The sequence below is a fragment of the Streptomyces sp. NPDC017979 genome (assembly GCF_044328175.1).
Lineage (GTDB): Bacteria > Actinomycetota > Actinomycetes > Streptomycetales > Streptomycetaceae > Streptomyces.
This window is the reverse complement of record NZ_JBIRGU010000011.1, coordinates 113273-227595: the sequence shown is the minus strand read 5'-3', so window position 1 is coordinate 227595 and position 114323 is coordinate 113273. Positions and strand designations below refer to the sequence as shown.

93 protein-coding genes and 1 tRNA gene (1 of these 94 cut by a window edge) are annotated in these 114323 nt (G+C 71.5%); 47 read left to right on the top strand and 47 right to left on the bottom strand.

Annotated elements, in window-relative coordinates:
- Window positions 1-46 precede the first annotated feature (46 nt).
- The 4 genes from fxsBH (at window position 47) to fxsT (ending at window position 8458) form a co-directional block, all read left to right on the top strand.
- Window positions 47-2302 carry a radical SAM/SPASM protein FxsBH, inactivated beta-hydroxylase extension form gene (fxsBH, locus tag ACH4E8_RS26305; RefSeq protein ID WP_398452417.1) on the top strand — a complete coding sequence of 752 codons (2256 nt, stop codon included), beginning with the start codon at window positions 47-49 and terminating at the stop codon, window positions 2300-2302.
- A 70-nt stretch (window positions 2303-2372) separates the two neighbouring features.
- Complete coding sequence (locus ACH4E8_RS26300; RefSeq protein ID WP_398452574.1) at window positions 2373-3083, top strand: AAC(3) family N-acetyltransferase; 711 nt, start codon at window positions 2373-2375, stop codon at window positions 3081-3083.
- 160 nt (window positions 3084-3243) lie between these two features.
- Complete coding sequence (locus tag ACH4E8_RS26295) at window positions 3244-4533, top strand: TIR-like protein FxsC (protein ID WP_398452414.1); 1290 nt, start codon at window positions 3244-3246, stop codon at window positions 4531-4533.
- Window positions 4517-8458: an FxSxx-COOH system tetratricopeptide repeat protein gene (fxsT, locus tag ACH4E8_RS26290; RefSeq protein WP_398452411.1), complete on the top strand. Its 3942-nt coding sequence runs from the start codon at window positions 4517-4519 to the stop codon at window positions 8456-8458. The genes ACH4E8_RS26295 and fxsT overlap by 17 nt, the downstream gene beginning before the upstream one ends.
- 84 nt (window positions 8459-8542) lie before the next feature.
- Here the strand turns inward: fxsT and ACH4E8_RS26285 are convergent, their stop codons facing one another.
- A complete protein-coding gene (locus ACH4E8_RS26285; RefSeq protein ID WP_398452408.1) occupies window positions 8543-9412 on the bottom strand; it encodes an alpha/beta fold hydrolase in 870 nt (289 codons plus the stop codon).
- A 195-nt stretch (window positions 9413-9607) separates the two neighbouring features.
- Window positions 9608-10729: a DUF3533 domain-containing protein gene (locus ACH4E8_RS26280; RefSeq protein WP_398452405.1), complete on the bottom strand. Its 1122-nt coding sequence runs from the start codon at window positions 10727-10729 to the stop codon at window positions 9608-9610.
- 416 nt (window positions 10730-11145) lie between these two features.
- Between ACH4E8_RS26280 and ACH4E8_RS26275 the strand changes: the two genes are divergently transcribed.
- Complete coding sequence (locus tag ACH4E8_RS26275) at window positions 11146-12027, top strand: esterase/lipase family protein (protein ID WP_398452403.1); 882 nt, start codon at window positions 11146-11148, stop codon at window positions 12025-12027.
- A 73-nt stretch (window positions 12028-12100) separates the two neighbouring features.
- Here ACH4E8_RS26275 and ACH4E8_RS26270 read toward each other — a convergent pair whose 3' ends face one another.
- The gene (locus ACH4E8_RS26270) at window positions 12101-13075 is read right to left on the bottom strand and encodes a lytic polysaccharide monooxygenase (protein WP_398452400.1); all 975 of its coding nucleotides are present in this window, start codon (window positions 13073-13075) and stop codon (window positions 12101-12103) included.
- Between the two features lie 366 nt (window positions 13076-13441).
- Between ACH4E8_RS26270 and ACH4E8_RS26265 the strand changes: the two genes are divergently transcribed.
- Window positions 13442-13888, top strand: a complete 447-nt coding sequence (locus tag ACH4E8_RS26265) for a pyridoxamine 5'-phosphate oxidase family protein (protein WP_398452397.1) — start codon at window positions 13442-13444, stop codon at window positions 13886-13888.
- 42 nt (window positions 13889-13930) lie between these two features.
- Here ACH4E8_RS26265 and ACH4E8_RS26260 read toward each other — a convergent pair whose 3' ends face one another.
- Window positions 13931-14620, bottom strand: a complete 690-nt coding sequence (locus ACH4E8_RS26260) for a response regulator (protein WP_398452571.1) — start codon at window positions 14618-14620, stop codon at window positions 13931-13933.
- 126 nt (window positions 14621-14746) lie between these two features.
- Between ACH4E8_RS26260 and ACH4E8_RS26255 the strand changes: the two genes are divergently transcribed.
- The 4 genes from ACH4E8_RS26255 to ACH4E8_RS26240 are packed head-to-tail and all read left to right on the top strand — an operon-like array spanning window position 14747 to window position 18248.
- Window positions 14747-15730 carry a Bug family tripartite tricarboxylate transporter substrate binding protein gene (locus ACH4E8_RS26255; RefSeq protein ID WP_398452394.1) on the top strand — a complete coding sequence of 328 codons (984 nt, stop codon included), beginning with the start codon at window positions 14747-14749 and terminating at the stop codon, window positions 15728-15730.
- Window positions 15727-16287: a tripartite tricarboxylate transporter TctB family protein gene (locus ACH4E8_RS26250; RefSeq protein ID WP_398452392.1), complete on the top strand. Its 561-nt coding sequence runs from the start codon at window positions 15727-15729 to the stop codon at window positions 16285-16287. The genes ACH4E8_RS26255 and ACH4E8_RS26250 overlap by 4 nt, the downstream gene beginning before the upstream one ends.
- Window positions 16288-16291: 4 nt before the next feature.
- Window positions 16292-17791 (top strand): tripartite tricarboxylate transporter permease, encoded by a 1500-nt coding sequence (locus ACH4E8_RS26245; protein ID WP_398452389.1) that lies wholly within the window; start codon window positions 16292-16294, stop codon window positions 17789-17791.
- A 19-nt stretch (window positions 17792-17810) separates the two neighbouring features.
- Window positions 17811-18248, top strand: coding sequence for a GNAT family N-acetyltransferase (locus ACH4E8_RS26240; protein WP_398452570.1), 438 nt, complete (start codon window positions 17811-17813; stop codon window positions 18246-18248).
- A 15-nt stretch (window positions 18249-18263) separates the two neighbouring features.
- Here ACH4E8_RS26240 and ACH4E8_RS26235 read toward each other — a convergent pair whose 3' ends face one another.
- A complete protein-coding gene (locus ACH4E8_RS26235) occupies window positions 18264-18740 on the bottom strand; it encodes a DUF402 domain-containing protein (protein WP_398452386.1) in 477 nt (158 codons plus the stop codon).
- Window positions 18741-18808: 68 nt separating this feature from the next.
- Here ACH4E8_RS26235 and ACH4E8_RS26230 point away from each other — a divergent pair, with 68 nt between their 5' ends.
- Entirely contained in the window at window positions 18809-19189 is a 381-nt protein-coding gene (locus ACH4E8_RS26230) for a GntR family transcriptional regulator (protein ID WP_398452383.1), read from the top strand.
- Window positions 19190-19368: 179 nt separating this feature from the next.
- On the opposite strand, the gene ACH4E8_RS26225 is transcribed toward ACH4E8_RS26230, so the two are convergent.
- From ACH4E8_RS26225 to ACH4E8_RS26205, 5 genes are all read right to left on the bottom strand, one after another.
- The gene (locus ACH4E8_RS26225) at window positions 19369-20508 is read right to left on the bottom strand and encodes a DUF5925 domain-containing protein (protein ID WP_398452381.1); all 1140 of its coding nucleotides are present in this window, start codon (window positions 20506-20508) and stop codon (window positions 19369-19371) included.
- Window positions 20509-20591: 83 nt separating this feature from the next.
- Window positions 20592-21395 carry a polysaccharide deacetylase family protein gene (locus ACH4E8_RS26220; protein ID WP_398452378.1) on the bottom strand — a complete coding sequence of 268 codons (804 nt, stop codon included), beginning with the start codon at window positions 21393-21395 and terminating at the stop codon, window positions 20592-20594.
- Window positions 21392-22501 carry a glycosyltransferase family 2 protein gene (locus ACH4E8_RS26215; RefSeq protein ID WP_398452375.1) on the bottom strand — a complete coding sequence of 370 codons (1110 nt, stop codon included), beginning with the start codon at window positions 22499-22501 and terminating at the stop codon, window positions 21392-21394. Before ACH4E8_RS26215 ends, ACH4E8_RS26220 begins: the two co-directional genes overlap by 4 nt.
- Window positions 22498-23388, bottom strand: a complete 891-nt coding sequence (locus ACH4E8_RS26210; protein ID WP_398452373.1) for a glycosyltransferase family 2 protein — start codon at window positions 23386-23388, stop codon at window positions 22498-22500. Before ACH4E8_RS26210 ends, ACH4E8_RS26215 begins: the two co-directional genes overlap by 4 nt.
- Before the next feature lie 350 nt (window positions 23389-23738).
- Window positions 23739-24167 (bottom strand): hypothetical protein, encoded by a 429-nt coding sequence (locus ACH4E8_RS26205; RefSeq protein ID WP_398452371.1) that lies wholly within the window; start codon window positions 24165-24167, stop codon window positions 23739-23741.
- Between the two features lie 69 nt (window positions 24168-24236).
- On the opposite strand from ACH4E8_RS26205, the gene ACH4E8_RS26200 reads away from it, so the two are divergent.
- On the top strand, window positions 24237-25046 hold the full coding sequence (locus ACH4E8_RS26200) for an SGNH/GDSL hydrolase family protein (protein WP_398452368.1): 810 nt from the start codon (window positions 24237-24239) through the stop codon (window positions 25044-25046).
- On the opposite strand, the gene ACH4E8_RS26195 is transcribed toward ACH4E8_RS26200, so the two are convergent.
- On the bottom strand, window positions 25036-26628 hold the full coding sequence (locus ACH4E8_RS26195) for a serine/threonine-protein kinase (protein WP_398452365.1): 1593 nt from the start codon (window positions 26626-26628) through the stop codon (window positions 25036-25038). The two genes, ACH4E8_RS26200 and ACH4E8_RS26195, sit on opposite strands and share 11 nt — an antisense overlap.
- A 491-nt stretch (window positions 26629-27119) precedes the next feature.
- On the opposite strand from ACH4E8_RS26195, the gene ACH4E8_RS26190 reads away from it, so the two are divergent.
- The gene (locus ACH4E8_RS26190) at window positions 27120-27386 is read left to right on the top strand and encodes a hypothetical protein (protein ID WP_398452362.1); all 267 of its coding nucleotides are present in this window, start codon (window positions 27120-27122) and stop codon (window positions 27384-27386) included.
- A gap of 377 nt (window positions 27387-27763) precedes the next feature.
- On the opposite strand, the gene ACH4E8_RS26185 is transcribed toward ACH4E8_RS26190, so the two are convergent.
- The 3 genes from ACH4E8_RS26185 to hmgA all read right to left on the bottom strand — a co-directional run bounded on the left by ACH4E8_RS26185 (window position 27764) and on the right by hmgA (window position 31224).
- Complete coding sequence (locus tag ACH4E8_RS26185; RefSeq protein WP_398452360.1) at window positions 27764-28957, bottom strand: type ISP restriction/modification enzyme; 1194 nt, start codon at window positions 28955-28957, stop codon at window positions 27764-27766.
- A gap of 149 nt (window positions 28958-29106) precedes the next feature.
- The gene (locus tag ACH4E8_RS26180; protein ID WP_398452358.1) at window positions 29107-29859 is read right to left on the bottom strand and encodes a GntR family transcriptional regulator; all 753 of its coding nucleotides are present in this window, start codon (window positions 29857-29859) and stop codon (window positions 29107-29109) included.
- Between the two features lie 21 nt (window positions 29860-29880).
- On the bottom strand, window positions 29881-31224 hold the full coding sequence (gene hmgA, locus ACH4E8_RS26175; protein ID WP_398452355.1) for a homogentisate 1,2-dioxygenase: 1344 nt from the start codon (window positions 31222-31224) through the stop codon (window positions 29881-29883).
- Between the two features lie 132 nt (window positions 31225-31356).
- On the opposite strand from hmgA, the gene ACH4E8_RS26170 reads away from it, so the two are divergent.
- From ACH4E8_RS26170 to ACH4E8_RS26160, 3 genes are all read left to right on the top strand, one after another.
- Entirely contained in the window at window positions 31357-31977 is a 621-nt protein-coding gene (locus ACH4E8_RS26170; RefSeq protein WP_398452567.1) for a TetR family transcriptional regulator, read from the top strand.
- Window positions 31978-32196: 219 nt separating this feature from the next.
- Complete coding sequence (locus tag ACH4E8_RS26165; protein ID WP_398452352.1) at window positions 32197-33678, top strand: CitMHS family transporter; 1482 nt, start codon at window positions 32197-32199, stop codon at window positions 33676-33678.
- A 49-nt stretch (window positions 33679-33727) separates the two neighbouring features.
- Window positions 33728-35038, top strand: coding sequence for an MFS transporter (locus ACH4E8_RS26160; RefSeq protein WP_398452349.1), 1311 nt, complete (start codon window positions 33728-33730; stop codon window positions 35036-35038).
- Window positions 35039-35266: 228 nt separating this feature from the next.
- Here ACH4E8_RS26160 and ACH4E8_RS26155 read toward each other — a convergent pair whose 3' ends face one another.
- Both ACH4E8_RS26155 and ACH4E8_RS26150 read right to left on the bottom strand, forming a co-directional pair.
- Window positions 35267-36544, bottom strand: a complete 1278-nt coding sequence (locus ACH4E8_RS26155) for a HEAT repeat domain-containing protein (RefSeq protein WP_398452347.1) — start codon at window positions 36542-36544, stop codon at window positions 35267-35269.
- Entirely contained in the window at window positions 36541-37185 is a 645-nt protein-coding gene (locus tag ACH4E8_RS26150) for a TetR/AcrR family transcriptional regulator (protein ID WP_398452344.1), read from the bottom strand. The genes ACH4E8_RS26155 and ACH4E8_RS26150 overlap by 4 nt, the downstream gene beginning before the upstream one ends.
- 58 nt (window positions 37186-37243) lie before the next feature.
- On the opposite strand from ACH4E8_RS26150, the gene ACH4E8_RS26145 reads away from it, so the two are divergent.
- Together ACH4E8_RS26145 and ACH4E8_RS26140 are read left to right on the top strand one after the other, a co-directional pair.
- Window positions 37244-38395: an acyl-CoA dehydrogenase family protein gene (locus ACH4E8_RS26145; RefSeq protein WP_398452341.1), complete on the top strand. Its 1152-nt coding sequence runs from the start codon at window positions 37244-37246 to the stop codon at window positions 38393-38395.
- Between the two features lie 110 nt (window positions 38396-38505).
- The gene (locus ACH4E8_RS26140) at window positions 38506-39141 is read left to right on the top strand and encodes a TetR/AcrR family transcriptional regulator (protein WP_398452338.1); all 636 of its coding nucleotides are present in this window, start codon (window positions 38506-38508) and stop codon (window positions 39139-39141) included.
- A 28-nt stretch (window positions 39142-39169) separates the two neighbouring features.
- Here ACH4E8_RS26140 and ACH4E8_RS26135 read toward each other — a convergent pair whose 3' ends face one another.
- Window positions 39170-39631 (bottom strand): MaoC family dehydratase, encoded by a 462-nt coding sequence (locus ACH4E8_RS26135; protein ID WP_398452335.1) that lies wholly within the window; start codon window positions 39629-39631, stop codon window positions 39170-39172.
- An 87-nt stretch (window positions 39632-39718) separates the two neighbouring features.
- On the opposite strand from ACH4E8_RS26135, the gene soxR reads away from it, so the two are divergent.
- Window positions 39719-40312, top strand: coding sequence for a redox-sensitive transcriptional activator SoxR (soxR, locus tag ACH4E8_RS26130; protein ID WP_398452333.1), 594 nt, complete (start codon window positions 39719-39721; stop codon window positions 40310-40312).
- 293 nt (window positions 40313-40605) lie between these two features.
- On the opposite strand, the gene ACH4E8_RS26125 is transcribed toward soxR, so the two are convergent.
- From ACH4E8_RS26125 to ACH4E8_RS26110, 4 genes are all read right to left on the bottom strand, one after another.
- A complete protein-coding gene (locus ACH4E8_RS26125) occupies window positions 40606-41226 on the bottom strand; it encodes a hypothetical protein (protein ID WP_398452565.1) in 621 nt (206 codons plus the stop codon).
- Window positions 41227-41637: 411 nt separating this feature from the next.
- Window positions 41638-42978: a serine-threonine protein kinase gene (locus ACH4E8_RS26120; protein WP_398452563.1), complete on the bottom strand. Its 1341-nt coding sequence runs from the start codon at window positions 42976-42978 to the stop codon at window positions 41638-41640.
- A gap of 87 nt (window positions 42979-43065) precedes the next feature.
- Window positions 43066-44448, bottom strand: a complete 1383-nt coding sequence (locus ACH4E8_RS26115; RefSeq protein ID WP_398452330.1) for an erythromycin esterase family protein — start codon at window positions 44446-44448, stop codon at window positions 43066-43068.
- A gap of 88 nt (window positions 44449-44536) precedes the next feature.
- On the bottom strand, window positions 44537-45823 hold the full coding sequence (locus ACH4E8_RS26110) for an exo-beta-N-acetylmuramidase NamZ domain-containing protein (protein ID WP_398452327.1): 1287 nt from the start codon (window positions 45821-45823) through the stop codon (window positions 44537-44539).
- A 241-nt stretch (window positions 45824-46064) separates the two neighbouring features.
- Here ACH4E8_RS26110 and ACH4E8_RS26105 point away from each other — a divergent pair, with 241 nt between their 5' ends.
- Together ACH4E8_RS26105 and ACH4E8_RS26100 are read left to right on the top strand one after the other, a co-directional pair.
- Window positions 46065-46841, top strand: coding sequence for an SDR family oxidoreductase (locus ACH4E8_RS26105; RefSeq protein WP_398452325.1), 777 nt, complete (start codon window positions 46065-46067; stop codon window positions 46839-46841).
- Between the two features lie 186 nt (window positions 46842-47027).
- Window positions 47028-47621, top strand: a complete 594-nt coding sequence (locus ACH4E8_RS26100; RefSeq protein WP_398452322.1) for a TetR/AcrR family transcriptional regulator — start codon at window positions 47028-47030, stop codon at window positions 47619-47621.
- A gap of 13 nt (window positions 47622-47634) precedes the next feature.
- Here ACH4E8_RS26100 and ACH4E8_RS26095 read toward each other — a convergent pair whose 3' ends face one another.
- Complete coding sequence (locus ACH4E8_RS26095; RefSeq protein ID WP_398452320.1) at window positions 47635-48276, bottom strand: TetR/AcrR family transcriptional regulator; 642 nt, start codon at window positions 48274-48276, stop codon at window positions 47635-47637.
- 59 nt (window positions 48277-48335) lie between these two features.
- Between ACH4E8_RS26095 and ACH4E8_RS26090 the strand changes: the two genes are divergently transcribed.
- The gene (locus ACH4E8_RS26090; protein WP_398452317.1) at window positions 48336-48977 is read left to right on the top strand and encodes an NAD(P)-dependent oxidoreductase; all 642 of its coding nucleotides are present in this window, start codon (window positions 48336-48338) and stop codon (window positions 48975-48977) included.
- 323 nt (window positions 48978-49300) lie between these two features.
- Here ACH4E8_RS26090 and ACH4E8_RS26085 read toward each other — a convergent pair whose 3' ends face one another.
- From ACH4E8_RS26085 to ACH4E8_RS26065, 5 genes are all read right to left on the bottom strand, one after another.
- On the bottom strand, window positions 49301-50527 hold the full coding sequence (locus ACH4E8_RS26085; protein ID WP_398452314.1) for an acyl-CoA dehydrogenase family protein: 1227 nt from the start codon (window positions 50525-50527) through the stop codon (window positions 49301-49303).
- An 89-nt stretch (window positions 50528-50616) separates the two neighbouring features.
- A complete protein-coding gene (locus ACH4E8_RS26080; RefSeq protein WP_398452311.1) occupies window positions 50617-51639 on the bottom strand; it encodes a phosphotransferase family protein in 1023 nt (340 codons plus the stop codon).
- Between the two features lie 115 nt (window positions 51640-51754).
- Window positions 51755-52087: a DUF202 domain-containing protein gene (locus ACH4E8_RS26075; RefSeq protein ID WP_398452308.1), complete on the bottom strand. Its 333-nt coding sequence runs from the start codon at window positions 52085-52087 to the stop codon at window positions 51755-51757.
- The gene (locus tag ACH4E8_RS26070; RefSeq protein WP_398452305.1) at window positions 52084-52482 is read right to left on the bottom strand and encodes a YidH family protein; all 399 of its coding nucleotides are present in this window, start codon (window positions 52480-52482) and stop codon (window positions 52084-52086) included. Before ACH4E8_RS26070 ends, ACH4E8_RS26075 begins: the two co-directional genes overlap by 4 nt.
- A gap of 34 nt (window positions 52483-52516) precedes the next feature.
- Entirely contained in the window at window positions 52517-53068 is a 552-nt protein-coding gene (locus tag ACH4E8_RS26065) for an NUDIX domain-containing protein (RefSeq protein ID WP_398452302.1), read from the bottom strand.
- 96 nt (window positions 53069-53164) lie between these two features.
- Here ACH4E8_RS26065 and ACH4E8_RS26060 point away from each other — a divergent pair, with 96 nt between their 5' ends.
- Window positions 53165-54820: an FAD-binding dehydrogenase gene (locus ACH4E8_RS26060; RefSeq protein WP_398452300.1), complete on the top strand. Its 1656-nt coding sequence runs from the start codon at window positions 53165-53167 to the stop codon at window positions 54818-54820.
- A gap of 97 nt (window positions 54821-54917) precedes the next feature.
- On the opposite strand, the gene ACH4E8_RS26055 is transcribed toward ACH4E8_RS26060, so the two are convergent.
- Together ACH4E8_RS26055 and ACH4E8_RS26050 are read right to left on the bottom strand one after the other, a co-directional pair.
- Complete coding sequence (locus ACH4E8_RS26055) at window positions 54918-56315, bottom strand: gluconate:H+ symporter (protein WP_398452297.1); 1398 nt, start codon at window positions 56313-56315, stop codon at window positions 54918-54920.
- A 78-nt stretch (window positions 56316-56393) separates the two neighbouring features.
- A complete protein-coding gene (locus tag ACH4E8_RS26050; protein WP_398452294.1) occupies window positions 56394-56903 on the bottom strand; it encodes a gluconokinase in 510 nt (169 codons plus the stop codon).
- Window positions 56904-57058: 155 nt separating this feature from the next.
- On the opposite strand from ACH4E8_RS26050, the gene ACH4E8_RS26045 reads away from it, so the two are divergent.
- Together ACH4E8_RS26045 and ACH4E8_RS26040 are read left to right on the top strand one after the other, a co-directional pair.
- Window positions 57059-57784, top strand: coding sequence for a FadR/GntR family transcriptional regulator (locus tag ACH4E8_RS26045; protein ID WP_398452291.1), 726 nt, complete (start codon window positions 57059-57061; stop codon window positions 57782-57784).
- A 346-nt stretch (window positions 57785-58130) separates the two neighbouring features.
- Window positions 58131-59603 (top strand): amino acid permease, encoded by a 1473-nt coding sequence (locus tag ACH4E8_RS26040; protein ID WP_398452289.1) that lies wholly within the window; start codon window positions 58131-58133, stop codon window positions 59601-59603.
- A gap of 117 nt (window positions 59604-59720) precedes the next feature.
- Here the strand turns inward: ACH4E8_RS26040 and phsA are convergent, their stop codons facing one another.
- Window positions 59721-61631, bottom strand: a complete 1911-nt coding sequence (gene phsA, locus ACH4E8_RS26035) for an O-aminophenol oxidase PhsA (protein WP_398452287.1) — start codon at window positions 61629-61631, stop codon at window positions 59721-59723.
- Window positions 61632-61934: 303 nt separating this feature from the next.
- Here phsA and ACH4E8_RS26030 point away from each other — a divergent pair, with 303 nt between their 5' ends.
- Both ACH4E8_RS26030 and ACH4E8_RS26025 read left to right on the top strand, forming a co-directional pair.
- Complete coding sequence (locus tag ACH4E8_RS26030) at window positions 61935-63023, top strand: S-(hydroxymethyl)mycothiol dehydrogenase (RefSeq protein WP_398452560.1); 1089 nt, start codon at window positions 61935-61937, stop codon at window positions 63021-63023.
- A complete protein-coding gene (locus ACH4E8_RS26025) occupies window positions 63020-63649 on the top strand; it encodes an MBL fold metallo-hydrolase (RefSeq protein WP_398452285.1) in 630 nt (209 codons plus the stop codon). Before ACH4E8_RS26030 ends, ACH4E8_RS26025 begins: the two co-directional genes overlap by 4 nt.
- On the opposite strand, the gene ACH4E8_RS26020 is transcribed toward ACH4E8_RS26025, so the two are convergent.
- Window positions 63634-64551 carry a pseudouridine synthase gene (locus ACH4E8_RS26020; RefSeq protein ID WP_398452282.1) on the bottom strand — a complete coding sequence of 306 codons (918 nt, stop codon included), beginning with the start codon at window positions 64549-64551 and terminating at the stop codon, window positions 63634-63636. The genes ACH4E8_RS26025 and ACH4E8_RS26020 overlap by 16 nt on opposite strands.
- A 392-nt stretch (window positions 64552-64943) precedes the next feature.
- On the opposite strand from ACH4E8_RS26020, the gene ACH4E8_RS26015 reads away from it, so the two are divergent.
- Window positions 64944-67229 carry a tetratricopeptide repeat protein gene (locus tag ACH4E8_RS26015; protein ID WP_398452279.1) on the top strand — a complete coding sequence of 762 codons (2286 nt, stop codon included), beginning with the start codon at window positions 64944-64946 and terminating at the stop codon, window positions 67227-67229.
- The gene (locus ACH4E8_RS26010) at window positions 67226-68206 is read left to right on the top strand and encodes a hypothetical protein (protein ID WP_398452276.1); all 981 of its coding nucleotides are present in this window, start codon (window positions 67226-67228) and stop codon (window positions 68204-68206) included. The genes ACH4E8_RS26015 and ACH4E8_RS26010 overlap by 4 nt, the downstream gene beginning before the upstream one ends.
- A gap of 23 nt (window positions 68207-68229) precedes the next feature.
- Here ACH4E8_RS26010 and ACH4E8_RS26005 read toward each other — a convergent pair whose 3' ends face one another.
- On the bottom strand, window positions 68230-71349 hold the full coding sequence (locus ACH4E8_RS26005; RefSeq protein ID WP_398452273.1) for a DEAD/DEAH box helicase: 3120 nt from the start codon (window positions 71347-71349) through the stop codon (window positions 68230-68232).
- A 140-nt stretch (window positions 71350-71489) separates the two neighbouring features.
- Between ACH4E8_RS26005 and ACH4E8_RS26000 the strand changes: the two genes are divergently transcribed.
- From ACH4E8_RS26000 to ACH4E8_RS25985, 4 genes are read left to right on the top strand one after another with little or no spacing between them, the layout of a single operon-like run.
- A complete protein-coding gene (locus ACH4E8_RS26000; protein ID WP_398452271.1) occupies window positions 71490-73163 on the top strand; it encodes a PD-(D/E)XK nuclease family protein in 1674 nt (557 codons plus the stop codon).
- A complete protein-coding gene (locus ACH4E8_RS25995) occupies window positions 73160-74335 on the top strand; it encodes a hypothetical protein (protein WP_398452268.1) in 1176 nt (391 codons plus the stop codon). Before ACH4E8_RS26000 ends, ACH4E8_RS25995 begins: the two co-directional genes overlap by 4 nt.
- Window positions 74328-77576 (top strand): hypothetical protein, encoded by a 3249-nt coding sequence (locus tag ACH4E8_RS25990; RefSeq protein ID WP_398452265.1) that lies wholly within the window; start codon window positions 74328-74330, stop codon window positions 77574-77576. Before ACH4E8_RS25995 ends, ACH4E8_RS25990 begins: the two co-directional genes overlap by 8 nt.
- The gene (locus tag ACH4E8_RS25985; protein WP_398452263.1) at window positions 77570-80086 is read left to right on the top strand and encodes an RNaseH domain-containing protein; all 2517 of its coding nucleotides are present in this window, start codon (window positions 77570-77572) and stop codon (window positions 80084-80086) included. Before ACH4E8_RS25990 ends, ACH4E8_RS25985 begins: the two co-directional genes overlap by 7 nt.
- A gap of 9 nt (window positions 80087-80095) precedes the next feature.
- Here the strand turns inward: ACH4E8_RS25985 and ACH4E8_RS25980 are convergent, their stop codons facing one another.
- Window positions 80096-81379, bottom strand: a complete 1284-nt coding sequence (locus tag ACH4E8_RS25980; protein ID WP_398452260.1) for an SEFIR domain-containing protein — start codon at window positions 81377-81379, stop codon at window positions 80096-80098.
- Between the two features lie 209 nt (window positions 81380-81588).
- Window positions 81589-81673, bottom strand: a tRNA-Leu gene (locus ACH4E8_RS25975).
- A gap of 158 nt (window positions 81674-81831) precedes the next feature.
- On the opposite strand from ACH4E8_RS25975, the gene ACH4E8_RS25970 reads away from it, so the two are divergent.
- The 3 genes from ACH4E8_RS25970 (at window position 81832) to ACH4E8_RS25960 (ending at window position 84534) form a co-directional block, all read left to right on the top strand.
- Window positions 81832-83196: a M20/M25/M40 family metallo-hydrolase gene (locus ACH4E8_RS25970; protein ID WP_398452257.1), complete on the top strand. Its 1365-nt coding sequence runs from the start codon at window positions 81832-81834 to the stop codon at window positions 83194-83196.
- A 188-nt stretch (window positions 83197-83384) separates the two neighbouring features.
- Window positions 83385-83618 carry a chaplin gene (locus ACH4E8_RS25965; RefSeq protein ID WP_398452255.1) on the top strand — a complete coding sequence of 78 codons (234 nt, stop codon included), beginning with the start codon at window positions 83385-83387 and terminating at the stop codon, window positions 83616-83618.
- A 145-nt stretch (window positions 83619-83763) separates the two neighbouring features.
- A complete protein-coding gene (locus ACH4E8_RS25960; protein WP_398452252.1) occupies window positions 83764-84534 on the top strand; it encodes a chaplin in 771 nt (256 codons plus the stop codon).
- Between the two features lie 149 nt (window positions 84535-84683).
- Here the strand turns inward: ACH4E8_RS25960 and ACH4E8_RS25955 are convergent, their stop codons facing one another.
- The gene (locus tag ACH4E8_RS25955; protein WP_361535552.1) at window positions 84684-84872 is read right to left on the bottom strand and encodes a DUF5703 family protein; all 189 of its coding nucleotides are present in this window, start codon (window positions 84870-84872) and stop codon (window positions 84684-84686) included.
- A 47-nt stretch (window positions 84873-84919) separates the two neighbouring features.
- Between ACH4E8_RS25955 and ACH4E8_RS25950 the strand changes: the two genes are divergently transcribed.
- A complete protein-coding gene (locus ACH4E8_RS25950) occupies window positions 84920-85561 on the top strand; it encodes a hypothetical protein (RefSeq protein WP_398452249.1) in 642 nt (213 codons plus the stop codon).
- A 118-nt stretch (window positions 85562-85679) separates the two neighbouring features.
- Here the strand turns inward: ACH4E8_RS25950 and ACH4E8_RS25945 are convergent, their stop codons facing one another.
- The 3 genes from ACH4E8_RS25945 to ACH4E8_RS25935 all read right to left on the bottom strand — a co-directional run bounded on the left by ACH4E8_RS25945 (window position 85680) and on the right by ACH4E8_RS25935 (window position 90416).
- Window positions 85680-86606, bottom strand: coding sequence for an aminoglycoside phosphotransferase family protein (locus ACH4E8_RS25945; RefSeq protein WP_398452247.1), 927 nt, complete (start codon window positions 86604-86606; stop codon window positions 85680-85682).
- A gap of 604 nt (window positions 86607-87210) precedes the next feature.
- On the bottom strand, window positions 87211-89436 hold the full coding sequence (locus ACH4E8_RS25940; protein ID WP_398452244.1) for a helix-hairpin-helix domain-containing protein: 2226 nt from the start codon (window positions 89434-89436) through the stop codon (window positions 87211-87213).
- Window positions 89433-90416, bottom strand: coding sequence for an aldo/keto reductase (locus tag ACH4E8_RS25935; RefSeq protein WP_398452242.1), 984 nt, complete (start codon window positions 90414-90416; stop codon window positions 89433-89435). Before ACH4E8_RS25935 ends, ACH4E8_RS25940 begins: the two co-directional genes overlap by 4 nt.
- 197 nt (window positions 90417-90613) lie before the next feature.
- Between ACH4E8_RS25935 and ACH4E8_RS25930 the strand changes: the two genes are divergently transcribed.
- Together ACH4E8_RS25930 and ACH4E8_RS25925 are read left to right on the top strand one after the other, a co-directional pair.
- Complete coding sequence (locus ACH4E8_RS25930) at window positions 90614-91663, top strand: LLM class F420-dependent oxidoreductase (RefSeq protein ID WP_398452240.1); 1050 nt, start codon at window positions 90614-90616, stop codon at window positions 91661-91663.
- Between the two features lie 285 nt (window positions 91664-91948).
- Complete coding sequence (locus tag ACH4E8_RS25925; RefSeq protein WP_398452238.1) at window positions 91949-92734, top strand: ferritin-like domain-containing protein; 786 nt, start codon at window positions 91949-91951, stop codon at window positions 92732-92734.
- A gap of 42 nt (window positions 92735-92776) precedes the next feature.
- Here the strand turns inward: ACH4E8_RS25925 and ACH4E8_RS25920 are convergent, their stop codons facing one another.
- Window positions 92777-93766 carry a magnesium and cobalt transport protein CorA gene (locus ACH4E8_RS25920; protein WP_398452235.1) on the bottom strand — a complete coding sequence of 330 codons (990 nt, stop codon included), beginning with the start codon at window positions 93764-93766 and terminating at the stop codon, window positions 92777-92779.
- Between the two features lie 101 nt (window positions 93767-93867).
- Here ACH4E8_RS25920 and ACH4E8_RS25915 point away from each other — a divergent pair, with 101 nt between their 5' ends.
- The 5 genes from ACH4E8_RS25915 to ACH4E8_RS25895 all read left to right on the top strand — a co-directional run bounded on the left by ACH4E8_RS25915 (window position 93868) and on the right by ACH4E8_RS25895 (window position 98563).
- A complete protein-coding gene (locus ACH4E8_RS25915; RefSeq protein WP_398452233.1) occupies window positions 93868-94575 on the top strand; it encodes a histidine phosphatase family protein in 708 nt (235 codons plus the stop codon).
- A gap of 101 nt (window positions 94576-94676) precedes the next feature.
- The gene (locus ACH4E8_RS25910) at window positions 94677-95267 is read left to right on the top strand and encodes a DUF3090 domain-containing protein (RefSeq protein ID WP_398452230.1); all 591 of its coding nucleotides are present in this window, start codon (window positions 94677-94679) and stop codon (window positions 95265-95267) included.
- On the top strand, window positions 95231-96058 hold the full coding sequence (locus ACH4E8_RS25905; RefSeq protein ID WP_398452229.1) for an SCO1664 family protein: 828 nt from the start codon (window positions 95231-95233) through the stop codon (window positions 96056-96058). The genes ACH4E8_RS25910 and ACH4E8_RS25905 overlap by 37 nt, the downstream gene beginning before the upstream one ends.
- A gap of 117 nt (window positions 96059-96175) precedes the next feature.
- Complete coding sequence (gene mshC / locus ACH4E8_RS25900; protein WP_398452227.1) at window positions 96176-97405, top strand: cysteine--1-D-myo-inosityl 2-amino-2-deoxy-alpha-D-glucopyranoside ligase; 1230 nt, start codon at window positions 96176-96178, stop codon at window positions 97403-97405.
- Window positions 97406-97597: 192 nt separating this feature from the next.
- Complete coding sequence (locus tag ACH4E8_RS25895; protein WP_398452225.1) at window positions 97598-98563, top strand: SMP-30/gluconolactonase/LRE family protein; 966 nt, start codon at window positions 97598-97600, stop codon at window positions 98561-98563.
- A gap of 96 nt (window positions 98564-98659) precedes the next feature.
- Here ACH4E8_RS25895 and ACH4E8_RS25890 read toward each other — a convergent pair whose 3' ends face one another.
- The 6 genes from ACH4E8_RS25890 to ACH4E8_RS25865 form a co-directional block, all read right to left on the bottom strand.
- Window positions 98660-99796: a PAC2 family protein gene (locus tag ACH4E8_RS25890; protein WP_398452222.1), complete on the bottom strand. Its 1137-nt coding sequence runs from the start codon at window positions 99794-99796 to the stop codon at window positions 98660-98662.
- 537 nt (window positions 99797-100333) lie between these two features.
- Window positions 100334-101005, bottom strand: a complete 672-nt coding sequence (locus ACH4E8_RS25885) for a FadR/GntR family transcriptional regulator (RefSeq protein WP_398452220.1) — start codon at window positions 101003-101005, stop codon at window positions 100334-100336.
- A gap of 111 nt (window positions 101006-101116) precedes the next feature.
- Window positions 101117-102727 (bottom strand): FAD-dependent oxidoreductase, encoded by a 1611-nt coding sequence (locus ACH4E8_RS25880; RefSeq protein WP_398452217.1) that lies wholly within the window; start codon window positions 102725-102727, stop codon window positions 101117-101119.
- A 5-nt stretch (window positions 102728-102732) separates the two neighbouring features.
- Complete coding sequence (glpK, locus tag ACH4E8_RS25875; RefSeq protein ID WP_398452214.1) at window positions 102733-104259, bottom strand: glycerol kinase GlpK; 1527 nt, start codon at window positions 104257-104259, stop codon at window positions 102733-102735.
- Between the two features lie 52 nt (window positions 104260-104311).
- Entirely contained in the window at window positions 104312-105097 is a 786-nt protein-coding gene (locus tag ACH4E8_RS25870; RefSeq protein WP_398452211.1) for an MIP/aquaporin family protein, read from the bottom strand.
- Between the two features lie 473 nt (window positions 105098-105570).
- Window positions 105571-106347 carry an IclR family transcriptional regulator gene (locus tag ACH4E8_RS25865; RefSeq protein ID WP_398452208.1) on the bottom strand — a complete coding sequence of 259 codons (777 nt, stop codon included), beginning with the start codon at window positions 106345-106347 and terminating at the stop codon, window positions 105571-105573.
- Between the two features lie 413 nt (window positions 106348-106760).
- Here ACH4E8_RS25865 and metH point away from each other — a divergent pair, with 413 nt between their 5' ends.
- From metH to ACH4E8_RS25850, 3 genes are all read left to right on the top strand, one after another.
- Window positions 106761-110282 (top strand): methionine synthase, encoded by a 3522-nt coding sequence (gene metH, locus ACH4E8_RS25860; RefSeq protein WP_398452205.1) that lies wholly within the window; start codon window positions 106761-106763, stop codon window positions 110280-110282.
- A 161-nt stretch (window positions 110283-110443) separates the two neighbouring features.
- Window positions 110444-111142, top strand: coding sequence for an HAD family hydrolase (locus ACH4E8_RS25855; protein WP_398452202.1), 699 nt, complete (start codon window positions 110444-110446; stop codon window positions 111140-111142).
- Window positions 111143-111518: 376 nt separating this feature from the next.
- Window positions 111519-113111, top strand: coding sequence for an ABC transporter substrate-binding protein (locus ACH4E8_RS25850; RefSeq protein ID WP_398452199.1), 1593 nt, complete (start codon window positions 111519-111521; stop codon window positions 113109-113111).
- A 108-nt stretch (window positions 113112-113219) separates the two neighbouring features.
- Here the strand turns inward: ACH4E8_RS25850 and ACH4E8_RS25845 are convergent, their stop codons facing one another.
- Window positions 113220-113891: a response regulator transcription factor gene (locus tag ACH4E8_RS25845; protein WP_016639462.1), complete on the bottom strand. Its 672-nt coding sequence runs from the start codon at window positions 113889-113891 to the stop codon at window positions 113220-113222.
- Window positions 113892-113900: 9 nt separating this feature from the next.
- Window positions 113901-114323, bottom strand: the final stretch of a protein-coding gene (locus tag ACH4E8_RS25840; RefSeq protein ID WP_398452196.1) for a RecB family exonuclease. 474 nt of this gene lie beyond the right edge of the window; only the last 423 of its 897 coding nucleotides appear in the window; its start codon lies beyond the right edge, outside the window; it ends in the stop codon at window positions 113901-113903.

Sequence of the window (114323 nt, the reverse complement as noted above, 5' to 3'; positions counted from 1 at the left end):
CTCGGTTTGGGCCACTTTGCGTGGCAAAGGACCGTAGACTGGTGGAATGACAGGACCCCTGGTCCCATTCCGCGAGATCGTTCTGAAGGTCCACAGCAGGTGCGATCTCGCCTGCGACCACTGCTACATCTATGAACACGCTGATCAGAGCTGGCGAACCCGCCCGAAGGCAATCTCTGACGAAGCGATTTCCTGGACAGCTCTGCGACTGGCCGAGCATGCCAAAAATCATGCCCTGCCCTCCGTGTCAGTGATCCTGCACGGAGGGGAGCCACTTCTGGCGGGGCCCGCGCGACTGCGCCGCGTCTGCGAGGAACTGACCCGGGCGTTGGACGGCATCGCCGATCTCGACCTGCGCATCCACACCAACGGTCTACAGCTGAGCCCGCGCTACCTCGACCTCTTCTGCGAGTACGACCTCAAGGTCGGCATCTCCCTCGACGGCGACCGGGCCGCGAACGACCGCCACCGCCGCTTCGCCGACGGGCGCACCAGTCACCCCCTGGTCCTCAGGGCCGTCGACCTCCTGCGCGAGGAGCGCTACCGCCACCTCTACCTCGGTCTGCTGTGCACCGTGGACGTGGCCAACGACCCCGTCGCGGTCTACGACGCACTGGCCGAACTGGAGCCCCCGCGCGTCGACTTCCTGCTGCCGCACGCCACCTGGGACCAGCCCCCGGCCCGCCCGGACGGCTCCCCGACCGCGTACGCGGACTGGCTGCTGACGATCTTCGACCGCTGGGACGCCGCCGGGCGTCCCGTGCCCGTCCGGCTCTTCGAGTCCGTCTTCTCCACCCTCGCCGGCGGCCCGAGCCTCACCGAGTCGCTGGGCCTGGCGCCCACCGACCTCGTCGTGGTGGAGACCGACGGCGCCCTGGAGCAAGTCGACTCGCTCAAGAGCGCTTACGAGGGGGCCGCGGCCACCGGGTTCGACGTGATGCGGCACGCCTTCGACGAGGTCGCCGCCCACCCCGGGGTACGCGCCCGCCAGTTGGGGCTCGCCTCCGTCAGCGACACCTGCCGCGCCTGCCCCGTCGTACGGTCCTGCGGCGGCGGCCTCTACACCCACCGCTACCGCACCCGCAATGAGTTCGACAACACCTCCGTGTACTGCACCGACCTGGAGGCGCTGATCCGGGGCGTCGAGCGGCGCATCGCGCCGGAGTTGGTGCCGCTCGCGGTCACCGAGCCGGGCGCGCTGCTCGCCGACGACCAGGACGTCACGCGGATGCTCAGCGGCACGCTCACGGACGCGTTGGCCGGGCGGGCCGGGGAGCCCTGGGCGGACGCCTGGGACCTGCTCGTCGACCTGGACGAGAGCGGCGACGTCCTCGACGAGGTGTGGGGCCACCCCTACACCCGGCCCTGGTTGGAGCGGACCGTGGCGGCGGCGCGCGACGAGCGGCCGGAGGCCGTCGCGCTCGCGCTGGAGCTGCCGGCCCGGCTGGCCGCCGCCCAGGTGCGGCACGGCCACGGCCCGGACGTCCCGGTGCCGTACGAAGGCGGGGTGCTGCGGCTGCCCGCGCTCGGCGAGTTGACGCTCCCGGACGACCGCGGAGTGGTCACCGTACGCGCCGTCGATGGCGGCTTCACCGCCGCGCTGCCCGGTCGGGCGGCGACGCGCGTGCACCTCGCGGACCCGCGGGCGACGGCCGGGTGGCGGCCGGTGCGCACCGTCGGCGGCCGCGACGGAGCGCCGCTGCTGCGGCTGGACGACCTCGACCCGTACCGCGACTGCCACGGCGCGCCGGTGCGCGGCCGGCTCGACGAGGTGGAGTTCGCCGCCTGGGACCGACTGCTCGTCGACGCGTGGGCGCTGCTGCGCGCCACCGCGCCGCGTCAGGCGGCGGAGGCTGCGGCCTGCCTCACCACGCTCACTCCGCTGGAGTCACCGCACCCCGAACGGCCCGACGCGTACGAGCCCGACGCCCACGGGCACGGCTACGGCGCGCTGGGCATCGCCCTGCCCTCCTCGCCCGCCGAACTGGCCGAGGAGTTGCTGCGGGGGCTGCGCCGCAGCAAGCTGCACGCCCTGCTCCAGGTCTGCGATCCGTACGCACAGGACGGCCAGTGGCTGCACCCGGTGCCCTGGCGGGACGCGGCGGTGCCGGTGTCGCAGCTCCTCGCCGAGACCTTCGTACGGGTCGGGCTCGCCCCCTTCGACCCGGTCGGCGCCCGCTCGGCCAGGGCTGCCCTGGACACGTTGGAGCGGGCCCCGGAGCTGACCGTCAGCGGGCTGCGGCTCGTGGACGAGATGCGCAAGGAGCTGGCCGCGGCGGGGGAGGGGCGGGTGCGTGGCTGAGGTGTCCACCGCGTCCGGGGCAACCGCCCCGCTGGTGGACGCCCTGGTCGAGCTGGGCGTCAGGCCCGGGATGACGCTGCTGGTGCACGCCGCCCTCGGCGGGACGGGGCTGGACGCGGACCGGCTGCGGAACGCGCTGCTGCGGGCGCTCGGCCCGGACGGCACCCTGGTGGCGCCCGCCTTCACCCCGGAGAACTCCGACACCTCGCACGCCCACCACGCCCGGGTGCACGGGCTGACGCCCGAACGGGCGGCGGCCTTCCGGGCGGGCATGCCGGCCTTCGACCCGGCCACCACGCCCAGTCAGGGAATGGGGCGGTTGGCCGAGTCCGTACGCACCGCCGCCGGCGCCGTCCGCTCCGCCCATCCGCAGACCTCCTTCACCGCGATCGGCCGTCGCGCGGCCGAACTCCTCGCCCACCATCCACTCACGTCCCACCTGGGCTGGGATTCTCCGCTGGGCGCCCTTTACCGGGCGGATGCACACGTCCTCATGATCAATGTGGATTTCCGGGTCTGCACCGCGTTCCACCTCGCCGAGTACCACCCCAATGCGCCCCGCAGGACGTACTCCTGTGTGGTTCGACAGCCCGGAGGGGGTAAGAAGTGGACAACGTACGAAGACGTCGTCCTGGACGACAGCGAATTTGACACGATCGGTGCCGACTTTCCTTGTCGGTCGCAAAGCAGGGCGCGGTGGGCGCACAAGCCCGCCCGATTGTTCTCGATCAAGGAAGCAGTTGATCACGCGGATCGCTGGATGTCTGAAAAGCGGCGTTGATTGACTGAACGACGGGGGGATGGAGCTCTTCGGGCTCCGGAATGATGAATTCGCTCGCATCTCCCCTCGATGTCGGGCGCGAGGGCGGGCGTTCACACAGGACGGGGGTCGTGTGTCGGAAACAGCGCAACGTACGGCGGATCATCGACCGTACTTCTTCTTGAGTTACGCGCACACGCCGCGGTACGGGGCGGGGGGCCCCGATCCGGACATGTGGGTGGAGCGGCTCTTCCGTGACCTGTGCGGTCACGTGATGGCCATGACGGACCTGCCGGCCGGTGCGCCGGCCGGATTCATGGACCGGGAGATCCGCTCGGGCGAGGGCTGGTCCGAGCGGTTGGGCGAGGTGTTGGCGAACTGCCGCGTCTTCGTCCCGCTGTTCTCCCCCCGGTACTTCGCGAGCGAGATGTGCGGGAAGGAGTGGTACGCCTTCGCCCAACGGGCGATCTACCACCAGGCGAAGAGCAACCGTCCCGCCGAGGCGATCGTCCCGGCGCTCTGGGTCCCGATACCCCCGGAACAACTTCCCGGACCTGCCGAAAGACTCCAGTTCAACCACCGGGCCTTCGGCGACCGCTACGTCACCGACGGACTGTACGGTCTGATCAAACTCCGCATTTTCGCGGAGGAATACGAAGCGGCCGTCTACGAACTCGCCAAGCGGATCGTCGCCGTCGCCGACACCACGCGCGTCACACCGGGCTCCCCGGTCGACTACCGACACGCCCCCAGCGCCTTCGGAAAGGCGAGCAGCGGCCCGCGCCCCATGCACTTGATGGTCGCCGCACCCACGCACCACGACCTCCCCGACGGCCGCGCCCCGGACTACTACGGAAAGCAGTCCCAGGACTGGAACCCGTACCTCCCGGACTCCGCGCGGCCCTTGGCCTACGTCGCCCAGGACCTGGTGCGCTCCCTGGACTACCAGGCCACCCTGTCCTCGTTCGACCACGAGACCCTGCCCGACGCCGGACAGCCGCCCAACCGGCCCGAAATACTGATCATCGACCGCTGGGCCCTCGCCGACGACGCCCGCTGCGCGCGGCTCGCCGAGTTCGACGCCCAGCCCCGGCCCTGGATGACCGTCGTGGTGCCCTGGAACCGCGACGACCCCCAAAGCCGGCTCTCCGAAGCCGAGTTGGCCGAGCGTTTGGAGCGCACCATGCCGCACCACCTGAGTCACGGCCGCCCCGCCTGCAGAGCCGCCGCCCGCGGGGTGTTCAGCATGGAGGCGTTCGGGCAGATCCTTCCCCAGGTCGTCGAAGCCTCCGCCCAGGAGTACCTCAGGCACGCCGAGGTCTTCCCGCCCGCCACACCCCCCGGCGCCGCTCCCCGCGAACGGCCCCGGCTGCGCGGCCCGATGGCCGACCACGGCACCACCCAGTACGTCCCGGACAAGATGCGCGGTTTCGCCCCCGATGCGGAGGACACGGATGACAGCCAGTCGTGACGGACGCATCGTCACCTTCTACTCGTACAAGGGAGGCACGGGCCGCACCATGGCCCTGGCCAACACGGCCTGGATCCTCGCCGCCAACGGCAAGCGGGTGCTGGCGGTCGACTGGGACCTGGAGGCCCCCGGGCTGCACCGGTTCTTCCACCCCTTCCTCGACCCGTCCACCCTCGGCGCCACCACCGGGGTCATCGACCTGATCACCGAGTACGCCTGGGCGGCGATCACCCCCGACACCGCACGGCGCGACGACTGGCACGTGGACTACGCCCGCATCCAGCCGCACGCCGTCTCCCTCACCCCCGAGATCCTGGGGTGGGAGTTCCCGCAGGGCGGCACCCTGGACTTCGTCTCGGCCGGCAAGCAGAACCGGGAGTACTCCGCGACCGTCTCCACCTTCGACTGGGACAACTTCTACGACCGGCTCGGCGGCGGCCTCTTCTTCGACGCGCTGCGCGACGACATGAAGGCCAACTACGACTACGTCCTCATCGACAGCCGCACCGGCCTCAGCGACATCGCCGACATCTGCACCGTCCACCTCCCCGACATCCTCGTCGACTGCTTCACCCTCAGCGACCAGTCCATCGACGGCGCGGCCTCCGTCGCCCGCCAGATCGACGAGCGCTACGGCGGCCGGAACATCAAGATCTACCCGGTGCCGATGCGGATCGACGAGGGCGAGAAGGAGAAGGCGGACGCGGGCCGGGTGCTGGCCCGGGTCAAGTTCGACCGGCTGCCCAACGGACTCACCGGCGAGGAACTCACCGCCTACTGGGGTGCGGTGGAGATCCCCTACCGGCCGTACTACGCCTACGAGGAGACCCTCGCCACCTTCGGCGACGAGGCGGGGCTGACCAACTCCCTGCTCTCCGCCTTCGAACGGCTCACCGCCGTCGTCACCGAGCAGGACGTCACCTCCATGCCCACCGTGGGCGAGGAGACCAGGCTGCGCATCAAGGACGCCTTCACCCGGCGCCGGCCCGCGCTCCCCGCCGACCTGCTGCTCAGCTACGTGGCCGAGAACCGGATGTGGGCCGACTGGATCGAGTCGCTGCTCACCCGCGCCGGGTTCCGGGTGGTGCCCCGGGACGTCTCCGTCGAACGCGAGCAGGGCGAGGGCACCGTCATCAACGAGAGCGCGGCGCGCACCGTGGTGCTGCTCTCCGCCGCGTACCTCAAGTCCACCCGCGCGGTGGAGGTCTGGTCCCGGACCGTCGCCGAGGACCCCGGCGGCAGCCGACAGCACCTGCTGCCCGTCCGCGTCGGCGACGTACGGCTCACCACCCCGTACATCGACCGCAACCCCGTCGATCTCTTCCGGCTCGACGAGGTGCAGGCCGCCAGCGCCCTGCTGCGCGCCCTGGACCGGCCGGTGCAACTGCCCGACAGCTCCGCGCCGGGCCCGCGCTTCCCCGGCACCGTGCCGAAGATCTGGAACGCGCCGCCGCGCAACCCCGGCTTCACCGGCCGCGCCACCGCGCTGGAGCGGATGCGCGACCAACTCGGCGGCGGAATGTCCGTGGCCGCCGTGCTGCCGCAGCCGCAGACGATCTACGGCCTCGGCGGCGTCGGCAAGACGCAGGTCGCCATCGAGTACGTGCACCGCTTCATGGCCGACTACGACCTGGTGTGGTGGATGTCGGCCGAGCAGACCGACGACGTGGTGGCGAGCCTCGCCGAACTCGCCGTGCGCCTCGGCGCCCAGGGCGGCGACGACATGGCCGCCGCCTCCCGGGAGGCCATCGACCTGCTGCGGCGCGGGGTGCCCTCCACCCGCTGGCTGCTGATCTTCGACAACGCGGACGACCCCGAGCAGCTCAAGCGGTTCTTCCCGCCGCAGGGACCGGGCCACATCCTCGTCACCTCCAGGAACCAGACCTGGTCGCAGTACGGTGACGCCCTGCCGATCGACGTCTTCACCCGCGAGGAGTCGATCGAGCACCTCCAACGCCGGGCCCGCGGCCTGAGCGTCGACGACGCGGACCAGGTCGCCACCGCCGTCGGTGATCTGCCGCTCGCCGTCGAACAGGCCGCGGCCTGGATCGCGGAGACCGCCACCCCGGTCGCCGAGTACCTGGAACAGCTCAAGGAGCAGGCCACCAGCGTGCTCGCGCTCAACCAGCCAGTGGGCTACCCCGAGCCCGTGGCCGCGACGTGGAACGTCTCCATCGAGCGGCTGAAGGAGCGCTCGCCCGCCGCGGTGCGCCTGCTCCAGCTCTGCGCCTTCTTCGCACCCGAGCCGATCTCGGCCAACCTCCTCTACAGCAAGGAGATGATCGACGCCCTCAAACCGTACGACCCCTCCCTCCAGGAGAAGCTGGTGCTCGGGCGGGTCATCCGGGAGATCGGCCGGTTCGCCCTCGCCAAGGTCGACACGGTCTCCAACAGCATCCAGGTGCACCGACTCGTCCAGGCGGTGATCCGGGCGCAGTTGACCGACGAGGAGCAGCAGCAGGCGCGGCACGCCGTGCACCAGGTCCTCGCGGGCGCCCGCCCCGACGACGACGAGCCGATCGACAACCCGTCCACCTGGCCGCAGTTCGCCACCATCTGGCCGCACCTGACCACCTCGGAGGCGCGCAACTGCCGCGAGCCGGAGACCCGTCGGCTGCTGATCGACCGGGTGCGCTACCTGTGGAAGCGGGGCGACTGGGCCTCGGCCGCCACCCTCTGCGCGGAGGTGCGCGAGACCTGGCGGGAAATGCTGGGGAACAACGACTACCAGTACCTCTACCTGCGCTTCCACCTCTCCAACATCATGCGCTCGCAAGGGCGGTACGTGGAGGCGAAGGACCTGGACGAGGTCACCTTGGAGCGTCAGCGCAAGGTGCTGGGCCCCACCCATCCGCACACCTACATGACCACCAGCGGACTGGCGATGGACCTCGGCACCCTCGGCCAGTACGCCAGGGCGATGGAGCTGGCGACCGAGGCCCACGAGGGCTTCAGCCAGATCTTCCACGAGTCCCACCCGCGCACCCTCGCCGCCGCGAACAACCTGGCGCTGAACCTGCGGATGGTCGGCCAGTACGCCCGGGCCCGCGAGCTGGACCAGGACGTCTTCGACCGGCGCACGGAGGTGCTGGGCGCCGCGCACCCGTACACCCTCTCCTCCGCCACCTCGCTCGCCCGCGACCTGCGGGAGGTCGGCCGGTACGAGGACTCGGTGGCGCTGCTGGCGCGCACGTACGACCTGCTCAAGCAGCAGTTGGGGCGGACCTTCCCCGGGACGCTGGCGGCGGCCAAGAGCCTCGCGGTGTCGCTGCGTCGGGCCGGTCAACTGGAGGACGCGCGCCGGCTGACGACCGCCACCCGCAACCGCTACCGCACCCAGTACGCGTCGGCGAACCCGGACTCGCTCGCCTGTGACCTCAACCTGGCGGCGGACCTGTTCGCGGCCGGGGAGCCGGTCGCGGCCCGGGACCTGGCGCAGGAGGTCGTCGACCAGTACGTGCTGGTGCCGGGGGAGAAGCACCCGTACACCCTGGCCGCCATGAACAACCTGGCCATCTTCCACTGGGGCTGCGGCGATCCGGAGGCGTCGGAGCAGTTGTTGGTGAGCGTGGTCCGGCGGATGAGCGCGGTCCTCGGGGACAGCCATCCGCACGCCCTGTTCTCCACGATCAACCTCGCCAACGCCCTGGCCGACCTCGGCAACCTGGAGGAGACGCTGGAGATCGAGCAGCGCACGGTGACCCGGTTGCGCGAGGTGCTGGGCGCGCACCACCCCGAAGTGCTGGGCGTGGCCTCGAACCTGGCGGTCACGCTGTCGATGCTGGGCCGCAAGGACGAGTCGGCGCAGTTGCGCAACGAGACCGTGGAGGAGCTGTCGCGGCAACTCGGGGAGGACCACGCGCTCACCCGGATCGCCCGCGACGAGCGCCGCGTCCACCGCGACCTGGAGCCGTTGGCCGTGTGACCCGTGTGACCTGCGTGACTCGCTGAGGCGGGAGAAGTGAGGCGGCGGGGGCGACATCGCCCCCGCCGCCTCATGGCACCGGTGCTACAGGTCCTCGATCAGCCAGGTGAGGATGCGCGGCAGGGCGTGCAGCGCCTCGAAGTGCGCGGCGGCCGGTTCGAGGACGGCGGTGGCGCCGGGGATGCGCTGGGCGAGCCACCGGGAGTGGCCCACCGGCGAGAAGACGTCCTGCTCGCCGTGCCAGAGCATCACCCGGCCCGTGATGTCCGCCGGGTCGAAGCCCCACGGGCTGTTGAAGGCGAGGGCGTCGTCGATCCAGCCCCACGCCGACATCCGCAGCGCTTCCTGGTAGTTGCGGAGCAGCATCGAGCGCACCCCGGCGTCCGCGACGATCATGCGGTCCGAGTCGGGCAGCTCGCGCCGCAGGTCGTTGAGGAGCTTGATGGGATCCTTGCGGATCTCGTCCGAGCGGTGCGTGAACACCTCGGCGAGCCCGGTGGGGTCGTCGAGGGCGGAGGTGTACGCGTCGACGTTCGACGCGGTCATCCCCTCGAACCAGTCCAGTCCGTCCGCGTCCCTGGGCGCGAGCGTGACCAGCGCGGCGGTCCGGTCGACCCGGTCGGGCATCAAGGCGGCGCACGCCAGGGCGTGCGGTGCGCCTCCCGAACGGCCGACGACGGAGAACCGGTCGAGCCCCATCTCGTCCGCGATGGCGCGGACGTCCTCGGCCACGTCGGCGACGGAGCGCCCCGGCAGCCGGTCCGAGCCTCCGTAGCCCGGACGGTCGTAGACGATCATCCTCATGCGGCGCTGGTAGAGCACCATTCCCCGGGGAGCCGGCCCCAGCCGACTGCCCGGAGTGCCGTGGAGCAGGAAGACCGGCTTGCCCCGAGGGTCCCCCAACTGCTCCGTCATCAGATGGCGCCCGTCCTTCGCGCACACCCGACGTCGCACCCCCGCCCCCTTATGTCCTTTGCGCCCCCGGGCCGTGTACGACACGGCTTCGCGCGGGCTGACGGCCATGAAGTGTGTGCATTCCCCGACCCCTTGATGATTACCCATTCCGCGGGCGGAAGCTTGTGCTTTCGGTATCGCGGGGCGGCGGATGCGGCGGACTTCGCGTGGACGTTCCGCGACCGTGCGCCGGTACTACGCCCCCCGGTGCGTCCCGCCGTCACCGGCAGCCGCCGTCAGGGGCGCCCCGCCGTCGCGCTCGTCCGCCCGGCGGCGCAGGAACGCGCACACCATGGTCACCACGGCGCCGCCGGCCGCCCAGGCCGCGATGACCAGCAGCGGCCCGGTCGCGCCGCTGCCGCCGAAGTAGCTGATGGAGCGGGCCGCGTAGGTGCCGGCGCCCGGTGGCAGCGCGGGGCCGATCGCCTGCCAGAACGGTGGCAGCAGCGGATACGGGTAGGCGCCGCCGGCGCTGGGATTGCCGAGGACCACGACGACCAGGATGGCCAACCCGATGCCGACGATGCCGGCGAGCCCCTGGAGCGCGAGGGTGATGGCGCCGACGGCGAACACCAGCAGGGTGCCGAGGCCCCACAGGGCCGGCACGCCGCCCGGCAGGGCGTCCAGGACGGGGCCCGCGATGACCGCGCCGAGCAGTCCGGTGACCGCCGCGTACAGCAGCAGCACCGCCAGTCGGATGAGCCCGCGGGCGGGGTTGGCGGGCCGGGCGCCGGCGCTGATCGCGAGCGCCGCCGCGCACAGGTAGCCGCCCACGCACCAGCCGATGACGAGGTAGAAGGAGGTCAGCCCGCGGGCGTCGCCGCGGGCGTTCGGCACCAGGTCGACCACGTCGACGCTGCGGCCCTGCGCCCGCTCCGAGCGGGTGACCACCGCGGTCAGCGCTTCGGAGAGGGAAGCGCCGGAGGCGCTGGCCACCAGCAGGCGGTCGGCGGCGCCCGTGGTCAGGACCAGGGCGCCGTCCACGTCCCGGTCGCGCACCTGGGCGGCGGCGTTCGCCTCGTCGGCCACCGCCCTGGGCGCGAGCGGGTTGCCGGGCAGCGTCCCCAGCCGGCGCACGGCCTGCGCCGCCGCGGCCGGCGTGGGCGCGGCGACCGCGATCGGCACCTCCTTCGGCTTCGGGTCGTGGAAGGCGCCGATGTACGAGGTGATGAAGCCGAGCTGCAACGCCAGCACGCCGATGATCAGCAACGCGGCCCGCACGTGCACCGCGTCCCTGACCTCGTCGAAGAAGCCGGGGCGGGGCGGCGGTGCGGCGCTCGGTGCGGCGTGGCCCGGGTCGTCGGAAGTCGGCGTCATGGCCCCACGTTCGACGGCCCGGCGCCCGCGCGCAGTCGGGCGGAGCCGAATGGCTGACGCATCCGACGCGACGGAGCGCACCTTCCTGCGGGCCGCCCGCGCACTTCCCCCCCTGTGCCAGGCATGGGCACGGGGGGCATCCAGCGCCACCCGATTCGCTGCCACCGTCACCTGCCTGCGAGGAGGGGGCGGGTGTTTAGGGGGGCGAGGACCTGTGCGACCAGCCGCACGCGGGCCGCAGCCGCTGCAACACAGCTTGCCGCACGGCGAAGCCGTGCCTGTCGACGCAGCGGCAGCGCTGACGTGCGCTCAGTTTTTACCGACGCGTAACTTCCCTTCGCCGGTTACCCGTGCGTAGCTTGTCGTGAGCACGGCAAGAAGCTGCCGGGCCCGCTGAGCTGCGAGGAGGCCGCTCGATGCTGCCGTGGAAACGCTTCGTACGACCCGTCGCCGCACTCCTGCTGGCCGCGGCCGTGGGCTTCGCCCCGGCCGTCACCACCACCGCAACGGCCGCCCCGAGCGCCGCTGCGCAGACCCGCAGCAGCGGCTGGAACGACTGGTCGTGCCGGCCGTCCGCCGTCCATCCGCGGCCCGTCGTCCTGGTCCACGGCACCTTCGGGAACTCCGTCGACAACTGGCTGGGCCTCGCGCCGTACCTGGTCAACCGCGGGTACTGCGTCTACTCGCTCGACTACGGGCAACTGCCCGGCGTGCCCTTCTTCCACGGGCTCGGCCCGGTCGAGGAGTCCGCGCGGCAACTCGACCGCTTCGTCGACCGGGTGCGGGTCGCGTCCGGTGCGGCGAAGGTCGACATCGTCGGCCACTCGCAGGGCGGCATGATGCCCCGGCACTACCTCAAGTTCCTCGGCGGCGCCGCCGAGGTCAACGCACTCGTCGGGCTCGCCCCCAGCAACCGCGGCACCACCCTGCTGGGGCTGACCAAACTGTTGCCCTTCTTCCCCGGCGTCGAGGACCTGCTGACGGCCGCCACCCCCGCCCTCGCCGACCAGATCGTCGGCTCGCCCTTCCTGACCAGGCTCAACGCGGGCGGCGACACCGTCCCCGGGGTGCGCTACACCGTCATCGCCACCCGCTACGACCAGGTGGTGACCCCCTACCGGTCGCAGTTCCTGACCGGGCCGAACGTGAAGAACGTGGTGCTCCAGGACCTCTGTCCGCTGGACGTCTCCGAGCACGTGGCGATCGGGACCGTGGACCGGATCGCCTTCCACGCGGTCGCCGGCGCCCTGGACCCGGACCGCGCCACCACGACGAACTGCGCGTCCGTCATCGGCTGAGTGCTTCAGCGGACGACGGACGCGCGGTCCTCGTACGGGGGAGGGGGCTCACGTCCCCCTCAGGCGGCGGCGATCAGCGACCGCCGGCCGCCGTCTTGCGCCGGGTGGTGACGAACATGGCGCCCGCGCCCACCGCGAGCACGACCGCACCGCCGGCGGCGATGTACGGGGTGTTCCCGTCGCCGCCGGTTTCCGCGAGCGTCGCGGAGCCGCCCTGGGCCTTCGGGGCCTGGGTGGCGGCCACCTGGGTGGTGCCGTGCCCCTGGGCCTCGTGCCCGGCCGCGTACTCGCTGTTCTGCTTCACCTCGGCGGGCGTGTCGCCGCCGTGGCCGCCGTGGTCGACCGAGGACTTGGCGGAGCTCTGCTCGATCTGCTGGTCGGTGGGCGCCTTGGCCGCCGGGGCGCCGCCCGTGCCGCCGCCGAACGCCACGTCCGAGCAGGTGTAGAACGCCTCGGGGGAGTCCGAGCGCTGGAGGATCGAGAAGACCAGGTGGCGACCGGTCTTCTTCGGGACCTCGCCCTTGAACACGTACGAGCCGTCCACCAGCGGCGGGTTGTCGAGCGAGACGAAGGGCTGGGCCTCCAGGTCCGACCACTTCAGCGGCTTGGTCGGGTCGTACCCGTCCTTGGTGATGTACAGCGACAGGTTGCCCACGTGCGGCGCGGTCGCCCGCCACTTGAACGTCTTCTGGCCCGCGGCCATCGCGGTGGTCGGCCAGTCGGTCCGCGGCAGGTCCAGGCCCTTGTACTTGTCCCGGCCGGCGCTGCACAGCTTGCCGTCGGGGATCTGCTGCTTGTGCTGCCCGGCGACGGCCGGCAGGTTGACCTCGTTCCAGTCGTACAGCGGCTGGGTGCCGCCGGCGGCGACCAGGGCCTTGCAGGCGGCGGAGTCGGGGCTCTCCGGCCCCTCCGCGTGACATGCGGCGATCCTGCTGACCGGGTCCGCCATCGAACCGTGGGCGGCAGCCGGAGCGGCGGAGATCCCGGCCAGCGCGAGCGGCGCCAGACCGAGGAAGGCGGCCGCGGTGACCATACGGCGAGCGGTCATGGTGTCGTACTCCTCAGGAACACTGGGGGGAGGTGGAGCTCTGGGGGGAGCCGGAACCGGCCCGGACGTCCGCGCAGCCCGTGTTCACCTCATGCGCGTTGGTCCGGACCAAGTCCCGACGTCGAGAAAGCTAACCCCTCCGCTCCCCGAAATCCCGTGCCGGAACGGGAAGATGATGATCCTTATCCTTGCTTTAAGGAGGCGCTAAGCGCAGGCTCAGGAAGCGGATGCCGGCCCCGCAGCTCCGCCGCCTGCTGCCCATATCGCGTCTGATGGCCGGAAATCGACCGACATCACGTGATGTGCTGCCGCAACGTGCATCATCGAGTGACAACGAAGATCCACGTCGAGCGAAGGAGGCAGCCCATGGCGCACCTGGCCAAGGTCCTGACCCGCGAAGAGCGCGATGAGTTCCTCGTCCAACCCCACATCGGTGCCCTGTCGGTGGACTCCGGCGAGGAGGACCGGGCGCCGCTCACCGTCCCCGTCTGGTACCGCTACGAGCCCGGCGGCGACCTCTGGCTGATGACGGCGGCCGACTCGCGCAAGGCCCGACTCATCTCCGCGGCCGGCCGGTTCTCCTTGATGGTGGAGCGAACCGTGCCCACCGTGCGTTACGTGTCGGTGGAGGGTCCGGTCGTCGGCATCAGCGACGCCACCCCCGAAGAGCTCGAAGAAGTCACCCGCCACTACCTCGTCGACCCCGAGAAGGTCGCGGAGTACCTGGCCTTCGCCAGGCGGGAGCACGGACCCCAACTCGTCGTCCGCATGCGGCCGCAGCGTTGGCTCAGCGCCGAACTCGGCGAAGCGTAGGCGTCGCCAAAGCCGACGGTGCCGGCCGGTCCGGCGGGCGCTTCACCGCCCGCCGGCCAGCCGGTACCGGCGCTCCGGCCGACCCGTACCGCCGTAACGGAGCGTGACCTCGACCCGGCCGGTCTCCACGAAGTACTCCAGGTAGCGCCGGGCGCTCACCCGCGACAGCGAGCCGGCCTCCGCGCACTCCGACGCCGACAGATCGCCCCCGCGCTCCTGAAGGATCCGCTCCACCAGCTCCGCCGTGTGCGGCGCCAGTCCCTTCGGCAGCCCCCGGGCGCCCGGCGGGCGGGTCCCGAAGATCTGGTCCACGTCCTCCTGGCGCGCCTCGCCGAGCCGGGCGAAGCGGGACCGCAGCGACGCCACGTGGCGCAGCTGCTCCTGGAGCGCCGTCTGGTTGAAGGGCTTGATCAGGTAGTGCAGCGCACCGGCCCGCAGCGCGGCGCGCACCACCTCCGCGTCCCGCGCCGCCGTGATGAACAGCGCGTCCGCGCTCGCCCGCGCCGGATCTCGCTCCTCCGCGGCCCTCAGTTCGCGCAGCACCGTGAGCCCGTCCATGTCGGGCAGATAGACGTCGAGCAGGACGACGTCGGGCCGTAGCCGCTCCGCGGCGCGCAGCGCCTCGGCCCCGCTGTGCGCCACTCCGACGACCTGGAAGCCGGGCGTCACCGACACATAGCGGCTGTGCAGCTTGGCGACCATGAAGTCGTCGTCCACCACCAGCACTTTCATCACGGGCACACGCTAAGGCGCGACCACAATGACCACAACGTCCGTTGATTCCGGAAGAGAGACACTTTCTTAACGCGACGGCAACATGTGGGCCACTTCACACACCCCTACCGAGAGGCGGCTCACGTGCGATTGCGCACTCCCCTCGCCCTGCTCGGGGCAGCGTTGCTGGTGCTGGTGGGGCCGCCCCTGCTCAACACAGGCGACGGCTCCGACAGCGGTGGCAAGATCCCCGGGCTGCGGTTCATGGTCCCCAACACCCCGGGCGGGGGCTACGACATCACCGCGCGCACCGCGGCGAAGAACGCCGAGGACGCTGACCTCACCCATGACATCGAGGTCTTCAACCTGCCGGGCGCCGGTGGCACCGTGGGCCTCGCACGTCTGGTCAGCGAGCACGGCAACGGCAAGCTCGCGATGTCGATGGGCCTCGGCGTCGTCGGCGCCGTACACGCCAACAAGGCTCCGAAGACCCTCGCCGACACCACCCCGATCGCCCGGCTCACCGAAGAGCAGGACATCGTCGTCGTCTCGAAGGACTCGCCGTACGAGACCATCCAGGAGCTGGTGGAAGCCTGGAAGAAGAACCCCGGCAAGCTGTCGGTCGGCGGCGGGTCGTCGCCCGGCGGGCCCGACCACCTCGCGCCCATGCTGATGGCGAAGGCCGCCGGCATCTCCCCGAAGTCGGTCAACTACGTTCCGTACGACGGCGGCGGCGAGCTGCTCGCCTCCATCCTCGGCAACAAGGTCGGCTTCGGAGTCTCCGGCGTCAGCGAGTACCTCGACCAGATCAAGTCGGGCGAACTGCGACTGCTCGCCGTCACCGGCCCCAAGCGGGTCCCCGGGCTCGACGCCCCCACCCTGCGCGAAGCGGGGATCGACACGGAGTTCACCAACTGGCGCGGCATCGTCGCACCGCCGGGGCTCTCCGAGACCGAGCGGGAGAAGCTCGTCAGCCTGGTCGAGAAGCTGCACGCCTCCGACGAGTGGAAGAAGTCGCTGGAGAAGAACGGCTGGACCGACGCCTTCCTCTCCGGTGAGGACTTCGGCGAGTTCCTCGACGAGCAGAACGAGCGGGTGGAAACGGTGCTGAAGGAGTTGGGACTGTGAGCTCTCACGAAACCCCCACCACGCAGTCGACGGAGACCTCCCCCGGACCGGCCCGCGAGGGCTTCCGCTCCTGGCTGCGCGACCACTCCGAACTCGGCGTCAGCGTGCTGCTGTTCGCCATCGGCGTGCTCGTCCTCGGCGACGCCCTCACCATGGACGTCGAGATCGCCCAGCGCGGGCCGGTCGGCCCCAAGACCGTGCCGATCGTGGTCGGCGTCGGCCTGCTGCTGATCGCCGTGCTCCTCGCCGTCGACGTGATGCGCGGCGGTCGCGGCGAGGCCGAGGGCGGCGAGGACATCGACCTGAGCGAGCCCAGCGACTGGCAGACCGTCCTGCTGCTCGCCGGGGTCTTCCTCGCCTTCGCCGTGCTCATCACCCCGATCGGGTTCCCCATCGCCGGCGCCCTGCTGTTCTGGGGTGCGGCCTTCGCGCTCGGCAGCCGGCACTTCCACCGCGATCCGCTGATCGCCGCGGTGCTCTCCCTCCTCACGTACTACGTCTTCAACGACCTGCTCGGCGTTCCCCTGCCGGGCGGCCCGCTCATGGGGGTGCTGTAGCACGATGGATTCGATCAACTCACTCGTCGACGGCTTCGGCACAGCGCTGACGCCGATCAACCTCCTGTGGGCAGTGATCGGGGTGCTGCTGGGCACCGCGATCGGCGTGCTGCCCGGCATCGGCCCGGCCATGGCGGTGGCGCTGCTGCTGCCCGTGACGTACGGCCTCGAACCCACCGGCGCGTTCATCATGTTCGCCGGCATCTACTACGGCGCCATGTTCGGCGGCTCCACCACCTCCATCCTGCTGAACACACCGGGGGAGAGCGCGGCGGTGGTCGCCGCGATAGAAGGCAATCCCATGGCCAAGTCGGGGCGCGGCGCGCAAGCGCTCGCCGCCGCCGCGATAGGCCACTTCGCCGGCGGCATGATCGGCACGCTCCTGCTGGTCGCCCTCGCGCCCACGGTCGCCGACCTCGCGGTGGACATCGGCGCCCCCGACTACTTCGCGATCATGGTGCTGGCCTTCATCGCCGTCACCTCCGTCCTCGGCTCCTCCCGGATCCGCGGCCTCGCCTCCCTGCTCATCGGTCTCACCATCGGACTCGTGGGCCTGGACCAGATGACCGGCCAGCAGCGCCTGACCTTCGGCTCGCTGCACCTCGCCGACGGCGTCGACGTCGTCATCGTGGCCGTCGGGCTCTTCGCCATCGGCGAGGCCCTGTGGGTCGCGGCCCACCTGCGCCGCGGCGGCGCCCCGCCGATCCCGGTCGGCCGTCCGTGGCTCGGCAAGGAGGACGTCAAGCGCACCTGGAAGCCCTGGCTGCGCGGCCCCTTCATCGGCTTCCCGTTCGGTGCCATCCCGGCCGGCGGTGCGGAGATCCCCACCTTCCTGTCGTACGTCACCGAGAAGCGGCTCTCCAAGAACAAGAAGGAGTTCGGCAAGGGCGCCATCGAGGGCGTCGCGGGTCCGGAGTCGGCGGCGTCCGCCTCCGCGGCCGGCACCCTGGTCTCCATGCTGACCCTCGGCCTGCCCACGACGGCCGTCGCCGCCGTGATGCTCGCCGCGTTCCAGCAGTACGGCATCCAGCCCGGACCGCTGCTCTTCGAGCGGGAGCCCGACCTGGTGTGGGGCCTGATCGCCTCGCTCTTCGTCGGCATGGTCCTGCTGCTGGCGCTGAACCTGCCGCTGGCCCCGGTCTGGGCGAAGCTGCTGCGGATCCCGCGCCCCTACCTGTACGCGGGCATCCTCTTCTTCGCCGGGGTCGGTGCGTACGCGGTCGGCGGCGAGGCCCTCGACCTGGTCATCCTGCTGATCATCGGTCTGATCGGGTTCGGGATGCGGCGGTACGGGCTGCCGGTGCTGCCCGCCGTCATCGGTGTGATCCTCGGTCCGGGCGCGGAGCAGCAGTTGCGCCGTGCCCTCCAGATCAGCGACGGCAACGTGAGCGGCCTGTTCAACACGGCGTTCTCGGTCACGGTCTACGTGGTGATCCTGATCCTGCTGGCCTGGCCGCTGATCAAGAAGGTGCTGGTGCGCCGCCGCAATAACATGTCCGCATGACCATGGATTTGAGATGAACATGGACACCCGTCTCGCCGTCGTCGACGATGTGCCGCAGGTGAAGAAGATCACCGACGCGGCGTACCACCAGTACATCGAACGCATCGGAGTCGTGCCCGCGCCCATGAAGGCGGATCACGCCGCCGACGTGGCGGCGGGGCGGGTGTTCGTCACGGGGGAGCCCGTGCAGGGCGTGATCGTCCTCGTGCCGCGGGGCGACCACCTCTTCCTGGAGTCGGTCGCGGTCCACCCCGACGCCCGCGGGACCGGCCTCGGCCGCACCCTGCTGGGCCTGGCCGAAAGCCGGGCCCGGGAGCTGGGACTCGCCGAGATCCGGCTCTACACCAACGCTTTGATGTGGGAGAACCAGAACATGTACGCCCGCTACGGCTACGAGGTCGTGGAGCGGCGGGTCGGCGGGGCGTACGACTGCATCCACTACCGCAAGCCGTTGTAGTCGCGGGGGCGGACCTCAGCCCGCCAACTCCGCCGCCAGTGCGCCCCTGAGGGCCAGCGCCTCCACTTCGGCCAGTGCGGCGACCGCCGCTCGCGCCGCCGGCGGATCCTGCCGGTGCAGACCGCTCGCCGCGAACTCGTCCTCGTCCAGCCGCAGCACCGCGGTACCGTCCGCCGACACCCACAGGTCGAGGTCCAGGTCCTCCACGGTCAGCTCGCGGCCCGTCACCAGGGCCGGCCGGGTGACGTCGCAGTACCAGCCCTTGAGCGCGCCGTCCGCGGTCCGCACCTCCTTGACGGCGTACCACCTCGTGCGCCAGTAGTGCTCGGTGAACACGTCCCCCGGCTCGAACCGCACGAAGCCGAAGTCCCGGACGCCCGGCGCGGCCCACGGGGCGCGGACCACCAGGTGGTCCCCGTCGTCCCGGACCAACTCCGCCGGGTAGCTGATCTTGGACTTGCCCGCCTTCACCAGACGCACCTCGAAGTTCATGTGCCGTCCGCCTTCCTTTCCGGCTCCGCCGGCGCACCCGCGGGGCGCGCGTGATGGACAATCGGTCCGTGACCTTGAAGATCGAAATTGACGCCGCTTCCGGCGTCGCCCCCTTCGAGCAACTCCGCGGCCAGATCGCGGAGCTGGCCCGCTCCGGCGCACTGCCCGTCGGATACCGGCTGCCCACGGTGCGGGGGTTCGCCCAGGAACTGGGGCTCGCCGCCAACACCGTCGCCAAGGCGTACCGCGCGTTGGAGGCGGACGGGGTGGTGGAGACGCGGGGCCGCAACGGGACCTTCGTCGCCCCCGCGGGTGACGCGGCGGCGCGCGAGTTGGCGCACGCCGCCGCGGTCTTCGCCGAGCGCGCCGAGCGCCTCGGCGTCAGCGCGCCCGCCGCCCGCGCGGCGGTCGAGGACGCGCTGCGCGCCGCGTACGGCTCCTCGGGCTGACCCACGCCCCTCCCGGCCCGTTGTGCCGCGCTCGCCGGTGCCCTGTGCCATGCGCCTTGTGACGGAGCCGCCGTAGCGCTGCGGGAGCGTTGGTCGCTACCGGCCCGCTGTGGCTCGTCGCGCAGTTCCCGCGCCCCTCAATACCTCCGCCGTGCCCGCAGGGCTTCGGGGGAGCGGGCCTAGAGGTACAGACCGGGCGCGGCGCGGCGGGAGTTGGGGACGCCGGGCGGGGGCGTGCCGCGGCGCAGGGCGTACAGCTCGGCCAGCGAAGAGCCCTCGCTGCCCACGCCCTCGTCGGTGCCGAGCCAGGCGACGGACTCCGCACGCGTCAGCGGGCCGACCTCGATCCGGGCCAGCGCCCGTCCCGGCCGCACCACCGCGGGGTGCAGACGCTCCAGGTCCTCGTTGGTCGTCACCCCCACCAGCACGTTGCGGCCCTGGCCCAGCAGGCCGTCCGTGAGGTTCAGCAGCCGCGACAGCGCCTGGCCGGTGGCGTCCTTGGCCTCGCCGCGGATCAGCTCGTCGCAGTCCTCCAGCAGCAGCAGGCGCCACCGCTCCTTGTTCCGCTGCCCGTCCTCGCCCGCGTCGTCATCGTCGTCGGCCCCGTCCTCGTCGCCGATCGCCAGGTGCATCAGGTACCCGACGTCGTTGAAGAGCCGCTCCGGGTCCAGTACGCAGTCCACCTGGCACCAGTCGCGCCAGGCCCGCGCCAGCGTGCGCAGGGCGGACGTCTTGCCGGTGCCGGGCGGCCCGTGGAGCAGCAGCAGCCGGCCGGCGACGTCGTCCGGGGTGAGCTTCATCAGCCCGTCCATCGCGTCGACCACGGGCGCCGTGTAGTTGCCCCGCACGTCCTGCCAGGAGCCCGCCGCGATCTGGCGCGTGGTGCGGCGCGGGCCGCGCCCCGGCACGTGGTACCAGAACCCCATCTTGACCTGTTCCGGCACGTCCTCGGGCTCGTCGCTCGCGTCCTGGACGGCCAGCTTCAGCATCCGCTCCGCCAACTCCGCGGAGGTCGCCGTCACCGTGACGTCCGCGCCCGCGTTCCAGCGGGACACCAGCACGGTGAAGCCCTCGCCCTCGGCGAGCAGCGCGCTGCGGTCGTCGCCGCGCGCCGCCCGCACCACGGTGGCGCCCGGCGGCAGCAGGGTCACGTCCCGCTTGGCGCGGTCGATGGTGGTCGTGTGGGAGTAGGGCTGGTCACCGGTGGCGAAGCGACCGAGGAAGAGCGCGTCGATGACGTCCGACGGGGAGTCGTTGTCGTCGAGGCCCAGCCGGATCGGCAGGACGTCGTGGAGCCGTGGGGCAGACATGCCGCCCATGATGTGACACGAGCGCCGCCCCGTGCGCGTACTTTTTCGAACGGCGGGTCGACCCGGCGCGTCGCATCCCCGTGAGTCTTCGTTCAGCCCACCGTTTCGCGCAGCAGCGCCAGCCCGCGCCGGGTGCGGCGCACCGCCGCGTACCCCTTGGTCAGGGCACGGTCCTTGGCGAAGGTGCGGGCGATCGACCGGCCCTCGACGACCCGGACGAACTCGTCCAGACCGGTGCTGCGGCGGACCGTCAGCCGGCGCAGCGCGTACGGCCCCTGCTCCGGCCGGGCGAGCGAATTGCCCACGGCGAACGACTGTGCGAAGCCCGCCGCCCGCACCGCGGTGCGCACCCGACGGCTGGAGTAGCCGTAGGGGTACGCGAAGGAGCGCGGCGCCGCCCCCAACTCGTCCGCCACCAGGTCGCGGCAGCGGACCGTCTCGTACCAGAGCTGTTCGTCGTCGAGTTGGTCCAACTGGGGGTGGCTGTGGGTGTGGCCGCCGATCTCCGTGCCGGCCGCGGCCAACTCCCGCACCTGGTCCCAGTCCAGCATGGTGTCCAGGGCGCCGCCCTCGTCGTGCGCGCCGCGCAGCCAGCCCGTGGAGACGAAGAGGGTGGCGGCGAAGCCGTGCTCGGCGAGGACGGGCAGGGCGTACCGGTGGACGCCCTCGTAACCGTCGTCGAAGGTGACCAGGACGGGGCGGACGGGCAGTCGGCGGCTGCCGCCGGAGCGCCAGATCCCGCCGAGGTCCGCCGTGGTGAGGGGGGTGAAGCCGCGTTCGCGCAGCACCTGCATCTGCTCGGCGAAGGCGCCGGGGGAGACGGAGAGCGCATGCGTCTTCCGCGCCGGGTCGTGGGCGATCGCGTGGTACATCAGGACGGGTACGGGGTCGGTCATGTCGTGCCGTTCGCAAGAGGGGTTCGACCAGTGGACGCTGAGGACGCGGCGGGCCGGACGGGGGCGGCGGCGTCGGCGGGCGCGATGGGTTCGATGGGGCCCGAGGAGAACGTCACGCCGCCCCGGCGCGCCCGTACCGTGCCCACCGCGTAGCCGCCGGCCGCGGCCGCGACGCCCGCGACGATCGCTCCGGCCCGCCCCGCGCCGCCCCGGCGGCCCCGGGCCGCGTCCCGCAGCCCGCGCACCACGCCGGCCGGCAGCACCCGGGTGGTGTAGCGCCGTTCGGACTCCAACCCCTTGCCCGCGCCGACGCTCTTGGCCACCAGCGCCTTCGACAGGCCCTCGGCGTACGTCCGGGTGCGGAAGTAGGCGAACCGTTCGCGCACCGAGGGCACCTTGTGGTGGATCACCGCGCGGTCGTCGATCAGGAGCACCGCCGACGGCAGCGCCTTCGACAGCCGGATGCACAGCTCCGTCTCCTCGCACCCCAGCGGGCGCTTGTCGCCGTCGCGCCCGATGCCGGTGGCGAACCCGCCGGCGGCGTCGAACGCGGTGCGGCGGAAGGAGGCGTTGCCGCCGAGGACGTTGCGGACCCGGACCTTGCCCGGGGGCAGCCCGCGGTAGGTGCAGCCGACGACCCAGTCGAACTCCTCGGGGAACCAGGCCGGGCGGCGCCCCGAAGCCCAGGCGGCGTCGGTCCGGCCGCCGACGGCCACGACCGCGGGGTCGTCGTACCCCTGCGCGAAGTACCGCAGCCAGTCGCGCTCCGCCACGGCGTCGTCGTCGAGGAAGGCGACGAACTCGCCGCGGGCGGCGGCGATCCCGGTGTTGCGGCCGGCGGACAGGCCGCGGGGGCCGGCGTTGGCCAGCACCCGCACCTCGGCCGGGCCGCCGGTGGCGTCCTTGGCGTACTCGCGCTCCAACCGGCCGAGCAACCCTGGGTTGTGGTCGACGACGAGCAGGACCTCCAGCGCCGGCAGCGACTGGGCGCGCACCGAGCCGACGGCGGCGAGGATGTCGTCCCAGCGGTCCTCGGTGTAGGCGCAGACCACCACGGAGAAGCGGCGGTCAGCGGCGGGGGAGGGCTCGGGCGGGGCGCTGCTCAAGACGTCTCTCCCCGGGCGACCTTCACGCCGAGGGTGCCCGCGCCGCGTCGGCGGGCGGCGCGGGCCACCCCCTTCTCCTTGAGGATGACCTTGAGGACCCTGATCCCGTCACGCACGGCGCTGAGGTTGCTGACGCCGTGGATGCGGACGTACTCGTGGCTGGGCACTTCCTGGACCCGCAGCCCGGCCTTGACGACCCGGATGTTCATCAGGGTCTCTATCTCGAAGCCGGTGCAGTCGAGGGTGATCTCGTCCAGGCAGTGCTTCCAGAAGGCGTTGTAGCCGTAGCACAGGTCGGTGTAGCGGGCGCCGAACTTGGCGTTCACCACGGTGCACAGGGCCCAGTTGCCCAGCTTGCGGATGAAGGTCATGTCGTCGGTGCCGCCGCCGTTGGCGAAGCGGGACCCCTTGGCGAAGTCCGCCCCGGACACCAGCGCCGAGACGTAGGAGACGATCTCGCCGCCGTCGGCGGAGCCGTCCGCGTCCACCATCACGATGATGTCGCCGGTGCACGCCGCGAAGCCGCTGATCAGGGCGTCGCCCTTGCCCTTGCCGGCCTGCTGGACGACCTTGACGTCCGGCCGCAGTCGGCGGGCGACCTCCACCGTGTCGTCGGTGGAGTTCCCGTCGACGAGCACGACCTCGTGGATCCAGTCGGGCAGGGTCTTGAAGACGTGCGGAAGGTTCTGCGCCTCGTTCATCGCCGGGATCACCACGCTCACCGGTGGTGCGATCGCCAGGTGCGACGAGATCGGCCGGTAGCGTCCCGTGGCGGAGGACGTCGGTTGTTGCGGCGCCCGTCTCTCCGCGCCGTCCGCGCCGTCGCGTTCGACGTCAGCCGTGGCGGGATCGTGCTCCGGAGCGGCCGGGCGCAGGACTGAACTCATGGATCTTCTTTCCCTCTCCACCGGTGGAACGCCCGCCCCCGGGCGATCCGGATGAGTGTCCGGTTTGAAGGGGGTTTCTTCTCCCTCGGCCGTGCCGGAGCAACGCTCCGCGCAGGTGGGCGAGGTACAGAACCGGCCGTGCGACAGCTCGTCGACGCATGCGACGGCTCAGCACGACACCCCCCTACCGCATCACCCGCTCCGACCCATCGCGAGGCGTGTGCCCTCCCCTAGAGCCGCTTGGCGATGGTTCGATGCGGGTGGATGTATCACGGTATTGATGTTGGCGACTGTATGACAAGCCCACGAACATGACTCTGGTTTTTGCATTATTGATACCGATTTGGTGGTCATGAGTTCGGTTGTGCTGTAGGAGTGCGCCCGCTGCGACGCTCCCAAGTCGCCCAAAGGAACATCAGTGCGGTAACCGCCACGATAGCGGTCACTCCGATGCCTACCACCGGTACCTCCAGCCACGACAACCCCGCCGCCAACACGAGATTGACGACCAGTGAACCGCTGGCGGCGGCGCTCGCGCGCACCCAGGGCTCCAGTCGGTGCAGCGCTGCGAAGAGGCCGGCCGCCGGGCCGAGGAAGAGGAACAGGAGCGTGAAGGGGGCGCGCAGTGGTGAATTCGAGCCGGTCAGGGCCAGGGTGACGCCGGTGCCGGCCGCTGCGCACGCCACCCCGGCCAGCAGTGGGAGCAGGTCGTCGAAGCGCCGTGATGCCGGCGTGCGCCGGGGTGGCGCCGCGCCGGCGCGACCCATCTCGTTTGTCATGGACACTTCCTATCAGGGGCGTTGCCTGCTACGACAGTTGACGCAGCGATCCTGCTAAAGGGAGCTTCCATGAAAACGTCCCCCATCGTGGCGTTCGCGTCATCCCTCCTCCTCGGCGCCGTCCTCGCTCTCACCGGAGCGAGCCCGGCGCAGGCCGCCCAAGAGGCCGCAGCCACCGACTACGTGGCCCTGGGCGACTCGTACTCGTCCGGCGTCGGCGCCGGCGACTACGACCCGGCCAGCGGCGACTGCAAGCGCAGCAACCGCGCCTACCCCAAGCTCTGGGCGGCCGCGAACTCACCCTCGTCGTTCGCGTTCACCGCTTGCTCGGGCGCTCGTACGAGTGACGTCACGGCCGGCCAACTCGGCCCGCTCGGCGCCGGCACCGACCTCGTCTCGCTCACCGTCGGCGGCAACGACGCCGGCTTCGCCGACGTGATGACCACCTGCGTCCTCAACTCCGAAGCCACCTGCATCAACCGCGTCAACCAGGCCAGGGCGTACGTCGACGGCACCCTCCCCGGCCGGCTGGACAGCGTGTACTCGGCGATCCGCGCGAAGGCGCCGGCTGCCCGCGTCGTCGTCCTCGGCTACCCCCGCTTCTACAAGCTCGGCGGGAGCTGTCTCGCCGGGCTGAGCGAGAGCGAGCGCTCCGCCATCAACGCCGCGGCCGACCACCTCAACGGTGCACTCGCCAAGCGCGCCGCCGACCACGGCTACGCCTACGCCGACGTCGTCCCCGCCTTCACCGGCCACGAGATCTGCTCCGGCGCGTCCTGGCTGCACAGCGTGAACTGGCTGAACATCGGCGACTCGTACCACCCCACCGCAGCCGGACAGTCCGGCGGATACCTGCCGACCTTCGCCGCTAAGGCGTAACCGGCGCCGAGCTCACGGAACTCGGGCCTGACGAGCCGTCGGCCGACGGCGACGGGTCCGTGCACGTCACCGTGAAGGACACCCACGCTGAGCGCACCCCGACCGGCTCGCGGACCTCCACCCGGATCCGGTCGCGGTGCGCTTCCGCGCCGCCGTCCGCCCACGTCGACGCCGGCACCTCGTACTCCACCGTCCGCTGCGCGCTCGTGCCCTGGTCGAACGACAGCGTCTGCCAGCGCTCGTCCGAGCCCTCGCCGCCCTCGGTCACCCAGCGGTACTCGACCGCGTCCGGGGTGTGCCCGACCGTGATCGTCGCGCGGAAGACGGGGGTCAGCGACGCCGACGGCGGGCAGCCCCCCGAGTAGCTCCCGCGCACCGCCTCCACCCGCACGCTCACGGTCTGCGGCGCCACCGTCGGGTCTTCCGCGTCGCCGTCGTCTCCGTCGTCGGTGGCGCCGCCGTCGGGAACGGCACCCGCGGACGGCGCGGCGGACGCGGATGCCACGGGGGAAGCGCCGGCGCGGTCCGCGCCGTCGTCCCCGCGCTCCGCCAACAGGGCCCAGGTGAGCGCGCCGACCATCAGCAGCAACACCACCAGGCTGACCGCGAGGACGGCCGTCGCCCGCTGCGGCGCGTCCGACCGTACGACGTCGGTGGTGGCGGACGGCGCGCCGCCCGCGGGCGCCGCCGGCTCGTACGGCTCGGACGCCGCCAGCGGCACGGTGGGCGCCGTGGGCGTGGCGGACCCGGCCGGGGCGCGGCCCGTGCCGCCCGCGGCCACCACCCGTAGCAGCCGCTCCGCCTCCCGGGCCGACCACCGCTGCGCCGGGTCCTTGCGCAGCAGTCCGGCGATCACCGGCGCCAGGTCGCCCGCCCGCCGCGGCGGTGCCAACTCCTCGTCCACCACCGCCCGCAGCGTGTTCAGCGGGGTGTCCTGGCGGAACGGGGTCACGCCCTCGACCGCCGCGTACAGCAGCACCCCGAGGGACCACAGGTCGGACTCCGGCCCCGGCGTGCGGCCGGCCGCACGCTCGGGGGCGAGGAACTCCGGCGAGCCGATCAGCTCGCCCGTCATGGTCAGGCCCTGGCTGCCCTCGACGGTGGCGATCCCGAAGTCCGAGAGCACGACGCGACCGTCCAGCGCGAGCAGGACGTTGCCCGGCTTCACGTCGCGGTGCAGCACGCCCGCGGCATGGGCCGCGGTCAGCGCCGCCAACACCTCCGCCCCGACGTGCGCCGCGCGCGCGGGCGAGAAGGGGCCGTCCGCCGCCAGGGCTTCGGCGAGCGAGATCCCGCGCACCAACTCCATCACGATCCAGGGGCGGTCGTCGTCGGTGGCCACGTCGTACACCGTCACCACGTTGCGGTGCGAGATCCGGCCCGCGGCCCGGGCCTCGCGCTCCAGCCGGGCGTAGAGGCGGCGCACGTCGTCCCGGGTCAGGCCGACCGGGGCCCGCACCTCCTTGACGGCGACGTCCCGGCCCAGGACCTCGTCCCGGGCGCGCCACACCACGCCCATCCCGCCCTCGCCCAGCCGGGCGAGAAGTCGGTACCGTCCGGCGACCAGTTGGTTCTCGGGCACCTGAGCCCCCAATTCGCAACAGCACGGCAGCGCATGGAATCCGGAATCCCGGTGGAAACCACTCCACGCTAGCTCAACTCCGGCTTTCTGCCTCCCCTTTGGGCGTGGATCCGGCCCGGCGAGCGCACCGCGCACGACCGGAGCGAGTGTGAGTGCGCTCACATCCTTCCGGGTAGGAATCCCCTTCGGGGTGCACAAGCGCCCCCGTGGCCTCCGGCGGCTCCCCCGTCCCGGTCCGGTAGCGGGCAGACGGGGCTGCTCGCCGGGCGGTCGCTCTCGGTCCGAAGTGTCCAACTCGCCCTGGAATCTCATGCATTGATCGACCGGTGATCGCCCTCCGTCAACCCACGTACGGGTGCCGTAACGGGCCTGGCCGGGATTCACGGGTGTCACCGGGGGACGATAGGGTTAACCTGCCCGGGCCGGGTGCGTTGTTACGGGTGGGGCCAGAAGGCGGGGAGTGACGGTGGGGAACGAAGGTGGGGAGTAACGTGGAACAGATAACAGTACGGAGCAGGCCGCGCGTGCCTGCCATCACCTGCGGGTCCAAGGCGACCAGTTCGCGGCTGGACCGGCACCTCTCGGTGCTCGGCGGTCCCGCCGTCCCGCAGCGCGAGACGGTCGAGGCGACCTCGTTGATGCTGGAGCTGACCGCGCGCGACGTGGTGCACGACCGCCATCGGAGCAAGCGGGGACGCGTCTCCCTGTTCGCCCCGCTGCGTCGACTGCGCCGCACGCTCTTCGGCAGCCACCGCTGAGCCCAGGCCGCCGTCCGGTCGACCGCGCATCCGTCCCCGCTCACAGCTCGACACGTGTCACTGCCGCGGCGGCCCCGCGCCCCGGCGATCACACCGAACCGTTCTCCCCGGACACCGCCTGACGGCCACGGCCGTCAGGCGACCACCCATCCCGACGCAGCCCGGCCCGCTCGTCGTCGGACATCCCCAAGAGCCGCGCCCCGATCATGCGCCCGCGGCGCTCCTGTGCCAGGAGTTGCCGGCGCGGTCCGGGGCCGCCGCCGCGTTCATCACCGCCGCGTTTCTCGCCGTGGCCTTGCGGGTGCGTTGGTCACCGTCGGGCCGCGGATGCCGTCACTGCGCACTCACCGCGGCGCTGCCGCGCCTGCCGGGGTGCGTCACAGCAGGGCGAACTGGCCGTCGGGTCCTTCCTCGGGGTGGTCCAGGACCGACGCGGGGCGTCGGGCGGACGCTGGCGGGGGCAGCACCCCGGGCAGCTCCGCGATCTCCGTGAAGGCCGACGGCGACGCCAACGCGGCCCGACGCGGGGCGAGTTCGCCGACCAGGGCCAGCGCCGTGATCAGCTCCAGCAGGTCCGACGTCCACTCCTGGGGCCAGGACGCGGGGCGGAGCGCGGCCAGCGTGCCCGGCTCGGCCCCGGCCGTACGGAGGGCGAACCAGTGCTCCAGCACCCGTACCCCGCCGATGTGGAAGTCCCAGGCTGCTGCCGGGACCGGTGAGATCCGGCCGCCGTCCAGGTGCAGGCTCAGCTCCGCCCGGTCGTAGTCGAGGGCGGTGGGACGCGGCGGCACTGCGGACCTTACGTAAGGGCGACGGCCCCCGGGCAGGCGCGGTCGCTCACCGCCGCGTGCGCCTCCGAGTTGGACGTCCAGCAACTGCCGGCCGAGGGCGACGCCGTCGAAGAAGACCTCGGGTTCGGCCGGGAGCGGCACCGTGCAGCCCGCGGGGGAGTGCCGGGCCGCGGCGACGATCCAGGCGAGCGCGGCGCGGGCGTCCACCTCGCGGCCGTACCGCTCGCCGAGCGCCGGCAGCAGCCCGGGCGCGAGGTTGGGTTCGACGCCGCCCGGGCGGCGGAACAGCGGGCGGATCCGGCCCGGGCGCCCGGCCGGCGCATGACCGTCCGGCAGGTGCGGCGAGACGACCACCGGCGGTCCCGCCAGGTCGACGTCGGAGCCGCTGCCGACTGCCGGGCGTCCCTGTTCGACGACGAAGACCTGGTGGTCGTCCGCGACCCGCCACAGCTCCGGACGGGCCGCATCGATCAGCCGGTGGTCCGGGAGGAGCCACTGCCGGTCGAAGGGGCCGTGCGCCACGGGGACGGGTGCGGGGCACCGGCCGCGCTCCGCGGCGAACCGGGTCGTGGCGCCCCGCTGGCCGGGCAGTTGGCTCACGGCCGCGTCCGGGGTGCGGGCCCGGGTGGGGTGGAAGAGGGCGGTGCGCTCGGCGCCTTCGGCCCGTACCAGGGCGTCCCAGCGGACGGTCAGCGTTCCCGGATCCGGGGCCAGCACCCAGGAACGGCCCAACCGCATTGGGCGCACGCCCCAGGGCATCAGCTCGTCGAGCATCGGCATGCCCCCATCCTCCCCTGTGCCTCTGGACGTATCCGCCGTTTCCCTGCGGGTGCGTTGGCAACCGCGTGAGCAAGCCGCCCACCGGGCCGCAGACGCAACGGCACAGCTCGCCGCACGGCGAAACCGCGACAGCGCAGCCGCGCTGCCGGTCAGTCCGCGTCGATGGTGACGGAGAAGGAGAACCGGTCGCCCCGGTACTGGATGCGGGCCACGTCGATGACCCGGCCCGCCGCGTCGTAGGTGACCCCGGTGTAGTGCAGGATCGGGCTGAGCAGCGGCACCTGGAGCAACTCCGCGGTCTGCGGGTCCGCGAGCCGGGCCTCCACCGTGTCCGTGATCCGGCTGATCTTCACCCCGACCGCGTCCCGCAGCACCTTCGTCATCGGCCAGCGCTCCAGGTCGGCCACGTCCACCTGCGCGGCCACGTCGGGGCGGACCGCGTTCTGCGCCCAGTTGGTGGGCTCCCCGCTGTCGCCGTCCCGGCGCAGCCGACGGAACGTGACGACCTCGGTCAGGTCGGGGAAGTGCTCGGCGAGGTCACCGGGCACCGGCTCCGGGCCGTGGCCGAGGACCGTGGTGCGCTCGCCGGACTGCTGCGCCACCACGGCGTCGATCGAGCCCAGCAGCCGCCGGGGCGCGCCCCGCCGGGCCCCCGGCTCGATGAAGGTGCCGCGCCGCCGGTGCCGGCTGATCAGCCCCTCCGCCTCCAACTCCTTGAGCGCCTGCCGCATCGTCAGCACGCTCACGCCGTAGTGCGCGGCCAACTGCTCCTCGGTCGGCAGCCGCAGCGAGGCGTCCGGCGTACGGCCGAGTATGGAGGCGCGCAGCGACTGCGAGACCTGGTACCACAGCGGCAGCTTGCGGTTGAGCACCAGGGAGTCGGGGGCGAAGGAGGAGGTCACGGGGGCTCCGTATCTCCGGGGTCAGGACCTGAAGTGACGCTCAAGACCCTGCCACACCCCGTCGTACCCCTTCTGCAGGTGTCCGGCCCGTGCCGCGCCCGCGGTGGTGACGACCGGCCAGCGGGTCTCGAACATGAAGGCCAGTCCGTCGTCGATCTTCTGCGGCTTCAGCTCGGCCGCGCTGGCCCGCTCGAAGGTGTCCCGGTCGGGGCCGTGCGCGGACATCATGTTGTGCAGCGAGCCGCCGCCGGGGACGAAGCCGCCCTTGCCCGCCGTCTTGGCGTCGTACGCGCCCTCGATCAGGCCCATGTACTCGCTCATGACGTTGCGGTGGAAGTACGGCGGTCGGAAGGTGTCCTCGCCGACCAGCCAGCGCGGCGCGAAGACGACGAAGTCCACGCCGGCCAGCCCCGGGGTGTCGGTGGGGGAGGTGAGGACGGTGAAGATGGACGGGTCCGGGTGGTCGTACGAGATGCTGCCGATCACGTTGAAGCGGCGCAGGTCGTAGACGTACGGGACGTGGTTGCCGTGCCAGGCGACGACGTCCAGCGGGGAGTGGTCGTAGGTGGCGGCCCAGAGGTTGCCGCAGTACTTGGTCACCACCTCCACCGGGCCCGGCACGTCCTCGAAGCGGGCGGTGGGGGCGCGGAAGTCGCGGGCGTTCGCCAGGCCGTTGGCGCCGATGGGGCCGAGGTCGGGGAGGCGGAAGGGCGCGCCGTAGTTCTCGCAGACGTAGCCGCGGGCCCGCTCGTCCAGCAGCTCGACGCGGAACCGCACGCCCCGCGGGATCAGGGCGACCTCGCCGGGGCGGGCGGCGAGCGCGCCCAGCTCCGTGAGCAGCAACAGGCCGCCCAGCTCGGGGACGATCAGCAGCTCGCCGTCGGCGTTGCCGAAGACGCGGTCGGTCATGTCGGCGTCGGCGTGGTAGAGGTGCACGGCCATGCCGGTGCGGGCGGCGGCGTCGCCGTTGCCGCCGAGGGTCCACAGGCCGGCCAGCCAGTCCGTGCCCGGCGCGGGGTCGGGCAGCGGGTCCCAGCGCAGCCGGTTGGGGTCGGGGACGGTCTCGGCGAAGGGTGCGCCGCGCAGCGCGCCGCCGTCGACGCGGACCAGCGGCGGGTGCGCGGCGGACGGGCGGATCCGGTACAGCCAGGAGCGGCGGTTCGCCTCGCGCGGCTCGGTGAAGGCGGAGCCGCTGAGCTGCTCGGCGTAGAGGCCGAGGGGAGCGCGCTGGGGGGAGTTGCGCCCGGTGGGGAGGGCGCCGGGGACCGCTTCGGACGCGTGCTCGTTGCCGAAGCCGGTGGCGTACTCCAAGGCGTCGGCCGTCTTCCGCGCCCGCTCGCTCCGCGCCTGCCCCAACCCGCTCATCGTCAGCTCCCGGTGTCGAAGGAATGAATGCCGAAGGACCCACGTGAAGGAGTCCATGCCGAAGGCAACGGCAATCCTATGGACAACCGTAGGATTGCGTGCCGGTCCCGTCAACGGCATCGGCGCGGCATGATGGGCGGCGTGTCCCACGCGCACCTACGTCGTGAGCCCGTCCAGCAGCGCTCCGCGCGCCGGCTCGCGCGGATCCTGGACGCCTGTGCGGAGCTCCTGGACGAGACCGGGTACGAAGCGCTGTCGACCCGGGCCGTCGCCGCGCGGGCGGGCGTGCCCATCGGGTCCGTGTACCGCTTCTTCGGCAACAAGAGGGCGCTCGCCCACGCACTGGCCGCGCGCAACCTCGACCGCTACGCGGCCCGGGTCGACGAGCGGGCGGCTGCGCTGTCGCCGGGGGACTGGTCCGGGCTGCTGGACGCGGTCCTGGACGAGTACCTGGCGATGAAGCGCACCGTGCCGGGGTTCTCCCTGGTGGACTTCGGCCAGCAGATTCCCGTCGGGGCGCGCCCGTCGGGCGCCGACAGCGCCGTCGCGGACCGGCTCGCGGACCTCGTCGCCGCCCGCCTGGGGCGGGGCGCGGACGTCGAGTTGCGGCGTGCGGTGCTGGTCGCGGTGGAGGCGGCGGACGCGGTGCTGCAACTCGCCTTCCGGGTGGCGGATTCGGGGGACGAGGAGATCGTCGCGCAGGCCCGGGTGATGTTGCGGGCTTATCTCTCCGAAGTCCTGGGCAGCCCTTAGGGGACCCTAAGTTCGAAGGGGTCCTTAGGCGGCAAACCGGCCAGTATGTCCGGGGTGCGGGCGGCCGGCGGGTCGCATTTCCCGGATCCTCTTCGTTGACCTGGGGTTTTGCTCGTATTGCTCACACGTCAACATCTTGTTAACGCCAAATGACGCGACCTAACGTCATCCGGACCGCCGCTCCGGTGGGAGTTCAAGGATGAACGTTAGGTAGCCCCCATGCTGACAATCCTCGGCTTCGCGATGATCGCGACCTTCCTGGTCCTGATCATGACGAAGAAGATGTCGCCCATCGCGGCGCTGGTTCTCATCCCCGCACTCTTCTGCGTCTTCGTCGGGCAGGGCGCGAAGCTGGGGGACTACGTCATCGAAGGCGTCGGCAATCTCGCCCCCACGGCGGCGATGCTGATGTTCGCGATCGTCTACTTCGGCGTGATGATCGACGTGGGTCTCTTCGACCCGATCGTCCGAGGCATCCTGCGGTTCTGCAAGGCGGACCCGATGCGGGTCGTCGTCGGCACCGCGCTGCTGGCCGCGATCGTCTCCCTGGACGGCGACGGCTCCACCACCTTCATGATCACCGTCTCGGCGATGTACCCGCTGTACAAGCGGCTGAAGATGAGCCTGGTCGTGATGACCGGCATCGCGGCCACCGCGAACGGCGTGATGAACACCCTGCCCTGGGGCGGCCCCACCGCCCGCGCGGCGACCGCGCTGAAGCTCGACGCGGCCGACATCTTCGTGCCGATGATCCCGGCGCTGCTGGTCGGACTGCTCTTCGTCTTCATCCTCGCGTACTTCCTGGGCCTGCGGGAGCGCAAGCGCCTCGGTTACCTCTCCCTGGACGAGGTCCTCACCCCGCAGAGCGAGACCGTGCTGGTGAAGTCCGGCGCGAAGGGCGCCGGCAAGGGCGCCGGCAGGAACAAGGACAAGGCCACCGGCTCCGCGGGCGGTTCCGCCGACGAGCCCGTCAAGGACGCCGTCGGCGACGCCAAGGGCGACGCGAAGGACGCCAAGGATGCCAAGGACGCCGCGGAGGGTGACGACGACCTCGACGGCTTCCAGGGGCTCGACCCGAACCGCGAGACCCTGCGCCCCAAGCTGTACTGGTTCAACGCCGGCCTCACCATCGCCCTGCTCACCGCGATGATCATGGAGCTGCTGCCGATCCCGGTGCTCTTCCTGCTCGGCGCGGCCCTCGCCCTGACGGTCAACTACCCCAACATGGCCGACCAGAAGGCCCGCATCGGCGCCCACGCGGAGAACGTCCTCAACGTCTCCGGCATGGTCTTCGCAGCCGCCGTCTTCACCGGAGTGCTCACCGGCACCGGCATGGTCAAGCACATGGCGGACTGGCTCGTCGGCGCCATCCCCGAGGGCATGGGCCCGCACATGGCCATCGTCACGGGGCTGCTCAGCCTGCCGCTGACATACTTCATGTCGAACGACGGCTTCTACTTCGGCGTCCTGCCCGTCCTCGCCGAAGCCGGTGCCGCCCACGGCGTGTCCCCGCTGGAGATCGCCCGGGCCTCCCTGGTGGGCCAGGCCCTGCACATGTCCAGTCCGCTGGTGCCCGCCGTGTACGTCCTCGTCGGCATGGCGAAGGTCGAGTTCGGCGACCACACCCGCTTCACCGTGAAGTGGGCCGCGCTCACCTCGCTCGTCGTGCTGGTGGCCGGAGTCCTCTTCGGCATCATCTGACCGGCCGGCCGGCCGTCCACGCGGCCGGCCACGAGCGTCGAGGAGTCCCATGGACCGCAGATGGCTGCTGCGTCTCGTCATCGCCTTCGGCTTCACGCAGGCGGCGGTGTCGATGGCGCGGCCGGCCGTCTCCTACCGGGCCCTCGCACTCGGCGCCGACGAACGCGCCATCGGCGTGATCGCCGGCGCCTACGCACTGCTCCCGCTGTTCGCCGCGGTCCCGCTGGGCCGCCGCACCGACCACGGCCGGTGCACCCCCCTGCTCTACCTCGGAGTCGCCCTGATCGCGGCGGGCTGCGCGCTCAGCGGCTCGGCGGACAGCCTGACCACGATGGCGGCCTGGAGCGGGGTGATGGGCCTGGGCCACCTGGCGTTCGTCATCGGCGCCCAGTCCATCGTGGCCCGCCGCTCCCGGCCGGAGGAACAGGACCGGGACTTCGGCCACCTCACCGTCGGCGTCTCGCTCGGCCAACTCGTCGGCCCGCTGGCCGCCGGACTCACCGTCTCCGGACAGGACGGGGCCATGGGCCGCACCAGCGCCCTCGCCCTCGTCATCGCCGCGGGCGTCTCGGCGGTCGCCCTCACCTCGATGTGGCGCGTCGAAGCCCGTACGGCCCGGGGGAACGGCAACGGCCGCGGCCTTCGGCGCGGCCGGACCAGCGCCGAAGGGGCCGAGAAGCCGGCCGCCGTGCCCGTGCGTCACATCCTGCGCACCCGGGGCGTGCCCGCCGGCATCTTCATCAGCCTCGCCGTGCTCTCCGCGGTCGACGTGCTCACCGCCTACCTGCCCGTGATCGGCGAGGAGCGCGGCATCGCCCCCTTCGTCGTCGGGGTGCTGCTGAGCCTGCGCGCCGCCGCCACCATCGCCTGCCGGCTGGTGATGGCCCCGCTGATACGGCTGCTGGGCCGTACGGTCCTGCTCGCCGGCACCTGTCTGCTGGGGGCCCTGCTCTGTAGCGCCGTCGCCCTCCCGATGCCGCTGTGGACGTTGGCGCTGCTGCTGACCGCGCTCGGGTTCTGCCTGGGGGCCGGACAGCCGCTGTCGATGACGACCGTCGTGCAGGCCGCGCCCCCGCAGGCGCGCTCCACCGCCCTCGCCCTGCGGCTGACGGGCAATCGGCTCGGCCAGGTCGCGGCCCCCGCCGCCGCCGGGCTCCTGGCCGGGGCCACCGGACCGGCGGCGCCCTTCCTGATGCTCGGAGTGCTGTTGCTGGGGGCGGCGGGGCTCAGCGGTCGCAAGCCGAATCCCGCGCAGGGGAACGGAATTCAGCGAGTTTCCCACCACCGTCCGCGCGACTCGGCCGGCGCGGGGAACAAGCGCGACGAGCATCGGTCGGACGCAATCCCCGAAAGGGAATAGCGGGCCGGCTTTCCGGCGCCCCAGTCGCGCTCCCTCACATCACGGTGGTTTCACGAATCGCGGCACCTCGCTCGACCACGTCACCAAGTGCTCCGGACTCGATGGGCGCACCACGGTCGACCGATTCACCCTCGTTATCGAACCGGGTGAATTCACGGTGCCCGTCGCCGGATCGTCGGCCCCGTCATGCGCCCTCCATACGCCTTTCATGTGCCCTTCATGTGCCCTTCATGCGCGCGGGCCGTGCAAAACGGTCTCGTAGTGCCACACGGGGTCCAGGAAGTCGTCGTAACGACGGGTCCGGTACTCCTTCGGCAGTCTGTCGCGGGCGAGCAGGCACCGCGCGTCGCGACAGATCGCCAGCGAGCGGGCGACGGCCAGCAGCACCGTCGGATGCTCGTCCTCCAGGCGCTCGGCCAGCGCCGCCACCACGTCCTCGCGCCGGTCGGTGCGCGCCGCCGCCGCGACCTCGTAGCACGCGTGCTGCCGGACCAGCGGATCGGAGTCCCGGGTCAGCGACAGGACCACGTCGAGGTGCTCGGTGGGGCTGTCGTAACGGAGCAGCCCCCGGGCGACTTCGGCGCGCACCCTGCCGTCGGGGTGGTCGAGGTGCGGCAGCAGGGCGGCGACCACGCGCGGGTCCCCGTCCTCGGCGAGCGAGTAGAGGACCAGCGCCAGGACCTCCGGGTCGTCCTCGTCGTCGGACCAGGACAGCAGGACGTCCAGGAAGCGCCGCGCCCACGGGTTGGGGCCCTTCGCCCAGAGGAAGTCCCACCCCGTGGCGTACGTCATGCGCAGCACGTCCACGCCGAAGTGCCGCACCAAGGGGTCGGGGTGGTCGCGCAGGGCGGCAGCCGCGTCCCAGCCGGCGTCGTCCCGGGTGTCGGCGATGACGGACGCGGCGGCGCTCCAGGTCGCATGGGAGGTGTCCGCGCAGTCCAGGGCGCGCCGCAGCAGTTCTTCGAAGGGCGCCGGGACGTCGAACTCGGTCTCCAACTCGGTGAGGAGCGCCGTGTGCCCGTCCCGTACGGTCAGGCCGCCGAGGGACACCTCGTCGCAGTCGGTCCACCGGTCCTGCGCGCGGTGGCGCTCGACGGGGCCGGCCGCGCCGGTGCGGCGGCGCAGTTCGGTCTCGACGCCGACCTCGTGCCAGTGCCGGGCCGAGGCGAGCAATGCGGCCCGGTCCGCTTCCGAGAGCCGCTGCGGATCCCGTCTGACCACGGCGAGGAGCAGGTCGGGCGAGCCCGAGTCGACGGTGCGCAGCAGGGCGTTGCGGCCGTCCGCGCCCGGCAGGTGGAGGTCGGCGCCGTGGTCCACGAGGGCCTCGGCGGCCGCCTCCGCGAAGCGGTCGATTGCCAGGTGCAGCACCGGGCGCCCGCCGCCGTCCCGCGCGTCGGGGTCGGCGCCGTCCGCCAGCAGGGCGCGCACGGTGTCGTCGTCGCCGCGGGCCACGGCGGCCACCAGCGCGGCGGCGCTCTGCGCGGTGCGCCCCGGTGCCTCGTTCACGTCCGCACGGTGGCCGCGTACCGGCTGGCCAGCCCGTCGATGATCGCCCCCAGACCGGTGTCGAACGCGCCCTCGTCGACCTGCTGTCGATGCTCCGCCAGCAGGTGCGCCCGGCCCAGGTGCGGATAGTCGGCGGGGTCGTACGCCGACTCGTCGTCGACGAAGCCCCCGGCGAAGGAGGCGAGCGCCGAGCCGGTGATGAAGTAGCGCATCAGGGCGCCGATGTGGGTGGCCTGGGCGGGCGGCCAGCCGGCGCGGACCATCGCACCGAAGACGGCGTCGGCGATGCGCAGCCCCGCCGGGCGGCGGCCGGGACCGCGGGCGAAGACCGGGACGATGTTGGGGTGGGCCTTCAGCGCAGCCCGGTACGACACCGCCCAGTCGTGCAGCGCGGTCGGCCAGTCGCGTTCGTCGGCGGGGTCGAACATCGACAGGTCGACCTGGGTGCTCACCGCGTCCGCCACCGCCTCCAGGATGTCGTCCTTGGTCCGGAAGTGGTTGTAGAGGGAGGGCCCGCTCACGCCCAACTCGGCGGCGAGCCGGCGGGTGGAGACCGCGTCGAGGCCCTCCGCGTCCACCAGCGCGCTCGCCGCGGCGACGATCCGGTCACGGCTGAGCAGGGGCTTGCGGGGGCGGGCCATGGGCCACATAGTAGGGCTGCCCGCCAAAAACTAGCAGTGCTAATTAAAAGGGGAGCCCGTGGATCTGGAGCTGAGCGAGGAGCAGTCGGCCGTCCGACGGCTCGCCGAGGACTTCGTGCGCCGGGAGGTCACCCCGCACGCTGCCGCCTGGGACCGCGCCGAGAGCGTGGACCGCGACATCGTGCGCCGGCTCGGGCAGTTGGGCTTCCTGGGGCTGACCGTCCCCGAGGAGTACGGCGGATCGGGCGGGGACCACCTCGCGTACTGCCTGGTCACCGAGGAGCTCGGGCGCGGGGACTCGGCCGTGCGCGGCATCGTCTCCGTCTCCCTCGGGCTGGTCGCCAAGACCCTCGCGGTCTGGGGCGACGAGGCGCAGAAGCGGGCGTGGCTGCCCCGGCTCGCTTCCGGCGAGGCCCTCGGCTGCTTCGCGCTCACCGAGCCGGGCACCGGCTCCGACGCCGGGAGCCTGACCACCCGCGCCGTGCCGGACGGCGGGGACTTCCGGATCACCGGCACCAAGATGTTCATCACCAACGGCACCTGGGCCGACCTCGCCCTGGTCTTCGCCCGCACCAACGACACCCCGGGGCACCGCGGCCTGTCCGCCTTCCTGGTGCCCACGGACGCCCCCGGGCTCGACCGCCGCCCGGTGCACGGGAAGCTGGGGCTGCGCGGCCAGGCCACCGCCGAGCTGGTCTTCGACGACGTACGGGTGCCCGCCGCGGCGATGCTCGGGCCCGAGGGCAAGGGCTTCTCCGTCGCCATGTCGGCGCTCGCCAAGGGGCGGATGTCGGTCGCCGCCGGCTGCGTCGGCATCGCCCAGGCGGCCCTGGACGCGGCCGTCGGCTACGCGCGCGAGCGCGAACAGTTCGGCCGGCCCATCGCCGCCCACCAACTCGTCCAGGAGCTGATCAGCGACATCTCCGTGGACGTCGCGGCGGCCCGGCTGCTGACCTGGCGGGTGGCCGACCTCGTCGACCGCGGCCAGGAGTTCGCCACCGCCGCGTCCCAGGCGAAGCTGTACGCCTCCGAGGCGGCCGTCCGGGCGGCCAACAACGCGCTCCAGGTCTACGGTGGCTATGGCTACATCGACGAGTACCCGGTCGGGAAGCTGGTCCGGGACGCCCGGGTGATGACGCTCTACGAGGGCACCAGTCAGATCCAGAAGCTGATCATCGGTCGCGATCTGACGGGGGTCTCCGCGTTCTGAACCGGGGCGCGCGGGCGCCCCGACGGGCCCACCGATGGCGTACGGGCCCTAAGCGCTTGCTCATCGTCAGGGTATGGTGATCCCCCTTCGACGAGCCCTAAGGAGAGCCGATGGCAGCGGCGGAGCACCCGACCCGCGAGGGCGAGGGCGAGGACGTGCCGTGGGGCGAGGTCGAGCCCGATGCGGCGAGGAAGCTGCTCGTCGCCGCCGTCGCCGCCTTCGCCGAGCGCGGCTACCACGCCACGACCACCCGCGACATCGCCAGCCGTGCGGGCATGAGCCCGGCCGCGCTCTACATCCACTACAAGACCAAGGAAGAGCTGCTGCACCGCATCAGCCGCATCGGGCACACCCGGGCGCTGGCGGTGCTGTCGACGGCGGCCGAGGGTGGCGGCACCCCGTCGGAGCAGTTGGCCGCGGCCGTCAGTTCCTTCGTGCGCTGGCACGCCGGGCGCCACGACACCGCCCGGGTGGTGCAGTACGAACTCGACGCGCTCGCCCCCGAGCACCGCACCGAGATCGTGGCCCTGCGGCGGCGGAGCGACGCCGTGGTGCGGGAGATCCTGCGCGCGGGCGTGGCGAGCGGCGAGTTCGACGTGCCGGACGTGCCCGGCACCACGCTCGCCGTCCTCTCGCTCTGCATCGACGTGGCGCGCTGGTTCAACGTGCGGGGGACCCGTACGCCCGAGGAGGTCGGCGACCTGTACGCCGACCTCGTGCTGCGGATGGTCTCCGCCGGGCGATGAGCCCCCGGCGGTCGGGGGCCGGGCGCGGTCAGAAGAAGTAGCGGGAGACGGACTCCGCCACGCACACCGGCTTGGTGCCGCCCTCCCGCTCCACGGTCACCCGCGCCGTCACCTGCACGCCGCCGCCCGCCTCCGACACCTCGGTGAGCGCCACCGACGCGCGCAGCCGGGAGCCCACCGGCACGGGCGCGGGGAAGCGGACCTTGTTGGTGCCGTAGTTCAGGCCCATCTTCATCCCCTCGACCCGCAGCACCTGCGGAACGAACACGGGCAGCAGCGACAGCGTGAGGTACCCGTGGGCGATGGTCGACCCGAAGGGGCCGTCCTTCGCGCGCTCGGGGTCCACGTGGATCCACTGGTGGTCACCGGTCGCCTCCGCGAAGAGGTCGATCCGCTGCTGGTCGACCTCCAGCCACCCGCTGTGCCCCAGTTCCTCGCCGACCGCGGCGCGCAGTTCGTCGGCGGACGTGAAGATCCTCGGCTCGGCCATGTCCCTGCTCCCTACCTTCTAAGCGTTTGCTCAGCATGGTCAAGAGGGTGCTCCGCTGTCAACGGACCACCCAGTAGGGTTCGATGGATGCCCCAGACGCGCGACACTCGCAATGAACTCACCGTCGGCCAGCTCTCGCTCCGCAGCGGCGCGGCCGTCTCCGCCCTGCACTTCTACGAGGCCAAGGGGCTGATCCGCAGCCGTAGGACCAGCGGCAACCAGCGCCGCTACACCCGTGACACGCTGCGGCGAGTGGCCTTCGTGCGCGCGGCGCAGCGCGTCGGGATCCCGCTCGCCACCATCAGGGACGCCCTTGCGGAACTGCCCGAGGAGCGGACGCCGGACCGGGAGGACTGGGCGCGGCTGTCCCGCGTCTGGCGTCGGGAGCTGGACGAGCGCATCAAGCAACTCGGTCGGCTCAGGGACACCCTGACCGAGTGCATCGGCTGCGGCTGCCTCTCGCTGGAGACCTGCGCGCTGTCCAACCCCGAGGACGCCTTCGGTCGCCAGCGCCCCGGTTCGCGTCTGATGCCGGGGCCCCTGTGGGGCGAGGCGAGCGAGAGCCACGAGGCTGCCCGGCGGGCGGACGACGGGGGTGCGCCCGACGGCGATGCGGGCAGCGCTGGCGCGGGTGGCGCCGCGGACTGCGGTCCGGACGACGGTACGGACCCCTGCCGCTGAGGCGTCGGGGCGGTCGACGACGCCCTTGCTCGTCACCCCTGTTGCGCACGTCGCGCCTGTGGTGCCGGTCACCTCTGGTGACGGGCCCGCACCCCCGTTGAGGCGGGCCCGCCACCGCGCGTTCGGCTGCCTCGGCGGCCCCTGCGCGTGCCCAACTCTCCCGGTGGCAAACCAGTGGGGCCACCGTATTTTCTTCTGCTACGGGGCGCCTTCGGGCGCGCCCGCGCCCACGGGGTCGCTCGGCTTGACGGGTCGGCTCAGGCTGACGGGTTCGCTCGGGCTCGCGGGTCCGCTCAGGCCACGGAGGCGAGTTCCCTGCTCTTTGCCGCCTTGGCCGCCTTGGCCGCCGCGACCGTCTGGGCGTCGAGCACCGGCAGGGGCACCACGATGCCGCAGCCGTTGCACACCGGCCCGGTCCACGGCTCCTGCTCCAGGTCGTGCCGCCACACTATGTCCGCCGCCCCGCAGACCGGGCAGACCGCGCCGGGCCCGTCCTCAAGGGCGGTCACCAGCCGCCGCAACACTTCGTCCAGGGGCGCCGAGGGGTGCTCGCGGGGGCTGTCGCAGCGGGCCACGCCGTTGCCGCCCCAGGCGTGCCGGTGCCATTCGTCGGCGGACGACGGACGGCGCAGCCCGTCGTGCTTCTCGCGCTTGCGACGGTCGGCGAAGCCCTCTTCGTAACCGAGCCAGATCGTGCGGGCCCGCTCCAACTCGTCGAGCGCGGCCACCAGCCGCGCCGGATCGGGGGCCCGGTCCTCGGGCTCGATGCCGTGCCTGGCGCACAGGTGGTCCCAGGTCGCCCGGTGCCCGTACGGGGCGAACCGCTCCAGGCACTTGCGCAGTGAGTAGCGCCGTAGCGCCAGGTCACACCGCGGGTCACGCACCTGTCTCGCGAGACTGCGGAAACCGGCCATCGTCACTGCCACCTCCGTCGCTGTACTTCGGCGTCGAGGAATGGACGTACGAGTGCCCGATCCGGCTCCATCGGATATTCGATGGAGTCCATCAGCAAAACATCCACGGCAGGCCGCGCCCGGTCGATGCCCGGTCGTCTCCTCGATCTCTTGGGTCCCTTCGCTCTCCTCATGCCTCGCGTCTGCCCCGAGCGGCCGGCTCTGAACGGGCTTCCCGTCCATCTCCACGTCTTTGACGGAATCGCCACCGCGGCGCCCGGGCGAACAGGTGCTGCCGGTGCTGCGCTCCCCGACCGATTGCCGTCGCGCAACTGGGCACTGTCATTCAGCAGTTGGACGCCTGACGGGCGGCCGGCGCCCAGCGCAAGGGGTCGGCTGACGGACCCGCCGCTGTCGTCACGGCCCGACGGATCACTCCCCGAGGCGGCCCGCCGCCACGACGACCTGCGCCAACTCCGGATGGCACACGTCGTTGTGGGCACCGGACGGCGGGCCGCCGCGGCGGACCACCGAAGAGGCGTCCACGCTGACGCAGCCCGCCCGCGGCAGCCCCCGGGCCAGCGCGTCGGCCAGCGCGATCCGCGTCGCGTGCGGCGCCGCCCGGAAGCCGTCGTGCCCGACGGCCCACCACCGCGGGCCCGGGTCCGGGAAGGGCGGCGGGGCGGCGGCACCGGGCGCCGTGTCGAGGCCCGCGGTGCGGTCGTCGCGGGCCAGCCCGGAAACGATCGGATAGAAGGTGCCGAGTGCAGTGTCGTGGTGGGAGTGGCAGGCCACCACCGGCCCGTCGACCCGCTGCTCCATCGAGCGCAGGGCGCCCGAGCGGCCGGCCGCGTGCGGCAGGCTGTGGGCGAACGCGTAGTGCGAGAAGGCGCCCTGGAACAACGTCACCGACTTCACCGTGCGCACCCCGTCGGGCAGCCCGCGCAGCGCGAAGGCGACCAGCCGCGCGCCTTGGCCGTGGCCCACCAGATGGACCCGCAGCGCCGGGCGCGAGCGGGCGAGTTGAGCGAGCAGCGGCCCGAGCCCCAACTCCCCGACCGCGCCCGCCCGGCGCTTCAACGCGTAGTACGTCGTCTGGCGCAGCAACTCCTTCGCACCCCGCCACAGGCCGTCCCACCCGTCGGGCGGGTCGAAGCCGAAGGCCGGGACGGGCCCGGGCCGCGCGCCGTCGTCGACCTTCGCCAGCGCGTGCGCGAGCCGTCGCGAGAAGGCGAGCGGGTCCTCGAACAGCACCGCGGGCGGGCCCTGTTCGTCACCCGGCAGGTCGTCCGTGAAGCACGACGTCTCCAGCCCGCCGGCCGGCGGCTCCGCGAGCCGTCGGGCCAGCCGCCCGAACTCGGCCACCGCGGACGCCGACGCCGGCCGCTCGTCGAGCAGCGCGCCGAGCCGGGCGACGGTGCCCGTGTGCCCGGGGAAGAGCACGCCCAGCGCGTGCCGGTCGGCGGGGACCAGACCGGCGGCCGGCACCGCCCGGACGGCCGCGCCCGGCGGTTCGGGCAGCGGCTCGTCGCCGAACTTCATCGACGGCCAGACCACCCCCGCGTACCCGAGCCGCACCCCCGTGCCGACGAGCCCGGGGAAGTACGCGAAGAAGGTCGCGTACAGCCGCTCGGCGACCGCGGGGGAGGTGTTCCAGCCATGCGCGAACAGCACCACGTCCGTCGCCTCCACCCCCAACAGCCGGTTGCGTTGCTCCGGATCGACGTCACCGTCCTGGTCGAAGCCGATGTCCTGATAAGGCCCCACGTCCATCCCCGCCACGAGCGCCCCTCCCCAGCCGGAATCCGATAGCAGGATCCTGCGCAAGGAGGAGGCCGGCCATACCTCGGACGTGATCGATCAGATCAAGTCGGCCGCCGTGATGCGGGGGAGGTGGGCCAGTACGTCGTACGTCCCGAGCAGCCGCGTCGAGTCCGCCGGGACGGGCCAGGCGGTGCCGATGCTACGGGTGGGACGGGCGTGATCGGCCCACGCGCGGGCCGCGGCGGGCGCCGTACGGAGATCGAGGTAGTAGTCCCGCCGGGCCACCCGCTCCAGGACCTCCTCGTTGCTGCCGGGGCCGGCCGGGCCCACGGTGAACTCGCGTATCGGCTCCGCCGGATCGGTCAGGTCGGACGCGTTGAACGAGCCCCGGCCGAAGGTGAACCCCACGCTCACATAGCCGCGCCCGATCGCGTCCCGGATGAACGCCCCCTGCATCTTCGGGTACTGATCGGGCTGTGGCGACGCGTACCCCACGTGCGCGTTGTGCGCCGAAAGCACCACTTTCTGGCCCGTCTGTCGATGCCACCACACGGTGTTCTCGGCCATGATCCGGTCCCGGTGGAGCATCGACTGCCGGATGCCCTCCGGGGTGTTGAAGTCATGCGTGTACAAGGCGCCGACCTGCGCGATCACCCGGGCGTGCTGAAGCGTCCAGGCGCGCTCCGCGGCATCGGCCCCGCGCCCGGGCCGCGCCCGCTCCAGCAGCGCCAGCGCCTCGTGGACGTCGGCGGACATGGCCCGCCTTTCGGCCAACGGCCTGGCCAGGTACGCCGTCATGGTCGCGTCGACCGAGCCAGTCGGCCGCGAGGCCGCGTACAGCCCCCGCAGGCGCGGTAGCAGCGCGGGATGGTGCTCGGCGGCGTATCCGGTCACCCGGTCGAAGAGCTCGGGGCCCGCGTAGCCGATGTCGTTGCCGGTGAAGTGCACGGGGTCCTTCGGATGGCGGACGTTGTACTGCCGCATCCAGCGCAGCAGGTCCTCGTACTCCCGGGTGTGCCACGACCGGTACGAGTTCTGGAACTCCTCCTGCATGATGCGCCGTAGGTCGCCCCGGCCGTGCAGCACGAAGTCGTTGAGCCGCAGGCCCGCGCTCCAGTTCGCCTCCAGGGAGAAGGCCCGAAAGCCCCGCTCCTCCACCAGGTGGCGGAAGACGCGGTGCTTCGTGCGGAAGAACTCGCCGGAGCTGTGGGTCGCCTCGCCCACGCCGACGATCCGGGCCGAGCCGACCATCCCGGCCAGCGGCCGCAGATCGCTCAGCGGGTGCGACGCCTGCCGCAGCGCGGCCACGGTGCGATCGGGCGGCCCGTGCTGCGCGGGGGAGGGGGCCGCGGCCGACGCGTTCCCCGTCGCCGCGGTCGCCAAAACGGCCCCGAGCGCGAGCGCGGCGAACCCCCGCCGCGGCAGGTGCGGCCCCGGGCGCGGGCGGGAGAGCGGTCCGGTACCTCGTGTCTCGTCCATGATCCAAGGATCCGCGTCCGGCCGTGGCCCGCACCAGACGGCTGACCCCCCGACCGGAGGTGGAGCAAACCCCCGGGTCGCGGTCGGGTCAGTACCTCAAGTACCTCTTGCGCACCGCCCGGAACGCGGCCAGCTCCGTCTGCCACGCCCCCACGATCTCGTCCGTCGCCGCCCCCGCGTCCACCATCGTGCGCACCGTCGTCGAGCCCGTGAGCTTGTCGATCCACGTCGGGTTGGTGGCGAGCCAGGCGAACTCGCGCCAGGCGCGGCGGGCCGTCACCAGCAGCCCGATGCCGGTGCGCACCGGATCGAAGGACGCCCGGTCGTGGATGTGCACCTGCACCCCGCCGACCGTCTTGCCCTGGTGCTTGCTGAACGTCGGGGCGAAGTGCGCCTCCCGGAACCGCACTCCGGGCAGCCCGAGCCCGTTCGCCGCCTCGGCCCAGCGCCAGTCCACGCCCGGTGCGCCCAGCAGTTCGAAGGGCCGGGTGGTGCCCCGCCCCTCCGACGCCTGCGTCCCCTCGAAGAGGCAGGTGCCCGCGTACACCAGCGCCGTCTCGGGCGTCGGCATGTTCGGGCTCGGCGGCACCCACGGCAGACCGCTGGCGTCGAAGAAGTCGGAGCGCCGCCAGCCCGACATCCGCACGACCTCCAACTCCACCGGGCGGTCGGCCAGGAACTCGCCGTTGAACAGGAGTGCCAGCTCCGCGACCGTCATCCCGTGCACTTGGGAGATGGGGCGGCGGCCCACGAAGGAGGCGAACCGCGGGTCCAGCACGGGCCCCAGCGCCGCCCGACCCGTGATCGGGTTCGGCCGGTCCAGTACGACGAACCGTTTCCGCGCGAGCGCCGCGGACTCCATGCAGTCGAAGAGGGTCCAGATGTACGTGTAGAAGCGCGCGCCCGCGTCCTGGATGTCGAAGACGACCGTGTCCACGCCGGACGCGGTGAACACGTCGGCCAGCGGCCGGCCGGACTTCTGGTACGTGTCGTAGACGGGCAGACCCGTCGCCGGATCGTCGTAGCGCCCCTCCGAGCCGCCGGCCTGCGCGGTGCCGCGGAAGCCGTGCTCGGGCCCGAAGACCGCGGTGAGGTCCACCCGGTCGTCGCCGTGCATCACGTCCACGACGTGCCGTACGGCGGAGGTGACCCCGGTCGGGTTGGTGACCACGCCGACGCGCTGGCCGGCCAGGTGCGCGTAACCGCCCGCCGCGAGCCGGTCGAAGCCGGTGCGCAGCCGGCGCCCGCCCCGCCCGTCCCGTCCGCCGCCGTCCTCGCTCCCGTCCGCGTGCGCGGCCGGCCCGGCGGCGACGAGCGCGCCCGCCGCGCCGCCCGCGGCCAGCAGGTTCCTCCTCGACAACTGCGACGGTCCCATGCGACTCCTTCGGTCCGGCGCGCGCTCCGGTGCGCGTTCTTCGCCAAGGTCACGCACGCTAGCGCCGGTGGCCCGCCCGGCATAGGGAACGGCCGAGGGACGGGGCGAAGAAGCTCGACGCGATGCGGCCGACGACCCCCTTCCCCGCCGGATACCGACTGCTTAGCATGTCCCCGCTCGGTGAGCGGACGTCAGTTCCGCCGCCGCCGAACGCCACCCGGCTCGGAGAAGGGCGGTTCCCATGGGCCAGTTGAGCGGTGCGGCCGTGGTGGTCACGGGCGCGGGCGGCGGCATCGGCGCCGCGCTCGCCCGTCGGTTCGCGGCCGAGGGCGCCCGGCTGGCCGTCAACGACCTCGACGCCGACAGGGCGCGGGCCGTCGCCGCCGAACTGGACGCGATCGCCCTGCCCGGCGACGCCTCTACGATCGCCGCGGACGCGCGCGACGCGCTGGGCGGCACCGTCGACGTCTACTGCGCGAACGCCGGAGTGGCCCTCCTCGACGACCCCTTCGCCGAGGACGAGGACGCCTGGTCCGCGAGTTGGGACGTCAACCTGATGGCGCACGTACGGGCCGTGCGCGCCCTGCTGCCCGACTGGCTGGAGCGCGGCGGCGGCCGTTTCGTCTCCACGGTCTCCGCGGCCGGACTCCTCGCCACGATCGGCGCGGCCCCCTACACGGTCTCCAAGCACGCCGCGTACTCCTTCGCCGAATGGCTTTCCCTCACCTACCGCCACCGGGGCCTCAAGGTGCACGCCATCTGCCCGCGCGGGGTGCGGACGGACATGCTGACGGCCGCCGGGGAGTTGGGCGAGATGATCCTCGCGCCGTACGCCATCGAACCGGAGGCGGTCGCGGACGCCCTGATGGACGGCATCGCGGCCGACCGCTTCCTGATCCTGCCGCACCCGGAGGTCGCGGAGTACTACCGGGACCGGGCGACGGATCCGGAAGCCTGGCTCGACGGCATGAACAAGATCCAGCGGGCCTGGGAGAAGCGGACGACCGGCGCCGTGTGACCGCCCGCCCCCGTGTGACCGCCGGCCCTGCGTGATCGCCCGCTCCGACCGCGCACCGGCGGCCGTGACTCCCGACGGACAATGGGAAGATCGTCCCGCAGGCGCCGGGGACGTCCGACGTCCACGGGCCGCGCGGCGTCGGCAGGTCGGGCACCGGCAGGTGCAGAGGGAGAGGTTGGTGGCCCGATGGGCAGGACGACGGACGGGGAGGAGACCCCCGTCCCGCAGAAGCTGCTGGCCGCCGCCACCCGGCTCTTCGCCGAGCAGGGGTACGACCGCACCTCCGTGCAGGAGATCGTGGAGGCGGCGGGCGTCACCAAGGGCGCCCTGTACCACTACTTCGGCTCCAAGGAGGACCTGCTCCAGGAGGTCTACGGGCGGATGCTCCGCCTCCAGCAGGGGCGCCTGGACGCCTTCGCGGACGCCGACGAGCCGGTGGAGGCGCGGCTGCGGGCCGCCGCCGCGGACGTCGTCGTCACCACCATCGACAACCTCGCCGACGCGCACATCTTCTTCCGCTCCATGCACCACCTCTCGCCCGAGAAGCACCAGCAGGTGCGCGCCGAGCGCCGGCGCTACCACGAGCGCTTCCGGGCGCTGGTGGAGGAGGGCCAGCGCAGCGGGGTCTTCGCCACCGCGACCCCCGCCGACCTGGTGGTGGACTACCACTTCGGGTCCGTGCACCACCTGTCGACCTGGTACCGCCCCGCGGGTCCCCTGACGAAACAGCAGGTCGCGGACCACCTGGCGGACCTGCTGATGCGCGCGCTCCGCCCCTGACTCCGGCGCGGCGCTACGCCGTCGCCCCGGCGCCCGGCGCGGACCGGGGGAGCAGCCCCCCGAGCAGGGTCCGGGCGAGGCCGGCCGCGAACTCCGCCACCGGCTGCGGCGGCGGCATGCCCTCCGACGCGTCGTAGACGAAGGCGCGTTGGGAGCAGGCGCCGAGGAGGAGGGCGGCCGCGGCGTCCGGGTCGGCGTCCGGCCGCAGCGCGCCCCGGTCGCGCTCGGCGCGCAGATAGCCCGCGAGGGCGACGAGCGGCACGTGCGGGCCCTGGCCCAACTCCCGGACGCCCTCGAAGTGCCGCTTCCTGAGCGCCGGTTCGGCGAAGAGCGACGCCGTGATGGGCAGGCTCTGCTCGTAGAAGAGGACGGCGTGCTCCGCGATGCGGATCAGGTTCTGCTCCACGCCGAGGGTGCCGGGGTCCCGGTGGAGCTCCTCCAGCAGCGGATTGAGCCGGGGCAGCCGGTCCTTGAGCACCCGGACGTAGATCTCTTCCTTGCTCCGGTAGTGCTTGTAGAGCGCCGCTTCCGAGCAGCCGGCCGCGCGGGCGATCTCCTTGGTGGTGGTGCGGGCCAGACCGACCGAACGCAGCAGGTGCTCCGCGGCGTCGACGATCCGCTCGCGCGTGGGGCGCGTTGACTTCGGAGCGGACATTCACCCATCCTAAAGGTGAGTGAGTACTTACCCACCACCCCTGTCATCGGAGGTACGACGTGCGGTACACGGTCTTCGGGGCCACGGGCGGCACCGGCCAGCAGCTCGTGCGCCAGGCGCTGGACGCGGGCCACGAGGTCACGGCGGTCGTGCGCAACCCGGACCGGCTCCCCGAGCGGGACCACGAGCGGCTGACGGTGGCGGTCGTGGCCGACGTGACCGACGCGGCGGCGCTGCGTCCTGCGGTCGCGGGCTGCGACGCGGTGCTGTCGTCCCTCGGCGCCCCCAACAACAAGGCCGCGGGCATCGCGTCCGCGGGCGCCCGCGCGATCCTCCAGGCGCTCGACGCCGAGGGCGTACGGCGCTACGTCGCGGTGAGCGCCGCCCCCGTCGGCCCGCTGCCCGAGGGCGAGGGGCTGCTGTACCGCGCCGTGGTGTGGCCGCTGGTGGGCCGGGTGTTCAAGGACGTGTACGCGGACCTGGGCGTGATGGAGCGCGAGATCCGGGCCAGCGCCACGGACTGGACGCTGCTGCGGCCGCCCCGGCTGACGGACGGTCCGCGGACGGGTGCGTACCGCACGACGATCGGCGGCGCCGTTTCCCGCGGGCACGAGGTGAGCAGGGCGGACCTCGCCCACGCGATCCTCGCGGCCGTCGACGACCCCAAGACGGTCCAGCAGATCCTCGGCGTCGCGAACTGACCCGCCCGGCCCTGGGTTCTCGCGCAGTTCCGCGCCCGGTGCCCTGCGAGCACGGGGTTCCAGCGCCACCTGACGTGCTCGCCGTTGCCCTGCGGGTGCGTTGACCACTGCGGACCGTGGATGGTCCTCGCGCAGTTCCTCCCCCTGCGCCCTGCGGGCACGGGGGAGGAACTGCGCGACAAGCCCACCACCGGTCCGCAGAGACCAACACCCCGTGGGGAAACGGTCGGTACGTCCACGAGGTGGGCCGCGCCGGGGGCGAGGCTCTCCGGGCGCGGGCGGAGGCGCCACCAGCCCGCCCGCCCCGTCGCCTCGGCCGCTGCCTAGGCGTACCGCCGCAGCTCGCGGCGGGCCAGGGAGCGCTGGTGGACCTCGTCCGGGCCGTCCGCCAGCCGCAGGGTCCGCGCCGCCGCCCACAGCTCCGCCAGCGGGAAGTCCTGGCTCACCCCGCCCGCGCCGTGGATCTGCACGGCCCGGTCCAACACGTCGACCACCGCCCGCGGCGTCGCGATCTTGATCGCCTGGATCTCGGTGTGCGCCCCGCGGTTGCCCACGGTGTCCATCAGCCACGCCGTCTTCAGCACCAGCAGCCGCAACTGCTCGACCGTCACCCGGGCGTCGGCGATCCACTCCTGCACCACGCCCTGCGCGGCGATCGACTGCCCGAAGGCGGTGCGGGACGAAGCCCGCCGGCACATCAGCTCGATCGCCCGCTCGGCCATCCCGATCAGCCGCATGCAGTGGTGGATGCGCCCCGGTCCCAGCCGTGCCTGCGCGATGGCGAAGCCGCCGCCCTCCTCGCCGATCAGGTTCGCCACCGGCACGCGCACGTCGTCGAAGACGACCTCGGCGTGCCCGCCGTGCGCATGGTCCTCGTACCCGTACACCCGCATGGCGCGGACCACGTGCACCCCCGGGGTGTCCCTGGGCACCAGCACCATCGACTGCTGCCGGCGCACGTCGGCGGCGTCCGGGTCGGTCTTGCCCATGACGACGAACACCTTGCAGTTCGGGTTCATCGCGCCGGAGATGTACCACTTGCGGCCGTTGATGACGTACTCGTCGCCGGCCCGCTCGATGCGGGTGCGCACGTTCGTCGCGTCCGAGGACGCCACCTCCGGCTCGGTCATCGCGAACGCGGACCGGATCTCGCCCGCCAGCAGCGGCTTCAACCACTGCTCGCGCTGCGCCGGATCGCCGAACTGCGCCAGCACTTCCATGTTCCCGGTGTCCGGCGCCGCGCAGTTCAGCGCGGTCGGGGCGAGGTCAGGGCTGCGGCCGGTGATCTCCGCGAGCGGTGCGTACTGGAGGTTCGTCAGCCCCGCGCCCAGCCTGGCGCCCGACTCGCCGTCCGGCAGGAAGAGGTTCCACAGCCCCTGTCGACGGGCCTCGGCCTTCAGCTCCGCGACGACCGGCGGCGTCAGCCACGGCGAGGCGAGCGCGGCGCGCTGCTCCTCCGCGATCGGTTCGGCGGGGTGCACGTGGTCGGCCATGAAGGCGAGGAGGCGCTCCCGCAGCTCCTCGGTGCGCGCGTCGAAAGCGAAGTCCACGGCTCGTCGGCCTTCCTGGAGGGCGGTCAGTCGGTCGTCCTGAAGCTGAAGCGCGGTCAGCTGTCGTGGTCAGTCGTCCTGGAGGGCGGTCAGTCGTCCTGAAGCGCGGTCAGTCCGCGGTCGATGAAGACGGGTACGAGTCCGCCGATCCGGTCGAAGCCAGCGCCGACGGTCTGCCCGAGGGCGTGGCGGTAGTGGATGCCCTCCAGGATCACGGCGAGCTTGAACCACGCGAACGCCGTGTACCAGGAGACGCCCGAGACGTCGCGGCCCGAGCGCCGTGCGTAGCGCGCCACGATCTCGTCGACCGAAGGATGGCCCGGCGCGGCCGCGGCGGTGCTGATCGGGGCGTCCACGAGCGGCAGTTGCGCGCTGTACATCGCCAGCAGTCCGAGGTCGGTGAGCGGATCGCCGAGGGTGGACATCTCCCAGTCCAGCACCGCCCGGATCCGGTCGTCGGGCCCGACGAGGACGTTGTCGAGGCGGTAGTCGCCGTGCACCACGGCGGGTGCCGGGGAGCGCGGCAGCGCCCGACCGAGCCCGGCGTGCAGCTCGTCGACGCCCGCCAGGTCCCGGCTGCGGGAGGCGGCGAGCTGCTTGCCCCACCGCCGTAGCTGGCGGTCCAGGAAGCCGTCCGGGCTACCGAAGTCGTCGAGCCCCACGGCCGCGGGGTCGACCGAATGCAGCTCCACCAACACGTCGACGAGCTCGAAAACGGTGGCGCGGGTGCGCTCGGGGCCGAGCGCGGCGAGCTCGTCGGCGGTGCGGTACGGGATGCCCGGCACGTACTCCATCACGTAGAACGGCGCCCCGAGCACCGTCTCGTCCTCGCACAGCACCACCGGCTCCGGCACGGGCACCGCCGTGGGGTGCAGGGCGCTGATGACCCGGTGCTCGCGCTTCATGTCGTGCGCGGTGGCGAGGACGTGGCCCAGCGGCGGTCGGCGGACGACCCAGCGGCCGGCGCCGTCGGTGATCCCGTACGTGAGGTTCGACCGGCCGCCCTCGATCAGTCGGGCGCTGAGGGGGCCGCTCACCAGTCCCGGCCGCTCGCGGTCGAGGAGGCTCCGCAGCTTCTCGGGGTCGAGTCCCGGCAGGGGGACGGAGCTCATCTGGGCACCTCCGACGGGCGGAACAACAGGACCCGTCGATGATGACCGACCAGTCGGTATGTCGTCCAGTGTCGGCACGGCCAGGGCGAGTTGAGCCCGATCCGCAAGAGAGGGCCTAACGGACGACCGCGACCGCAGCCGCCGCGAGCGCCACCGCGCACCCCGCCGCTGCCAGCGCCCCGCGGTGCGACATCACCGGCGGACGCACCTGCGCCTTCAGGACCCTTATCCGCCGCTGCGCCACCCCGAGGAAGGCCAGCCACACCAGCAGCGCGAGGAAGAGGCCCAGCAGCCCCACCGGGTCGGCGCCGCCGAGCGCGGTCTGCCGGGCCGCCAGCACGGCCACCACCGTGAACGCCAGTGTCGTACGACGCCAGGCCAGCCGGGTCCGCTCCGGCTGGAGCCCCGGATCGCGCTCCGGCCCCGGCCCGCTCGCCGCGGCCGTCACCGCCCGCCCTCCCAGCCGAACACCACCACGACCACCATCACCACCGCGACCAGCGCGATCACCGTGCTGAGCAGCGCCGGCAGCCGGGACACCGGCAGGTCCTCACCGCGCCGCATGGCCCGTTCGCACCGCACCCAGTGGTTCACCGCCCGCAGCGCGCACACCACACCGGTCGCCAACAGCGCCAGCGCCAGCCCCGCCCGTACCGCCCAGTCCAGGTCCGGCAGGAACTGGTCCACCGCGAAGCCACCGGCGATCAGTGCGAGGGCGGTGCGCAGCCAGGCGAGGAAGGTCCGCTCGTTGGCGAGCGAGAAGCGGTAGTCGGGGGTGGTCCCCTCCTGCCGCACCCGTTCGGGCGCGAACCACATCCGTACGCTGCGCACCAAGTCCCTCATCTTTCGCACGATACTCGCGGGGTGATCATGCGGCTCAGTGGTGCTCGCCACCCCCCGAACCCCTTGCGCTCCCCGCCTCGCGGGTGGCGCGACGCAGCCGCGGCCAGGCCGCCAGGCTGTCCGGGGCCCACGCCCATTCGGTCAGCCGCCGCTCGACCTCCTCCTCGGGCAGGAAGGCGTACCAGTCCACCTCCTCCTGCTGCGGCTGCACCGGGAGCGCGCAGCGCACCTCGTACACCGTCGACCACCACGACTGCCCGTCGGCGCCCTCGTACCGGAAGGTGAACAGCCTGGTCGGGCGGGGCAGCCCGGAGACGCCCAACTCCTCCTCCGCCTCCCGCAGCGCCGCGTCGTCGTAGGTCTCGCCGGCGCCCACCACACCGCCGACGAACATGTCGTACATCCCGGGGTGCACCTTCTTCGTCGCCGTCCGACGGTGGACGAAGATCCGGTCGCGCTCGTCGCGCGCCAGCACGAACGTGACGCGGTGGCACAGCCCGCGGGCGTACGCCTCGCCCCGGGTCGTCTGCCCGACGACCCGGTCCGAGTCGTCGACGACGTCGATCCATTCCCGATCAGAGCTCATCTCCCCATTCCACCACCGGGGCGCGGCGCCCGACCCGTTGACTTGTTACCGGGCCGTACAGAGGATCGGGACCGACATCGGACAAGGGTGGAATCCATGGCGTACGACGCTGACGTGATCGTGATCGGTGCGGGGCTCGCGGGGCTGGTGGCCACCGCCGAACTCGTCGCCGCGGGGCGCACGGTCATCCTCATCGACCAGGAGCCCGAACGGTCCATGGGCGGTCAGGCCCACTGGTCCTTCGGGGGCCTGTTCCTGGTCGACTCGCCCGAGCAGCGCCGCATGCGCATCCGGGACAGCCGGGACCTGGCGTACCAGGACTGGCTGGGCACCGCCGGCTTCGACCGCGAGGAGGACCGCTGGCCCCGCGAGTGGGCCGCGGCGTACGTCGACTTCGCGGCGGGCGAGAAACGGGCCTGGCTGCGCCAGCGGGGGGTGCGGTTCTTCCCCGTCGTCGGCTGGGCCGAGCGCGGCGGCTACGACGCCACCGGACACGGCAACTCGGTGCCCCGCTTCCACATCACCTGGGGCACCGGACCCGGTCTGGTCGCCCCCTTCGAGCAGCGGGTGCGCGACGGCATGGCGCGCGGGCTGGTCCGGCCGGCGTTCCGGCACCGGGTGACCGGCCTCGGCACCAACGGGGGCGTCCTGGACACCGTCAGCGGCGAGGTGCTCGCGCCGTCCGACGTCGAACGCGGCGCGGCCAGCAGCCGGGAGGTCGTGGGCGCCTTCGAGTTCCGCGCCCAGGCCGTGGTCGTCGCATCGGGCGGCATCGGCGGCAACCACGAGCTGGTCCGCGCCCAGTGGCCCGGCCGCCTCGGCGCCCCGCCGCGCAAGCTCCTCTCCGGAGTGCCGGCGCACGTCGACGGACTGATGCTCGGCATCGCCGAGCGCGCCGGCGCCAGCCACGTCAACCGCGACCGGATGTGGCACTACACCGAGGGCATCGAGAACTGGAACCCGATCTGGGCCCGGCACGGCATCCGCATCCTGCCCGGGCCCTCCTCGCTCTGGCTGGACGCGCGCGGCCGGCGGCTGCCCGTCCCGCTCTTCCCCGGCTTCGACACCCTCGGCACCCTCGAACACATCGTGAAGTCGGGGTACGACCACACCTGGTTCGTGCTCGACCAGAAGATCATCGGCAAGGAGTTCGCGCTCTCCGGCTCCGAGCAGAACCCGGACCTGACGGGGAAGTCGGTGCGCGGGGTGCTCGACCGCGCCCGCACCGACGTGCCCGGGCCGGTCCGGGCCTTCATGGAACACGGCGCGGACTTCGTCGTCGAGAAGGACCTCGCCGCGCTGGTCCGCGGCATGAACGCGCTCACCGGGGAACCGCTGATCGAGGAGGCGGAGCTACGCCGGGAGATCGAGGCCAGGGACCGCGAGATCCGCAACCCCTTCACCAAGGACCTCCAGGTGACGGCGGTGCGCGGGGCCCGCAAGTACCTCGGCGACCGACTGATCCGCACGGCCGCGCCGCACCGCATCCTCGACCCGGCGGCGGGCCCGCTGATCGCGGTCCGCCTCAACATCCTCACCCGCAAGTCGCTCGGCGGCCTGGAGACCGACCTGTCGTCCCGGGTGCTGGGCGAGGACGGCACCCCGGTGAGCGGTCTGTACGCGGCGGGCGAGGCGGCCGGCTTCGGCGGCGGCGGGGTCCACGGCTACCGCTCCTTGGAGGGCACCTTCCTCGGCGGCTGCCTCTTCTCGGGCCGCGCGGCGGGGCGGGCCGCGGCGAAGGCGGTGGGCTGAGCGGGGCCGCCGGCGCCCGGCCGGATCCCGTTCGACACGCCGACGTCCCGCGGTGGGCCACCCACCGCGGGACGTCCGACGAGTCCGGCTCCCGCGCCTACAGCACCAGCGACAGCAGCAGGATGAAGACGATGCCGACGACCGAGATGATCGTCTCCATCACCGACCAGGTCTTGATCGTCTGGCCGACGTTCATGCCGAAGTACTCCTTCACCAGCCAGAACCCGGCGTCGTTGACGTGGCTGAAGAAGAGCGAGCCCGCGCCGATCGCCAACACCAGCAGCGCCGACTCGGTCGTCGACATCCCGGCGGCCAGCGGCGCCACCAGACCGGCCGCGGAGATCGTGGCCACGGTCGCCGAACCGGTGGCCAGTCGGATCGCCACCGCGATCAGCCAGGCCAGCAGCAGGGTCGGAATCGCCCAGTCCTCGGAGAAGTCCAGGATCATCTGTCCGACGCCGACGTCGATCAGGGTCTGCTTGAAGCCGCCGCCGGCGCCCACGATCATCAGCACGCCCGCGATCGGGGCGAGCGACTTCTCGACGGTGGTGGAGATCCGGTCCTTGGTGAAGCCCGCGGCGCGGCCCAGCGTGAAGAGCCCGACGAGCACCGCGGCGAGCAGCGCGATCAGCGGCGAGCCGATCACGTCGGTGACCTTCTGCACCGGGTTCGACGGGTCGTCGACGACGATCTCGACGAGGGCGTTCGAGAGCATCAGGACGACCGGCAGCAGCACCGTGAAGACGGTCGCGCCGAAGCCGGGACGCCGGTCCAGGTCCTCGGAGGGCCGGGCCGGGATCATCTTCTCCGGCGCCGGGATGTCCACCCAGCGGGCCGCGTACTTGGCGAAGACCGGACCCGCGATGATCACGGTCGGGATGGAGACCAGCACGCCGAGGCCGAGCGTGACGCCCAGGTTGGCGTCGAGCGCGTCGATCGCGACCAGCGGACCGGGGTGCGGCGGGATCAGCCCGTGCATCACCGACAGACCGGCGAGCGCCGGGATGCCTATTCGCATCAGCGAGTAGTTGCCCCGCTTGGCGACCATCAGCACCACCGGGATCAGCAGCACGATGCCGACCTCGAAGAAGAGCGGAAGGCCGATCACCGAGGCGATCAGCACCATCGCCCACGGCATCGTCGAGCCCTTGGCCCTGGCCAGGATGGTGTCGACGATCTGGTCACCGCCGCCGGAGTCGGCGAGGAGCTTGCCGAGGATCGCACCGAGCGCGATGAGCACGCCCACGCCGGCGACCGTGGAGCCGAGGCCCTTGGAGAAGGACTCGATGGCCTTGCCGAGCGGCGCGCCCGCGAAGGCCCCGAGCGCCAGCGACCCGATGGTCAGCGCCAGGAAGGCGTGCAGTTTGAACTTGGTGATGAGCAGCACGATGACGGCGATGCCGGCGAGTACGGCGATGCCGAGCTGGGCGTTGCCGGCCGAGGTGATCGGCGCCAGCGGGTCCGCTGCCAGCGTCTCGACGCTGAGACTGGTCACGGTGGTTCCTTACAGACGTACGGGGGATCTACGGGGGTGGGGACGGGGTGTGGATGCGAAGGGCGGGCGGGCCCGCGGTCAGCGCTCCAGGGACCGCAGCGCGGCGAACGCCCGCGCGGTGATCTCCTGCGGCGTGCCGGACACGTCGACGGCCACGCCCGCCTCGTCCGGCTCCAGCGGCTGGAGCGTCGCGAACTGCGAGTCCAGCAGCGCGGTCGGCATGAAGTGCCCCTTGCGCTCGGCCATCCGGCGCTCGATGAGCTCCCGGTCGCCGGCGAGGTGGAGGAAGACGGCGCCCGGCGCGGCGGCCCGCAGCCGGTCCCGGTAGGAGCGCTTCAGCGCGGAGCTGGAGACCACTCCGCCGAGCCCCGCCCGACCGTGCGCCCACTGCCCGATCGCATCGAGCCAGGGCCAGCGGTCCCCGTCGTCCAGCGGCGTCCCGGCGGACATCTTGGCGATGTTGGCCGGCGGGTGGAAGTCGTCGCCCTCGGCGTACGGGACGCCGAGGGCCGCGGCGAGCAGGGGACCGATCGTGGTCTTGCCGGTCCCTGCCACGCCCATCACCACGACGACGGGTGGGGTGCTCATCTACGTGCCTCGCTGTCTGACGTCGACCTCGGTGTCGACCTCGGTGTTGACAGTGGTGTCGCGACACTGAAACCCATTAGGTATGACTTATTCAAGAGGATGAGATCTAAACGTCATATTTATCGGGTGTGATCCTCGCCCCGTAGGCTGACCCCATGACCACAGCGGGCCAGGGCCTCCATACGCACGTGCTGGACACCCTCGGCCTGGAGATCACCGCGGGGGAGTCCCCCCGGGGAAGCGTGTTGCGCACCGACGAGATCGCCCAGCGCTTCGAGGTCTCGCGCACGGTGGTGCGCGAGGTCGTCCGCGTCCTGGAGTCGATGCGGCTGGTCGAGTCCCGGCGCCGGGTCGGCGTGACGGTGCGCCCCATCGAGGAGTGGAACGTCTACGACCCGCGGGTCATCCGCTGGCGACTGGCCGGCGCCGACCGCCCCCGCCAACTGCGCTCGCTGACCGTGCTGCGCTCCGCCGTCGAGCCGGTCGCGGCCGGACTCGCGGCCCGCAACGCCACCGCGGCGCAGTGCGCCGAACTCACCGAGTGCGCCCTCGGCATGGTCGCCACCTCGCGCGGACAGCAGTTGGACGCGTACCTGCGGCACGACGTCGCCTTCCATCGGATCGTGCTGAACGCCTCGGGCAACGAGATGTTCGCGCGGCTGGGCGACGTGGTGGCCGCGATCCTCACCGGACGCACCCAGCACCAGGTCATGTTCGACGACCCCGACCCGGCGGCCGTCACCCTGCACGTACAGGTCGCCGAGGCGGTGCGCGAGGGCGACGCGGAGCGGGCCGAGCGCGTCACCCGGGAGATCGCGGTCGGGGCCCTCGCCGAACTGGACGTCCTGGCGCCCGACGTCGTCGCCCCGCCCCGGGCCTGACGTCGTCGCCCCGCCCCGGGCCTGACGCCGTCGCCCCGCCCCGGGTCTGACGCCGTCCCCGACCGCCCGCTGCCGCCCCGCTCCGGCGCGGGTCGGTCGGGTTCGCGGTGTCGGTCGTGCCGGTGAGATCGTGATTTACTGCCACCTTGGTTTACAGGTGCGCAACCTCAGATCTACCTCAGATCTATCGCTGAGTGACCTGGAACACAGCTAAGTTCGCAGGCGTGCGTCGATGAAGTGTCGTCGGGCCGCATGCCCAGGCGTACTTGGCGCCCCCCTCCATCGGCAGTCAGGGCCCGGCGCGCGACCAGCCCCCGCACCCTCACGAAGGCGAACCCCACCCCCCATGAGTGATCGCACCATCACGTCCGCGGACGCGGACCCCGGGGCCACGGCGACCGGCTCCCCTCAGACCTCCACGCACGTGGACGCCGGAGACGCCGGTTACAGCAAGGACCTCAAGTCCCGGCACATCAACATGATCGCCATCGGTGGTGCGATCGGTACGGGACTCTTCCTCGGCGCCGGCGGCCGGCTCGCGGAAGCCGGCCCCTCCCTGGCGATCGCCTACGCCGTCTGCGGCGTCTTCGCCTTCTTCGTCGTCCGCGCCCTCGGCGAACTGGTGCTCTACCGGCCCTCGTCCGGTGCCTTCGTCTCGTACGCCCGTGAGTTCATGGGCGAGAAGGGCGCCTACACGGCCGGCTGGCTGTACTTCCTGAACTGGTCCACCACCTGTGTGGCCGACATCACGGCCGCCGCGACCTACGCCCACTTCTGGTCGATGTTCAGCGACGTCCCGCAGTGGATCCTGGCGCTGATCGCCCTCGCGGTCGTCCTCGCCGCGAACCTCATCTCGGTGAAGTACTTCGGCGAAACCGAGTTCTGGTTCGCGATCATCAAGGTCGCGGCCCTGCTGGCCTTCATGCTCGTCGGCATATTCCTGCTGGTCACCCAGCAGGACGTGGGCGGTCACCAGCCCGGCTTCGGCACCGTCGCCGACAACGACGGCATCTTCCCCGTCGGCATGCTCCCGATGCTGCTGGTGATCCAGGGCGTCGTCTTCGCCTACGCCTCCGTCGAGCTCTGCGGCGTCGCGGCCGGCGAGACCGCCAACCCGGCGAAGGTCATGCCCCGTGCCATCAACTCGATCATGTGGCGCGTCGGCATCTTCTACGTCGGCTCGGTCGTGCTGCTGGCGCTGCTCCTGCCGTACACCGCCTACTCGGGCGACGAGAGCCCCTTCGTCACCGTGATGGACAAGCTGGGCGTCCCGGGCGCCGCCGGCGTGATGAACCTGGTCGTCCTCACCGCCGCGCTCTCCAGCCTCAACGCCGGTCTGTACTCCACCGCGCGCATCCTGCGCTCCATGTCGATGGCCGGCTCCGCACCCCGCTTCACCAGCCGGATGAACAAGGGCCAGGTGCCCTACGGAGGCGTGCTGCTGACCGCCGCCTTCGGCGTCGCGGGCGTTGGCCTCAACTACGTCATGCCTGGCCAGGCGTTCGAGATCGTGCTCAACTTCGCCTCCATCGGCATCCTCGGCACCTGGAGCATGATCATGATCTGCTCCCTGCTGTTCTGGCGCCGCGCGAAGGAGGGCAAGCTCAGCCGGCCCTCGTACCAGCTGCCCTGGGCCCCGTACACCCAGATCGTCACGATCTGCTTCCTCGCCTGCGTCGTCGTGCTGATGTGGTGGGGCGGCGGCGTCGGCCGCACCACCGTGATGTTCCTGCCGCTGATCGCCGCGGCCCTGGTCGGCGGATGGTACGTGGTCCGCGGCCGGGTGCGCGCGATCGCCGCGGAGCGTGAAGGATCCTGAGCCCGCGTACGTGAGGCGGATCGAGCAGGGCCCGTGGAGACGGCGGACTCCACGGGCCCTGCTCGTCGCCCCCGCCCGGATCCGGGCAGGGATCGTCGTCGGGATCCGGGGCAGCGGTCAGTGCCCGCCGTGCCCGCCGCCGTGGTCGAACTTCAGCACCTCGGGCGGCAGCACGACGAAGGGCCGCATCATGCCCATGTCCTCGTGCTCCAGCAGATGGCAGTGGTACATGAACCGGCCGTACGCCCCGTCGAAGTGGCCCATCACCCGCACCAGCTCAGCCGACCTGACTTGGAAGACGTCCTTCCAGCCCCGCTCGTTCGGCGGCACCTCCCGGGGCCGTCCCGCATCGTGCGCCACCGGACCCCGGGTGCCGCCGAGCGCCGGGTCGAAGCCCGAGACCTCGTACGACTCCCGGGCCAGCACCTGGAAGTCCGCCAAGTGGATGTGCATCGGATGCACCGGCGCGCCCAGGTTGAGGAAGGACCACTGCTCGAACGTCCCCTCGCCGACGGTGAAGCCCAGGCCGTCGTTGAAGGTGCGGGAGATCCTGCGGTACGTCTTCAGGGCCCCATCCGAGCCCCGCACCTGGATCACGCCCGTGGCCGGGACGTGCGGATCGACGGTCGGCACCTCGACCATCTCCCACATCTCCGGGTGCCCGCCCGCGCCGACGGTCGCGGGCGGGGTGAGCACCACCAGCCGGTGCCCGTGGTGCAGGCCGTCGTGGTCGTACCGCCGGAAGGAGCCCGAGAGCACCTTCGGCAGCACGAAGCCGCCGCGCGCATCGGGCCCGGGCCGCGCCTCCGCCCCGCCCCGCAGCTCGCCGGGGCGCCCGCCGCGCTTGCCCACCCGGAACTCCATGACCTGCGGATACGGGATGTTGTCCGCCAGGTCCGCGACGCCCGGGGGCTGATTGCGCCCCTTGTTCACCAGCCGCAGCCGGCGCCCGGCCAGCTTCCGGAAGTCCACCAGCAGGTCGAACCGCTCGGCGGGCGCGACCGACAGCGGCGCCCCGGCCGTGAAGTCCACCGGCACCGGGCGGGGCAGCAGCCCGCCGTCGCTGCCGATCTGGTGCACCACGCCCGGCACCGGCTGGTCGTCCTCGTCGACCAGGACCAGGTTGTAGATGCGCGCGTTCGACGCGTTCAGCAGCCGGAAGCGGTACCAGTCGGGGGCCACCTCCTGGTGCGGCCAGATCGTGCCGTTCACCGTGGAGTACGGGCCGACGAAGGGCGTCGTCACGGCTCTGCCCGTCTCCGGGTGGCTGGGGACGACGATCACGGTCTTGTGCAGCAGCCGGCCGTTGAGCCGGCCGTCGTCGTCGGTGTCGAGGTTGCGGTCGGCGAGGACCAGCGGCACCTCGCGCTCCCCGGACGGCAGCCCGAGCGCGTCCTCCTCGTCGTCCCGCACCAGATAGGTGCCGACCAGGCCCGCGTACACGTTGAACCGGGTGATGTGCATCGCGTGGTCGTGGTACCACCAGTGGACGGCCTGGTGGTCGTTCGGATACTCGGACAGTTGGGCGTCGCCGAAGCCGACGGAATTGTCCGCCCAGCCGTCGTTCCCCCCGCCGGTCTGCGCGCCGTGCAGATGCGTCACCGACCAGGCGGGCAGCGCCGCCACGTCCCCGCTGGGCTTGACGCCCTCGCGCCCCGGCCGGTTGTGGGGGAGGGGCTGCCCCGCCGAGCGCGCCACCTCCACCGCGGTGACGGGGTACGTGCTCCCGCGCGGAATGCGGTTGGTCCAGGCGATCCGGACGCGCTGACCGCGCCGCACCTCGATCGTCGGCCCGGGGAACTCGCCCTCGTACCCCCACACCAGGGTCGGCGGCAGCTCCGAGTGCAATCGCACCCAGGCGGGGCGCAGGGCGACCTCGACCTCCTGGGTGACCTCGGTGACCTCCGGGCGCAGCACCCGCGGCACGGTCAGCGGGTCCACGAACGGCGTTAACTCCCGGCCTGCTTCCGCCGCCTCCCGCAGCTCCTCCTCCACCGCTGCCGCGACGGTCTCCATCGTCTCCGTCATGTTCCATCCCCCGTTTCCTGACTTCTCACGAAACTCGTGCTCTTGGTGAGAACTGCTCTCACAGGAGATGACTTGTGGCCCTCTGCCGGAGTTTCTGATTCCGCCAAACGTGGCGCGAAACGTTCGCTCGCCGTCCGAAGTGCACCCGATGGCCCCGGTCCGCACCTCCTGCCCACCCGGTCCGCACTCGTCCGTAGATGGTCCGTACAGTCAGTCCGTGCGGCGCGTGCGCATCACCGCGACACGCCCGCGCGACGGTCCATAGTGGTGCTGGAACCCCAGCGCGAAGAAGGGCGGATGTCGATGTCCCAGCAGGTCCTCGGTGTGATCGCACCGGGCAAGGACGAGCCGGTGCGGGTGGAGACGATCGTGGTCCCCGACCCCGGCCCGGGCGAGGCCGTGGTGAAGGTGCAGGCGTGCGGCGTCTGCCACACGGACCTGCACTACAAGCAGGGCGGCATCAACGACGACTTCCCCTTCCTGCTCGGCCACGAGGCGGCCGGCGTGGTGGAGTCGGTGGGACCCGACGTCACCGACGTGGCCCCCGGCGACTTCGTCGTCCTCAACTGGCGCGCCGTGTGCGGACACTGCCGGGCCTGTCTGCGCGGCCGCCCCTGGTACTGCTTCGACACCCACAACGCCCGCCAGAAGATGACCCTCGCCGAGAGCGGCAAGGAGCTGAGCCCCGCCCTCGGCATCGGCGCCTTCGCCGAGAAGACCCTGGTGGCCGCGGGCCAGTGCACCAAGGTCGACCCCGCCGTCGCACCGTCCGTCGCCGGCCTCCTCGGCTGCGGCGTGATGGCCGGCATCGGCGCCGCCATCAACACCGGCGGCGTCACCCGCGGCGACACCGTGGCCGTCATCGGCTGCGGCGGCGTCGGGGACGCGGCCGTCGTGGGCGCCCGCCTCGCCGGCGCGGCCCGGATCATCGCCGTCGACATCGACGACCGCAAGCTCGAAACGGCGAAGACGATGGGCGCCACCCACACCGTCAACTCCCGCTCCACCGACCCCGTCGAGGCGATCCGCGAGCTGACCGGCGGCTTCGGCGCGGACGTCGTCATCGAGGCGGTCGGCCGCCCCGAGACGTACCGCCAGGCGTTCTACGCCCGCGACCTCGCCGGCACCGTGGTCCTCGTCGGCGTCCCCACCCCCGAGATGAAGCTGGAGCTGCCGCTGCTCGACGTCTTCGGCCGCGGCGGCGCCCTGAAGTCGTCCTGGTACGGCGACTGCCTGCCCTCCCGGGACTTCCCGATGCTCATCGACCTGCACCAGCAGGGCCGCATCGACCTCGGGGCGTTCGTCACCGAGACCATCGGCCTCGGCGACGTCGAGCAGGCGTTCGCCCGGATGCACGAGGGCGACGTGCTGCGTTCGGTCGTGGTCCTGTGAGCGCGCGCATCGACCACCTGGTCACCTCCGGCACCTTCTCCCTCGACGGCGGCACCTGGGACGTCGACAACAACGTCTGGATCGTCGGCGACGACGAGGAGGCGATCGTCATCGACGCCGCCCACGACGCCGCCGCCATCGAGACGGCGCTCGCCGGGCGCACCCTGCGGGCGATCGTGTGCACCCACGCCCACGACGACCACATCGACGCGGCCCCCGCGCTCGCCGCCGCCACCGGCGCGCCGATCCTGCTGCACCCCGACGACCTGCCGCTGTGGAAGCTGACCCACCCCGACCGCGCGCCCGACGGCGAACTCGCCGACGGTCAGCGGATCGCCGTCGCCGGCACGGAACTGACCGTGCTGCACACCCCGGGGCACGCCCCGGGCGCGGTCTGCCTGTACGCGCCCGACCTGGGCACCGTCTTCACCGGCGACACCCTCTTCGCCGGCGGACCGGGCGCCACCGGCCGCTCCTTCAGCCACTTCCCGACGATCGTCGAATCGATCCGCGGCAAGCTGCTGACCCTCCCGCCGACCACCGAGGTACGCACCGGCCACGGCGACGGCACCACCGTCGCCGCCGAGGCGCCCCACCTCGACGAGTGGATTCAGCGCGGCCACTGAGCCAGCCGCAGCCGACTCTCGAAGCGCAACGGTTCACCGCTCACCGGATCGGTGAACGCCAACGTGCGCGCGAGCAGTTGGAGGGGCCGGGCGTAGTCGTCCGGCGCCGGCTCCTGGACGACCGGATACAGCGGGTCGTCCAGGAGCGGCACCCCCAGCGCGTTCATGTGCACCCGCAGCTGGTGCGTCCGCCCGGTCACCGGCGCCAACCGGTACCGCCCGAGCCCGCCCCGCCGCTCCACCAGCGCGATCCGACTCTCGCTGTTCGCCTCCCCGGCCACCTCCCGGGCCGCGAGCACCCCGCGCTCCTTCACGATCCGGCTGCGCACCGTCCGCGGCAGCTCGACCCCCGGGTCGTACGCCGCCACCCCCTCGTACTCCTTCTCCACCCTCCGGTCCCGGAACAGCGTCTGGTACGCCCCCCGGTCCCGGGCGTGCACCACGCACAGCACGAGCCCCGCCGTCAGCCGGTCCAACCGGTGCGCCGGCTGCAGCTCCGGCAGCCCCAACTCCCGCCGCAACCGCGCCTGCACCGTCTCCCGCACGTGCCGCCCGCGCGGCGTGGTGGCCAGGAAGTGCGGCTTGTCCACGACCACGATCCGCTCGTCCCGCCACACCACCCCCACCTCAAACGGCACCCGTTCCTCGTCCGCGAACCCCCGGTGAAACCACAGATACCGCCCCGCCTCATAGGCATCACCCCCGTCCACGCCCCCCTCAACCCCCACCACGCCCCCCTCGGCGAACAACGCCGCAGCCCGCTCCTCCCCGTACCGCGCCCCCAGGTACTCCCCGACCGTCCCCCACACCCCATCCGGGTCCTCGGGCAACCGCAACCGCACGGGATCGACCCCGTCGCGCGGGGGCAGGGGGGCGGCAGGTGGGCTCTTTCTCCGTCTCACCCCGGCGACATTACCGAGCGGGCTCTTGTTTGGAGGGGGCCGGGCTCGTGAGGGCGCCGGGGCGATGGTCACCACGAGAGACATCCGGGCTACGACGTCCTACGGGGTTGCACGTTTCCTCTTGGGGTTGGAAACGGAGCACCCCTTCCGCTCGACGTCCGAACAGCGCGAGGCTGTTCATGTCCAGGGGATGCCGCTCATCGAGAGCAGCCCCGTGACGGCGTGACGCACGGAGAGCCACGTGCCCGTCGTCCGTGAGCACAAGGAGATGCATCATTCGTGCATACACATCACCAATCGAACGTCGATTTATTCGTAATTGCCAGAAAAGTCGATCGCCGTGGTCGGCTGATTCTTCGGTGGGCCGCTGGGCCGACGGGCACCATGACCGAATGGAACAGCGTGCCCCCCGCTTTGGCGATGAACTGCGCCGACTCCGCGTGGCCGCCGGCCTGACGCTCTCCGAACTCGCCCGCCGTATCCACTACAGCAAGGGATACCTCAGCAAAGTGGAGACGGGTGTGGCGGCCGGCAGCGTGTCCTTCGCCCGCGCTTGTGACCGGGAGTTGAAGGCGGACGGGGACCTGGCGGCCCTCCTGAAAACGGAGCGCCGGACGGCGAAGGCGCGACGGGGTGATCAGGACGGGCGGATCGTCGGGCTTCCCACCGTGACACCGCTGTTCACCGGACGGCGGCGGGAACTGGAGCGTATCTCGGCCTTCCTGCACGGAGACGGTCCTCGAACGGTCTGCGCATTGAGCGGCTTGGCAGGAGCTGGGAAGACGGCGCTCGCCGTGCGGGCGTCCCGGGACGCCGTGAATGCCTTCCCGGACGGCTGCTTCTTCCTCGACCTCGGACGCCCACCGGGAGGCGGCGTGGTGGACTTGGCCGAGGGTGCGGGCGAAGCGGTCGTCTACGAAGCGCTTGCCACCCTGCTCAGGCTGTTGAAGGTCCCGGCCGAGCGCATCCCCTCGACGCTCGATGCCCGTCTCAACCTCTACCGGACAAGGGTCCAGGGCGCGAGGCTCCTGCTGGTCCTGGACAACGTTGACACCACGAACCAAGTTGCCGTGCTGTTCCCACCCGAACCGAGGTGTCGTGTGATGATCACTAGCCGCAACCGGATGAACGCCTTGGACGACGCGGTCCGCGTGCCGGTCGGAAGGCTGTCCGTCGATGACGCCGTGGGTCTCTTCCAATCCGTTGCCGGACCGTCCGCGCAGGACGCGAACGACTTCGTGGTCCGTCGCGTCGTCACCCGCTGCGAACTGCTGCCACTCGCGATTCGCATCGCAGCAGCCCGCTTCAGGGGGACGGGGGCGTGGACCCTGGCAGAGTTCGACTCCCGGTTGGCCGACGAGACCTCCCGGCTCACGGTTCTGGACGACGGCGAACGCAGCGTGGCCGCAGCGTTCAGCCTCTCTTGCCGCGGCCTCACGGAGACCCAGCGCCGGGTGTTCGGCCTGCTGGCCCTGCACCCGGGCCGCCCCATCGAGCCGTGGAGCATCGCGGCTCTGGCGGGCCTCGACATGCCGGGGGCTCGGAGCGTCATCGACCGTCTAGAGGACGCCCACCTCGTCGCAGCCGAGAGTACGGGGCACGTACGAATCCACGACCTGGTGCGGGAGTTCGCCAGGGTGCACGTGCTGGCGGAAGTGGCGGGCGGCGATCAGTCCGCCGCCGTTGGGCGTCTCCTCGACCACAGCCTGCTACTCGCGGAGGCGACGGACGAGTTCCTGGCGCCGCAGCGCTACCGTGTCCCGCTGACTCTGCTCTCCTCGCCTTCGACGGTGGAGCCGTTCCCTGACTACCAGTCTGCGCACTCCTGGATCGACCGAGAATGGCCCACCTTGGTGCAGTTGTGCCACCTGGCTGCGGACCGGGGACTGTACCGGCAGTGCTGGCAGCTCGCCTTCCTCCTGAGGGAGTTCTTCTTCGTGGCCAAGCTGTGGGACCCGTGGATTGACACTCACCAGCGGGCCGTCGAGGCGGCGGGGGAGTCAGGGGACCGGCTGGGACTGGCGCTCACGCTCAACAACCTGGGCATTGCCCACGCGGACCGCGGTGACCTGCGCAGTGCCGTGGAGAATTGCAGGCAGGCCCTGGAACTCTTTCGGGAGCTCTCCGACTCGCACGGCGTCACGAACGCCACCTCCAACTTGGCCTGGGCCGCCCTCTACCTGGGGGACCACCAAGGGGCCCTGCGGGATCTGACGTACGTGCACGACGCCTACCGCGAAGCCGGCAACGTCCGCAACGCTGCCATCACCCTGCGGGGGATCGCCTTGGCCGAGACTGAACTCCGCCGGTACGCGGATGCGGTCCGCCACGCGGAACGGGCGTGCAAGGAGTTCGTCCGCCTGGATCTCAAGCTGGACGTCGTCATGTCGATGAACTGTGTTGCTTGGGCTCGCTTGTGCTCCGGGGATCACACGGGCGCCCTCGCCTGGTACGAACGCGCCGCCGTGCTTGCGGAGGGCTGCGGCAGCCGGTACGAGAACGCGCGTGCGGTCACCGGCATCGGCAACGTCCATGCCGTCTGCGGGCGTCACCCCGAAGCCGCTCGCCACTGGGCGAGGGCAGATGAACAGTACGACCGGTTCGAGCCTCGCATGGTGGGCGAGGCGCGCTACCGAGCCTCGTGCTCGATCCCCGATGATCCTGAAGGGAACGCATGAACATCAGCGTGGCGGACCTCCTCCGGGAGTTGAAGTGCCTCCGCAAGGGCTTCGGAGTGGAGGATGCCCTGGCCTCGGCACGGATCGGAGGTGCCCTTCGCCATGTCGCCGGGGTCCACGAGGGCGAGGACCCGGTCGTACAGCGCGGCAAGGTCAAGCGGCGCCTGGCCGAGCTGACCGGTGTCCTCCCCGATGACTTGGCGCAGCTCAGTCGGCTCGCCCTCGCCCTGGAAGGCGCGGAGAGTGGGCGCTTTGGCACGCGGCTCACCCGCGCCGCCGCCGTACTCGACCGAGACCCGCGCACCGCCCGACGTTACGTCGACGTTGCCCTGGAGCGACTCGCCGAGGAAGCCCTAGCTGCGGCAGGGCCAGGCGATTGCACGGGCACGGAGTCGGCGGACGACGGTGAGTCGCCTTGGACCACCACGTCTCTGAGAGTGCTGCTCCTGCTCGATCGGGACGTTCCCGAGGTGATCGAGGAAAGACACGTGGTCAGTGGGGTGACGGCGCTCGGGGAAATGTCCCTGTCGCACTCCTATCCCCAAGGCGATCCAGGAACCGTGCATACTACGTCGCCCATGCCCCCAGCGCTCAAGCCGGAGGTGATCCGGGGCGGCAGCGTGCAGAGGCCGTACGAACGACTGTCAGCAACCCGGGTCGGCACCTCCGTCCGGCTGCCCCGACCGCTTCGGCAGGGCGAAGGGCACCGGGTGACCTTCCGCTTCTATCCGGGGCCGCAGATGGGCCCCTTCTACGTATGCACGCCCCAGCATGCCTGCGACGCGTTCATACTGACGGTACGGTTCGGTCCGACCAGGGTCCCCGCCCACGTTCGGGTCCTAGCCGACGAACTCCCTCTGGAAGTAGCGGACCCCACGCTCCGACGGCCTCGCGCTCAACCCGACGCGTCAGGATCCGTACGAGTCAGCTTCTCCCGTCTGCGTCGGGACCGTTCCTATGGGCTGACGTGGACGTGATCGGGAGGCGAGGGCGGACGAACTCAGTCGACCGGAGCAGGGAGATGGGCCGCGGACATCTGCTCTTCCTCCGTCTGCGCGGCGACGGCGGCTGTTCTTAGGATTGCGGCGTTCTCCGCGTCGCCGCCGACACAGGCGAGCAGGACCTCCTCCTCCGCTTGGGCGATGGCAGAGGCGGTTCGTACTTCGCTGTCGAACAGGCGGGAGAACCAGCGCCGGTCGGGAGAGATCGGCAAGTGCACGGCAACGGGAACGAAGGCCGTCCTGATGCCCAGTTCAAGCGCTACAGGAAGCCTTTCGGCCAGATCCAGGGGCTCGTTCTCGGGACTGACCTCGCGCAGGACGTCGATCACGGTTTGGATCACGTCCGTGGTGCGGCGGGCGGCTTGCCGCACGGGCATGGAGACGGAGCCCCGGAGAGGATGGGTGATGCTCCGTTCGATGGCGGAGGTCGACATCCCGTACGCCCAGAGCTGGCTGGCGAGTGCGCGTCGCGCACGTCCGGCTCCGGACCCCGACCTGTCCTGTGCGTCCATCAGCTGCTTCAGCACGGGATCGGCGATCTTCTGCTGGGTCAGGCATTGGACGAGGTGGGTGTTCGCCTTGGTCGAATGCGTGTTCATGCGTACGAAGCGCGTGTCGTCGAGCTCCTTCACCAACTGCGCCGTACCGATGAGCGTCATCTGGTTCATGGCGTCCGGCGCCACGGCGGCCAGTACCTCGGCGAGTTGGGTCACGGAGTCCACGGACAGCCCCGACTTGACCGCGATTTCCCCGAGGCCGGTGAGGGCGTGCCCGGCCCCAACTGCCTTGAGTAGCCCTGCGGCCAGCAGCCGGTCGATGGCGTTCGGGATGAAACCTGCTGGGAAGGCGTCGGGCTGACCGGACATGCGTCGTTGGTAGGCGGCCAGCGTGAAGGAGAGGAAGCGCTCGACGTCGGCGACGGTCGTTGGCCCGTGGCCTCCTCCCGGCCCCGCGAAGGCGGCGAGCACGACCGAACGGGCGTCGACGTCGGGTGACAGCAGCGTCGAGGCATGCGCTTCCGGCTCCGCCGTGACATACATCTGCCAAAGACGGTCGACTTCCAATGAGCCGTGCGTGACGATCACGGAACGCCCGTGTCCCGCGAGGCCGGTACGGCCCGCCCGGCCCGCCATGTTCCGGTATTCGGAGACCTTGTAGCGCTCTCCACCCGGGTGCAGCAGTTCGGTGATGACCACCGAGTCCGCCGGTAGGTTGACGCCCTGGGCAAGCGTCGTGGTGGCGACGACCACGTGCAGTCCGTCGTCCCGCGCTCGGAACGTCTGCTCGACCAACCGTCGTTCCTCGTCGTCGAGGTCGGAGGTGTGGAAGGCCGTGCCTCCGACCAGGCACGCGCGCAGTGCGTCGACGGACCGGCTGCTCTCCCGTTCGTCAAGGGCCGCACACGCCCCGTCGACCGGAGGGAGACCGAGGGTGGTTGCGAGTTTGAGTGCGAGCGTTCGAGCGAGCGCACGGGTGTTGCGGAATACGAGTACGCGATGTCCCCGGCCCACCAGGGCTTGCACCACCCGGATGACCTCCACGTCGTCCTCGGCTTCGTCCTCTGCGGCAGGCGTGAGATCCGTGGGAGAGAACAACTGCTCGAAACCCTCTACGCCTTGGTGGTCGACGTAGCGGAAGCGGCCCGTGGCATCGATCACGCCCTCGTACAGGGGGACGGCGCGCTCGACGGAGGTGACCGGTCGGGCGCCGAGCCAGGTCGCGAGGGCCTGCGCGCCTCCGAGGACCGCGGACAGCCCGACGATCTGCGGGGTGTCCTCATGGCTCCGGCGCATCTTGAGCCAAGTGAACAGGATCTCCAGGAGGGGGCCGCGACCGCTCACGAAGAGGGACTGGATCTCGTCAACGACCAGCATGCCCGCATGGCGGAGGAGCCGGGGTTGGACGAACAGCAGGCCGATGTACTTCTCGTAGGTGAGTACAGCCAGGTCGTATTTGCCCGAGAACAGCGCCGGAAGGTGATCACGGAGCTCACCGGTGGCGCGGATCACCTTGGCTCCGCCGACGGCGTAGCGCTGGACGAGTCGTTCGTACTGCTCGTTGACCAGGGCCCTGGTCGGCAGGAGGATCACCGTCCGTCGGCCCTGTGCGTAGGCGCGCAACGCCGCGAGTTCCCCGACGAGCGTTTTGCCGGACGAGGTGGGTGCGCTGACAAGGACGTTGACGTCGGTGAGGAGCCCACCGTCGTTGACGGCCGCGACCTGGAGGGAGTTCAACCTTGTGAACTCGTCTTGCCACAGGGCGATGGCGGAATCGGGGACCCCGAAGGGGGCCAGGCTGGGGAAGGCGTGCGTCGCTGGGGGGATGGCGGGACCGCCGCCGGCTCTTTCGAAGCCAGCTCCGGGGGTCAGGACGGGAAGTTCACCACCGTCCACATGGCTTGCCACCACGGCGTTCTGTAGCTGAAAAGGCCGTGACCTGTCCGAACTCACCCGGCGCGAGACGACATCGGCGAGTCTGAGGAGGGGGACGCGGTCGCCGTTCACCACCACTTCAGGATCCCCGAGCAAGCCGGCGAGTACGTGGTACGTCAGCAAGCCGTGACGCAGCGGGGGGCGCTCGTACGCCTCCTGGTCCTTGGTCGCTGCCGCCAGGACGACTCTGCCCCGGCCGGAGACCTGCTTCAGCAATTGCGCCACGGGCTTGGTCAAGCTGCGCGCCACGCCGTCGGAAGCGGGGCGTTGCAGCACCTTGGCGACGGCGCCGCCGGCGAAACAGCAATCGAGAATGACCAGCAGGATGGATGCCCGAATGTCGTTGAGCTGTTCGACGAAGGCTTCGAGGTGAACTGCCGTGCTGGTCGGGTCGTCGCGGTCGGTGTCGCTCGTGGCCAGCTCATGGCTCGCGGTCCCGTGGCCCGAAAAGCTGATGACGACGATGTCGTCGTCGGAGCTCTGCTTGGCCAGTTGTCCCATTTCTGTCAGCAATCTGGCCTTGGTTGCCTCCGCGTCCAGCAGTAGGCTCGCCTTTCCTTCGAAATTGTCAAGGAATAGGGCATGCAGGACTCTGGCATCTCGTTTTGCGAAGTTGAGTGGTCGGATATCCGGAGAGGTGTAGTTGTCGATGCCGATGAAGAGGCCGTGGAGCTTCCTCTCGTCCATCAGGAGTGCTTCCCTTCCCCGGTGTTCGTACGTCTGTGCGGATCTGGCGATATGTATCGGGCCCGCGGTAGCGTAGCTGTGCAGGGCTCTCCCTATCACATGCTGCGGAAAGCAGGATTTTCGAGGGGAGAGACTAGTTCATGAAGAGCTGGCGCGTTCCGGAAGGCTTCTCCGGGGATGGCGATCTGATCCGTGTGCAGCCCGGTCGTGTCAAAACCCTGGCGCTTGGCTGCCCGCTGCGAACGGCGGTGGAATCCCGGCCTCGGGTGCGCCGCACGAGCGGGGCGAGAATGTTCCCCACCGGGGTTTTGGAGCACAGGACCCTGAACCCCGTCAATGCGGTCCTCGATCTGATGGCGTTCAGTTCGCGCTCCCAGGACGAGGCCCTGACCAGCTGGAGGTCCCGGCCCAAGCGCCCCTTCCACCCGGCCCTCGCCGTATGGGTGTCGCAGGCGGTGCGCAACTACCAGACCGCCGCGGAGGAGGTCGCGGCGCTCCCCTTGGAAGGAGCGGGGACCGTGCCCGGGGCCGTGACACCCGTGGCCCGCGCGTGGGCCCGGTGGCGCGGGATACCCGGCGGAGATGGCACCCGGAGGTACGAAGAGGTCGTACACGGCCGCCGCTACGCGGCCGACGGGTTCAGGGAACTGCACCTCCTGAGGATCAGCTCCATCACGAACCGTCCCGTCGACGTGGCGGAACGAGCGCTGGCCGCCGCCGTGGTCGCCGGTGGGTTGCCAGTCCTCAGCAACCCCTGGGGTGACGACCCGCTCGCCACGGGGCGTGACGCGTTGCCCGACCGCGTTCGCGTGGTGGAGATCGGATGCGCGGACGGTTCGCACCGGGTGCTCTTCGACGGCGCGGTGGACGTCGCTCACCGGCTCTACGAGAAGGAGTTCGGGGAGGAACCGTGGCTGCGGGTGTCCGGAGACACGCCGCGACCGGGGTCGGAATGCGGTAACTGCCCGCTCGTTGACATGTGCCCTGCGGTCCCGGTCCGCCCCGGCATGCTCGGTGTGGAAGGAGGGAACGCAGCGGGTCGAGCACGGCGGTCGTGGTCCGTGACGACCGGTCGAACGTACGGTAAGTGCCCTGCACAGGCCCACCTCCAAGACCTGTGGCTACCCAGGGATCGCGGAGCCGAGGACTCTGCGGCAGTTCGCAGGGGCAGGGCCGTGCACGAGTGGATCGAAGAGCGGCATCGTCAGCCCTCCCAGGGGCCGTGCGGCCCCGCGGATCTTCCTGGCGATTCCCACGAGTGGACCTTCGGTCAGTGGGAGGTATCGGGTTCCGAAGCCCGGCTGGGTCGACAGATGATCGGTGACCACGCGATGGTCTGCCCGCTGAAGGCTGTACCAGCTGCCGGACCAACCGACGTGCTGCCCGAACAGTGCATCGTCGTTTACGACCCGAAGGCGGACACGGTCGTCGTCGCCAAGACGGACCTGCTCTACCGCTCGGTGCGGGGCTGGGTCCTACGAGAGACGAAGACGACCCGCGAGGTCGGAGCCAGCGACCCCTTCAAGCGCTATCCCCAACTCGCGCTCGCCGTGGTGCTCGCCGCCGAAGGCGTACTGCCCGGCGGAGCGGAAGGTTCGTCGGTCGAGTTCGAAAGGCTAACCCGCACCGGCCCCGTGCTCACGACCCTCGACCACCACGATCCACACCTGCTGTCACAAGCCCGCGGCACGCTGACGGAGCTGGTGAAGCGATGGCGGGCCGACGAGACATTCGAAACCCGTCCGGGCGGACACTGCACGCGATGTCCCTTCACCCGTTGGTGCCCGAGCGCCGAGAGGGAGGGCGCATCATGACCGACTGGATCGCACCACCATCGGACGATCCCGACATGCGGGTCCGCAGGGTTGTCACAGCCGCGCTGCGGGCCGCGTACGCCTGGTCGGTGCGGGACCGACAATCCGCGGCGTACCTGGAAGTGGCACGCATGACGGGGGTGGTGATGGAGGCGCACGGCCCCGGCGGCGGTCCCACGACCCCTCTCGAACTCGCTGCGTCGCTGCGCGCGGAGCTCGGCGCACTGTTGCCCCACCGGGGTGAGGACGAGGCGATCGCGGCGGCCGTTCTGTTGAACGACCGGGACCAACTGACGCCCACCGCACTCGACCTCGCCAGCGAGTATGCGGTCCCCCTGGAGTCCGGTACGGACCCGGCTGCATGGCTGCCCTCGTGGACGCACATGAACGCGGCGCACATCAGACGGGAGACCTTCGCGCTGCTCACCGCCTCCAACGAGCCGGACGCGTACGTGACGTCGCGCAAGTTCCTCATCGAATACCCGGCGGGGCACCGTGACCAACTGGGCGAGATCGTCGCGGCGACCGGCGTCAGCCTGCCCTGGAATGGATACCAGGAGCTGACCCCGGACCAAGTCCATCACGTGTGCGCGGGCGTGGGATGGTGGTGGCCCTGCCCCGAGTGCCGATGGCCCATGACCGTGCGAGCAGGAACGGTGCGCTGTCGGTATCTGCCTCATGCCGCCCGCTACCAGATCGTGACGCGACACGCCAAGGAAGCACGGCCGGAACTCAGCCGGATCGATGAAGGGCCGAGGGCAACGAAGCCGCGCGCCTCCTCTGTCCGCGGCGCAGTCCGCGTCGATCCGGGGGTATGGCGCTTTGTCGTCGTGCCCGGGGCCAACGAGCTACGGATCGCGGGACTGTTGGAGAAGCTGGGCTGCGGCGTACGCCTCTGGCCGGAAAGAGACTCCTACGACCTGCACGTCAGCGTTCGGCCGGAAGGGCCCGAGTTTCGATTGGACCTCAAAGAGTACCGGTCGTCGTACCGACTCTGCGCTGACCTGCGCGCGTCCCGGCCTCGTGCCACCGTCCTCCTGCCGCACTCCCACGAGCACCAGTACGACGCCGTTAGGTCGGCGCTGCCCGCCCTGGACATCACCACCGAGAGCCGTTTCAAGTCCCGAGTACGACGACTCCTGTCCGTGCAGAAGTGGGGGAGCCGTGTCTGACACCGCGCAGGTCCTCCCAAGGGCCATGAGGGCGGCCGTCGGCCTGGCGGCCCGGTACTTTCCCCTCGACGAGCAGGAACACGGGCGGCGCACGGTTACTCGGGCAGACGTCCTCTTCGTGCTCGATGGGCACATCGCCGACTGGGCTGAGTGGCGGAAGCTTCCCGTCCAAGACGCCCGCCAGTTCACCCGGCTTTTCCGCCGACGTCCAAACGTGCTCGCCAACGCCGAATCCGCGGGTCGGACCCTGGATCGCCTCCTCGGCCTCGGCGGCATCCCCGGATGCACAGCGACCGAAGACTACGGATTCAGCGGAGCGATCCTGGTGGATCCGGGGATGCCGCTGCCCGAGTTCGTCGACGGCGCGCTTGACGAACTCGACGCCCTGCACCGCCAGGTGCCCCGCACCCGCCAGCCCGCCCAACCCGGACCCCACAGCACCACCACGCGCGTGCGCATCCCTGGCGGCACCGATAAAACGTACGTCGATCACCGTTACGAGATCCGCGAGCACCACCGGTCCTCGCCACAACCGCTCGCCTCGGTCCAAGACGCACAGCCCGAGCCACACCTGTCGGTCCCCTTTGCGGACCTGCGCCGCATCGCTCAACGGATCGACGAAGCCGCCCTGAGCGAGGGCGGCAGCGCGTACCGGCTCACGGCGGTCGAGCGCTTCGTCGACCAGATCCGCGACGAAGCAGGACAGCGGGTCAACCGCATGGACCTGACGTCCGGCAACGTGAACCAACTCCTCGCGTACACGGGATTCGGTAAATCCGTCGTGCTCGTCGAGACACTCGCCTGCTGGGTGGTTCAGCAGGGCGTCAGTGCGGCCTTCGTCCTCCCCACGAATGCCGACATCGTCCGGGTCACCCACCAGATCGAACGTGCCCTGACCCTCTTCGGCAGTGCAGCACAGGTAGTTCCGCTGGTGTCCCCCCGTTCCCTGATCAAGGTCGCCGGAACGGCAGCGACGAGGGTGTCGGAAAGCGGCCCTGACACGGACTGGATCTGGCGGAGGTTCGGCTACGGCTGCGCCCTGTCGGCGGTCGCCTCGACCGAGAATGGTGTCGACGCCTGGCAGCCCGGCCGGGAGCCGTGCTCCGCCCTGCGTAGAACGGACCGCCGCGGTCGGGCCCGTACCGTCGCGTGCCCCTGGCGAACCTCCTGCGGGCGGTTCCGCGCGGCTCGGCAGGCGTGCACCGCGGACGTGATCGTCACCTCCCACCAGAACCTGCTCTCCGGTGTACTCCAGACTCCGGTCGAGGACGGCAACGGGGCGAACGACCGGCTCACGGTCGAGGAACTGGTGCTGCGCCGGTGCCAACTCGTCGTCATCGACGAAATCGACGTCTTCCAACAGGTCGCCATCGAGAGCGCGGGACGGGGACTCGTGCTGGACCACGGCGGGAGCACCAACACGCCACTGCGGCGACTCGACCAGGACTTCGGGGCGGCGTTCGGCCGACTCCACGACGAGGTGGACGCGAGTGTCCGTGACGCCTACTTCGGTCTGCGCTATCTCTCGGAGAACTACGTCAGCCACCTGGCCTACGAGCGCCTAGGCGCGGCGCCCCCGGCTGGCGGCCGGCGCCACCGCGGCCCGGCCCGTTCCTGGATGGTGCCCAGACGCTGGGACAACTGGCTGACCGGCAAGGTCTTCGGCGTCGAACCGTCGGAAGTCAGCCTGGAACAGGTGACGATGCTCCGCTCCCTCTTCTTGGAGGAACAGTCTCCGCTGCCCGGGGAGCCAACTGGCTTCGGCGACGTCCGCGAGCACCTCGCGCAGGTGGTCACCGTCGGCACCGGCGGCCAAGCCGTCGCCGCGGCACGTACGGCGCTGGGGAACCTCGTACCCGACTTGGACGAGCCGGACCGGGGGCGCTTCGCCAACCGGGTCCTGCGCCGGGCCATTCTCGAACGCATTCGGATGTATCTGCACGTGCTGATGGCCAACAACGTCCAACTGGTGGATAACGGGGTCGAGTCGGCACAGGAGATCGCAGATCGCCTCGGGACGTACGGGCGCTGGCGCCTCACTCCCACCGGGCCGCTCGGCCGCCTCGTCTTCGCCTTCACGGAGCACTTCGACGACACGCGCCCGGACTCGGCCCGACTGACCACGGCCGCGTTCGGCGGCGACCCGCACGTCTACACCGTCACACTCGGGGACACCACGGCGCTGGCACTCGCGGGGGTCCGGCGCATCGTGCTGGGGCTGTCGGCGACTTCCTACTTCCCCGGCGCTCCCCACCACCACGTGCACATGCGTCCCCGCTGGTGGGTGGCGGACAACGCGCCGGACCGGGTTCGTGTGGAAGCCGCGAGCGTGCTGGACGAGGAATCGGGCCGGCTGGAGAGGATCTCGGGGCTCGAAGGACCCGAACGGGCACGGGCGACGCTCCGGGTCGCCGAAGGGCTATGGCGCAGGCACCTCCGCGCCGAACTGGACCGCCTCAAGGTGGAAGACAAGGACCGTGCGAGGGTCCTGCTGGCCACCACCTCGTACGACGCCGCCCGTCTGATGGCCGAAGGGCTGTCCAGTGCAGGGGTAGCGGCGGAGCGGATCTGCCTGGCAGTTCGCCCCCGCACGGACGAGACGTACGACGCGTCCTTGGAGACGACGGGGAGGTGGCGCGAACTGCCCGCCGACCGGTTGGAGGACTTCCCGGCGATGTCCGGCGCCGACATCCTCATCGCGCCCCTGGCAAGGGTTCAACGTGGAGTGAACATCATCGGTGCAGGAGACAAGTCCGCGCTGGGGTCCGTGTGGCTCGTGGTCCGACCGATCCCCCTGATGGACGAGCCCTCGGAACTGGTTGCCCACATCCAGGCCCGTGCGCTCGCCCTTCACCCCGGCCCCACCAGCGACCCCAGGGCGTTGCTGGCCGATCGTAGAACCGTTGCGGGCAACTACTTGGAGAAGATCATCCGGCGCCCTCCCTACTTCCAAGCCCAGCCTCTCGAAGTGAAGCTGGCCGTCACAGCCGAGATGATCAACGGTGCCATCCAGCTCATCGGACGCGCCCGCCGTGGCGGAACCTCCTCCGTGCTGCACCTGGTCGACGGCGCGATCCTGGACCCGGTGGGTGGCAGCGATCTCGCGACCTTGATCGTCAAGCTGCGGGAGGGATGGCGCCGGGACGGGGTCCTCGCGCAGCTGTGCGATTACTACGGCACCACGCTTCAGGCGTTCTTCGACTACGCCGATCGACACACAACGGGAGCATCGAAGTGCTGATCACGCTTGCCTACCGGGTGCCCCGGGACCGCGTCGACGAGATCTTGGGGTCCATCGTCGTCTATCCCCTGACCGAGGAATTCAGCAATGAATGGGAGGCCCTGCCCGCCCCCCGTGGCCAGCGGCAACCGTATGCGAGTCTGGCCACGGGGATCACCGCCGCGACCGGACGCCCCGTGCGGCTCTTCGGCGACGGCCAGCTGAGCGACCAGGAACGCGCCCATGGCGATCGGATGCTGCTCCTCACGAGCGATCCGCTTGACGACCGCGTACGTGTGGCAGTCCGGGCGTGGGAGCGGCACATCACAGGGAGCGGAGACCTGTCCGCTCTTGCTGCGGCCCTGCCCGTGCCGGGCGCGCCGCGTCCCTTCTCCGAATCCATGGAGTTTCGGACCGGCCATGTGCCCACCATGCCCGGCTGGGTCTTTCGCACCGCCACCTGGCAGATCATGCGGCAGGTGGCCGCCCGTCCGGTGACCGTCGACGGCCGGGCACCGCTCGCCCTGAGGATGGACACGGACGGGTCGTTGATCGCTTGGCACCAGGACGACCTCGTCGTCAGTAGGTCCGGAAAGGCATTCAGCATGGCCCGGATCACCGCCAGGTTGATCACCCGGGCCGGTTTGACGGACCCTGTGGTCTGCTTTGACGCACATCTGTCCCGGATCGCACCTCAGGGGCACTCTTCGAAGCACGTGTGGATCGAGCGGCTGGGGCGACCGGGAGAAGAAGCGGATACCCCCGTTCTTCGACTGCCGGTGCTCCGCTCGAAGAACACTGAGACCGGTCAGTGGCGGAGCTATCTCAACCCAGCGATCGCAAGCATCCTTGCCGCCTGCCAACTGGAACCCCTGGAGTTGCCCGCGGATCTTCCCGAAAAGCCGGGCCGCATCAGGCCGCAGATGGCTCGGGCTCGCTTCCACACCCTCGGTAGCGGGCTCGGGCCCCGGTTCCTGCTGCGCCTGCACGAGCACATCCTGCTGACGATGCCCGCGCTCGTTCCGCTGACCTACCCCGTGGACAAGCAGATCAGACTGCCGAAGCGGGTCAAGCGGTACCAGGAGGGCGGACTGCCAGCCGCGGCGGTCGCGCCGACGGGGTACTGCAAGGTCACCCTCGCCTGCCTCTACGCGACGCCGGAAGCGCGACAGCGGATGCTGGGTGAGCTACAGGAGCTGACGGGCCGGTTGGTCCGCCTGGACCCCGAGCAGGGGCCGGAATCCGTCGCCGCGTCGTTGGACGTCGTGGCCCGGTACTGTCCGCAGTTGCTTTCCCATGAATCTCCGAACAGAGCAGCCCTGCTGACTAGTGCACTCGACCTCGCTCCGGTGCCGGACCGTCTCGTCGCCGCGTGGCTGGAGACGGAGCATCACCCCCAAGTCGCCGTAGGGGATTTCGATGCCAAGCTGCACCTCAGGCGACTCCTGGGGCACCTACGGGTGCCCACCCAGTTCCTCGCCACAGACCCGCTGGTGCTTCCTGAGGGTGTCGATCCGCGCAGCCCCGGTGAGAAGCGGCACGCGGCCCGCGCAGCCCTCCGCGACCTTCTCCGCTCCGCCGGTGTGCTGGACGATCGGCTACCGAACGCCCTGGCTCAGGAGACGATGCCGCTGCCACTGGACCGGCCGGCTCTCCTCGTCGGCATTCACGTAAGGAGGCAGCAGACCGCCGACGACGGGGCGCTGCTCGTGACGACCTTGTACGCGCTCCACACGGACCCGGCGGGAATCGGCAGTTGGCGCGCACTCATGTTCAGCGAGAAGGCCAATACGTGGCTTCGGGCGTCCGACGCGCTCACGGACTTCTACGCCGGCCCCATCGGCGCGACGCACGCGGGACGCTCCGGAGCCAAGGGCGATCAAGCGAGCGCCGAGATCGAACGCAGGCTCCGTGATCTGGTGGCGCACACCGACAGGGAGACGCCCGTGGTGCTGTTCGTGGAGTCCGCTGCGACCAGGAGCCTGTGGCCGGGGCTTTCGGACAAGTCACTCGGCACCGGTCCGCTGCCGGGAGAAACGATGCACAACGACGGAATCGACGTGGCGGTTGTCCGCCTGAACAGCAACAACAGCGAGATCGGCCGACCGGTCACCCGGGTGGAGAAGGCCAACATGCCCGCGGACCCCAAGCAGCCCGCCGCTCCGGAACGCAAGGTCTATCGGCTCGCGGAGAGCGGACTCGACTCCTGGTACTTCGCAGGGCGTTCGGTCACGCTGAAGGCCAAGGGCGGCGACCGCGGGGCACGGTTCACCCGGTGGTCCCTGCCCGCCGCCAACAGGTCCGACCTCGGAGTCCCCTGGCACGCCTACACCGGCAAGGAGATCCTCGTCGTGCGGCCCGGTTCCTGGGAACCCCGGCGGTTGGCGGCGCTCACCGCCCGTCTGTGCGAGCAGTCGATCTCGTGGGACGACCGCACGGTCGCACCGGTGCCGCTGCACCTGGCGATGAGCGCGGACCGGGACCACCCCGACTACCGGGCGTCCGGGGGTGCGGACGACGAGACGGGGTGAGCCCTGCGGTCAGTGGCCGGCCTCCGGGGGAGGGCTCACTTTCTTCGTCGCCTCCTTCAGCCGGGTCGCCGGTTCACCCAGCGGCGGCCTGGGGAAAGACGGCGTACTGGTCATTGAGCGCAGCAGGTCGTCGATTCCCGCCTCGGTCAGTTTGTCCACGATGTAGTGGTCCATGTTGTGGGGCCGCAGGCACACCGGGATGTCCTCCACGGAGCCGCCCGGCAGTACGACGGGTAGTACCTTGCGCCCCCACTCCTCGGGGTAGGCCGCCAACTGGTTGCGGATGATGCCGAGTTCGTTCTGCAGGCCGCGGTGCTGACGGGGTTCCATCGCGCCGTCACCGACCTTCCTGCACATGGGAGAGGCGACCACGGCGATGAAGTCCGCCGTTTCGATCTGCCGACTCGCCCAGGTGCCCCAGTCCTTGCGGGAGTCGTCCGACCACTGGTCGAGTTGGGTGTCGATGCCGTGATCCATCAGTAGGTTGGCGAATTCGCGGACGGAGGTTTTGTGCCGGTCGTCGTCGTGGGCGTACGAGATGAACAACGTCGGGGGCTGGCCCGTGGAGACGCAAAGCTGCTCCGTACCGCTGTCACCCACCTGCGCGGTACGCACGGCTTCGACTGCCCCAGCGGTAGCGAGCGTCAGTCGGAAGGAGTCCGGCGTGCTGGTCAGCCCGTAGTCCACGGTGCCCTGAGGGTCGAGGTCGAAGCGTGCGGAGAGCCGGACGTGCTGCTCCGTGCGGCCCTTCGGGACCACGAGCACGACCCACGCGGGGTAGGAACCCGGGCGGACGGCGCCGTTCTCAGGAGACGTGTGGCGCCAACGGATCTGGTTGCTACCGATGCCGAAGACATCGACGGCGTTCTGACCAGAGGGCAGATACGCATGGGTCTGCGCGCCGACCGTGGCGGGGACGAGATGGAGGTACTGGTTGAGGGTGTACGCCACGGCTTCCCCGGGCTGGAAGCCGGGGTGAGGGACGGCATCGACGACGGTCACCTGATCTGTGCCGCCGGTCTCCTCCTCGTCCTGATCAGTGTCCTGGAAGGTGAAACCGACCTCGAACCAGTTCATCGGGAGCATGTTCCCGGCGAGATCGAGCTCGAAGTTGACCTTGACCAGATAGGAGTCCACATCGGATCGGAGAGACGGCGGCGTCACGATGGGGTCGACCTGCCAACCGTGGAGGCGGACATTGCCCACCCGGACGGACTTGGGTGCCGAGTCGATCCACTTGCTGCCAAGATCCAAAAGAGTCAGCTCGACGCTGGCCCCGGCGCGCGAATCCATCACGTCTCCTTAGGTTTCCTGGTGTCGGAGACGTCACCCTAGGTCCGCGTCACCACCCTCAGGGCTGGTCCTGGTGATTGTCAGAGAGCTGTCACGTTTTCCCGATCATCCGTCCGGTTTCGCCCTTGCGGCGGCACCTGGCCACGCCGCGAGCTGGTCACTCGCATCAGAAAACCAAAAAACCCCAGGTGATCTGGGGTTTTCTTAAGTGTCCGAGGGGGGACTTGAACCCCCACGCCCGATAAAGGGCACTAGCACCTCAAGCTAGCGCGTCTGCCATTCCGCCACCCGGACTAGGTGTCTGTCGTTCGGCCTGGGCCGTTCCGACGTGGAAAACCATAGCAAACAATCGCGGTGCCGGATCACGCCCCCGGCCCCGGCCGCCGGCCCGTGGGGGTCGGTGGGGAATCGGGGGCCGACGGCCCTTGGGGGAGCGGGCGGGGCGGGGCAGGATGAGGGGGGAGCAGCAGCACGACAGCGGGAGGAAGCACGTGAGCGATCCGAACACGGTCCGTAACGTCTCGGGCGAGGACGAGGTCGTCGATCTGTGCCGGGAGCTGATCCGGATCGACACCAGCAACTACGGGGACCACTCGGGCCCGGGCGAGCGCGCGGCGGCCGAGTACGTCGCGGAGAAGCTCGCGGAGGTGGGGCTCGAACCGAAGATCGTGGAGTCGCACCGGGGACGCGCCTCCACGGTGGCGCGGATCGAGGGGGAGGACCCGTCCCGGCCCGCCCTGCTCATCCACGGGCACACCGACGTCGTCCCGGCGAACGCCGAGGACTGGACGCACCACCCGTTCTCCGGGGAGATCGCGGACGGCTGCGTGTGGGGCCGGGGCGCGGTCGACATGAAGGACATGGACGCCATGACGCTGGCCGTGGTGCGCGACCGGATGCGCAGCGGGCGCAAGCCCCCGCGCGACGTCGTGCTGGCCTTCGTCGCCGACGAGGAGGCGGGGGGCGCGTACGGCGCCCGCTACCTCGTCGACAAGCACCCGGACTTCTTCGAGGGCGTCTCGGAGGCGATCGGCGAGGTCGGCGGCTTCTCGTTCACCGTCAACGAGAAGCTGCGGCTGTACCTGGTGGAGACCGCCCAGAAGGGCATGCACTGGATGCGGCTGACCGTCGACGGCACCGCCGGCCACGGCTCGATGACCAACGACGACAACGCGATCACCGAGCTGTGCGAGGCCGTGGGGCGGCTCGGGCGGCACCGCTGGCCGGTGCGGATGACGAAGACCGTGCGGTCCTTCCTGGACGAGTTGTCCGACGCGCTAGGGACCCCGCTCGACCCCGAGGACATGGACGCCACCCTCGCCAAGCTCGGCGGCATCGCCAAGATGGTCGGCGCGACCCTCCACAACTCCGCCGCGCCCACCATGCTCGGCGCCGGGTACAAGGTGAACGTCATCCCCGGGCAGGCCGTCGCGCACGTCGACGGGCGCTTCCTGCCGGGGTACGAGGACGAGTTCCTGAGCGAGCTGGACCGGCTGCTCGGGCCGCGGGTGCGGCGCGAGGACGTGCACGCCGACAAGGCGCTGGAGACCAGCTTCGACGGCGACCTGGTGGACGCCATGCAGTCGGCGCTGCGGGCCGAGGACCCGATCGCGCGGGCCGTGCCGTACATGCTCTCCGGCGGCACGGACGCCAAGTCCTTCGACGACCTCGGCATCCGCTGCTTCGGCTTCGCGCCGCTGAAGCTGCCGCCGGAGCTGGACTTCGCGGGGATGTTCCACGGGGTGGACGAGCGGGTGCCGGTCGAGGGACTGAAGTTCGGCGTACGCGTGCTCGACCGCTTCCTCGACCAGTGCTGACCTCCTCCGGCCGGGCCGGTAGCGCCGGGCCGGCCGCAAGGGCCCGGCGCGACGGCTCCGCAATCGTTCCTGTGTGCGGCTGACTGGAAAGAGTGAAAGCCTCCTTCGTCTCGTAGCCCTCGGTGAGCCCTCCTCGTTACAGGTGTTGCGGTCCGCGGCTGGGACCGCATTGCCTACGAGGAGGAATCATGATCAAGAAGGTCGTCGCTGCCGCAGCTGTCACGGGTGGTCTGGTGCTCGCCGGTGCGGGTGTGGCCACGGCTGACGCGGGTGCCCAGGGTGCCGCCGTGAACTCTCCCGGTGTGCTCTCGGGCAACGTCGTCCAGGTCCCGATTCACATCCCGGTGAACGCCTGCGGCAACACCGTCTCCGTCATCGGGCTGCTGAACCCCACCTTCGGCAACACCTGCATCAACGGCTGACTGAAGTGACTCGACCCCCGAGGGTTCGAGTGTGAACCCGGGCGGTCCCGGAGCGCGCAGCACGCGTTCCGGGGCCGCCCGGCCTTTCCCCCGGGCGTTCGGCCCGGAGGAGATCCCGTACGAGCGAAGAAGGCAGGAAAGACCTATGAGACAGGTCACTCGGAAGGGCCTGATCACCATGGCTGCGGCGGGCGGGGCTCTCGCGCTCGGCGGGAGCTACGCCCAGGCCGACTCGGGGGCTTTCGGAGCCGCCACCAACTCCCCGGGCGTCGCCTCCGGCAACAACGTCCAGGTCCCGGTCAACGTTCCGGTGAACGCCTGCGGCAACTCCGTCGACGTCGTCGGGCTGCTCAACCCGGCGTTCGGCAACGAGTGCGCCAACACCTCCGCCAAGCCCAAGCCCGTGTCGAACCCCGCCCCGGGCACCGGCACCCCGGGCACGGCGACCCCGGTCGGCGGCGGTTCGCAGACCGGTGGCGGCGCCCACGCCGGCGGCGGCACGGCGAACTCGCCCGGCGTCGGCTCCGGCAACAACATCCAGGCCCCCGTCGACGTCCCGGTGAACGCCTGCGGCAACACCGTCGACGTGATCAGCCTGCTCAACCCGGCCTTCGGCAACGACTGCGCCAACGACAGCTCCATCACCCGGCCGCACGTCCCCGCGCAGCCCGGCGAGCCCAGCAAGCCGCCGACCACGAACACCCCCACCCCCCCGGTCACCCCCAAGACCCCGCCGACCGCGGTGAAGGGGACCGACCGCGAGCCCAACCGGCCCGTGGCGCACTCCGCCGACCGTCCCGTCGAAGCCGACGAGACGCTGGCGCAGACCGGTGCCGACTCCCTCGGCCTGATCATCCCGGTGGGCGCCGGGATGCTGCTCGCGGGCGCAGTGCTCTACCGACGGGCGCGCGCCTGACCGCGTGCCCCCGGCACGCGCCGTACGCCCCCGACTGACTCCAGCCGCCCCTTCTTGTCGCGCTCAGGCCGCGCCGCAGCGCCGGCCGCACCGCGAAGGGGCGGCACGATCGAGCGGGCCCCGCCGAGGCAGGGCCCGCTTCGCGCTGATCACCACGTGGCGCGCAGTTGACGGATGATGCGTCGCCGCAGCCGCACCCTACGGCTGCCGTCCCTCAGCAGCGTCAGTCGGTCCAACTCCCAGTGTCCGTACTCGGCATGGTCGGTCAGCAGACGGGTCGTCTCCTTGCGGGGCACCCCGCGCGGGACGTACACATCGACAAATTCGTATTCCGGCATCGCATCTATTGTGCGGGCACCGGCCCCAGACGGATAGCGTCTGCACTATGTCTGATGCTGCGCAGCCCACCGCCGCCGAGGTACGTGCCGCCGCCGAGGCGGTCAAGGCCGCCCTCGACCGCCACCTCGCGGCTGTCGAGAACCGCACCGGAGAGGACGACCCGGCCGTCTACGAAGCGTTCAACGCCCTCGCGGCGGCGGCGGAGGCGTACGACGAACGCCTCTACGACCGCTACGACGAAGTCACGCCCTTCGAGATCCCGGGGGTGGACGACGCGCTCCCGCCGTACGCGGGGCCCGAGAACCCCAACGCCCTCAGCGTCCTCATCCGTCGGGACTACGCCGTCGTGGAACCGCAGCGGCTGCTCTCGCAGGCACAGCGCCTCGCCGACCTCGACGCCGACGACCCGGAGCGGGCCCAGGTCGTCGGCGCCAGCGTGCACGCGGCACTCGGAGTGCTCTTCGGGGAGTACGAACCCGACGAGATCGCCTCCCGGCACAAGGAGTTCGGCCTGGACGAGGGGGACTCCACGCTCTGGGTCTCGGCGGCGGACGAACCGGCCGAGCCCGGCGAGTGGCTCAGCGCCCCCTTCGAGGCGGACACGCAGCGGGTGGTCTGCCGCTTCGACGTCAGCTCCGTCTTCGACGAGGACGACCTGGGGGAGGAGTTGGACGAGGTGCGCCGCTGAGGCCCTCCCCGACGCTGTGACCGGGCCCCGTACCCCCGCTTCGGCAAAGGGGAGTACGGGGCCCGGGCCGTCACGTCCACGGGCCTCCGATCGGACGGTCGACCGGGGCCGGTCTACCTCAGGCCCGGTGCGTCAGCAGCGTTGTGGCGATCGCGACCTGCGTCGGTTCCAGGGCGGACTTGCCGTCCTCGACGTCCCACAGGCCGTTCTGCAGGACGCGGCCGAGGGTCCAGCCCACGGCCCGGTGCCGGTCCGTGTCGACGGCCTCCGTCAGCACGTCGAAGCGGCGCAGTACCGCGCGGGTGACGTCGCCGGAGGCCACCACCTCGCCCCAGCGGTCGTCCAGCGCGGGCAGCAGGTCGAACCCGGGGTCGCCGGCGAGCGGTTCGGGATCGATGGCGAGCCACGGCTCGCGCTCCCCGGCCAGGACGTTGCCGCCGTGCAGGTCCCAGTGGAGCAGGCGGTCGCCGGCCTCGCCGATCAACTCGCGGACGGCGGCCGCGCAGGTCTCCAACAGCTTTCGCTCGGCCGGGTCGTGCAGCGCGGGGGCGGCCTGCGGGGTCGCGTCCACCATCGCGGTGGCGATGTCGGACAGCCGGCGCACGCCCCGCGGCGAGGGGACCGCGGTGAGGCGCGCCATCAGATCGGCGAGCACCTTCAGGGCCGCCTCGCCGTCGGCGACCGAGTTGACGGGACGGGTCGCGTCGAGGCGTTCCAGCAGCTGGGTCGCCGACGCCTCGTCATGTTCCAGCAGTCGTACGACGCCGTCGCCGCGCCACGCCCGCAGCCCGACGGCGGCACCTGCGGTCTCCTCCCGCAGCTGCTGGAGCTTCAGGGCGGCGGGCGTGCCGTCGGCCCGGAGCACGGGCAGCACCAGGGACGCCATGCCGTGGGCCGGCGGGCCGTCGATGCGCAGCTCCCAGCGCTCCAGGAAGCTGCCGCCGAGCTTCGGCAGCTCGGCGAGCCAGCGCTGTGCCTCGGGCTTGCCGACGCCGTAGATGGCGACGAACGTCTCGGGGACGTCGATCGTGGTCGATGCGTGCATGGAAAGGACCTCCTTCGCAGAAACGTCGCGAGCGCGGTTCGGCTCGCGGTGCGGGGCGAAGGAGTGCGTGGGGGTGCCCGGGTGTCGGGCAGGCGTCAAATCATCGGTTCACCGTAGCGAACTCGATGATCACGGGCCCGCGATTTAAACGGGCCGGGACTTGACGGACCGGGACGCTCCGGGCGTCTCCGGTCGGTTCGGGGAGTCCCGCGCGGCCCTGCGGTGCTGGGGTTGCCCGGCGTGTGGCGCGGGGGCGCCGCGAGGGCTGTGCGGTGTTGGCGCCTGCGCCCCGGTGGTGGGCTTGTCGCGCAGTTCCGCCCCCTACGCCCTGCGGGCGTGGGAGGACCCCCAGCGCCCCCGGGACCTCGCTCGTCTGCGGCCCTGGGGTTGTTCGCGCAGTTCCCCGCGCCCCTAAACACCCGCAGAGGGCAACGCTCCCGCAGGAGAACGGCGGACATGCCCAGGGGTGCTGGGGGAGGAACCGCGCGACCAGCCCCCGCCGAGCCGCGGAGACCAACGCACGTGCAGGGCTAGGCGGCTCCGGCCAGATGCATGGGGAGCGGGGGCTCTCCCGGGCGCAGGAGGGGGCGCCGTCTGACACGGCTTAGGACGGCTGGGACAACAGGCCCTCCAAGAGGAGGCGCAGGCGGGTCGTGCGGGGTTGGGCGGGGGCGGTGGCGACCGCCTGCGGTAGGGCCCGGTCGACGCCGTGGACCACGGAGAGGTGGCGCTCGGCGCGGCCGAAGGCCGTGTACACCCAGGGGCGGGTCAGGGCGCCGGCGGCGTCGCCGGGGAGCACCACGACCACGGCCGGCCAGCGCAGGGCCGCCGCCTGGTGCGCGGTGAGGGCCCAGCCGTGGCGCACCGACGACCCCACGCGTTCCTTGGGCACGGTCACGGCGGTGCCCGAGCAGTCCAGGTGGAGGCCGCGGGCGTCCGCGGAGACGACCGTGCCGGGCAGGGTGCGGCCGGGGGCGGGGACGTACGCCACCCGGTCGCCCGGGTCGAAGCCGCCGAAGCAGCCGGGGCCCGGATTGAGCCGCTCCTTCAGGGCGGTGTTGAGCGCACGGGTGCCGGCCGGGCCGGTGTGGGCCACGGTGACGACCTGGGTCTGCTCGGTGGGGACGCCGATGGCGCGGGGCACGGAGTCCGCGACGAGCTGGACGGTGCGGTGGACGGCCTCGCCCGGGTCGCGCACGGGCACGATGACGACTTCCTTCTCCGGTGCGGCCACCTCCGTCAGCTCGCCGATGCCGATGCCGGAGACCAACTCGCCGATCGGGCCCGCGTCCGGGAGGCGGGAGGCGACCTTGGGGCACACCCCGGCGGCGAGCAGGTCGGCGAAGACCTGGCCGGCGCCGGCCGGGCCGAGCTGGCCCGGGTCGCCGCTGAGGAGCAGCCGGGCGCCGTCCGGCAGGGACTCGACGAGGGCCGCGGCGCACTCCACGTCCAGCCGCGGCGCGTCCAGCACGACGAGGAGGTCCAGCGCGAGCGCCCCCTCCTCGTCCCGACCCGGGCCGGCGCTGCCGGACAGCAGGGCGGCGACGGTGACCGCGACGGGGCCCAGGGCGCGGGCGGCCTGCTCGCTGTGGACGGCGACGAGGGCCCGCAGCCCGAGCGCCGCGGCGCTTTTGGCGACGGCGACCGGTTCCGCGCGGGCCGCCTCGCCGCCGGTGTGGGCCACCAGGCCGTGGGCGGCGATCGCTCGGGTCAGCTCGGTGGGCCCGGGGGCGGCTTCCCAACGCTCGTCGGCGCCGGCCTTGGCGAGCCGGGCGAGCCCGTCCGCGAGGCTCTCCTCCGCGAGGGCGTAGCGGTCGAGCCCGAGCAGCAGCGGAGCGGACTGCCTGGCGGAGGCGTCCGCGGCGGCCCCGTCGTCGGAGCCTTCGTCCTCCTCGCCCACCTGCTCGTCGGAGGCTTCGGCGCCGTCCTGGAACGCGAGTACGGCGCCGTCGGCGACGGCCTGCCGCAGCGCCTCGTCGGGCGCGGGGACCGAGCGCTCGGCGAGCCCGGCCAGCACGGCGGACGCCTCCAGCGCGGTGTGTCCGTGCAGCGCCGCGCGCTCCAACTGCCAGGCGATCAGCGCGGCCGTACGCCGCTCGTCGCCCGGCCCGCACCCGTCGCCCAGGAGGGCGCGCGCGAATTCGTCGGCCTGCTCGGGACGGACGCCGGGCACGCTCAGCAACTGCCAGGGGTCCTCGCGGAGCACGTCGGCGGCCTGCTCGCCCAACTCCGCCACGGCGCGCGCGGCCACCTCCTGCGGCGCGCCGCCCGCGGCGAGCACGGACCGCACCGCAGCGACGGCCTCCGGTGCCGGGGCGGCGGGCGCCTGCGCCTGGTGCGGCACGGCAGCGGCGGCGCTCGACGGCGCGGGCTCGGCACGGCGTTCGGCCGGGCTCGACGCGGCCGGGGCAGCGGGACGGGCCGGGGCAGTGAAGAAGGCGCCGCCGGACTTCTCGCCGCTCTCCACGGCCCGTACCGCGGCGAGCAGGTCGGCGGCCGTGCCCGTCAGCTTCGTACCGCTGTCGACCGGGCCGGACTTGTGGGCCTTGCGCTCCGCGATGCGGGCCCGCAGCTCCCGCTGTGCCACCAGCTCCGCCTGGGCCTCGGAAAGCTCCGGGGCATCGGCATCGGCATCGGCGTCGGCCGCACCCTCGGCCTTGTCCTCGGCGTCGGCCGCACCCTCGGCGTCCGCTGCGTCCCCGGCCTCCGGTGCTTGCGGCGCGTCTGCGGCGTCCGGCGCGGTCTCGACGGGGGCGTCGGTGACCGGCGGCTCGGTCTCGGGCGCGGGCTCGGTGTCGGCCGGGGACGGTCCCCGGGAAGACGCGGTCACAGCGTGCTCCAGTCCTGATCGGGATAGCGGTGCACGGGCGCCGACACGTCGTCGAGCGCCTGGCAGATCTCGTCGGGAAGCGTAAGCGTCTCCACTGACAAAGCGGTGACGAGCTGCTGCGCGTTGCGCGCGCCGACGATGGGCGCGACCACGCCGGGGCGGTCCCTGACCCAGGCGAGCGCCACGTGCAGCGCGGAGGTGGCGAGCCCGTCGGCGGCGGTGACCACGGCGTCCACCACGCTGGCAGCAGCCTCGTCCAGATAGGGATCGACGAAGGCGCCCAGCCGCTCGGACGCGCCCCGGGAGTCCGACGGCACACCCGTTCGGTACTTCCCCGTCAGCACCCCGCGGCCCAGCGGGGACGACGGCAACAGCCCCACTCCGAGATCCAGCGCCGCCGGCAGCACCTCGCGCTCGACGCCGCGCTGGAGGAGCGAGTACTCCATTTGGGTGCTGGCGAGCCGGGTGCGGGCGCCCGGCGCGGCCAACTGCCAGGTCGCGGCCTTCGCGAGCTGCCAGCCGCAGAAGTTCGACACGCCGGCGTACCGCGCCCGGCCGCTGCTGACCGCGATGTCCAGCGCCTGGAGGGTCTCCTCCAGCGGGGTCTGCGGATCGAAGGCGTGCACCTGCCACAGGTCGACGTAGTCCGTGCCCAGGCGCTGGAGGGAGTCGTCGAGGGCGGCGAGCAGGTGCCCGCGGGAGCCGTCGAAGCGCCGGTCGGGGTCGGGGACGCTGCCCGCCTTCGTCGCGATCACCAGATCGCGCCGGGGCACCAGGCGCTCCACCAACTGCCCCAGCACGTACTCGGCATCGCCGCCGCCGTACACGTCGGCGGTGTCGACGAGCGTGCCGCCCGCCTCCCAGAACGCCTTCAGCTGATCGGCGGCGTCGTGCTCATCGGTGTCCCGGCCCCAGGTCAGGGTGCCGAGTCCGATCCGGGACACGCGCAGGCCGGTGCGGCCGAGATGCCTCTGCTCCATGAGGGCTGAGATTACTGGCCAAGGGCGCACACGGAGAGAGCCTGTGGACAACCGCGTGGCACATGCCGGGAGGGCCTGTGGACAACCACCGTGGCGCACGCCACCACCGGGCACCCCGCACCGCCCCTGACGCCGCGGGGCACCGCGCGCTAGAGTCCCCGGACAAGCGACGTTACTGATCGGTAAGGGGAGTGGTTATGCGGCTCGGCATCAACCTCGGTTACTGGGGCGCGGGCATGGACGGCGACAACCTGGCCGTCGCCCAGGAGGCCGACAGGCTCGGCTACGACGTCTGCTGGGCCGCGGAGGCGTACGGCTCCGACGCCCCGACCGTGCTGAGCTGGGTCGCCGCGCGCACCGAGCGCATCGACGTGGGCTCCGCGATCATGCAGATCCCGGCCCGTCAGCCCGCCATGACGGCGATGACCGCCGCCACCCTCGACTCCCTGTCCGGCGGCCGCTTCCGGCTCGGCCTCGGCGTCTCCGGCCCGCAGGTCTCCGAGGGCTGGTACGGCGTGAAGTTCGACAAGCCGCTCTCCCGCACCCGCGAGTACGTCGAGATCGTCCGCAAGGCGATGGCCCGCGAGCGGCTGACCCACGAGGGCGAGCACTGGACCCTGCCGCTGCCCGGCGGCCCCGGCAAGCCGCTCAAGCTCACCGTGCACCCCCAGCGCGAGCACATCCCGCTCTACATCGCCGCCATCGGCCCCAAGAACCTGGAGCAGACCGGTGAGATCGCCGACGGGGCGCTGCTGATCTTCCCCTCGGCCGAGCACCTGGAGGAGACCGCGCTGCGACCGCTGCGCGCAGGCCGCGAGAAGGCCGGCAAGACCATGGAGGGCTTCGACGTCTGCCCCACCGTCCCGCTCGCCGTCGGCGACGACGTCGCGGCCCTCGCCGACACCTTCCGCCCGTACACCGCCCTGTACGTCGGCGGCATGGGCAGCCGGAAGCAGAACTTCTACAACCAACTCGCCCAGCGCATGGGGTACGAGAAGGAAGCCGCCGAGATCCAGGACAAGTACCTGGCCGGGGACAAGGACGGCGCCGCCGCGGCCGTACCGCAGCAGCTGATCGACTCCACCACCCTGCTCGGACCGGTGGAACGGATCGCCGACGGGATGCGGGCCTACGCGGACGCCGGCGTCACCACCCTCACCCTCGCCCCCGCCGGCTTCACCCTCGACGAGCGGATCGCCGGGCTCCGCGCGGGCACCGAAGCTCTGGAGCGCGCCGGACTGGCGTGAGCCGCGGCGGACGGCGACAGGGCCCGCCCGACTGCCTGAAGCGCCGGGCGGACCCTGGAGGTCCGTGGCCGTGGTGGGGGCTCGGGGGCACCTCCCCGCCACGGCCGTCACGCGTACAACGCCCGCGCCCCCGCACCGGTTACTGCTCCTCGCCGGGGCACGGATGACCGACCGCCCGGAGCACGCCCTACCCCGTTCGGCGGATCCGTCCGACCCGAGCTGTTGCCACCTCGCCCGCACCGCACTTGACTCGTTCTTTGCGGATGCCTTCAGGAGGTGCCAGTCATGCTCTCGGCCCGAAGCCTGTTCCAGGAAATCATCGACAACGACGACTCCTACCAGCTCTTCTGCTCCATCGCGGCCAGCGGCGAGGCCCAGGGCGGCTGGGAGAACGCCCGGATCGCGGCCCTCGTGCCCCCCGAGCTCCAGGAACTGGCCCCCAGGATCACCCGCCACGGCGCCGACGAGGACAAGCACGGCCGGATCTTCAACGCCCTGCTGAAGAAGCGCGGGCTCGAACCCGTGCCCGTACCGCCGGAGGCCGACTACACCATGCTGCTGGAGGGCCGGGGCATCGGACTGGCGCACGAGAAGCTGGGCCGCGACGAACCCCTGAGCGAGGAGGACATCGTCGTGTACCTCTCCCACAGCAGGGTCACCGAACAGCGCGCGGCCGAGCAGATGGACATGCTGCTCACCTTCTTCGAAGACCACCCCGAGGTCGGCAAGGCCGTCAAGATGATCTCCAACGACGAGACCAACCACCTGGCGTACTGCCACGAGGAGCTGCTGCGCCTCGCCGCCGCCGGGCACGGCCGGACCATCCACCGGGTGCTGCGCCAGAGCGCGCTCGCGGAGATCGCGATCTACCGCGACGTCAGCCTCGCCGTGATGGCCCACATGGGTCGACTGCTCGGCTGGCCGCGGTCCAAGTCCGCCGTGCTCGCCGCGGGCATCCACGGGATGTACGCGTACGAGCGGCTGGGCGGCTGGCGGCGCATGGTCAGCCTCGCCATGCCGGAGCGGCGCGGCGCGCTGGACGGACCGGCGACCACGGCCCCCGCGATCTGACCGCCCCCGCACCCGACCCGCAGGACCCGTGGGCCCGCGCGCTCACAGCCAGCCGCGGCGCTTGAAGAGTCGGTGCAGGCCCCACACCACCACGGCCATCAGCACCAGGACGGTCGGATATCCGCCCACCCACCGCAGCTCCGGCATGTGGTGGAAGTTCATCCCGTAGATGCCCGCGACCATCGTGGGCACCGCGGCCATCGCCGCCCACGCCGAGATCTTCCGCATGTCGTCGTTCTGCCGCACCCCCTGCTGCGCCAGATGGGCCGCCAGGATGTCCGAGAGCAGCCGGTCCAACGCCTCCACCTGCTCGTTCGCCCGCGTCAGATGGTCCTCGACGTCCCGGAAGAAGGGCCGGGAGCGCTCGTGCACGAACGGCACTCCGCTGCCCGCCAGCCGGGACATCGGCGCCACCAGCGGCCCGCTGGCCCGCCGGAACTCCAGCAACTGCCGCTTGAACCGGTAGATCCGCGCCGCCGTCGGCCGGCCCGAACCGCCGTCCCCGCCGGGTGAGAAGACCTCCGTCTCCAACTCCTCCAGGTCCAACTGCAACTCCCCGGCGACCTCGATGTAGTCGTCGACGACCGCGTCGCTCACCGCGTACAGCACCGCCGTCGGACCGTGCGCCAACACCTTCGGATCGTCCTCCAGCCGCCGGCGCACCGCCGCCAGCGGCGCCCCCGCGCCGTGCCGGACGGTCACCACGAAGCCGTCGCCGATGAAGAGCATCAACTCGCCCGTGGTGACGACGTCGCCCTCCGGCTCGTACACCACCGGTTTGAGGACCACGAACAGCGAGTCGTCGTACACCTCCAGCTTGGGGCGCTGATGGGCCCGCAGTGCGTCCTCCACCGCCAGCGGATGGAGCCCGAAGGCGTCCCGCACCAGGTCGAACTCGTCCGCCGTCGGCTCGTGGACCCCCACCCACAAGAAGGCGTCGCCGCTGGCCCTGGCCGTGGCCAGGGCGGCGGAGAAGTCGTCGGGGGCCTCGGTGCGACGGCCCTTGCGGTAGACGGCGCAGTCCACGATCACGGCGTGCTCCCTTCCCCGTGCGCGCCCGGCGCACACGTGCCGTCGGCCGGGCGAGCCCCGTGCGTCCCGCGCGGCGGTGCCGTGCGCCTACCCTGGCGGGCATGGCCACGCTGATCCTCGTACGTCACGGACGTTCCACCGCCAACACCGCGGCGGTGCTCGCCGGCCGCACCCCCGGGGTCCACCTCGACGAGCGCGGCGGCGCGCAGGCGGCGGGCCTGCCGGGGCGGCTCGCCGGAGTGCCGCTCGCCCTCGCCGTCAGCAGCCCGCTGGAGCGCTGTCGCGAGACCCTGCAACCCCTCCTCGACGCCCGGCCCGGGCTCGACCTGCACGTCGACGAACGCATCGGGGAGTGCGACTACGGCGACTGGTCCGGGCGCAAGCTGGCGGAGTTGGCCGGCGAACCCCTGATGGAGGTCGTCCAGCACCACCCGTCCGCCGCCGCCTTCCCCGGCGGGGAGTCCCTGCGCGGCATGCAGCAGCGGGCCGTGGAGGCCGTGCGCGCCTGGAACGACCGGGTGGACGCCGAGCACGGCGAGGACGCCCGTTACCTGATGTGCTCGCACGGGGACGTCATCAAGTCCGTCGTGGCCGACGCACTCGGCCTCCACCTCGACCTCTTCCAGCGCATCCACGTCGAACCCTGCTCCGTCACCGTCGTCCGCTACACCCGCACCAGGCCCTTCCTGGTCCGGCTCGGGGACACCGGGGACCTCGCTCCGCTGGTGCCGAACCCGGCCCGCGAGACCCCCGCCGAGGCCGGCGCGGAGGGCGACGCGGTGATCGGAGGCGGCGCGGGCGCCCCGTGATCGTCGGGCGCAGTAGGGTTGGAGCGCCCCAGTGCCTGAATGGCAGCACAGTCCACCCCACATTCCCCGTGGGGGTTCCCGAGTCTTGAGGGAGTCAGAGCGTGTCCCGTCAGGTGTTCCTCTACGACCCGCCGGACCGGTTCGTGGCCGGTACGGTCGGGCTCCCCGGACGCCGTACGTTCTTCCTCCAGGCGTCCGCCGGAGGGCGAGTCACCAGCGTCGCACTGGAGAAGACGCAGGTCGCAGCCCTTGCGGAGCGAATCGACGAACTGCTCGACGAAGTCGTGCGCCGCACCGGGGGCAACGCCCCGGTGCCCGCGGTCGCCCCGACCGACATCGCCGACACCGCCCCGCTGGACGTGCCGGTCGAGGAGGAGTTCCGCGTCGGCACCATGGCGCTCGCCTGGGACGGCGAGGAACAGCGCATGATCGTCGAGGCGCAGGCGCTGGTCGAGTTGGACGCCGACTCCGAGGAGGACCTCGCCGAGGCCGAGGAACGGCTGCTCCAGGACGAGGAGAACGGCCCGCCGATGCTGCGCGTCCGCCTCACCGGGGCCCAGGCGCGCGCCTTCGCCAAGCGCGCCCTGGACGTGGTGAACGCGGGTCGCCCGCCGTGCCCGCTGTGCAGCCTCCCGCTCGACCCGGAAGGACACGTATGCCCGCGCCAGAACGGATACCGCAGGGGAGCGTGACCGGCCCCGACCTGCTGACCCTGCTCGCCGACGGCGAGCTGACCGTGCGCGGCCGCATCCCCGAGGCGTCCAACGCGGCGCTGCTGTGCACGGTCGCCCACGAGGGCCGGGAAGCCTCCTGCATCTACAAGCCCGTCGCCGGCGAGCGCCCGCTGTGGGACTTCCCCGACGGCACCCTCGCGCAGCGCGAGGTCGCCGCCTTCGAAGTCTCCGAGGCGCTGGGCTGGGGGCTCGTACCGCCGACCGTGCTGCGCGACGGACCCTACGGCGAGGGCATGGTGCAGCTGTGGATCGACGCCGACCCCGGAGCGGAACTCCTCGCCCTGGTCGAGGGCGAGGAGCCGGGCGAGGGCTGGAAGGCGATCGGCTTCGCCGAGGTGGGCGAGGGCCGCACCGCGCTCCTGGTGCACGCGGACGACGAACGGCTACGGCGGCTCGCCGTCCTCGACGCGGTGATCAACAACGGCGACCGCAAGGGCGGCCACCTGCTGCCCGCGCCCGACGGCGCGCTGTACGCCATCGACCACGGCGTCACCTTCAACGCCGACGCCAAGCTGCGCACGCTGCTGTGGGGCTGGGCGGGGGAGCCGCTGCCCGCCGACGCGGTGGCCGCCCTGGAGGAACTGGCGCAGGCGCTGGAGCCGGGGCGGCAGCTCGCCACCCGACTGGGCGAACTGCTCACCCCGGCCGAGGTCGACGCGATCCGCGCCCGGGTGGCCCGACTGCGCGACAGCGGCCGGCACCCCGCGCCCTCGGGGGAATGGCCGGCCATTCCCTGGCCCCCGATGTGAATTCCGGCCCGCCGGCACCGCCCCGGCCTGCGGCGACGACCCGCGGGGCGGCGTCCGAGCGAAGTCGTTGTACCCCACACGCGCGCCGGGACGGGGCCTGCGGTTAGGCTCGATGGCATGCATGCCTGGCCCGCTTCTGAGGTCCCCGCCCTGCCCGGCAAGGGCCGCGACCTCCGGATCCACTCCACCGCGGACGAGGGTCCCGTCACCCTCGTCCCCGGTCCCGTCGCCCGTATCTACGTCTGCGGCATCACGCCGTACGACGCGACCCACCTGGGGCACGCGGCGACCTACAACGCGTTCGACCTCGTGCAGCGCGTGTGGCTCGACACCAAGCGGCAGGTTCACTACGTCCAGAACGTCACCGACATCGACGATCCGCTCCTGGAGCGCGCGGTGCGGGACGGCGAGGACTGGACCCTCCTCGCGGAGCGCGAGACCGCCCTGTTCCGCGAGGACATGACCGCCCTGCGGATGCTGCCGCCGCAGCACTACATCGGTGCGGTCGAGTCGATACCCGGCATCGTGCCGCTGGTGGAACGACTGCGCGACGCCGGCGCCGCCTACGAACTGGACGGCGACACCTACTTCTCCGTCGAGAGCGACCCCCACTTCGGCGAGGTCTCGCACCTGGACGCCGAAACGATGCGACTGCTCTCCGCCGAGCGCGGCGGCGACCCCGAGCGCCCCGGCAAGAAGAACCCCCTCGACCCGCTGCTGTGGCTGGCCGCCCGCGACGGCGAGCCCCACTGGGACGGCGGCAGCCTCGGCCCCGGCCGCCCCGGCTGGCACATCGAGTGCGTGGCCATCGCCCTGGAACACCTCGGCATGGGCTTCGACGTGCAGGGCGGCGGCTCCGACCTGGCGTTCCCGCACCACGAGATGGGCGCGTCGCACGCCCACGCCGTCACCGGCGAGCACCCCTTCGCCAAGGCGTACGTGCACGCCGGCATGGTGGCGCTGGACGGCGAGAAGATGTCCAAGTCCCGGGGCAACCTGGTCTTCGTCTCCGCGCTGCGGCGCGACGGCGTCGACCCGGCCGCCATCCGACTGGCGCTGCTCGCCCACCACTACCGCGCGGACTGGGAGTGGACGGACGAGGACCTGACGGGCGCGGTGGCGCGGCTCGGCCGTTGGCGCGCCGCGGTCTCCCGCCCCGACGGACCGTCCGCCGACGGCCTGTTGGAAGAGGTCCGGGAAGCGCTCGCGAACGACCTCGACGCTCCCGCGGCGCTCGCCGCGGTCGACCGCTGGGCGGAGCGCCAGCAGTCCGAGGGCGGTACGGACGAGGGCGCGCCCGGGTTGGTGTCCCGCACCGTGGACGCGCTGTTGGGCGTGGCGCTCTGACGACGCGTCGACGGCCCTCGCCCTGAGGGCTTTCGGCCGGTCCAAGACAGGCCCCAGGGTCGCCGGGGGGTGCGTCACCCCCCGGCGACCCGCTCACTTCCGGCCAGCGCGGGGCGTGGCGTCCTCCGGTGTGGCAGGTTGTCGGTGTCCCTTGTCCCCCGTCCGACGGGACATCGACCGGAAGGACGCTCCATGCCACGCTCCTTCGCCCGAAGAGGGGTGCTGGGCGCTGCCGCCGCCGTGGGCGGCGCGGCCCTGCTCGCCCCGGCCGCCGCGGCGGTCCCGACCACCCGCGCCCCCTGGCCCACCGGCTTCCCGCTGCCCCGCGGCTTCAGGCCCGAGGGCATCGCCATCGGCACCAGCCCGTACGCCTACTTCGGCTCGCTCGCGGACGGGTCCGTCCACCGGGTGGCCCTGGCCACCGGCCGCGGCCGGACCGTCGCCCCGCCGCTCGGACCCGAACACAACGTCGTCGGGCTCAAGATCGACCGCCGTGAGCGGCAACTCTTCCTCTGCGGCGGCTGGAACCGCGAGATCCGGATCGTGGACGCCGCCACGGGCGCGCCGCTCGCCGCGTACACCGGCCTCGGCACGGCCGACACCGGGATCAACGACGTGGTGCTCGCGCCCGGCGCCGCCTGGTTCACGGACTCCTTCAACCCGCACGTCTTCCGACTGCCGCTGGACCGGCACGACGAACCGACGGGCCCCGTCGAGACGGTGGCGCTGACCGGGGACTGGGAGCAGGGCCCGGCGTTCACGACCAACGGCATCTCCCGCACCCCCGACGGCCGTTCCCTGCTGCTGGCGAACAACGTCGTCGACGGCGGCGGGCTGGTGCGGATGGACCCGAGGACCGGTCGCTGCCGCCGCGTCGACCTCGCCGGGTTGCGACTGCCCTTCGCCGACGGCCTGTTGCTGCTGGGGCGACTGCTGTACGTGGTGCAGCAGCAGCTCAACACGGTCAACGTGCTGCGGCTGGACGACGCCGGCACGCGGGGCACCGAGGTCGACCGGATCACCGACGTCCGCTTCAGGATCCCGACGACCGCCGCCGCGTACGGGAACCGGATCTATCTGCCGAACGCCCGCTTCGACGTGGAGCCGACGCCGGACACCGAGTACGACGCGGTCGCGGTGCGACGGGTACGGGGCTGAGCGCGCGGGGCGCGGGGCCGAACACGCGGGAAGGGGCGGCGCCGGCGCTGCCGGGCACCGCCCCTTCCTCCGCGCCGCACTCGTCGGCGCGGTACGTCACTCGTCGGCGTCGGACCCGCCGCGGGACGGACCCGACTCGCCCGACTCGCCGGGCCCTTCGGGTCTCTCGTCCCCGTCGCCGGCCCCGTCCGCTTCACCGTCCGGTCGGTCCTGCTCCGGTCGGTCCTGCTCGGGCTGGTCCTGCTCGGGCCGCCCGGCCTTCGGTGGCCGGTTCGCACCGCCGGTCACGTCCCGCAGGCCCGAGGTGTCCTTCAAGTACGGCGCCCCGGGGCCACCCGCCGTCGGGCCGCCCTCGCCGCCGTCCCCGACGACGCCCGGGCCCGCGCCCGGTCCGCCGTCCCGCCGACGCAGATAGCGCTCGAACTCGCGCGCGATCGCCTCGCCCGACGCCTCCGGCAGCTCCGCCGTGTCCCGGGCCTCCTCCAGCGTCTGCACGTACTCCGCCACTTCGCTGTCCTCGGCGGCCAGTTGGTCCACGCCGAGCTGCCACGCCCGGGCGTCCTCCGGCAGTTCGCCCAGCGGGATGTGCAGCTCGATCAGGTCCTCCAGGCGGTTGAGCAGCGCCAGCGTCGCCTTCGGGTTCGGCGGCTGCGACACGTAGTGCGGCACCGCCGCCCACAGGCTCACCGCGGGCACGCCCGCGTGCGTGCACGCCTCCTGGAGGATGCCGACGATCCCGGTCGGGCCCTCGTAGCGGGTCTCCTCCAGGTTCATCGTCCGGGCGAGGTCCGGATCGGAGGTGATGCCGCTGACCGGCACCGGGCGGGTGTGCGGGGTGTCCCCGAGCAGCGCACCGAGGATCACCACCATCTCCACGCCCAACTCGGCGGCGATGCCCAGGATCTCGTTGCAGAACGAACGCCACCGCATCGACGGCTCGATGCCGCGCACCAGGACCAGGTCCCGCGGCTTGTCGCCGCCGACCCGCACCACCGAGAGCCGGGTCGTGGGCCAGGTGATCTTTCGTACGCCGCCGTCCAGGAACACCGTGGGGCGGTTGACCTGGAAGTCGTAGTAGTCCTCGGCGTCGAGCGCCGCGAACACCTCGCCCTTCCACTCCCGCTCCAGGTGCGCGACCGCAGTGGAGGCTGCGTCGCCGGCGTCGTTCCAGCCCTCGAACGCGGCCACCATGACCGGGTCGATCAGCTCGGGTACCCCCTCGAGCTCGACCACCCAGTGCCTCCTTCCGACGTCTTCTTCCGTACGCCCCAACCTTACGGCTTGCGGACCGGCCCGCCGCAGCCCCGTGCACGCCAGGGTGAACTTCGGCTGATCTTGAGCAACGGTGGAACCAACGCGGATTCATCCGAGCTGTCGCCTCGGAAGTCCGCCATCGTGCCGGTGAATTCGGTTGAAGGAGTGGACTCACTGCACGCTACGGCGCTATACATCGGATGATCAAGAGGTCGGATCACCAAGGGATCCCTTGATCGCTCCGTCATCTGCTTCCGTGCCGGAGCGCCGGAGTGCGAGCGCGTCCCCGGCTCGGCGCGCCGACCGGCGTGCTCACCTGCAACTCGTCGTCAGCGTGAAGGCGTTGGGCGGGCCGTCGGCGTCGTGGAACCGGTTCCACGACGGGCCGATCGTCGTCGCCCCGGTGATCCCCGTGTTGGTGGTCTCGCGCTTCGCGGGCCGCGAACGCCAGGAGCGAGTGGGCCGGCCGAGGGCCACCGGGCCCCGCGGCCCTCCGTTGCTCCTTGTCGCCCCGCGTCACAGTGAGGAGCGCAGCCACTGCTCCACGCTGGCGACGTGCACCGTGGCCCAGGAGCGGGCCGCCTCCGCGTCGCCGTCGCGCAGCGCATCGAGTATGGCGCGGTGTTCGTGGAGCGTACGGCTGACCGCGTCCTGTTGGGTCAGTCCACGCCAGATCCTGGCCCGGGTCGTCGGCCCGGAGAGCCCGTCGAGCAGGGAGCACAGCACGGAGTTGCCCGACCACTGGACGATCCCGCGGTGGAATTCGAGATCGGCGGCGACCAGTTCCTCCACGGAGGGCGCCGACCCCAAGGCGTCCAACTGCGAGCCGAGTGCGTCCAGCCCCGCGTCGGTGATCCGACCCGCGGCCAGCGCGGTCGCGGCCGGCTCCAGGATGCGGCGCACCGCCAGGAACTCCAGCAGGGTGTCGTCCCGGTGGAAGTCGACGACGAAGCTCAGCGCTTCCAGCAGGAGCTGGGGATCGAGGCTGGTGACGTACGTCCCGTCACCCTGGCGGACGTCGAGGATCCGGATCAGCGAGAGCGCGCGCACCGCTTCCCGCAGGGAGTTGCGGGACAGCCCCAACTCCGCGGCCAACTCGCTCTCCTTGGGGAGCCGGTCCCCGGGACGCAGCGCACCGGAGACGATCATGCCCTTGATCTTTTCGATCGCCTCGTCGGTGACGGCCATGACGGCCTCCTCGCCCCTTGAGTCATCGGAGGTCTGATGGTGTCCGAGAGTACAACGTGGGCGACTCCGTCGGAGCCGCCCACGTCGGGGGAGCAGGGGGCGCCGACGGCGTCAGGGCCGCTTGGCGAGCAGGTCCGCCACCTTGCCCCGGACCTCGTCGGTCGCCAGGCCCCGGATGGTCAGGGTGGTGCGGCGGCGCAGCACGTCGTCCGCGGTCTCGGCCCACTCGTGGTCGCGCGCGTACACGACCTGCGCCCAGATCTCCGGGGCGTCCGGGTGGACCCGCTCGGCCAGCGCCGGGTCGTCGTTCGCCAGCCGGGCGATGTCGAAGGCGAGCGAGCCGTAGTGGGTGGCGAGGTGACGGGCGGTGTCCGCGGCCATCCGAGGCCCCGGCGCCGGGCCGTCGACCAGCAGCCGGTGCTCGACGGCCCGGGGGTTGGCTATGCCGGGCAGCGGGAGCTTCTTCGGCAACGTCGAGATCGGCTCCATGTCCTCGCCCAGCGGACCGCCGGGCAGGGCGGCGAGCTTGTTCATCACCGTGCGGCCGATGTGGCGGAAGGTGGTCCACTTGCCGCCGGCCACCGACAGCATCCCGCCGCGGCCCTCGCTGACCACGGTCTCCCGCTTCGCCTTGGAGGTGTCGCCGGGGCCGCCCGGCAGCACCCGCAGGCCCGCGAAGGAGTAGGTGATCAGATCGCGGGAGAGCTGCTGGTCGCGGATGGAGTACGCGGCCTCGTCCAGGATCTGCGTGACGTCCGCGTCGTTGACCGCGACCTCGCCCGGATCGCCCTCGTACTCCTCGTCGGTGGTGCCCAGCAGGAGCATGTCCTCCCAGGGCAGGGCGAAGGTGATGCGGTACTTGTCGATCGGGGTGGCGAGCGCCGCCCGCCACGGCGAGGTGCGCTTGAGGACCAGGTGGGCGCCCTTGGACAGTCGGATCGAGGGGGCCGCCTGCGGGTCCTCCATCCGCCGCAGGTGGTCCACCCAGGGGCCGGTGGCGTTCAGCACCAGCCGGGCGGACACGCCGAACTCGGCGCCGTCGAGCCGGTCCTTGAGCTCCGCGCCGGTCACCCGGCCCTTGGTGAACCGCAACCCGGTGACCTCGGCGTGGTTGAGCACGGTGGCGCCCGCGGCGACGGCCGCGCGGACCGTCATCAGCGCCATGCGGGCGTCGTTCATCTGGTCGTCCCCGTAGACGGCGACGGCCTTCAGGTCCTCGGTGCGCAGCTCCGGCACGTCGCGCCGGGCCTTCGCCGGGCTGATGACGTGGCCGACGCCGTCCCCGAAGGCGGAGAGCGCGGAGTACGCGAAGACGCCAGCGCCCAGCTTCGCGGCGCCGTGCGGCCCGCCCTTGTACACGGGCAGGTAGAAGGTGAGCGGGTTGGAGAGGTGGGGGGCCACCTCGCGGGAGACCGCGCGCCGCTCGAAGTGGTTCTCCGCGACCAGCTTCACCGCACCGGTCTGCAAGTAGCGCAGCCCGCCGTGGAGCAGCTTGGAGGAGGCGGAGGAGGTGGCGCCGGCGAAGTCGCCGGCGTCCACCAGGGCCACCCGCAGCCCGGCCTGCGCGGCGTGCCAGGCGGTGGAGATGCCCAGGATGCCGCCGCCGACGACCAGGAGGTCGTAGGTCGCCTGGGCGAGCTGCTCCCGGGTTTCGGCGCGGCCGGGCAGCGGACCGGCGGCCGGGTGCGTCCCAAGAGCGGGGACGCTCTGCAGGGTGGTCATGTCGCTTACTCCTCGTGCTCGATCCAGCCCATGGTCCGCTCGACGGCCTTGAGCCAGTTCTTGTACTCGCGCTCACGCCGGTCGGCGTCCATGCGCGGGGTCCATTCGGCGGCCCGGCGCCAGTTGGCGCGCAGCGCGTCCGTGTCCGGCCAGAAGCCGACGGCGAGGCCGGCGGCGTAGGCCGCGCCGAGGCAGGTCGTCTCGGCGACCATGGGGCGCACCACGGGTGCGTCCAGGACGTCGGCGAGCGTCTGCATCAGCAGGTTGTTGGAGGTCATGCCGCCGTCGACCTTGAGCGCGGTCAGCTCGACGCCGGAGTCCTTCGTCATCGCGTCGGTGATCTCGCGGGTCTGCCAGGCGGTGGCCTCCAGCACCGCGCGGGCGATGTGCGCCTTGGTGACGTAGCGGGTCAGCCCGGCGATCACGCCGCGGGCGTCGGAGCGCCAGTACGGGGCGAAGAGGCCGGAGAACGCCGGGACGACGTAGGCGCCGCCGTTGTCCTCCACCGACAGGGCCAGGGTCTCGATCTCCGCGGCCGAGTTGATCAGGCCCATCTGGTCGCGCATCCACTGCACCAGCGAGCCGGTGACGGCGATGGAGCCCTCCAGCGCGTACACCGGAGCCTGGTCCCCGATGCGGTAGCCGACGGTGGTCAGCAGCCCGTTGTAGGAGTTCACCGGGGTGCCGGCGGTGTTCATCAGCATGAAGGTGCCGGTGCCGTACGTGGACTTGGCCTCGCCCTCGGCGAAGCAGGTCTGGCCGAAGAGGGCGGCCTGCTGGTCGCCGAGTGCGGAGGCGACGGGCACCCCGTCGAGCACGCCGCCCTTGGCGGTGCCGTACACCTCGGAGGAGGAGCGGATCTCGGGCAGCAGCGCCGCCGGCACCTCCATGGAGGTGAGGATCTTCTCGTCCCAGGCCATGGTGTGCAGGTTCATCAGCATGGTGCGGGAGGCGTTGGTGACGTCGGTGACGTGCACGCCGCCGTCGACCCCGCCGGTCAGGTTCCAGATGACCCAGGAGTCCATGGTGCCGAAGTGGATCTCGCCGCGCTCGGCGCGCTCGCGCAGCCCCGGCACGTTGTCGAGCAGCCAGCGGACCTTGGGCCCGGCGAAGTAGCTGGCGAGCGGCAACCCGGTCTCGCGGCGGAAGCGGTCCTGGCCGACGTTGCGACCGAGTTCCTTGCACAGGGTGTCGGTGCGGGTGTCCTGCCAGACGATGGCGTTGTGCACCGGCTCGCCGGTCTTCTTGTCCCACAGCAGCGTGGTTTCGCGCTGGTTGGTGATGCCGATCGCCTTGACGTCGTCGCGGGTGATGCCCGCCTTGGTGAGGGCGCCCGCCACGACCTCCTGGACGTTGGTCCAGATCTCGACGGCGTTGTGCTCGACCCAGCCGGGCTTGGGGAAGATCTGCTCGTGCTCCTTCTGGTCGACGGAGACGATCCGGCCGTCCCGGTCGAAGACGATGCAGCGGCTGGAGGTGGTGCCCTGGTCGATGGCGGCGATGAAGGGGCCGGCTGTGTGCGTGTCGGTCACGGGAAGCTCCTGCTCGAAGGTGGGTGGGTGACGGGGCCCGTTCGCCCGTGCGTCAGACGAACGCGAGGTCGTAGATCCCCGCTGCGAGGGCTCCGCCCGCCAGCGGTCCGACGACGGGGATCCAGGCGTAGCCCCAGTCGGAACGGCCCTTGTTGGGCAGCGGAAGCAGGGAGTGGACGATGCGGGGGCCGAGGTCGCGCGCCGGGTTGATGGCGTAGCCGGTCGGGCCGCCGAGGGAGAGGCCGATGCCGACCACGACGAAGGAGGTGATCAGTCCGCCGAGGACGCTCAGGCCCTTGCCGCTGTCGTTGAGGCCCTGGGTGAGCACTGCCAGCACCAGCACGGCGGTGCCCAGGATCTCGGTGGCCAGGTTCTGCCAGACGACGCGGACCTCGGGTCCGGTGGAGAAGATGCCGAGCACCGGGCCGGCCTTGGTGCCGCCGTGCGGGCCCTCGATGGGCTTCTCCTGGGGATTGCCGACGATCTCGGGGTCCCGCAGGTGGGACATGAACTGTCCGTAGTACGCGACCACGACCAGCGCGGCGCCGATCATCGCGCCGAGCAGTTGTCCGGCGACGTAGACGGGGACGTCCGACCAGCTGTCGTCCTTGATGGCGATGCCCAGGGTGACCGCGGGGTTGAGGTGGGCCCCGGAGAGCGGGCCGGTCATGTACACGGCCGTCATCACGGCGAAGCCCCACCCGAAGGTGATGGCCAGCCATCCCGCGCCGCGCGCCTTGGAGTTCTTCAGACTGACGGCGGCGACGACGCCACCGCCGAGCAGGATGAGTACGGCGGTACCGATGATTTCGCCGATGAAGATGTCGGAGCTGGACACCGTGACTCCTTTGTCCTTGTCCAGGAATGGCGAACCCCGGTTGCCCCCGGTGGTTCGTCCCTCGGCGGGGGCCGAGGGTGTTCCGGTCCTTGGCGCAGTCACACTCTAACGCGGTTTTCCGTTAGGTGTTCGACAATGCCGACCGTTGAACGGCAGTTTTCCCGCACGTCAACACGCCGTCAAGGTCTGTGGCTCAAGAAGCTCGGGAAACCTCGGAGGGGCCCGTGCGTGCTGGCTCGACGTCCTCGCTGCTGGATGCATGGTGATCCGATGATGCACCCAATATGTCCGAGCCGCCCGATTCCCTAGGCCGGCCGTCGAGCGCGGCCGGCACCGGGCCGGGCGGATGCGACGTGCGCGCGCCGGGCGGGCGGGTGCCGGGTGTGGGGGTACGCGTGCCGGGCGGGCGGGGGAGTGGACGCGTGCGCCGGGTGCGCGGCGGGTACGTGGGTGCGGCGGTGTGCGTACGGGGGTCAGAACCGCCCGGCGCCCAGGTCCCGGGAGACCGCCCGGGCACACTCCCGTACGGCCGTGATCAGCTCGGGCCGCAGTTCCCGGCCCTCCTCGCCGACGGTGCAGATCCGCTCCACCGCGCCCGTGATGGCGACCGCGCCCACCGGCATCCGCCGCCGGTCGTGGACGGGGGCCGCGACCGCGGCGACGCCCTCCCAGGTCTCCTCCACGTCCGCCCCCCAGCCGCGGGCACGGGTGAGGGCGAGCACCCCCTCGAAGTCCTCCAACGAGGTCAACGTCGCGGGCGTGAACGACTTGCGCTCCGCCTCCACCGCCTCCGAGTGCGCCACCGGGTCGTACGCCGCCAGCACCTTCCCCAGCGCCGTGGAGTGCAGCGGCTGCATCGCCCCCACCTCCAGCACCTGGCGGCTGTCGTCCGGGCGGAAGACGTGGTGGACGATCAGCACGCCGTGCTGGTGCAGCACGCCCAGGTGGACGCTCTCACCGCTGGAGCGGGCCAGGTCGTCGGTCCACACCAGGGCGCGGGCGCGCAGTTCGTGCACGTCGAGGTAGCTGTTGCCGAGCCGCAGCAGCTCCGCGCCGAGCTGGTAGCGGCCGGACGCCGGGTCCTGTTCGACGAAGCCCTCCGCCTGGAGGGTGCGCAGGATGCCGTGGGCGGTGCCCTTCGCCAGATCGAGCGACGAGGCGATGTCCGACAGGCCCAGTCGGCGCTCGCCGCCGGCGAGCAGCCGCAGCATCGCCGCCGCCCGCTCAAGCGACTGGATGTTCTTCGCCATCGGATCGGCCCTCTCCACTGCTGTTCGACAATGCTGAACACTATCGGCCGATGCCGACCTTGTTCGCTGCCGTGTGAGTATCCCGCGCCCGGAAGTTTCACAGGAACCCCACAACCCCACGAATTGGGGACATGTTCGCCCCGAACGGCATCCCGGCGTCCGTGGCTCCGGCGCTGACGCCCGTGCACGGCGACACCCACCCGGCGCCGGCGCACGGATCCGCGCCGACCCCATCACAACTTCTGATGCAGCCTTTCTTCGGGGTGCATCACCCCAGGTGGCACCGGCGTTCCCGGGCGTCCGGGGGATGGACCACCCCTCTCCTTGCGCGCCGTACCCGGTTACCCTGACTCCGTGCGCGCCCCACCGGGCGGCGCAAAGCCGACAGCCGTCGCATCCCAGGGAGCCCGTCCATGGCCTCGTCGCCCACCCCTTCCGCACCCTCCGCCGACATCCCCGCCCGGGTCGCCGCGCTCCGCGAGGCCCTGGCCACGCGGGTCGTCGTCGCCGACGGAGCGATGGGCACCATGCTCCAGGCGCAGGACCCCACCCTTGAGGACTTCCAGGACCTCGAAGGGTGCAACGAGATCCTGAACGTCACCCGCCCCGACATCGTCCGCTCGGTGCACGCCGCCTACTTCGACGCCGGCGTCGACTGCGTCGAGACGAACACCTTCGGCGCCAACCACTCCGCCCTCGGCGAGTACGAGATCCCGGAGCGGATCCACGAGCTGTCCGAGGCGGGCGCGCGCATCGCCCGCGAGGTGGCCGACGAGTACACGGCCAGCACCGGGCAGCAGCGCTGGGTGCTGGGCTCCATCGGCCCGGGCACCAAGCTGCCGACCCTCGGCCACATCGGGTACGCCCCGCTCCGCGACGGCTTCCAGGCGAACGCCGAGGGCCTGATCGCCGGCGGCGCGGACGCGCTGCTCGTGGAGACCACCCAGGACCTGCTGCAGACCAAGTCGTCCATCCTCGGCGCCCGGCGGGCCATGGACGCGGTGGGCATCCAGGTGCCGCTGCTGTGCTCGATGGCGTTCGAGACCACCGGCACGATGCTGCTCGGCTCGGAGATCGGCGCCGCGCTCACCGCGCTGGAGCCGCTGGGCATCGACATGATCGGACTGAACTGCTCCACCGGCCCGGCCGAGATGAGCGAGCACCTGCGCTATCTGGCCCGCCACTCCCGCATCCCGCTGCTGTGCATGCCGAACGCCGGTCTGCCCGTGCTCGGCAAGGACGGCGCGTACTTCCCGCTGGACGCCGAGGGCCTGGCCGACGCCCAGGAGACCTTCGTCCACGAGTACGGCCTCTCCCTGATCGGCGGCTGCTGCGGCACCACCCCGGAGCACCTGCGCCAGGTGGTGGAGCGGGTGCGCGACCTCACGCCGCCCGAGCGCGAGCCGCGCCCCGAGCCCGGCGCCGCCTCCCTCTACCAGACCGTGCCGTTCCGCCAGGACACCTCGTACATGGCGATCGGCGAGCGGACGAACGCCAACGGTTCGAAGAAGTTCCGCGAGGCCATGCTGGCCGCCCGCTGGGACGACTGCGTGGAGATGGCCCGGGACCAGATCCGCGAGGGCGCCCACATGCTCGACCTCTGCGTGGACTACGTGGGCCGGGACGGCGTCGCCGACATGGCCGAGTTGGCCGGTCGGTTCGCGACCGCCTCCACCCTGCCGATCGTGCTCGACTCCACCGAGGTCGACGTCATCCGCGCCGGCCTGGAGAAGCTCGGCGGCCGGGCCGTGATCAACTCCGTCAACTACGAGGACGGCGACGGCCCCGACTCGCGCTTCGCCCAGGTCACCCGACTGGCCCAGGAGCACGGCGCCGCCCTGATCGCGCTCACCATCGACGAGGAGGGCCAGGCCCGTACCGTCGAGACCAAGGTCGCCATCGCCGAACGCCTGATCGAGGACCTCACCGGCAACTGGGGCATCCACGAGGCGGACATCCTCATCGACACCCTGACCTTCACCATCTGCACCGGTCAGGAGGAGTCCCGGGGCGACGGCATCGCCACCATCGAGGCCATCCGCGAGCTGAAGCGGCGCCACCCCGACGTGCAGACCACGCTGGGGCTCTCCAACATCTCCTTCGGCCTCAACCCGGCCGCCCGCATCCTGCTGAACTCCGTCTTCCTCGACGAGTGCGTCAAGGCCGGCCTGGACTCCGCGATCGTCCACGCCTCCAAGATCCTGCCGATCGCCCGCTTCGACGACGAGCAGGTCACCACCGCGCTGGACCTGATCTACGACCGCCGGGCCGAGGACTACGACCCGCTCCAGCGGCTGATGGAGCTGTTCGAGGGCGTCGACACCAAGTCGCTGAAGGCCGGCAAGACCGAGGAACTGCTGGCGCTGCCCCTGGAGGAGCGCCTCCAGCGGCGGATCGTCGACGGCGAGAAGAAGGGGCTGGAGGACGACCTCGACGCAGCGCTGGCCGAGCGGCCCGCGCTCGACATCGTCAACGAGACCCTCCTTGAAGGCATGAAGGTCGTCGGCGAGCTCTTCGGCTCCGGACAGATGCAGCTGCCCTTCGTGCTCCAGTCCGCCGAGGTCATGAAGAACGCGGTCGCCTACCTCGAACCGCACATGGAGAAGTCCGACGCCGAGGGCAAGGGCACGATCGTGCTGGCCACCGTGCGCGGCGACGTCCACGACATCGGCAAGAACCTCGTCGACATCATCCTCTCCAACAACGGCTACAACGTGGTCAACCTGGGCATCAAGCAGCCCGTCTCCGCGATCCTGGAGGCCGCCGAAGAGCACAAGGCCGACGTGATCGGCATGTCCGGCCTGCTGGTGAAGTCCACGGTGATCATGAAGGAGAACCTGGAGGAGATGAACCAGCGGAGGATCGCGGCGGACTTCCCCGTGATCCTCGGCGGCGCCGCCCTCACCCGTGCCTACGTGGAGCAGGACCTCCACGAGATCTACGAGGGCGAGGTCCGCTACGCCCGGGACGCCTTCGAGGGGCTGCGCCTGATGGACGCCCTGATCGGCGTCAAGCGCGGCGTCCCCGGCGCCAAGCTGCCCGAGCTGAAGCAGCGCCGGGTGCGGCCCGCGGCCGCCGCGGTGGTGGAGGAGCAGGTCGAGGAGGGCTCGGCGCGCTCCGACGTCGCCGTCGACAACCCCGTCCCCGAGCCGCCGTTCTGGGGCACCCGGGTGATCAAGGGCATCCAGCTCAAGGAGTACGCCTCCTGGGTCGACGAGGGCGCGCTCTTCAAGGGTCAGTGGGGGCTCAAGCAGTCCCGCGCCGGCGACGGGCCCAGCTACGAGGACCTGGTCGAGAACGAGGGCCGGCCCCGGCTGCGCGGTCTGCTCGACCAGCTCCACACCCGCAACCTGCTGGAAGCCGCCGTCGTCTACGGCTACTTCCCCTGCGTCTCCAAGGGCGACGACCTGATCGTGCTGCACGAGGACGGCTCCGAGCGGACCCGGTTCTCCTTCCCGCGCCAGCGGCGCGGGCGGCGGCTGTGCCTCGCGGACTTCTTCCGTCCGGAGGAGTCCGGCGAGGTCGACGTGGTCGGACTCCAGGTCGTCACGGTCGGCTCGAAGATCGGCGAGGCGACGGCCGAGCTGTTCGCCGCCGACTCCTACCGCGACTACCTGGAGCTGCACGGGCTCTCCGTGCAGCTCGCGGAGGCGCTGGCGGAGTACTGGCACGCCCGGGTCCGCGCCGAACTCGGCTTCGCCGGCGAGGACCCCTCCGACGTCACCGACATGTTCGCGCTGAAGTACCGCGGCGCGCGGTTCTCCCTGGGCTACGGGGCCTGCCCCGACCTGGAGGACCGGGCGAAGATCGCGGACCTGCTGGAGCCGGAGCGGATCGGCGTCCAGCTGTCCGAGGAGTTCCAGCTCCACCCGGAGCAGTCCACCGACGCGATCGTGATCCACCACCCGGAGGCCAAGTACTTCAACGCTCGGTAGTCCGTTCATCACACCGCCAACGGGTGTCGGTGGGCAATTCGCAGCACGTTCGTCCGACGAGTCGTAAACTGGTCGGTCCAACGCAGGCCGGTCGCCAGTCCCAGCGGGGAAGCCGTGGGGAAGGGGCGGCCGGCCTTCTCGTCCCTTCCGGAGGTGTGCCGATGACCAGCACGATCCCCACGTCCCCCACTCAGACGGCGGACGGTGCGGCCCTCCAGGCCGTTCTGCTGGACATGGACGGCACCCTGGTGGACACCGAGGGCTTCTGGTGGGACGCCGAGGTGCGGGTCTTCGCCGAGCTGGGACACGAGCTGGACGAGGCGTGGCGCGAGGTGGTCGTGGGCGGCCCGATGACGCGCAGCGCGGGCTATCTGATCGAGGTCACCGGCGCCGCCATCGCCCTCCCCGAGCTCACCGTGCTGCTGAACGACGCCTTCGAGAAGCGCATCAGCGAGGGCGTGCCGCTCATGCCGGGGGTGCAGCGGCTGCTGGCCGAGCTGGCCGCCCAGGAGGTCCCCACCGCCCTGGTCTCCGCCTCGCACCGCCGCATCATCGACCGGGTGCTGGACGCCGTACCGCACGACTTCGCGCTCTCCGTCGCCGGGGACGAGGTCCCGCGCACCAAGCCGCACCCCGATCCGTACCTGCTGGCCGCCCGGGGGCTGGGCTTCGAGCCCGCCCGCTGCGCCGTCATCGAGGACACCGCGACCGGGGTCGCCTCGGCCGAGGCCGCCGGCTGCCCGGTGGTCGCCGTGCCGTCCGTCGCCCCGATCGCGGCCGCGCAGGGCCGGGTGGTGGTGGACTCCCTCCAGGACGTCGACCTGGCCTTCCTGCGCCGGTTCGCCGCTTCGACGCACTGACGGCCCACCGCCGGCCAGACCCGCGCTACTGTCCTTGCATCATGAATGCAAGAAAGAATTAGGTCGTTCTGATTTCGGAACGGTCTTTTCGTTATTCCGCGTTGGTTGAATCCGGATCCATTTTCCCTGGAGTCTCCGCATTAATTTTTCGGCGTGACGTTCGTCACGCAGCGTGTCCTGGGTGAGGGTGCCGGCGCGGAGCATTTCGCCCTTACGAAACATTCCGCAGGGTCTTCGTCGCCGCAGAGGCATGGACGATCACTGAGCGAAATCGCCCCAACTTCGGGCCGGTCAAACGCACCTGACGCATCCGACTACTGTCTTCGCGGGTCTTCGGACCCGCAGTACCCAGTGCCGGATGAGGAGAACGTCCAGGATGAACCGTAAGACTTTGGCGCTGCCGGCCGTGGTCGGGCTGCTCGCGCCCGCGCTCGTCGCCTGCGGCGATTCGGGGGGCGACGCCAGCGGCGGCGGCACCATCGTCGTCGGCACCACGGACCAACTCACCGCCGGCAAGGGCAGTCCGGCGCCGCTCGACCCGGCGTACGCGTACGACACCGGCGCCTGGAACGTGCTCCGCCAGACCGTCCAGACCCTGATGCACGCGCCCCGCGGCGGCGGTCAGCCGGTCCCCGAGGCGGCCCAGTCCTGCGGCTTCACGGACAGGTCAAGCGAGAGCTACCGCTGCAAGCTGCGCAGCGGACTCGCCTTCGCCGACGGCACCCCGATCACCGCGGAGGACGTGAAGTACTCCCTGGAGCGGGTGCAGAACATCAACGCGGACAACGGCACGGCCACCTTGCTGTCGACCGTCGACACCATCGAGACCAAGGGCGACGACGAGGTGGTCTTCCACCTCGCGTCCCCGGACGCCACCTTCCCGTACAAGCTCTCCACGCCCGCCGCCGGCATCGTCAACAAGAAGCAGTACGACGGGAAGAAGCTGCGCGCGGGCTTCCAGGTGGACGGCTCGGGCCCGTACACCATGAAGCCCGAAGTCTCCGGCGACGAGGTCACCAAGGTGGTCTTCACCCGGAACGAGTCGTACACCGGTGACGTCAAGGTGCGGAACAAGAAGGTCGAGTTGCGGATCTTCAAGGACGCCACCGCCATGGGCGAGGCCCTGGAGAAGGGCGACATCGACGTGATGACCCGGGAAATGTCCCCGAGTCAGATCAAGGAGCTGGAGGAGAAGCCCAAGAAGGGCATCGAGCTCATCGAGATGCCGGGGCTCTCGATCCGCTACCTCGCCTTCAACACCAACCACCCCTCGGTGAAGGACAAGGCGGTGCGGCAGGCCATGGCCGCCGTCGTCGACCGCGGCCAACTCGCCGGAAAGGTCTACGGAACCACCGCGGAGCCGCTGTACTCGCTCATCCCGGCGAACATCGGCGCCCACAAGAACTCCTTCTACAACCAGTACGGCGAGCCCAGCGTCGCGAAGGCCGCGAACATCCTGAAGAAGGCCAACATCAAGGCCCCGGTGGAACTGAAGCTGCACTACACCACCGACCGCTACGGCGCCGGCACCGCCCGGGAGTTCGAGGCCCTGCGGGACCAGCTGAACGCCTCCAAGCTCTTCTCCGTCACCATCGAGGGCGCCGAGTGGTCCTCCTTCCGCACCGCCCAGAAGCGCGGTGACTACCCCGTGTACGGCATGGGCTGGTTCCCCGACTTCCCGGACCCGGACAACTACATCGCCCCGTTCCTGGAGAAGGGCAACTTCCTCAACTCGCCCTACGTCAGCGCCGAGGCACGGGCCCTGATCCCGCAGTCCCGCCGCCAGGCCGACCGGGGGGCCGCGTCCAAGGAGTTCACCCAGATGCAGGACATCGTCGCCACCGACGTGCCGGTGCTGCCGCTGTGGCAGGGCAAGCAGCACATCGCCGTGCGCTCCGGCATCCTGGGCGGCGACACGCTGCTGAACGCCAGCTCCGACCTCCAGCTCTGGGTGCTCCGCAACAGCTAGTTACCCCTGCGGCGGCTCCCGCGGAGGGGCGCGGCAAGCACACACGAAGGAGCGGCGGCGGGCCCGGGCCCGCCGCCGCTCCTTCCGTCCGTACCTCCGGGCCGGCCGCTACTGCGCGCCGGGGCGGACCAGACCGCTCTCGTACGCGTACACCGCGGCCTGCACCCGGTCGCGCAGCCCCAGCTTCGTCAGCACGTGGCCCACGTGCGTCTTCACGGTCGTCTCGCTGACGAACAGGTCCGCGGCGATCTCCGCATTGGACAGACCGCGCGCCACCAGCTTCAACACCTCGACCTCGCGCTCGGTCAGCGTGTGCAGCGTGTCCGGCACCGGCTCGTCACCGGAGGGCAGATGGCCCGCGTACTTGTCGAGGAGGCGCCGGGTGATGCTGGGGGCCAACATCGCCTCGCCCGCCGCGACCACCCTGATCGCCTGCACCAACTCATTGGCCGGGGCGTCCTTGAGCAGGAAGCCGCTCGCCCCGGCGCGCAACGCCTCCACCACGTACTCGTCGAGATCGAACGTCGTCAGCACCAACACCTTCGCCGGGCCGTCCCGGCCGGGGCCGGTGATCTGCCGGGTCGCCTCCACCCCGTCCATCCGCGGCATGCGGATGTCCATCAGCACCACGTCGGGCTGGAGCGCCCGCACCTGGTCGAGCGCCTGGAGGCCGTCGCCGGCTTCGCCGACGACCGCGATGTCCTGCTCCGCCTCCAGAATCATCCGGAAGCCGGTGCGCAGCAACGGCTGGTCGTCGACCAGCAGGACGCGGATAGCCACAGGAACTCCTCACATCGGGTCGGAACCCATTCTGCCCTGACCGCCCTCGGCCGACGCGGCCGGGGAAACGCTCAGCGGATAGACCGGGGGAGTCCCGCCGAATTCGGGGCAGAGCGCCTGGTGGTCGCACCAGCCGCACAGCTTCGTGGGCCGCGGGCGCCAGTCGCCCGACTCCGTCGCCAGCCGGATCGCCTCCCACAGGGCCAGCAGCTTGCGCTCCACCCGCTCCAGATCGCTCGGCACCGGGTCGTACGTCACCACGTCACCGCTGCCCAGGTACACCAACTGGAGCCGGCGCGGCACCACCTTCTTCAGCCGCCAGATCACCAGCGCGTAGAACTTCATCTGGAACAGCGCGCCCTCGCTGTACTCGGGGCGGGGGGCCTTGCCGGTCTTGTAGTCGACGATCCGGACCTCGCCGGTCGGCGCCAC

Excerpts from the sequence above, each read along its gene's own strand:
- ACH4E8_RS26245 (WP_398452389.1), top strand. The coding sequence starts at position 16,292 with ATGGATTCGATCAACTCACTCGTCGACGGCTTCGGCACAGCGCTGACG.
- ACH4E8_RS25930 (WP_398452240.1), top strand. The coding sequence starts at position 90,614 with ATGCGGCTCGGCATCAACCTCGGTTACTGGGGCGCGGGCATGGACGGC.
- ACH4E8_RS26165 (WP_398452352.1), top strand. The coding sequence starts at position 32,197 with ATGCTGACAATCCTCGGCTTCGCGATGATCGCGACCTTCCTGGTCCTG.
- ACH4E8_RS26160 (WP_398452349.1), top strand. The coding sequence starts at position 33,728 with ATGGACCGCAGATGGCTGCTGCGTCTCGTCATCGCCTTCGGCTTCACG.
- ACH4E8_RS25995 (WP_398452268.1), top strand. The coding sequence starts at position 73,160 with ATGACCGACTGGATCGCACCACCATCGGACGATCCCGACATGCGGGTC.
- ACH4E8_RS26150 (WP_398452344.1), bottom strand. The coding sequence starts at position 37,185 with ATGGCCCGCCCCCGCAAGCCCCTGCTCAGCCGTGACCGGATCGTCGCC.
- ACH4E8_RS26225 (WP_398452381.1), bottom strand. The coding sequence starts at position 20,508 with ATGGGCGGCATGTCTGCCCCACGGCTCCACGACGTCCTGCCGATCCGG.
- ACH4E8_RS26140 (WP_398452338.1), top strand. The coding sequence starts at position 38,506 with ATGGCAGCGGCGGAGCACCCGACCCGCGAGGGCGAGGGCGAGGACGTG.
- ACH4E8_RS26265 (WP_398452397.1), top strand. The coding sequence starts at position 13,442 with ATGGCGCACCTGGCCAAGGTCCTGACCCGCGAAGAGCGCGATGAGTTC.
- ACH4E8_RS26200 (WP_398452368.1), top strand. The coding sequence starts at position 24,237 with ATGAAAACGTCCCCCATCGTGGCGTTCGCGTCATCCCTCCTCCTCGGC.
- ACH4E8_RS26240 (WP_398452570.1), top strand. The coding sequence starts at position 17,811 with ATGGACACCCGTCTCGCCGTCGTCGACGATGTGCCGCAGGTGAAGAAG.
- mshC (WP_398452227.1), top strand. The coding sequence starts at position 96,176 with ATGCATGCCTGGCCCGCTTCTGAGGTCCCCGCCCTGCCCGGCAAGGGC.
- ACH4E8_RS25865 (WP_398452208.1), bottom strand. The coding sequence starts at position 106,347 with ATGGCGAAGAACATCCAGTCGCTTGAGCGGGCGGCGGCGATGCTGCGG.
- ACH4E8_RS26170 (WP_398452567.1), top strand. The coding sequence starts at position 31,357 with ATGGGCGGCGTGTCCCACGCGCACCTACGTCGTGAGCCCGTCCAGCAG.
- ACH4E8_RS26010 (WP_398452276.1), top strand. The coding sequence starts at position 67,226 with ATGAACATCAGCGTGGCGGACCTCCTCCGGGAGTTGAAGTGCCTCCGC.
- ACH4E8_RS26210 (WP_398452373.1), bottom strand. The coding sequence starts at position 23,388 with ATGAGTTCAGTCCTGCGCCCGGCCGCTCCGGAGCACGATCCCGCCACG.
- ACH4E8_RS26275 (WP_398452403.1), top strand. The coding sequence starts at position 11,146 with ATGCTGCCGTGGAAACGCTTCGTACGACCCGTCGCCGCACTCCTGCTG.
- ACH4E8_RS26105 (WP_398452325.1), top strand. The coding sequence starts at position 46,065 with ATGGGCCAGTTGAGCGGTGCGGCCGTGGTGGTCACGGGCGCGGGCGGC.
- ACH4E8_RS25945 (WP_398452247.1), bottom strand. The coding sequence starts at position 86,606 with ATGCACGCATCGACCACGATCGACGTCCCCGAGACGTTCGTCGCCATC.
- ACH4E8_RS25925 (WP_398452238.1), top strand. The coding sequence starts at position 91,949 with ATGCTCTCGGCCCGAAGCCTGTTCCAGGAAATCATCGACAACGACGAC.
- ACH4E8_RS26095 (WP_398452320.1), bottom strand. The coding sequence starts at position 48,276 with ATGTCCGCTCCGAAGTCAACGCGCCCCACGCGCGAGCGGATCGTCGAC.
- hmgA (WP_398452355.1), bottom strand. The coding sequence starts at position 31,224 with ATGAGCGGGTTGGGGCAGGCGCGGAGCGAGCGGGCGCGGAAGACGGCC.
- ACH4E8_RS25895 (WP_398452225.1), top strand. The coding sequence starts at position 97,598 with ATGCCACGCTCCTTCGCCCGAAGAGGGGTGCTGGGCGCTGCCGCCGCC.
- ACH4E8_RS26050 (WP_398452294.1), bottom strand. The coding sequence starts at position 56,903 with ATGAGCACCCCACCCGTCGTCGTGGTGATGGGCGTGGCAGGGACCGGC.
- ACH4E8_RS25950 (WP_398452249.1), top strand. The coding sequence starts at position 84,920 with ATGTCTGATGCTGCGCAGCCCACCGCCGCCGAGGTACGTGCCGCCGCC.
- ACH4E8_RS26060 (WP_398452300.1), top strand. The coding sequence starts at position 53,165 with ATGGCGTACGACGCTGACGTGATCGTGATCGGTGCGGGGCTCGCGGGG.
- ACH4E8_RS26280 (WP_398452405.1), bottom strand. The coding sequence starts at position 10,729 with ATGACGCCGACTTCCGACGACCCGGGCCACGCCGCACCGAGCGCCGCA.
- ACH4E8_RS26110 (WP_398452327.1), bottom strand. The coding sequence starts at position 45,823 with ATGGGACCGTCGCAGTTGTCGAGGAGGAACCTGCTGGCCGCGGGCGGC.
- ACH4E8_RS26005 (WP_398452273.1), bottom strand. The coding sequence starts at position 71,349 with ATGGACGAGAGGAAGCTCCACGGCCTCTTCATCGGCATCGACAACTAC.
- ACH4E8_RS25915 (WP_398452233.1), top strand. The coding sequence starts at position 93,868 with ATGGCCACGCTGATCCTCGTACGTCACGGACGTTCCACCGCCAACACC.
- ACH4E8_RS25905 (WP_398452229.1), top strand. The coding sequence starts at position 95,231 with ATGCCCGCGCCAGAACGGATACCGCAGGGGAGCGTGACCGGCCCCGAC.
- ACH4E8_RS26125 (WP_398452565.1), bottom strand. The coding sequence starts at position 41,226 with ATGGCCGGTTTCCGCAGTCTCGCGAGACAGGTGCGTGACCCGCGGTGT.
- ACH4E8_RS25935 (WP_398452242.1), bottom strand. The coding sequence starts at position 90,416 with ATGGAGCAGAGGCATCTCGGCCGCACCGGCCTGCGCGTGTCCCGGATC.
- phsA (WP_398452287.1), bottom strand. The coding sequence starts at position 61,631 with ATGACGGAGACGATGGAGACCGTCGCGGCAGCGGTGGAGGAGGAGCTG.
- fxsBH (WP_398452417.1), top strand. The coding sequence starts at position 47 with ATGACAGGACCCCTGGTCCCATTCCGCGAGATCGTTCTGAAGGTCCAC.
- ACH4E8_RS26220 (WP_398452378.1), bottom strand. The coding sequence starts at position 21,395 with ATGACCGACCCCGTACCCGTCCTGATGTACCACGCGATCGCCCACGAC.
- ACH4E8_RS26120 (WP_398452563.1), bottom strand. The coding sequence starts at position 42,978 with ATGGACGTGGGGCCTTATCAGGACATCGGCTTCGACCAGGACGGTGAC.
- ACH4E8_RS26015 (WP_398452279.1), top strand. The coding sequence starts at position 64,944 with ATGGAACAGCGTGCCCCCCGCTTTGGCGATGAACTGCGCCGACTCCGC.
- ACH4E8_RS26135 (WP_398452335.1), bottom strand. The coding sequence starts at position 39,631 with ATGGCCGAGCCGAGGATCTTCACGTCCGCCGACGAACTGCGCGCCGCG.
- fxsT (WP_398452411.1), top strand. The coding sequence starts at position 4,517 with ATGACAGCCAGTCGTGACGGACGCATCGTCACCTTCTACTCGTACAAG.
- ACH4E8_RS25980 (WP_398452260.1), bottom strand. The coding sequence starts at position 81,379 with ATGGATTCGCGCGCCGGGGCCAGCGTCGAGCTGACTCTTTTGGATCTT.
- ACH4E8_RS26065 (WP_398452302.1), bottom strand. The coding sequence starts at position 53,068 with ATGAGCTCTGATCGGGAATGGATCGACGTCGTCGACGACTCGGACCGG.
- ACH4E8_RS25970 (WP_398452257.1), top strand. The coding sequence starts at position 81,832 with ATGAGGGGGGAGCAGCAGCACGACAGCGGGAGGAAGCACGTGAGCGAT.
- ACH4E8_RS26260 (WP_398452571.1), bottom strand. The coding sequence starts at position 14,620 with ATGAAAGTGCTGGTGGTGGACGACGACTTCATGGTCGCCAAGCTGCAC.
- ACH4E8_RS25960 (WP_398452252.1), top strand. The coding sequence starts at position 83,764 with ATGAGACAGGTCACTCGGAAGGGCCTGATCACCATGGCTGCGGCGGGC.
- ACH4E8_RS25880 (WP_398452217.1), bottom strand. The coding sequence starts at position 102,727 with ATGACCACCCTGCAGAGCGTCCCCGCTCTTGGGACGCACCCGGCCGCC.
- ACH4E8_RS26100 (WP_398452322.1), top strand. The coding sequence starts at position 47,028 with ATGGGCAGGACGACGGACGGGGAGGAGACCCCCGTCCCGCAGAAGCTG.
- ACH4E8_RS26040 (WP_398452289.1), top strand. The coding sequence starts at position 58,131 with ATGAGTGATCGCACCATCACGTCCGCGGACGCGGACCCCGGGGCCACG.
- soxR (WP_398452333.1), top strand. The coding sequence starts at position 39,719 with ATGCCCCAGACGCGCGACACTCGCAATGAACTCACCGTCGGCCAGCTC.
- ACH4E8_RS25955 (WP_361535552.1), bottom strand. The coding sequence starts at position 84,872 with ATGCCGGAATACGAATTTGTCGATGTGTACGTCCCGCGCGGGGTGCCC.
- ACH4E8_RS26235 (WP_398452386.1), bottom strand. The coding sequence starts at position 18,740 with ATGAACTTCGAGGTGCGTCTGGTGAAGGCGGGCAAGTCCAAGATCAGC.
- ACH4E8_RS26045 (WP_398452291.1), top strand. The coding sequence starts at position 57,059 with ATGACCACAGCGGGCCAGGGCCTCCATACGCACGTGCTGGACACCCTC.
- ACH4E8_RS26270 (WP_398452400.1), bottom strand. The coding sequence starts at position 13,075 with ATGACCGCTCGCCGTATGGTCACCGCGGCCGCCTTCCTCGGTCTGGCG.
- ACH4E8_RS26185 (WP_398452360.1), bottom strand. The coding sequence starts at position 28,957 with ATGCCGATGCTCGACGAGCTGATGCCCTGGGGCGTGCGCCCAATGCGG.
- ACH4E8_RS25965 (WP_398452255.1), top strand. The coding sequence starts at position 83,385 with ATGATCAAGAAGGTCGTCGCTGCCGCAGCTGTCACGGGTGGTCTGGTG.
- ACH4E8_RS26080 (WP_398452311.1), bottom strand. The coding sequence starts at position 51,639 with ATGAGCTCCGTCCCCCTGCCGGGACTCGACCCCGAGAAGCTGCGGAGC.
- ACH4E8_RS26000 (WP_398452271.1), top strand. The coding sequence starts at position 71,490 with ATGAAGAGCTGGCGCGTTCCGGAAGGCTTCTCCGGGGATGGCGATCTG.
- ACH4E8_RS26300 (WP_398452574.1), top strand. The coding sequence starts at position 2,373 with ATGACGCTGCTGGTGCACGCCGCCCTCGGCGGGACGGGGCTGGACGCG.
- ACH4E8_RS26205 (WP_398452371.1), bottom strand. The coding sequence starts at position 24,167 with ATGACAAACGAGATGGGTCGCGCCGGCGCGGCGCCACCCCGGCGCACG.
- ACH4E8_RS25885 (WP_398452220.1), bottom strand. The coding sequence starts at position 101,005 with ATGGCCGTCACCGACGAGGCGATCGAAAAGATCAAGGGCATGATCGTC.
- ACH4E8_RS26115 (WP_398452330.1), bottom strand. The coding sequence starts at position 44,448 with ATGGACGAGACACGAGGTACCGGACCGCTCTCCCGCCCGCGCCCGGGG.
- ACH4E8_RS25850 (WP_398452199.1), top strand. The coding sequence starts at position 111,519 with ATGAACCGTAAGACTTTGGCGCTGCCGGCCGTGGTCGGGCTGCTCGCG.
- ACH4E8_RS25855 (WP_398452202.1), top strand. The coding sequence starts at position 110,444 with ATGACCAGCACGATCCCCACGTCCCCCACTCAGACGGCGGACGGTGCG.
- ACH4E8_RS26070 (WP_398452305.1), bottom strand. The coding sequence starts at position 52,482 with ATGAGGGACTTGGTGCGCAGCGTACGGATGTGGTTCGCGCCCGAACGG.
- ACH4E8_RS26030 (WP_398452560.1), top strand. The coding sequence starts at position 61,935 with ATGTCCCAGCAGGTCCTCGGTGTGATCGCACCGGGCAAGGACGAGCCG.
- metH (WP_398452205.1), top strand. The coding sequence starts at position 106,761 with ATGGCCTCGTCGCCCACCCCTTCCGCACCCTCCGCCGACATCCCCGCC.